The sequence below is a fragment of the Neobacillus ginsengisoli genome (assembly GCF_030813055.1).
Genome location: NZ_JAUSTW010000006.1, coordinates 230,003 through 345,345, shown reverse-complemented (window position 1 = coordinate 345,345; position 115,343 = coordinate 230,003). Strand labels below are relative to the sequence as shown.

The window sequence follows — 115,343 nt, the reverse complement described above, 5'->3', positions numbered from 1 at the left end:
AACGATAGAAACGTTTTTATCTTTAAATGCCTCCATCGCACTCGTTAGGTAGTTCGGTCCGTAATAATCATCATCATCGAATTTTGCAATATAATCATAGTTTGATTTCAAAACGCCAAAATTTAGACAATCACCCAAGGTTGCTTTTTCATGGAGTTGATAGACCCGAACATTACGATAATTCTTTGCTTTCTTCTTCCATTTGCTTAAGTTCATTGAATCTTTATTTAAGATAATAATTAACTCTTTATTTTTCCAATTTTGCTGCTGATAGTTATTAAACACGTTGTCGATAAAATCCTCTCTTATCGTACAAGTAATGACTGATACCATTTCTTCACCTCCATCATGAGTTCATGACCTTATCCAAAAAACCTGCTAAATGATTATATTTGTTTAATTCCTTGATATTTTCAATGTCCGCTTGAAGTCTTTTTCTTTTTATCGAGCCAAAACCTGTTGCCCCTAATACATTAAAGTGACGGATATCCACTTGCAGTAACAGTGCAATGGTTTCAAGTATGGCAATGAATTTTTTTTGAAAAAGTTTAAACCGGTCCGAATAGTTTTCAACCAAATGTTTATACTCAATCAATATTTTATTCATTGTTAATAGGTCTGCAAAGTCGGCAAGCTCTAACCCGAGAATTAGAACCTCCACATCATGATGTTTTGATGTGAATAGATTGAAGTTTCCAACCGCCTCTTTCCATTTACTCTCGCCAACCGGATGCTCTTGATGGTATGTCATCAAGTCACTGCTAACGATATATTTAGCTCCCATCTTATATAAACGAAAGCCTAGCTCCCAATCTTCGTAGCCGTATTTGACAAACTGTTCATCAAACAACCCTGCTTGTTCAATCAACTCTTTACGTAAGGAAACATTCCCCGTTAAAAATGCCATCCATGGAAATTGGAACCCCGCTAAGTCTTCATCAAAATTTCGTGTAATGGTTCTAAACCAAGAAGACGATTTTACGGTTAAGTCGCCGATAGTATTGTTTATGATGTCCGATTTATCGATAAGTGGATAAGGTGTAGAGGCAGATTGGTTATAACTTTGGAATCGATTATTAAATTTTTGATTATTTTCTGTTATTTCGGCAATTTTGTTTAGTTTTTTACTATCAAACTCGGGAAAAATACACGAGAAAACATATTTTGAATACATTGCCCCCGATAAAATCACATTTTTGTTTGATTGATGGAATTGGTAATGATTTTCCACGAAGTCAGGCAGAGTAATCATCTCGGCATCTAAAAAGATTAGTATTTTTCCTTTAGAGGATTTGATTCCTAAATTTCGAACCTTAGCCCTTCCGAGATTTTTTTTACTGTGAATATAAGTAAAATGATAGGGAGGATTATAGTCTTTCAATTTCTTATCCGTTTGGTCTGTAGAGGCATCATCAATAAAGATAACTTCCATTTTAGATGCATCAAAAGTCTGGTTTTCAAGTGAATAAAGAGTAAATAAATTAAGCGGGTATTTATTGTATGATGGGATAATGATGCTAACTTCGATATTTTTGCTATTTTTTTGGTTTTGGTTCGGTCTTTCTTCTTTTCTCTGTGGCCACGAATTTTCCCTTGCAGCTGTTTCTCCAATGGTGTGAGTTGACCAAACACCATATAACCCTTCTTCTCCTTCTTCTAGCTTTCGATTCATGTATGCGGCAATCTGTGCCACTGTTCGATTGTAATCCCAAATTCTTAGCTCTTCGATACCCCCGTTAGGAAAATGTTCAGGTGCTCCACAAATGATTCCTGAAGGGTAAACATAATCATATTTGCTTCTTTCACCTTTTTTTATATAATCACCATTAACAAAAAGGTAGGGTCTTTTATCGGAATATACTACAGCAACATGAAACAAATCTTGAAAGCTTGTTTCATATTCTAAGACCGTGTATAGATTGTCAGCTATTTTTTCATATACAGTTATTCCATATAAACCAACGGCGAAACAAATCCCTGCTTCACTGTAATTAATTTGCCAAGGTCTGTCATAGTCTTTGTTTATCGCAAGTTCATTTTGTGATTGTTCATCGATTTGATGGATGCTTTCCGGGTTAGACCAAAACTCAACAGTAAATGAATTTTTTATATCCTTTAACAAACGATCATCTTTTTTATTCCCCAACATGCTGCACTCCTTTACTGTTTATTTTAGAAAAAACTCGTCCAATTAATAGAGCTTTTACACAATATGAACTCCATTAACTTTTGACTAGACTCTCCCCCATATAATTCCTAGGTTTTTATATTATTTTTTTTTAAAGACACAAAAATAGAAGCTGACTTAGAATTGTCAGCTTCCATTATAAGAATTTCTAATAAAGGTCACAGAGAAACGGTTAAAGATTCCTGTTTGTTCAGATTAGTTAATTGATAACCATCAACTATTAAGTAAAACAATACTGTTTTATTCTGAGTAGCCAATTGGACCACATCCTCCTTGGCTGCCCTTATGATAAATGTTTCTTCCCCTATTTGTTCAATCCATGAAATCAGAGGATTTAGATAATTTCCCTGAAGCCCGTGGACCAACCAAAATTCACTTGATTCCTTTTTATCCTGCACACTGGCACTGGCGGCTTGGGAGGTTTGTGAATGATTTCCTCTACTTAAATGGCTTTGGCAAACATAAACCAAGTCTTCAATGACAGCACTCGCGGTAGGAAACATTCCCGCACCGGGTCCCTGTAACGTAATCCTTCCAACAATATCCGAATGAACGTTGATGGCATTTTCCACGCCTTCAACATGGTAAAAAGGATGATTTTTACTGACAAGAACCGGGCTAACACTCCCTTTTACTTGGCTGCCAACCTTGCCGGCACTTACTATATGCTTAAACCTAAGCCCGAGTTTTTCGGCTGTCTCGATAAGTTCACTTGTTATGGAAGTAATCCCTGCAATGTCGACCTCGTTCCAATTTGGTTCTTGACCAAATGCAATTCTGCTTAAAATCATCAATTTATAAAAAGCATCGAATCCCTCAACATCATTTGTCGGATCAGCCTCTGCAAAGCCATTTTCTTGTGCTAATTTTAAGGCAGCCGCAAATGATTGCTGTTTCTCGCGCATTTCTGTTAGGATGAAATTTGATGTTCCATTTACAATTCCTTGGACATGTTGAACACGGTTAATTTTTAAGAGCTGCCTTAGTGTTTGGATAATCGGTATTCCTCCGCCTACAGTTGCTTCAAAGCCAACAGAAACATGATTCTCCTCCGCAAGCTTCAACAATTCACTACTGTGGCTGGCAAACATCTCTTTATTCGCCGTAATAATGTGGCAGCCCCTTTTGATTGCTTTTTGCAAAAAAGAAAAGGGTTGTTCTTTACCCACAATGGCTTCAACAACAAGGTCTAGCTGTGGAAGCTGCAATATTTCTTCAATGTCTGAGGTAATAAGAACCTCATCAGCAATATTTCTCCTTTTCTGCTTATTTTTTATTAAAACTGCTGCAACTTCCACTTTTTTACCCAGAACTGCTGTTAACTCCTCAGCGTGGGAATGAATTGTTTTGTAAACCCCTTCTCCCACAGTACCGAAACCTAAGATTGCCACTTTTACGACAGACATGTTTAGCCACCCCTTCAATTCATGTTATGAACTTCATCAATTTTTTTTAAAGGCTGTGTTAAAGGCGAATGTTGATTTTTTACAACTGTTGATTGGAGCGGAGGGCGCTCGACTCCTGCGGGATAGAGAGGTCACGGGAGACCCCGCAGGCGCATTAAGCGCCGAGGAGGCTCTCGGACCTCCCCGCGGAAAGCGAGCGCCAGGAGCGGAAATCAACAACAAAGTTTAACAGAGCCTTTTTAAAAAAGAAAAGCCCTCTTCATAAGAAGAGGGCATACTTCCTCCCCTTATCTTTCAGGTTAAAAATAACCTGCAGGAATTAGCACCTTTTCAAGGATTACCTTGAAGGTTGCCGGGCTTCATCGGGCCTAGTCCCTCCGCCGCTCTGGATAAGAGTATTATTTAATTGATTCATTAATTTACCAAGTTATAAATGAATTTTAGATGATGGATCTTAATGTGTCAATATTTTTTGATATTTCTTTCAAATTACTTTAAATGTATTTATTTTCCCAGCTTCTCTTCAGCCAGTTTGATTTGCTGCTCTACTTGCTCCGGAGATGTACCTCCAAAGCTATTTCGGACTGCCACTACATTCTCAGGTGAAAGAACCTTATAGATATCCTCTTCAAATAATAAACTAAATGCCTGATATTCATTGAAGCTCAAATCCAGTAGGAATTTTTGATTCTGGATTGCATATAAAACGATTTTCCCAATAATTTCATGAGCTTCACGGAACGGTAAACCTTTTCGAACCAAGTAATCAGCAATATCTGTGGCATTGGAGAAATCATTGTTGATCGCCTTGCGCATGACGTCTTTGTTTACTGTCATTGTTTCGATCATAGGGGCTAATAGTTTTAAAGAGCCTTCTAGCGTCTCGACGGTATCAAACATGCCCTCTTTGTCTTCCTGCAAATCCTTGTTATATGCTAGCGGCAAGCCTTTTAATACTGTCAGTAAGCCGATTAAATTGCCGTAAGTGCGGCCGGTTTTTCCTCTTAGTAACTCTGGTACGTCAGGATTTTTCTTTTGCGGCATAATACTGGAGCCAGTGCAGAAGGAATCATCCAGCTCCACAAACTGAAATTCCTGGCTTGACCATATGACAAGTTCCTCAGAAAGTCTTGAAATATGGGTCATGATAATTGAACCAATCGATAAAAATTCTAAGATAAAATCACGGTCACTAACCGCATCCATGCTATTAGGGTAGATCGTTTCAAATCCTAATAGCTCGGCAACTAGCCCTCGATTAATAGGAAAGGTTGTTCCCGCTAATGCACCTGAACCAAGCGGAAGCCAATTGACACGTTTTAAGCTATCTATTAATCTTTCTTTATCACGCTCAAACATCCAGAAATAAGCCATTAAATGATGGGCAAAGGAAACAGGCTGAGCACGCTGCAGATGTGTATACCCAGGAATCAATGTTTGAACATGCTCTTTTGCCTGCTCAACCAAAGCTTGTTGAACATCTTCGATAAGTTTAATAAGCTCGGTCGTTTTGGTTCGTAAATAAAGATGCATATCAGTTGCTACCTGGTCATTACGGCTTCTTCCTGTATGCAGCTTTCCTCCAACGGGACCAACTTTTTCAATTAAGAGTTTCTCAATGTTCATATGAATATCTTCATCTTCAACTAAAAACTTTACCTCATTATTTTCAACCATCTGTTTAATCTCAAGTAAACCATTTTTAATTCTATTTGCATCCTCACTCGGAATGATTCCGCACTCGCCTAACATCTGAACATGGGCTAAGCTTCCGGCTATATCCTCTTTGGCTAATTTTTGATCAAAAGAAATCGAAGCTGTAAATTCTTCCACCAGCTTGTTTGTTTCCTTTGTAAATCGTCCGCCCCATAACTTCGACATCTTTTGTTCCTCCTTGAAAGCTTGAATAAGATTGCCCCCGAAAAAAGTTTCGAGGGCGTATCTATAATTATTTTAAAATCGTTTCTTTCTTATTTACCTCGGAATAAACCTTTGTTGGCAGTCCCCAAAGCTTAATAAAGCCAACTGCAGCATTGTGGTCAAACGCATCGCCTTTTGAATAGGTAGCCAGTTCTTCGTTATAAAGACTATGCGCTGATTTTCGGCCTACAACCGTGTGATTACCTTTATGAAGCTTAACACGAATTGTTCCGGAAACAACTTGTTGTGTTTCATCAATAAAGGCATCAAGAGCATTTTTCAATGGTGAATACCATAGTCCTTCATAAATAATTTTTGCCATTTGCTGGTCAATCTGGGTTTTAAATTGAGTAACCTCACGAGGCAATGTTAAAAATTCTAATTCTTTATGAGCATTAATTAAAATTAAAGCGGATGGATTTTCATATACCTCTCTTGATTTAATTCCTACTAATCTATTTTCGATATGATCGATACGTCCGACACCATGCTTACCTCCAAGCGCATTTAATGTTTCAATTAATTGGACTAACGGAAGCTTTTCACCATTAAGCGCAGTTGGTACTCCTTGTTCAAACTCGATTTCAATATACTCTGCCTCGTCTGGAGTTAATTCAATTGGATTTGTCCAATCGAACGCTGCTTCCGGCGCTTCATTCCAAGGGTTTTCAAGGACACCAGCTTCGCAGGCACGTCCCCAAATGTTCGCATCAATTGAAAATGGATTATCTAAATCTACTGGAATTGGAATCCCATTCTCCTCAGCATACTTAATTTCTTCGTCACGTGTCATTCCCCATTCACGAACCGGAGCGACAACTTTTAAACTAGGATTTAAGGCTTGGATCGAAACCTCAAAACGTACCTGATCATTCCCTTTTCCAGTACAGCCATGAGCTACTGCCGCTGCCCCTTCCTGTTCAGCAACATCCACCAATAATTTTGAAATTAACGGTCGGGAAAGTGCTGATGATAACGGGTATTTTCCTTCATATAAACAGTTCGCTTTTAAAGCAGGAATGATATAATCTTTAGCCAGCATTTCTTTCGCATCAATCATGATAGCTTTGACAGCCCCCACGTTCAATGCCTTCGTTTTGATAGCTTCTAAGTCTTTTCCTTCCCCAACATCAAGACCTAATGCAATGACATCATAGCCGTATTTCTCTTGAATCCATTTAACAGAAACAGATGTATCTAAACCGCCTGAATAGGCTAAGACAATTTTTTCCTTTGCCATGTATAACTCTCCTCGCATATATATGAATTAATATTCAACCAATAGAATTATTATACAATAAAACTCAAAAAAATAAATACTATTTTGCTAGTAAAATTTTCAATATTGCTTTTTGTGCATGTAAACGATTCTCTGCCTCATCAAAAACAACGGAATGTGGACCATCAATGATCTTGGAAGTTACTTCTTCACCGCGGTGGGCAGGCAGACAATGTAAAAAGATATAATCATTTTTTGCCTGTTTGCAAAGCTCTTCATTTACTTGGAAGGATTGGAAGTCTTTCAAACGCTTTGCCGTTTCTTCTTCCTGCCCCATACTGGTCCAAACATCCGTGACAACAACATCTGCACCCTTAATCGCTTCTACCGGGTCGTTAGTTATGGTGACAGCTGTACCTTTTGCAGCTTTTTTCGCATTCGCTACGATTATTTCATTAGGCATATATCCTACTGGACTGGCAACGCTGATATCCATTCCAACTTTGACGGCACCTTCGATTAACGAATGGGCCATATTATTATTACCATCGCCAATATAACAAAGCTTTAATCCGGCTAACTTCCCTTTATGTTCAAGGATCGTTAAAAGATCTGCCAATACTTGAGTAGGGTGCTGCAAATCCGTTAATCCATTAATAACCGGAACAGTTGCATAGTTGGCAAATTCCTCAACCGATTCATGTGAAAATGTCCGAATCATTAAGCCATCAACATATCGAGATAGCACTTTTGCCGTATCAGAAATGCTTTCCCCTCTACCCAGTTGAATGTCTTTAGTGCTCAAGAAGATAGCATGGCCTCCAAGCTGAAGCATCCCCACTTCAAATGATACCCTTGTGCGGGTGGATGATTTTTCAAAAATCATCCCTAATACTTTCCCGCTTAAAAACGGATGCGGTGTCCCTTGTTTCTGTAAAGTTTTTAGCTCCTGTGCCGTCTCAAGCAGGTAAAGGATTTCCTCACTGGAAAAATCTGAAAGTTGTAAAAAATCCTTCCCCTTAAGATTATAATGCTTCGTATTTTCGGTTTCGTTATAATTAATTGCTTTTAACATGGACTATCTCACTCACTTCCATTTTGTAATATTCACTCACTGTTCGAACTTCTAGTTTAGTTAGAGACTGTTTTTGCAAGCCCATAATCGCATCGACTGTATCTAAATGTGTAAACACTGGTACATCGAAGCGGGTCGCTTGTTCACGAATATAAAAACCAAATTTAACTTTATTACGTCCCTGATTCGGTATATTGATAACAGCGCTCATTTTTTGATTTCGGAAAAGTTCCATCACATCCTGATCACTTTTCACCACTGTTTCTACCTTAATCCCATTCTCTTGGAAAAATAAAGCTGTTCCTTCTGTGGCTGCAATCTTAATTTGTTTTTTCGCAAGCTCCTGAATGATTGGCAGACTTACTGGTTTTTCCCGATCGGAAATCGAACAAAAAACATAATCCTCACCATCTATTGATTGTAAAGGAAGCGCCTTATTTAAGGCTTCTTGGAAAGTAACGCCTAAGCCTAAAACTTCACCCGTTGATTTCATTTCCGGTCCAAGCACATGGTCGACACCCTTAAGCTTTCTTGAAGAAAATACAGGTGTTTTCACTGAGAAATATTGCGGCTCAGCCAATAGACCTTGTTTCGGGCAAAGATCATCTAAGGTTTCTCCTAACTGTACCCTTGTTGCCCACTCAATCATCGGGATACCTGTCACCTTACTAAGGATTGGTACCGTTCTCGATGAACGAGGGTTTACCTCAAGAACATACACCTGATCCTCATAAATAACGAATTGGATATTCATCATTCCGACAATCGGTGCAGACAATGCAATCCGACTTGCGTAATCAATTAAGGTATCTTTTAAGGCAGTCGATAAGGAAATAGGAGGAAAGATTGAAATACTGTCACCGGAGTGAACTCCTGCTTTTTCAATATGCTCAAAGATCCCTGGAACAACAATTGAATCTCCATCGCAAATGACATCGATCTCGCATTCCAGTCCAGGTATATATCTGTCGACCAATAATGGCCACATGGTAGCTTGTGAGTTATCTTCTAATTGCTTGATATAGCCTCTAAGTTCTTCCTCGTTAAAAATTGTAAACATCGACTGACCGCCGATCACATAGGACGGACGTACCAAAACCGGGTAGCCCAATTTTGCAGCAGCTTCTGCTAATTCCTCGGAATAGGCAACTGTTTCACCTTCAATATGAGGAATATTTAATTTTTCTAGGAGCTGATAGAATTCTTTTCTGTCTTCAAGACGATCTACATTTTCAACTGTCGTACCTAAAATCTTCACGCCTTCTTCTTCTAAAGCATGTGCAAGATTAATAGCTGTTTGCCCGCCAAATTGAATTAATACACCCTCGACCTTCTCTTTTTCAATGACGCGGAGAACGTCTTCGGCAGCAAGTGGTTCAAAGTATAGGCTGTCAGCGATTGAATAGTCGGTACTGACGGTTTCCGGGTTATTATTGATGACAACCGCTTGGTACCCCATTTTCTTAATAGCAAGGGCTGCATGTACGGAGCAATAATCAAATTCAACCCCTTGACCAATTCGAATCGGACCAGAACCAATGACTAGAATCTTTTTTCCTTTTCTTGTTTCAACTTCGTCATACCCATGCCAAGTAGAATAGTAGTATGGGGTAACCGCATCAAATTCTGCTGAACATGTATCCACCATTTTATAGCCCGGTTTCCAATCAAGCTCTTTCCACTTGTTCCGAATTTGCTTTTCAGGAATATCAAAAAGCTGCGATAACAGCTTATCGGAGATATTATTTCGCTTCGCTTCTTTTAGCAGGGAAACAGGGACATCTTCCCATTGATAAGAAGATAATTCCTTTTCTAACTCGACGATTGAGCTAATTTTGTGTAAAAACCATGGATCAATCTGCGTCAATTGCTGAATTTTTTCAAAAGAAATGGCTCTTCTAAAGCTTTCCGCAATCGCAAAAAGCCGTTGGTCATTTGCCTTTTCAAGAAGTACAAACAAGGCTTCCGAATCCAGTGATTGATTTGCTACTGTACAAAGTCCATAAATATTCATTTCCATCGAACGAATCGCCTTATTTAAAGCCCCTTCAAAAGTACGGTCAATAGCCATTACTTCCCCGGTTGCTTTCATTTGCGTTCCTAACGTTCTATCTGCCTCCGGAAATTTGTCAAAAGGAAAACGCGGTAGTTTTACCACAATATAATCAATCGCAGGCTCAAAGGAAGCAAAGGTATTACCTGTTATTGGATTCACAATCTCATCCAAATGATATCCAATTGAACACTTCGCAGCCATCCTTGCAATCGGGTAACCTGTTGCTTTTGATGCTAGGGCCGATGAACGGCTGACCCGTGGATTAACCTCAATAATGCAATACTGGTTTGAAAACGGATTAAGAGCAAACTGAATATTGCAGCCGCCAATAATCCCTAATTCTCTAATTACTTTAATAGAAGAATCACGTAGCATCTGATATTGAACATCAGTCAATGTTTGTGAAGGGGCAACAACGATTGAATCACCCGTATGAACGCCAACCGGGTCCATATTTTCCATATTACAAACAATAATACACGTATCATTTGCATCTCTCATGACTTCATATTCAATTTCTTTCCAGCCCTTAATGCTTCTTTCAACTAATACCTGATGAATCGGGCTTGCAGCTAACCCCTTCTTCAACACAACTTCCAGATCCACATCATTGTATGCGAAGCCTCCGCCATCCCCGCCAAGTGTATAGGCCGGACGGATAATGACCGGATAGCCAATTTCTTTTACAAAACGGACACCATCCTCAAAGCTATGAATAATCATTGATTCAGGGATTGGCTCACCGATTTGTATCATTAAATTACGGAATTTTTCCCGATCCTCACCATTTTTTATTGATTCCACAGACGTTCCTAACAACTCTACATTGTACTTTTGCAAAATCTGTAGTTCATAAAGCTGAACCGTTAAATTCAAACCAGTTTGACCGCCAAGTGTTCCAATAATTCCGTTCGGTCTTTCTTTTTTGATGATTTCTTCAATGGTTTCAACATTAAGGGGTTCTATATATACTTTATCAGCAATTGTTTCATCGGTCATGATGGTGGCCGGGTTATTATTGATTAACACAACTTCTATACCCTCTTCTTTTAGGGCAATACAAGCTTGCGTTCCGGCATAATCAAATTCCGCCGCCTGCCCAATGACAATCGGGCCTGACCCGATCACAAGTACTTTTTTTAGTTTTTTATTTAACGGCATAAACTGTCTCTCCCAATGAAGTAATCTGGCTCACAAATTCTGTTAAAATATGAGCAGTATCGCTCGGACCCGGGTGTGCTTCCGGATGAAATTGTACCGTCTGGATTGGGTAGTGATGGTGTTTTAAACCTTCAATCGACTTATCATTAACATTACGGTATGTTACATCAAAGATCGTACTATCGATACTTTCGTCCACGACAACGTATCCATGATTTTGAGCGGTAATTTTCACCTTGCCTGTCATTAATTCTTTGACAGGATGATTGCCGCCGCGATGTCCATAGGCGAGTTTTTCTGTTTTCGCACCATATGAAAGGGCGATTAACTGATGACCCAAGCAAATTCCAAGGGTTGGGTAGTACCGTGTAATTTTTTTAATTTCAGGAAACCATTGTTTTAATTCCATCGGGTCGCCTGGCCCATTACTAAGCAGGACACCATCAGGAGCTAATGCTTTTATTTTTTCAAAGGAAGTATTAAATGGCACAATCGTAACGGCACAATTTTCTTCTAAAAGAGCGTTCAGAATTGATTTTTTATATCCGAAATCCATTAGGACAACATGGGGACCATTGTTTTTGAAAAACTGAATTTTTTTCGTTGATACTTTTTCCACCCAAGCTTGTGCTGTTTCCTTTGTTGATAAGAATTCTTTTTCAACATTGCTTTTGCTTAAAAAGCCTTTTACCGTTCCGCGGCTACGGATGGTTTTTACTAATAGACGTGTATCCACACCGGCAATTCCCGGAACTCCAGCAGATTTTAATTTTTCGGAAAATTTATTAATCGATTGATAATGGCTTGGTGTTTCACAAAGATCACCGATGATTACCCCTAATAATGCAGGGTTGATGCTTTCATCATCCATTGCATTAATGCCATAGTTTCCGATAATCGGATAGCAAAAAGTAATAATTTGCCCAGCATACGAAGGGTCTGTAATAATCTCTTGATACCCCGTCATACTCGTATTAAAAACAACTTCTCCCAGGGAATCCTGTTTTGCGCCAATCAGTACGCCTTCAAACACTTCACCGGTTTCCAAAGTAAGGTATCCTTGTTCCAAAACACTCACTCGCCTTTCGTTACATACTTTGGAAAACTATTTCCATCGTAGCTTTAAATTTGTTTATTTCTTCTTTTGATGCGGTTAATGGCGGTAGGATCCGGACAACATCAGGCCCTGCTGTTAATAGTAGTAATTGGTTTGCTAATGCTTTTTGAACAATTTGCGGAGCATTCCCATCTACAACCAATCCTTTTAGCAGCCCTTTACCGCGAATTTCTTTTATCTGAGGAAAGTTTTCCTTTAAATTTTGAAGCTGTGTATCTAAATAGGCTGAAATTTCTTTTACCTGTTTTAATAGATTACTTTCAACTATATGTGAAACCGTCGCGACTCCTGCGGCAGTCGCCAGCGGATTCCCGCCAAAGGTACTTCCGTGGCTGCCCGGTTCAAATGCATTTGCCGCTTTTTCTTTAGCAATTATCGCCCCAATCGGAAATCCTGAGCCAAGGCCCTTGGCAATGCTGATGACATCCGGTTCAATCGAGTATTGCTCGTAGGCAAATAATGTACCGGTTCTGCCCATCCCTGTTTGGATTTCATCGACCATCAAGAGAATATCATTTTGTTCACAAATCTGCGCCAATTTTTCCACCCACTCCGGCTCTGCCGGAATGACACCGCCTTCTCCTTGAACTAGTTCAAGCAAAACAGCAGCTGGTTTGAGTGTAAGAATCTGATCTAACGCATCCATATCATTAAACGGCAAATAGCTGAATCCTTGCACTAACGGCAAAAAGCCTTGCTGAATCTTTTCCTGGCCTGTTGCCGATAGGGTTGCTAATGTTCTTCCGTGAAAGGATTGCTTAAAGGTGACTACCTCAAAGGAATCTGTTCCTTTTATTTTTTGTGAATATCTTCTCGCCAGTTTTATCGCTGCCTCATTGGCTTCGGCACCGCTGTTGCAAAAGAAAACTTGGTCTCCACAGGTGTTCGCAGTCAGTAGTGATGCAAGCTGCTCTTGATTAGGGATGTGATAAAGGTTCGAACAATGCCATAAGTTTTGTAATTGTTCTTCCAGTTTTTCTTTTACAACATCGGGAACATGCCCTAAGTTACAAGTGGCAATTCCTGAAGTGAAATCTAATAATTGATTACCTTGATCGTCCCACACATAACTTCCTTTTCCCTTCACTAATGTGATAGGGAATCTTCCATAGGTTGCCATGAGTGGTGATGTCAGAGAGATGGAAGTGTCGTTTGCCATTACGCTATCTCCTCTTCTAAAACAATTTTTGTTCCAATTGCCTTGCCGTTCGAATAATCTATCAGACTATTTTTATCAAATCCGTTAATAATCCCGACTTCCGGAATTTTATGAACAAGCCCGTCAATTGCCGCAGTTACTTTCGGAAGCATCCCGCCATAAATCGTTTGATTGTCAATCAATTCTTCGACTTTTGCCTTTGTTACTATATCGAGTTTTTCCTTTTTGCCATTCTGTTCAACTAAAATCCCTGGAATATCACTGATAAAGCAAAGATTTGCACTTAAAGCCTTGGCAATGGCAGATGCAGCAATATCTCCGTTAATGTTGTACCGCTGCCCGCCGGTGTCAATACCAATTGGTGATATCACCGGTATATATCCTTGAGAGATAATTCCATCTATCACTTCTTTGTTTACTTCAACTACTTCTCCCACAAAACCTAATGTTTCTGAATCATCGCTCGGTTTTGCTTTTAACAATGTCCCATCCACACCGCTAACACCGAATGCATTTCCGCCTACTTCAACAATGTTCCTTACAACTTGTTTATTAACCGAACCGCTTAGCACCATTTCTACAACATCTAAAACTTCATGATTGGTTACTCTAAGACCATTCACGAAGGTGGTTTCGACATTTAAATTATTTAGTAATCCCGTAATAAGGGGACCTCCGCCATGGACTAGGACTGGAGTCCATTCTCCCGATTCATGAATTTTAACTAAATCCTCATAAAATGATCTTGGCAGATTTTCTAACACACTTCCTCCACACTTAATGACTAAATATTTCATCATGCTCCTCCTTTAAGTGCGGTAGGATGCGTTGATTTTTACGTAATCATATGTTAGATCGCATCCCCATGCTGTTGCACTGTACTTTCCTTGGTTTAACTCAACAAAAATTTGTATTGTCTCAAGCTCTAAATATTCTTTTACTTCCTCTTCCACTATCGGACTAGGCAAGCCGTTTTCAAATACTAGGAATGGTCCAATTGCTACTTTTATTGCATTTGGCTCAACAGGTACTCCGCTATAACCGATTGCTGAAACGATTCTTCCCCAGTTTGGGTCTGTTCCGTAAATAGCCGTTTTTACGAGATTGGAAGAGATAATCGCTTTTCCTACTGCTCTTGCTGCGTCTGAGCCGTATGCGCCGTTGACTTGGACTTCGATAAGCTTTGTAGCCCCTTCACCATCTTTAGCAATTTTTTTAGCAAGTGACTCACAGACTACTTTAAATCCATCCACAAATAAGTCCCAATCTGGATGGTCTTTTGTAAGCTGATTATTCTCAGCCATTCCATTTGCCATGACTAAAACCATATCGTTAGTGCTAGTGTCGCCGTCGACGGTAATCATATTGAATGTTTGGTTGGTAATTTCCTTTAATGCAAGCAGTAGATCATCGTAGGCAATATTGGCATCAGTTGTAACAAACCCAAGCATCGTTGCCATGTTCGGATGGATCATTCCTGATCCTTTGGCCGCACCGCCAATGCTTACCGTTTTTCCGTCAATTTTTACTTGTACGGCAATTTGCTTAATGCAAGTGTCTGTTGTTAGAATGGCTTGTTTGAAATTGGCTGCATTTTCATATTCAGGTTGAAGGATTTGTTTAATTCCTGCATTTAGTTTATCCATCGGCAGCAGTTCTCCAATTACACCTGTTGAAGTGACTGCTACGAGGTGTTCCATGATGCCTAACTCGTAAGCAAATTCCTTTTGCATCTCAAATGCATCAAGTAATCCTTGCTCCCCTGTGCAAGCATTCGCATTCCCGGAATTAACAAGTATCGCTTGAACTTTATTTTCTTTGGCAATACTTTCTTGTGTTACTAAGAGTGGTGCTGCTTGAAATATATTGGTTGTGTATACACCTGCTGCTACAGCTGGAACTTCAGATACAATATAACCTAGATCAAGCTTTTTTCTTTTAATTCCACAGTGTATTCCACCTGCTTTGAAACCTTTTGGCAAGGTTACACTTTCTTCTTCAAGAATTACGATTTCTTTACTCGTTGTCATTGGCGTCAATCTAGTTTCCTCCTTTAAAGTTCCCTGTGCTCATATTTCCAAGCTAGCTAACTAGCAATTTATTTATTATGGATATAATGGTAAATCATCGAGACCTGCCCGTTCATCCCAGCCATTCATCAAATTAGCGTTTTGAATTGCTTGGCCTGCAGCCCCTTTAACTAGATTGTCGATTACTGATATGATGGTTAATCTGTTGGTCCGTGGGTCAACGTGTAAACCGATATCGCAATAATTGCTGCCCAGAACCTCTTTTGTTGCTGGAATAGTTCCTGGTTTTCTAATCCTTACGAAAGGATTTTTTTCGTAAAATTGCGTGTATAATTGAACTGCTTGCTCGGTAGAAATATTTTCTTTTAAGTTTACATAGGTCGTGCACATGATACCTCTTGTCATCGGTACAAGATGGGTAGTGAATGTTATCGTAATCTGGGTTCCCGTCTCATCCTGAAGCACTTGCTCAATTTCCGGAATATGTTGATGTGCCCCCAGCTTATATGCTTTTAAATTTTCGTTTATTTCCGCATAATGTGATGTTAATGAAAGTCCCCTTCCTGCACCTGAAACCCCGGATTTGGCGTCAATAATGATAGATTTATTATCTGCCAAATTAGTTTTTACAATTGGCAAAAGACCAAGTGTGGATGCAGTTGGGTAACAGCCTGGATTAGCAATCAATTTAGCGGACCTTATTTTTTCCGTATAAATTTCGCTTAATCCATAGGTTGCTTGTTTTAAATAGCTTTCATCTGCCGGTGAATGCTTATACCATAATTCATATTCTTCAGTGGACCTAAGCCGAAAATCCCCTGAAAGATCTATACATTTAATGCCGTTATCTAAAAGTTTCGGAATAAGATTGCTGCTTACCCCGGAAGGAGTAGCAAGAAAAACTATGTCGTTTTTTTCACTTAAGTTACTGGCATCAAAATCTTCCATACGCTGTTCGATTATTCCTGTAAGGTGTGGATAGGTTTGACTAAAACTGTTCCCAGCCTGAGAGTTGGAAACAATTGTGCCTAATTCCATATAAGGATGCTTATTAATTAATCGAATTAGCTCGACAGAGCCGTAGCCTGTTCCTCCAACTATCGAAGCTTTCATTTTTTCCATCTCCTACGTTGCATATATAATGAATTATTATACTTTCGAATTAATAATTATTCAATAGAAAAATGAACTAATTTTCTGTTAAAAGAGAAAATAAGCCATATTTTAATTGAAAACGCTTACAATTATAAACTCATTAACTTACTAAATTTATACATTTTGTTGCATAAAAAAGAAAGAACTATTGAATTAAGTTCTCCCTCAAGTTACTATTTTTATAAAAACCCTCTAATTCATAGAGTTACAAAATTAACCATACCTTAGTTATCCTTCTTAAGGAAAAAGTTTTATTATAAATCCTTTTCGTTTCCTTGAATTAAAATAAGAGACCCACTACGGGTCTCCGATGTTATTGTTTCATTTTCGGATCAAGAACGTCCCTCAATCCATCGCCCATTAAATTAAATCCTAATACCGTCAGCATGATCGCGATCCCCGGGAAAAATAATGTCCACGGTGCTTGTACGAGATATTGCTTTGAATCAGATAGCATTTTCCCCCACTCAGGAGTTGGTGCCTGTGCACCTAATCCAAGGAATCCTAATGCCGCAGCCTCGATGATTGCAGTTGCAATTGCCAAAGTTGCCTGGACAATAACCGGTGAGATGCTATTTGGCAAGATATGACGGAAAAGAATACGGGTATCTTTCATTCCAACAGCACGTGCTGCCATGATATATTCTTCCTGTTTTACACTAAGCACTTTCGAACGGACAAGCCTTCCAAAGTTAGGGATATTGATAATAGCAATTGCAATCAGTGCATTTTGAAGTGACGGTCCCAAAATAGCCACTACCGCAATCGCCAAAAGAATGCTCGGAAACGCTAGCATGATATCAAAGCAGCGAGAAATAATCGCGTCCACCCAGCGGCCGTAATACCCGGCTACAATTCCCAATAAAGTCCCAAGAATTACAGAACCTAACACAGAGAAAAAACCAACCCATAACGATATTCTTGCACCATATAGGATCCTTGAAAAAATATCACGGCCGAAATCATCTGTGCCAAACCAATGCTTGCCTGATGGCGCCTGTAGCCTTTCGACCAAATTTTGATCTGTAGAACTGTAGGGAGCAACCGATGGGGCAATAAACGCTAATAGAATAAAAAAGATAACAATTCCAAGACCGACTAAAGCGAGCTTGTTTTTGCAAAAAGACTGCCATGCTTCCTTCCAGGGAGGTGTGAGCTCTTCTTCAACATTTACCGTCGTGATATTTGCCGTATTTTTTACAAGTTCAGCCACATTAGATCCCTCCTATTTACTATATTTAATCCTTGGGTCAACCACGACATATAAAAGGTCGACAATCAAGTTAATCAATACAAAGATTGCAGCAATGATCAAGATTCCCGACTGAATAACAGGGTAATCGCGGTATCCAATTGCGTCATATAAATATCTTCCAATACCCGGCCATCCAAAAATGGTTTCCGTTAAGATGGCGCCTCCCAGAAGAAGACCCACTTGCAAACCGATAATGGTAAGAACAGGGATGACTGCATTTTTTAAGGAATGCTTGTACACTACCCAGAACATCCTTAATCCTTTTGCTCTTGCTGTTCGGATATAATCTGATTTCATTACCTCTAGCATTGTGGAACGGGTCATCCTTGCGATAATCGCCATTGGAATTGTAGCAAGAGCAAAGCTTGGTAAAACCAGATGCTGAACAACTGCGCCAAATTGATCAAATCTTCCCTGCAACAGTGTATCTATCAAATAAAGGTTAGTGATTGCCGAGACGGGATCCCTGACATCCTCCCTTCCGGTAGTCGGAAACCATCCTAAGTGGATAGAAAATGCCCATTGCTCCATTAAGCCTAGCCAGAAAATCGGCAGCGACACTCCCACAAGAGCAAGTATCATCGCAACATAATCAAACCACGATTTGGAGAACCAGGCACTGATAATCCCCGCATTCACTCCAACGACGACAGCAATCAACATTGCAACAACGGTAAGTTCAATTGTTGCTGCTAAATAGGGCCAAATTTCCGTATTGATCGGACCCCTTGTCCGCATTGAAGTTCCCAAATCCCCATGAAGGAGTGCTTTAATATAGTCAAAATATTGTATGTACCAAGGTTTATCTAATCCTAATTGTTGAGTTAATGCAGCCACTGCTTCTTTCGTTGCCCTTTGTCCGAGTATCACTTGTGCAGGGTTCCCGGGAATGGCATGGATAATCGCAAAAACAACAAGAGTCATACCAATTAATACCGGTATTAACGAAAATACACGGCGGACCGAATATGTAAACAAGTAAGCTCACCTCTTTTTCAAAACATATATAGTAAATACCGAGAGTTCCTTTTTACTAACAAAAGGGGAGGCAAAGCTCCCTCCCCCTTTAACTAGTTAGTTTTTAAATTCAACATTGCTTAAAAGATCAGAACCGGTTGGGTGCGGCAAGTAATTGATAACGTCTTTAGATGCTGCCAATAGCGGAGTTGAGTGAACAAGCGGAACCCATGGAGCATCATCGTGGATGATGACTTGAGCTTGCTTGTATAGATCATTACGCTTAGCTTGATCAGTTTCAGTCTGCGCTTTAATTAAAATGTCATGTAACTGGTCGCTGCTGTATCGGGAATAGTTATTAGCTCCAATGCTGTCTTTGTCGAGCAGTGTATATAAGAAGTTATCAGGATCTCCATTGTCTCCTGTCCAACCTAGCATATAGGCATCAAAATCGCCCTTTGCTGCATTCTGCAAGTAAGTAGCCCAGTCAACAGTTTGAATTTTAGCTTTAACACCGATTTTAGCGAAGCTTGCCTGGATAACCTCAGCAACCTTCATTCCTTCAGGCATATACGGACGAGCTACAGGCATAGCCCATAAATTCATGCTAAATCCATTTGGATAACCTGCTTGTGCCAATAATTGTTTCGCCTTCTCCAAATCATATGGATAAGCATCAACTGCATCGTCATATCCTTCAATGGAAGGAGGCATTGGGTTTTTGGCAGCAACTGCCTGACCGCCGTAGAATGCGTCGATAATTGATTTTTTATCAACTGCATAGTTAAGAGCTTCACGGACAAGCTTGTTGTCAAATGGTTTACGAGTTACGGTGAAACCTAAATAGCCTACATTCATGGATGGGCGCTTGATAACTTGAAGTTTGTCGTTAGCCTTAACGGTAGCCTCATCTGAATTGTTTAGACCGTCCATCACATCAATTTCGCCATTTGAAAGGGCATTAAGTCTTGCTGTGTTTTCAGGAATAACACGGAAAATAACTTTGTTTAACTTAGGTAAGCCTTTTTGCCAGTAATTAGGGTTCTTTTCAAGAGTAATCCGGTCATTTTGCTTCCACTCAACGAATTTGAATGGTCCGGTACCGACAGGATTTTCTCTGAATTTGTCGCCATATTTCTTAACAGCTGTTGGGCTTGCAATCCCAAATGCAGACATTGCCAAGTTTTTAAGGAACGGTGCCTGTGGTCTTTTTAATACAAACTGGACTGTATTTGTATCCAGTGCTTTTACTTCTTTGATAACATGTCCATCATCTTTTTTATATCCGCCAAACATTGTGTAATAAGGGAATTGCTTCTCGTCACCGTTCATCCAGCGATCGAAGTTAAATACGACCGCATCTGCATTGAAGTCTGTGCCATCCTGGAATTTTACTCCCTGGCGAAGGTGGAAGGTGTAAGTCAGACTATCCGCAGAAACATCCCACTTTTCAGCAAGTCCCGGATGTAAAGTTGTATCCTGGTCTCCATAATTTACAAGTGTTTCAAAAATGTTTTTCGTAACCTTAAAGGTTTCTCCTTCAGTTGAAGTAATTGGGTCTAGAGATGTGGAGTCACCGCCGCGGCCGTATACAAGTGTATCTTTTTTCGGCGTACTGCTAGACTTTGAATCGCCATTAGTTGAAGTCTTGCTAGATTGGCTACTGCAGCCTACAAGGAACATGCTGATAGCCAGAATTGAAATCAAAAGCAATTTCATTGTTCTCTTCATGAGCTCTTTTTCCCCCATTTTCTCTTATTATTTTTTATCATAAACGCAGCATCTTACTCGTTATACAAGTGACATGCCACATAATGACCATTGAGATTACGCTCCTCAGGCCTAGTCGTTTTGCAAATATCCATGCATTGTGAGCATCTTGTATGGAATGCACAACCGGATGGAGGATTTGCAGGGCTTGGAAGTTCACCCTGGATTAAAATTGTTTCCCTTTTGATATCAGGGTCCGGTATCGGCACCGCCGAAAGGAGTGCCTTGGTATACGGGTGCTTAGGGTTATCATAAAGCTCTTCACTTTCAGCTAATTCTATTAATCTGCCTAAATACATCACACCAACACGATCGCTTATGTGACGGACTACCCCTAAATCATGAGCAATGAATATGTATGTTAGCTGAAATTCCTTTTGAATATCTTTCATAAGGTTAAGTACTTGAGCCTGGATGGAAACATCAAGTGCTGATACAGGTTCATCAGCTATAATTAGTTTCGGTTTCGTCATCAACGCTTTTGCAATCCCAATCCGTTGACGCTGCCCGCCGCTGAATTGGTGTGGATACCGCCTTGCATGGTAGCTGCTTAAGCCTACTACCTCGAGCATCTCTCTCACTTGTTTCCTTCGTTCCTCTTTCGTTCCTATTCCATGTACAATAAGAGGTTCTTCAAGAATCTGTTCAACGGAATGCCGCGGATTTAACGAAGCATATGGATCTTGAAACACCATTTGGATATCTCTGCGGGTTCTTCGTAACTCCGACTTTGACATGCTCGTAATCTCTTTATCCTCAAAAACAATCTTTCCTTCACTTGCTTCTATTAATCTCATAAGGAGCCTGCCTGTTGTAGACTTCCCACAACCGCTTTCACCTACGATTCCCAATGTCTCGCCTTTTTTGACGTAGAAGGAGACATCGTCAACCGCTTTCACTTCACCTTTTTTGCCGCCTAGTAGGCCACCCGTAATCGGGAAATATTTTTTCAGACCATTTACCTCAAGAAGTAACTCCGGCATGTTGGTCACTCCCCTCTTTAACTGCATGTAAGAAACATCGAACCACATGCCCTAATTTTTCTGTTTTATATAGAGCCGGGGTATCTTCATGGCATTGACCAAAGGATTCTGCACATCTTGCAGCAAATCTGCAGCCCTTTTTAATGGTTCCGGGTGCCGGTACGCTTCCGGGAATACTGTATAGACGGTCCTTTTTCCCTCTTAAATCCGGAACAGATCTCAGAAGTCCCTTGGTATAAGGATGCTGCGGATCTTTCAGGATGGTCTTAACGTCTCCCTGTTCGACGATTTGTCCGGAATACATAACAATAACCCGTTCACATATTTCCGCAACTACTCCTAAATCATGGGTGATTAGAATGATGGATGTGTCTGTTTTTTTATTCAAGTCCTTCATTAGCGCAAGGATTTGCGCCTGAATGGTAACATCAAGTGCGGTTGTCGGCTCGTCCGCAATTAACACTTTAGGATTGCAAGCCATTGCCATCGCAATCATAACCCGTTGCCGCATTCCGCCGGATAACTGATGCGGATACTCTTGAAGGATTCCTTCCGCCCGTGGAATTCCAACCAATCTTAGCAATTCAATACTCCGGACCTTTACTTCCGCCTTAGAAAGTTTTGTATGTAGAGAGATAGCTTCCTTAAGCTGATTTCCTATCGTAAACAATGGATTCAATGATGTCATGGGTTCTTGGAAAATCATTGAAATCTGATTTCCTCGAATTTTTCGCCAGTCCTTTTCGGATAAACCCGTTAAATCTTTTCCGTCAAAAATGATTTCACCTTTTTCGATTTTACCCGGCGGAGAAGGTATTAGACCCATAGCAGTTAAGGAGGTGACACTTTTCCCGCTGCCGGATTCGCCAACAATCCCTAAAATTTCGCCTTTTTTCAGTTCAAAACTTATTCCATCAACAGCGGGAACGGATTTTTTCCCTGATTGGAATGCAACCTTCAAGTCATTAATTTGTAGAATAGGTTGATTACTCACATTTACACCTACCTGAAATTTTAATTATTTTAAATTCCCCTGCTTCATATAATATCATAATATAATAAATTTTAAGATTATTATGACACATTAAAATATTCAGTTTTGTCATTTTTTGTCGAATGAATAAAAATTTTTTTTAGATAAATTAGTCTTATCTGCTTTAAAGCGTTAATTCGACATAGTTTCTTATATGCCATTTATAAAATTTTACTTTTTACGGATTATAAAAAAGTTATTTCAATGTAAAAAAATAGGCTGATTTCATTTCAGCCTACCCTTTTAAATATTATTGATGTACTCTTCTATATTTATAAATCTTCCAAAGTTCTCGTGTGGGGCTATGTCTTCAATTTATCGATAAAAAAAAGCACTCTTATGAATGCTCAGATTGTCGAGAAAGGATATTTTTCTCGGCAATCTTTTATCTTGTCTGAATCTAAATTACCGATTTTTTATTAAAATATTGTCTCTGCTAACTGGCCTGTTGATTTCCGCTCCGGGCACTCGCTTTCCGTGGGGAGGTCCTGGAGCGCAAATCAACAGACTTGTTGAAAAACCTATATATTAATAATATTATAACAAATTAACGCGGTGAAATGTTAAAGGAAATGGATAAAATAAAAGGCTATCGAAAGTTTTTCGACAGCCTGAGCACTCCTATGAGTGCTTTGAGTGCTTAAAAGTTGCTTTTTCTTGATTGGCAAAATAATCTTCTACATTGATAAATTCCGGAGAAGTATGTGTCGCCATGATTCCATGATAACTAATATCCAAGCCAACTTCCTCTTCATCGTCGGTTGCGCGAATAGGAACCCATAAATTAATAACCTTTAATCCTATCCACGTTAATAAAAATCCCCAGGAACATAAAACAACTAGACCCAAAAATTGTACCCCCAATAAGTGCCATCCGCCTCCAGTGAAGAGTCCGCCCTTTGTGGCGAATAAGCCCACAGCTATTGTACCCCATATACCTGAAACAGCATGTACTGGAAATGCTCCAACCGGATCATCGATTTGTTTGGCTTCTAACCAATTCGTAGCAGCCATCATCAACAAACCGGATATGATGCCAATTAAAATGGCCGACTGATCACTGACAAATGCACATCCCGCAGTAATTCCTACCAGACCGGCAAGGGAACCATTAATGACTGATGGCGCATCAGATCGACCGTAACGGAATAGGGTGTAAATCAAGGTAGCAGCTCCACCTGCTGCTGCGGATAGCATTGTCACAATAGCGATATGACCGATACGCACATCTGTCGCAGTTAAAGTGCTTCCCGCATTAAATCCAAACCAGCCGAACCATAATAAAAAGGCTCCTACTGATGCAAGCGGTAAATTACTTGGCAAGGCAATGGATGAGCCTTCCTTAGAAGTAAATTTCCCCTTTCTGGGACCAATCAGGATCGCAGCTGCTAACGCTGAAAAGCCTCCCAATGCGTGAATAACAGCAGAACCGGCAAAATCCTCCATACCCAGCTTTCCTAACCAGCCTCCGCCCCATACCCAATGGCCGGCAATTGGATAGATAAGCGCGGTCATTAATATGACATAAAGCAGATAGGCGCGAAAATTAATCCTTTCTGCGACTGCACCGGAAACAATTGAAATGACAGCAATCACGAAGGCTGCTTGGAATAACCAAAAAGTATCAGATGAAATAGATAAATGTAAGTAAGAAAAATTGCCTTTTAGCATAAATCCATTCTTACCGATTATCCCAAAATAATCAGCACCGTACATTAATGCAAAGCCAATTAAATAATAACAAAGCGTTCCAATAGTGATATCAGCAAAAACTTTCATAATAATGTTTACGCTATTTTTCGAGCGGACAAATCCCGCTTCGAGCAGTGCGAAGCCGCCTTCCATTAAAAGAATCATTGCTGCTGTTAGCACTACCCATATTGTGTCCAGGCCGGAATGTAAGGCTTGAATGGTCATTGGTGGGATCCCCCCGATTCCTTCAATTGTTTGATATCTTCGACAATGTCATGTGGTAATATTAGCTGTTCTTGCTCAGGTTCTTTTTCTACCAAATCTATAATTCTATCTAATTCAATTATGCGTTTTTTAATTTCTTCAATCGTACTTAATCTTTGTTTTACATTTACAAGGTATTCAACTGCTTGATGATGGCTCGGAGGACGGCCTGTAAAAAATTTTTTAATGGCAGGTAAGGATTGATACCAAGCTTCATGAGTTCTTCTTTTTTCCTCGTATTTAATAATTTTATCCTTTATAAGAAGAACTTCGTTTTCCTTTTGATCCTTTATTTTCTGCAATATTTTCACTATTTCTTCTGATGCAAAACTAAATATTATAGCATGATAAAATTCATCCACAACAACCATGTCATATCTCCTCACATCAAATGTTACTTTTCCTGATTATATGGAGAATTTTGATTTTAGTCAACTGATTTTTCTGGAAATTAAATTAATAAAATTAGATGATGATAGATAAATTAACATGGCATTAAGTTTTTAAACTTAAATATAGATGTACTGAAGGCAGCAATATTAAAAAAGTTAGCATACTTGCATTTAGGCAAAGCAAAGTGTAACTCTCTTGAATAAAATAAGTCTAATGTTAAAAATAAATAAATGGGAGGAACAATATGTTGAAAAATAAGATCATGATCATGTTTTTAGGTCTTTCGGTTGTACTTGCCGGATGCGGATTCCGAGACAGCCAAAATGCGAGTCAAACGAGTAATGTAACCACAGAAAGTAACAAGCAAGCCAGTCAGCAAACAGCCAATTCAAACTCTTCATCAAAAAATACAAATGTCGGTTCGAGTCCATCTTCCGGAACATCAACGAATTCCAGTAAAACGCCCCCAAATTCACCGACTATCCCAGCACCCGGAGATATTAATATGAGCATGGTCACCGCTGTTAGATTAGCCGATTTCAATACAGGATGGGTCGGCGGTAACGGCTGGATCGCAAAAACAACTTCCGAAGGAAAAAAATGGGCGGTTGTTTATCATGGAAGCGGAACAGTTCAGCAAATATTTGCGCTAAATCATTCAGATGTATGGGTTACTATGAACCAAGGCGCTACGAATTCAAGGCTGCTGCAATCCGGTGATGGCGGCCTTCACTGGGTGATAGTCGGAACAACACCAAATAATGCTTATCTTCATTTCACTTCAAAAACTACTGCTCTTAGTGGAAATGACTTTTCACAAGATGGCGGGAAAACATGGCATTCACTGCCAACACCTAAAAACATGGTCGGTGACGCCTATTTTCACGATGTGAAAAATGGTTGGGCGGTAACCCAAAGTAATAACGTATTTTATGTTAAAAGAACGATAGATGGCGGAAAATCGTGGAAAACTGTTATAACCAAAACTCTTTTATCCCCTCTAGCTGGAGCGTTAATTCGCTCGGCAGGAACGAATGATGCTTGGATTGAACTAATCGGTGGTACCGGAATGACGCAAACCTCTTACTCCGTTTTCCATACAACCGATGGTGGAAACTCATGGAAGACAGTCATAGCTAATTCCACTGCAGGCGGCGGACCGGCACCTGGATTTAGCCAAGAGTATAATAAAGGACCTTTCAATAAAGGGTCGAAACCCGGACCTCTTTATGTAATAAATCCACAAGTAGCTTTCATGGGTGGTTCATGCCCTGCCTGCGATAAGCAGAATTCCATTGGATGGACGAAAGATGGAGGAAAAACATGGGTGAATAGCAACGTGACGTTAGAAGGCTATGGTGAAGCTTATTTAGCGATGGCAGATGCGAATCACGGTTGGTGGATCACTACTGAAAATTCAAAACCAAGTGCGATGTATACCACATTAGATGGCGGCATTCACTGGAAGCAAGTTCATATTTTTCACTAACTGAATGTAGTATGATATCAGATTTAGCTTTTTTATAAACTCACTAAGTATATTGCTTAACACAAAAGTACCTCACTCCTGAATTTTTAGGAATGAGGTACTTTTTTAAATGTGATTTAAGAACTAACTATAGCTTTATGATTTGCTGATAAAATCCTGATATTCTCTGTTAAGCTGCACCAAATGAGAGCCTTTTGAAAAAACTTACAGGAATGCAACTTAGTTTAATATTGTTACCTTTAATTGTTTTACTCCAAAATTCAACGCATCTTGTTCAGACGGAATAAATACATCGATTCGATTTCCCTTAATTGCTCCGCCGGTATCTGCAGCGGTGGCTTCACCGAAACCTTCAACATACACTTTACTTCCAAGCGGTATGACAGATGGGTCAACTGCGATGACCCTTTCATTTGGGTTTGCTTTAATATTAATTCCAGTTTTTGTAATACCTGAACAACCGGCACATGAGGCCGTATAGGCTGTAGCTTTCACTGTAATTTGCCTTGAGCCTTTATTACTTACTGATGCAGCTTTTACAGCAGGAGCAGTTCCATTTGGTGCTTGTGGTGCAGCTTCAGCATTTGCAGATGCCGGGCTTGGTACAGGAGCAGCTGGCTGCTCTTGTTTTTCTTTCACAGCATTATTCGTTGTATTTAATCCATCAAAGATTATAAGATTTAATCCGGGATGGATAAGATCGGTAATTAAATTATTCCATTCCTTGATTTGTAAAACGCTTACATGATGATCTATTGCAATATCCCATAATGTGTCATTCTGTTTAACGGTATAATGTTTTTCTGTTGCAATCGTCAATACATCACCGGGGTGAATAAGATCTGTAGTAAGATGGTTCCATTTTTGGATATTTTCTACTGTTGTATTATGTACGCGTGATAGATCCCAAAGGGTATCACCCTCTTGTACAGTAACCGTGGCAGCTTGTACATTAGCACTTACAGTTCCTGAGAGTACAGCAACTGCTATCCATGTTTTAATTTTGTTAAGCATTCTTTTACCCTCCATGTTCTTTGGTTGCTAATTTTTGATAATCTTAACATGGATTTTTCTGAAACAAAGAACAGGGAGATGTTAAATCTTTTACATCTGTGGCATTTATATTACGATAATATTTCCAATTAACTGAAAAATCAAAAAACAAAACACTTCAAAAAGCCCTTTTAAAGCGAAAAGCGCAGAAGTATGCCCCTCCGCGCTCAACTTAAACTAAATAAATAAACATTACTTAAAATGGTCTAAAACGCATATATTTCCCAACAATCACCATTATTACCATCAATCCACACCCTGAATTTAAATCATTTTTGCTGCAGATTATTTTTTCAATCATACATTTCCCGGATTTTCTAATTCGTTTTAGATAGTTTTAAGCTTATATAGAAGATAACTAACCGTAAAGGTTAAGAGCGAAAAAAGTAAGGCAATACTTGCGAATGCCAGTAAATAAGCATTATATTCAGCGCTTTTGACAATCAGCCGATAACTATCGAGATGAAAAATTCCTGCAGCAATGTTAAATAAAACTAGCAGGCAGAAAATCATCCATAACCCTCTAGCAGAACTTTGGATATCCGCTTTACTTAAGGCAATATGTGAAGAAATACTGATGGCCAACACTAGAAATATCCAAAAGAAAGGATTTATTAAATTATGGAGAGTAAAGAGACTCTTGGTTATGGCTATCACTGCTCCACCTATTGTCTTTAAAACATTTATATCCAGTTTCTCCAGGGAAACATGCTGATGGATTTCAGCTTTAAAGGTTTCATAGGATTGCGGTACAAACAGATACATTCCCAATATCAAAGAACCAATTCCGCTAAAAATCGGTCCTAATCCGATAAAAAAATTTCCAACCTGGTGATAAATACTGTTCGGATTATAATGATGCTCTACATATCCCAGCACGCCGTCATGGCTGTTTAACTGTAAAAGTTTAACCCTTGATACCCTGTGCCCCCAAATAAAGCACTGAAGCAGATGTCCAATCTCGTGAATCGGAGTACCGATCCATGCCGTTAAAAGAACCCCTTGCGGCCCGAAAGCCCGAACCAAATATTTGTTTGAATGCTTTTCAAAAAATCCCAAAATAAAACCGATTGCGATCAAAACACCCAAGAGATAAAACAATTCTATAAAACTTAATAGCAGGGTATTGATAAAAGAGGATAAGATATTCAACTGGATTCTTGTTTCCTTTCACTTAATTTCTTTATTTATCAACATCGACACTTTTTTATATTTTAAACGTTTTCTGCAGTTACGCATACTTTTAGGCTTTCATTCAAAATAGATAATAATGATTTTTCGCAGAAATGACTTGATGTGTCAGTCCACAACTTTCATTGTTGTGATAAACTAATAGAAATTTTATTGTCATGCTCAGGGGGGAATTAATATTAATCTAAAAGAAAAGGTAAGGAACCTCCCTTCCTCACCTGGAGTTTATCTTATGAAGGATTCCCATGATGGTATCCTCTACGTTGGAAAAGCAAAAAATTTAAAGAAACGGGTTCAAACATACTTTCAGCATTCAAAGTCTCATTCCGAAAAGATTAAACGGCTTGTTAAAAACATAAAGAATTTCGAATTTATCCTTACAGATACTGAATTTGATGCGTTTATGCTGGAGTGTTCATTAATCAAGAAGTTAAAGCCAATTTATAATAAAAAGATGAAGAGCCCGCAATCCTATACATATATTGTGATAAAGATGAATGAAGCGTGTCATTGGATTGAAATTGCAGGCAACCCCAATATAAATGATGGCAATCTTTATTTCGGTCCTTATCCAAACAAGAACTCGGTGGAAAGAGCAATTCAGGGGATAAAAGAATGCTTTAAAATTAACTGCAGCAACCAGGCTAAAAAGAATACGGCTTGTTTAAACCATTCCATAGGTTTGTGCATTGGCATATGTCTGGGTGGTTCTGCGGTTGAACAGTACAACAGCATCATCAACAAAATCATAGCCCTGCTTAATCGTACTGATACGATTATATTGGACGAAATGAACCAAAAAATGCTAAATGCCTCCGAAAAGTTTGATTTTGAAACAGCAGCAAAGTATCGGGATTATATTGATTCAATCAATTCCCTCATTCATAAAGAAATAGTTATTGAATTTACAGAAGAGAATAAAAACATCGTAATCATTGAATCCTTACATGACAGCACGATTAAACTCTTTCTTATTAAAGGGAATAAAGTTCTTTTTAGCGAAATATATCTACTAAACGATTTTAATTATCTTTGTGCATTAATTAAGGCAACTATTTTAACCCATTTTAATACTGAAGTACTTACCCCATACAAAAGAATCAGTAAGGATGATATTGATGAGGCTCAGATTATCTACAGCTATTTGAAAGGGAGCAACTGCAGATATTTGGTTATTCCTGAAAAATGGCTTGACTTAGAGCTTGGGACCGAGGTAGATGAATCGATTGATAAACTACTAAAGGAGGTGGCTTCTGAGTGAAGATCAAAAAAATTTTGAATAACAATGCTGTTGTGGTCACAGATAATAATGAAGAAAAGATTGCAATCGGTACAGGTATCGCGTTTCACAAAAGAAAAAATGACATTATTAATGCAGCTAAAATTGAAAAACTATTTGTAATGAAGGAAAATGAAAAATTCCAACAGCTGCTTCTTCAAATACCTGAAGAACACTTTTCCCTCTCAGAAGAAATTATCACTTATGCTGAAGAATATCTGGAATCAAAATTAAATGAACATATTCATATAGCGCTTACAGATCACTTATCTTTTGCTATTGAGAGAGTACGTGAAGGAATTCTGCTTAAAAATAAGCTTTTCCATGAAATAAAGATTTTATATAAAAAAGAATTCGATATTGGTATGTGGGCGATCAAGCATATTGAAAAGAAGACAAATATTAAAATGCCCCTTGACGAAGCAGCCTACATTGCACTTCATATTCATACGGCTAAGCTTCAAGGCGGCGATATGAAGCAAACTGTCAGGCAAACTGCTATCATAGGTGAAATGGTTCAGATGATTAAGGAATTCCTGAACATAGAGATTGAAGAAGATGATATCTCGTACCAACGATTAATCATGCACCTTAGATTCACCGTTTCACGAATAAGTAATTACGAACTTCATACAATGGATGAAGAGATGCTGAAAATGATAAAAAAGAAATTCCCCATTTCCTACAACTGTGCAGCGCAGGTAGCTAAGGACCTTTCTCATCTTCACAGCATCCATCTTCCCGACCAAGAACTTGGATACATAACGCTTCATATTGAAAGATTAAGAAAAAGTTAAACTGCAGAAAAAAAATGCCTGGGCCAAATTTTTGCCCAAGCATTTTTTGTTTTTGCTAGCTTTCCTTTATGAATCGATTTTTATTTGCGAATTTTTATCATTTCATCAGCTACGAATTGTACTTGTGTACCAACAATAACTTGAATGCTTTGCGGTCCAACAATATTAATTCCAGGTACGCCGGTAGATTTAATTTTATTTTGATCCACCGCTTTCATGTCTTTAACTTCTATTCTTAGGCGTGTGACACAGTTATCAATAGATGTCACATTCGCGTCTCCACCTAGGCCTTCATAAATTTTAGCAGCCATCACTGCAAATTTATTTTCGGCAGTGTCCTTTGTTGCCACATCAGCTTCAGAGATCTCTTCATCGGAATCTTCTTCTCTGCCCGGTGTCATTAAGTTGAATTTCGTAATCAAGAAGCGGAATAAAAAATAGTAAATAACAGCAAAAACAAGACCTTGAACTAGTAACATATATGGATGATTAGCCAAAGGTAATCGTGAACTTAATATAAAGTCAACAAGTCCCGCACTAAAACCAAACCCTGCTGTCCAATGGAACAAGGCAGCAATCGCTAATGAAACACCAGTTAATGCGGCATGTACAACATAAAGCATTGGCGCAACAAACATGAACGCAAATTCAATCGGCTCTGTAACACCGGTAAAGAAGGATGCAAAACCTGCTGCTAACATCAATGATGCCACTTGTTTTTTCTTTTTCGTTTTTGCAGTATGATACATCGCTAAGGCTGCTGCCGGTAAACCAAACATCATAACTGGGAAGAAGCCCGCCTGATACATTCCTGTAACACCTTTTGTTCCTTTTCCTGCCCAGAAATTTCCGATATCATTGATTCCTGCTACATCAAACCAGAATACTGAGTTTAATGCGTGGTGTAACCCTGTTGGAATTAAAAGTCGGTTGAAGAAGCCATATAGTCCGGCACCAAGAGCACCTAACTTACTAATCCCTTCACCAAAAGAAACTAATCCAGTAAAGATTATTGGCCATACAAAGAATAAAACAAGGGAAACTAGTAACATAGTAACTGATGTCATGATTGGGACCAGACGTTTCCCACTAAAGAATGCTAAAGCATCCGGTAATTTTACATGACTAAAACGGTTGTACATGGTTGAAGCAACGACCCCTGAAAGAATCCCGACAAATGCATTTCCTATTTTTCCAAAAGCAGGGTCTACTTTTTTTACATCAATCCCTTCCAGCAAAGCTACTGATCCTGTTGAAAGCAAAGTGGTAACGACAAGATAAGCAACCAATCCGCTCAACGCCGCTGAACCATCTCTTTCTTTCGCCATGCCTAATGCTACTCCAACTGCAAATAAGAATGGGATATTGTCGATAATGGCAGATCCAGCTTTGATTAAGAAAGCAGCTATCGGACTTCCGGCTCCCCATCCTGAAGGATCGATCCAGTAACCTATCCCCATCAAAATTGCTGCAGCCGGCAACACTGCGACAGGTAACATCAAAGAACGACCAATTCTCTGTAAATATTTCTTCATATTAATTACCCCCTAAACAACATTTTTTCTACCTATAAGAGCATGAATAAAACCATACTAAGAAGCTATAAAAATAATAATTTCTTCAAAATAATTAAGAATATAAATGCTTAAATTTTTCTTTGATTTAGCCAATTGTAGATTTGTAATAAGGTGTTAATACCGTGGATTATCCTCTTTAGCGTGACAATTAAAAATTCCATAATCGCCTGAATCCTTGTCTTACAATGGTTATCTGTTTTAGCATCACCTCCTTTCAACATACGCAATACCCTTTTAGGAAACGATTATTATAACCGTCTTTCCCTGAATAGCTTTCTTTTCCTCTGTGATGGTATATTGTCTATCCCCTTTTTGACTATTTGTAATCACAATGGGTGTGACGGTACTTTTTGCATTTGTACTGATATATTCCCAATCAACCTCAATCAGTAGCTGTCCGATCAAAACTTTGTCCCCCATACTCACTGCTGTTTTAAAGCCTTCCCCTTTAAGTGCTACTGTTTCCAAACCGATATGGATAAGAATTTCAGTCCCGTCCTTTGCGAGAATTCCAATCGCATGCCTAGTAGGTGCAATTTGAATAATGGTTCCTTCTACCGGAGCACAAATATTCCCCTTCGCAGGAATGATTGCTACCCCTTCACCGATCATTTTTTCGCTGAAAACAGGATCCGGAACCTTTTCGAGCGGAATAATTTCTCCATTGACCGGAGTGTAAATTTGTAATGCAGCTTTTTTAAAAGGATTCCAACGCATTTCTAATTCCCCTTTTCTTATGGTGATTAAAAGAATCTGATTAATAATGTATAAGCGGCACTTTATAGGTATAAAGGCCGATTTTTTAATGCTATGTATTATGGGGCAACAAAAAAAGGCATGGAGGTATAATAAAAAGGTTAAAAACCTTCTATTTACCACCATGCCTGATCGTATCAGTAACATGTGATCCATTATTAAACTATTAGCTTAATAATACCATTAAACTGTATAAAAGCAATATGTAAACGGTAACATTTTTTTATCCCCATCGATAGATTAAAAATCTTTCATTGGGATTATGTTCATAAAAGGGCTGTAGTCTGACTTCCTTTTTCAATTCAAAAGAAGTATGGTTTTCTAAAAAATAAATATAATCTTTTGCTGGATAATATAAAACAAGCTCTATTTCCCGTGCAGATTTTTCCACTGAAACTAAAATATTTTTTATGATTTTCATGAAAATTTGTACGGTAAATGGATTAAAAAAATAAAATCGATTGTCTGATGGTTCGATTTGGTACTCTTCCGCTAAGCAACGATGGAAATGAATTCTATTTTCATTATTTTTCTTTTTCTTTAAATAATTCTTTCGATTTTCCATCGCTTCTTGATAAAACACCTCATTCATTTCTACCCCTGCAACAGACGCATTAAAAAAATAATGGATATAGAAGTTTAATCGTCCTTTTCCGCACCCAAAGTCAATAATGCAATCACTGCTTTTCAATTCATATTGATTAAATAACGTATCAAGAGCACTATATGGCGTTGGTTCATACCGATGATAATGCAAGGACTTGTTAAATCCTTTCTGATTTCCAACTGTTTTTATATTCAGCAAGGTATCATAATACTGTTCATTCATGGTTTACTCCTATAAATAATAATTTTAAATGTATTATTAATAATATAGATTTTTTAACCTGTATTGAAGTATCTATGCTTATTTCTATAACTCATAAAATATCCTTTATAATTAATAGAATTTTCAAAAAAAGCTCTCCGTTTGAAGGGGATTTCCTATTGTTACAGCAATTAAAACAGAAGAAAAAACTTTTTGTGTTGATGCCTCTCTTCCCTCTGGATGTTATTATATAAACCTGTTATTGTAGGCTCGAGGTACTATTTTTATTACAAAAATCAACAAGTTGAAACGGAGGGACAAGACCGCTCTTTATCAAATAAAGTTGACTAATTTTCTTCAATAGATGGACCAATCATTTTAAAGGAGTGTCACTGTGAGTTTTTTTACACGATTTTCATTAAAAAATATAGGATTAATTTTTATTATTATTGCTCTCATTATTGGCGGGGGAGTCTATGCGACCACCTCGATGAAGATGGAGCAATATCCGAATGTCGATGTCCCTTATTTATCACTAAATGTCGTTTATCCCGGCGCTACACCATCCCAAGTTTCCGAGGATGTAGGTAAGCCGATTGAGGAAGAACTCTCAAAGTTAGCAAATTTAAACAACTTATATGTGATTTCTTCAGCCAATAATGCCAATGTCATGTTGGAGTTTTCGATGACAGCTGATATGGACAAAGCGGCATCAGATGTCACGGAAGCTTTGGCAAAGGTAAAATTACCCGACACAGCAAAAGCGGCTCCTATTCAAAAACTAGGGCCTACTTCCCAACCCATCTACCTATTCGCGGTAAAGGGCAATGGAGAGGCACCGGACAAAGTGCAGTCTTTTATTGAAGACAACATTAAACCGAAATTGGCTGACATTCCGGATATTTCTGATGTTACCATTTATGGAATTACAGACAAACAGGTCATAATTAAAATTGATCCCGATAAACTCAAGCAGAATAATTTAACGCTTGATAAAGTGAACCAAGCCATACAGGCAAGCAATCTATCAGCACCAACAGGTCAAGTTACGATAAATGATAAAGAAATGGCAGTTCAAGTCGGGAAACAGCTCGGATCTTTAGATGAAATTAAAAATATTTCCATTATGAGTATCCAACAAAATAACAAAGGGATGACCGATGCCTTTTCATCGATCGGCAACGGATTTAAACAAATAGGCGGCACTATTGGTACTCTGGGGAAATCTGTTGGAATGACATCCAAGCAAGCTGAGCTATTGCAACAAGAAATTCTTGTGACAACAGGCATCAGTCAGCTTGCAGGACAACTGCAAGCTGACCAAATGAAACTGCAATCGTTAATGAGCAATACTTCTGCCTCTCAGGGGAACGGTGGACAAGGGGCCGGGCAAGGTGGTTCTACACAAGGAACTGCTCAAGAAGCACAAGCATTAAAATTGAAAATTCAAGCTGAACAAAACAAGCTTACAGAGTTGCAAGGAGCTCTGAAGAAATTACAGGCCGGAATTGATAGTATTAGCAAAAGTAATGCACAAAACCTTTCTTCCATGTCTAAAGGAAATAATTCAGGTGCAATTAATTCGGCTCCATCAACAAGCACGAGTTCGGCAGTAACCATTAACACTGTAAAACTTAGCGATATTGCTACGGTAACCTATGAGGCAGGTGAACAGGCTAATATTACGAGGTTAAACGGAAAACCGGCAACCGTCGTAGCTATTCAGCCAAACCTCGGCTCCAACACGGTGGAGATTGTAAAAAATGTAAAAGCAAAATTAAAAGAAGTTTCATTGCCAAAGGGCTATGAAATTTCAACCCTTCGCGATGAATCAGTTTCTATTTACAATTCAGTTCAATCGATGTTGCGTGAAGCACTGTTTGGTGCACTTTTAGCAGCTGTGGTCACTCTATTATTTTTGAGAAATTTACGTACGACCATTATCGCGTTGCTTTCCATTCCGTTATCTATTTTTGTCACGATGTTCATTATGAAGCAAATGGATTACTCACTTAATATGATGACACTCGCAGGGATCGCCGTAGCAGTCGGGCGGGTTGTCGATGATAGTATCGTCGTGATTGAAAATTTATATCGCCGGATTCTCACTTCCGGGAAGGAAGTACGGAATGCCGAATTTGTTTTAAGTGCAACAAAAGAAGTATCGTCGGCTATAACTTCCTCAACGGTTACAACCATTGGAGTATTTATACCTTTGGCGTTTGTTCCGGGGATTGTTGGAAAGTTTTTTGCGCCATTTGCCTGGAGTGTAGTCATTTCAATTGCTTTCTCTCTGGTAATTGCTGTAACAGTCATTCCTGTTTTATCGAAACTGTTTCTTTTGAATTTAAAACCTGTGGAGCACCGTGAAACGGTCATCCAAAAAACTTACAAAAAGGTACTCGATTGGTCCTTACATCATAAAACAATTGTTTTGGTTTTCAGTGTTTTATTATTACTGACTTCGATTCTTGGGGTAAAAAAAGTCCCGATAAACTTTTTCCCGCAAGAGAAATCCAGTTATTATAATGTTTCCACAGACATGCCGGTCGGTACCTCCTTAGATAAAGCAAATTCTATAGCTGCTCAAGTGGAAAAGGTCCTTGCAGATACAAATGAGGTTGCAAATTATCAAACAACTGTCACCGCAGGACATTCTGCCATTCAGGTAACATTAAAAGAAAACGCTGATACCAAGAAGTTTGAGGATACCGTTCGTAAAAGTACAAATGATTTCGGCAAGGATTTTATCACTACTCTTAAAGCAACAGGCAACACTCCGGGCGGCGGCGGTCTCTCGATGATTATAACGGGTTCAAATGTGAACTCCCTAAACAAAGCGGCTACTAAATATGAAGAAGCAATTAAAAATATCCCGGGTTTAGCCGAAGTAACCTCTAACGTGAAAGCAGTCCGTCCGCAAATATCGGTAAAAGTGGACAATGACAAAGCCGTACAAAACGGGATTTATCAGGGAATGATCGCTAGTACTGTTCGCAATATGATTAGCGGCTCCACAGTTTCCAAAGTTGTTCTGAACAATAAGACAACAGATATCAACGTACAGCTTGATACAGGAAAACTGGATTCATTGCAGAAAATTGCCGATCAAAAAATTACCAATTCCATTGGGGACGATGTTTCATTAAAGGATATCGCCACAGTGGAAGAAACAACAGGACCTACCTCCATCCAACGCTTGAATAAAATGGAGTATGTGTCGATCAACGGGAAATTCACATCAAATAATAGTGCTCAAATCCAAAAACTGATTCAACAAAAGGTATCTACAGTAAAAGTGCCTAAAGGGGTAAGCTATTATTTTGAAGGAGAAGCAAAATCAATCAGTGAAGGCTTTACAAACATGTTCTTGGCTATTGGCGTAAGCATCATCCTCGTCTATTTAGTCATGATTGTGACATTTAGCGAGATGTTGGCCCCATTTGCCATTCTCTTCTCCTTACCATTTGTCTTTGTCGGAGTCATTTTTGGATTATTACTTACGCACGAATCTCTCGGCATGCCTGCTTTGGTAGGGATTCTCATGTTAATAGGTATTGTTGTAACCAACGCCATTGTACTTGTAGATAAGGTTAAACAAAATGAGACTGCCGGGATGAATACGTTTGATGCACTTATTGAGGCAGGAACAATCCGGATTCGTCCAATATTAATGACAGCCGTCGCCACAGTCGGTGCTCTTACTCCGTTAGCTCTATCGACGGAAGGCGGGCTTATCTCACGTTCGTTAGCAATCGTGGTAATTTCCGGATTAACAACATCAACATTGTTGACACTTGTGATTGTGCCGGTTGTTTATTCTATTTTGGATAAAATTAGAGGGAAACTTTTTAAGAGAAAAGCGGTGGTAGAAGCGTAATAAAAAGGAGGTTATCGGCATTAAATCCCGATGACCTCCTTTTTTATTTTTAATGCCGAATTCTATAAAACTTATAAACACCGCTGGTTATTGAGACTTTTATAAATTCTTCTATATTTTCTTTCCAGGCTAGGTTCTTATTTCCTTTAAAAAAGGTTGCTACACCATCATTTACTTTAATCCACTTTTTCGTATCTTCATCCTGGAAATACCCTGTAATCGAATTCGATAATGGGTGGAAAGCTTTCTTAATAGAATGTATAGTTCCGTAGTAAATATAGCTCTCACCATACTGATCATGAATCCAATCGTCATGTGTATTTAAGAGCCAAAGCCTTCCTTTATTAATATTTCCGACTAATTTTGCTTTTTTTTGATAGGTATATTTCATTAAAATATATCCCCTTAGTCATATTACACTGTAGAATGTTTAATTAAACTTAAACCAATACTAAGCTCTCTTTTAATACAGGAATGGCATCTACAACATGTCGTTGGATTGCGAGTTCCTCAGGTGAAAAGCCTAATGCAAGACCGATCAGCTGTGGTAAATGAAGGATCGGCATCGTAATATCCTCATTAAAGGCTTTTTGAGCATCCGGCTGATAAGCATCAAGCTGCATTTGACATAAAGGACAAGGGGTTACAATACAATCTGCACCGGAATATTTCGGTGACAAACAGTTTTTAGCAGTAAGATCCATGACTTCTTTTTCAGCTGGAAATACAGCGTGGAACCCACAACAGGCAAGGCGTTGATCAAAGTCGACACTCTCAGCTCCTAATACCTCTGCCACCATCTCCATTGATTGTGGGTTCATATGGTTTTCAAATCCCATAATATCAGGGGGCATTAGAATATGACAGCCATAAAAATTTGCTACTTTTAGTCCCGTTAGAGGCCTTTTTACTTTTTTCCTTAGATTCTCTAACCCATAGTCTTGAATTAACGCCCATAAAAAATGAGTTACTTCGACTGTTCCTTTATACTCAAGCCCTGCATTTTTTAGTCCTTCATTCACCTTTGTTTTAAGCTTTTCATTTTTATCCATTTTAAGTTTTGCTGTACGTAACATTAATGTACAAGTATTGCAAACTGTTAATAATTTTAAAGTATCCAGTTCTTCAGCTAAAGCAATATTTCTGGCATTAATAGAGGTTGCTAAAAAGGTATCTACGTCTTGAATATGACTTGCACCACAGCAAGTCCAGCCCTTTAGTTCAATTAATTCAATTCCCAGAGCAGAAGCAACTTTTTGTGTAGAGATCATGAGTTCTTCAGCCGCTGATTCTAATGTACATCCTGGAAAAAATGCATATCTCATGATTCGCTAACCCCCTCGGCAAATTTATAAATTTCTCTGACACCTTTGATCCCTTCAACAGCTTTTGGCATGTGTAAAGGATTGATTTTTCCTTTTCTGATCATTCGTAATGCAAAAGGAATGCGTGACATTGTGTTAATAACTCCCTCTGTTTTCACAGGAAGCATAACCTCATTAAGCCGCCCTTTATTTTTCACATCATCATGGAAGGCGTATGCGTGTTTAGCTCCCTTATTATTAACTTCACCCATTTTCATAGATTCCTGTCTTAAGTATGCAATTTGGTCAGTCAAAGGAATACCTTTTGGGCATTTTGATACACACTGCATACAATGGAGGCATTTCCATAATTCATTTTCAAACACAGGGTTAATATGCTCTTCCGGTGAGGCATCCCTGGAATCAATCGCAAAACGATATGCTCTGTTTAAAATAAATGGATCTAAATATGTTCCATCATTCACTGCAAGCTGATTACATTCAGATGTACAAACACCGCAAAGGATGCAATCTGTTGGTGCGGCAATTTCATGATAATCGGATTCATCCTGAATAAAACCCATTTCCTTGCTTCCTTCATCTGATGGCAGTAACCATGGTTTAACCTGTTCCATTTTTTCCATCTTTGGTTCCCATGCAACCACCAGGTCTTTGATTACTTCAAAATTATTTAATGGTTCAAATGTCAACCTATTTGTATCAAATGTTTCTAATACTTCATCCAAAGAGGTCTTACAAGCAAGAAATGCATTGTCATTTACTCTGACAGCACAGCTTCCACAAATAGCATGCCTGCACGCTGATGTAAAATTCAAGGTTGGATCTTTGTGCTCACGAATGGAGGTTAATGCCCACAGGATCGTTTTTCCTTTTTCATATGGAAGCTCATAGTTTTGAAACCATTCATTGTTTCCATCAAATCTTTTAATCTTAAAATATATTGTTGTATACATTAGTATTTACGCTCCTCCGGTTGATATTTCGTGATTTTGACCGGGATGTAATCTAATCGATACTGATCACATTCTTTATAAATCAAAGTATGTTTAAGGAATTCGGCATCATTACGTTCAGTATAATCCGCTCTGGAATGGGAGCCCCTGCTCTCTTTACGTGCGATTGCTCCTAACGCGACTGCTTTTGCAAGTTTCAATATATTACCAATCTCAACATAATTGATAAAAGCCATATTGTACGTTTTAGATGGATCACCGGCATAAGCATCCTTATATTCTTCTAATAATTGTTCAACGATTTTTAAAGCTTTTTCCATATCCTTTTCAGTACGAAAAATACCAACATTGTACCACATGGTTTCTGCTAATCGATCACGAATGCTAAACATGTTGATTCCTGACTTTTTATTTCGGATTGTTTCAAACTTTTTTTTCCATTTATCGGTTTCAGATTCCAATTTGTTTGTTCCTAAGAAAGAACGTTTCCTCGCTGTTTCTTTTGCCCCCAGTCCGGCATATTTACCGAATAGGACTACATCTGCAACGGAATTTCCGCCAAGACGGTTTGCACCATGGATCGAAACGCTTGAACATTCTCCAGCAGCATGGACACCCTCTATCGGTGTGCTGCATGTTTTATAGTCACTAACATGTATACCACCCATCATGTAATGACAGCTCGGCCTAATCGGAACGGGTTCTTTTATTAGGTCTACGCCTTCAAATTCCAATGCAAGCTCTCGGACTTGAGGAAGACGCTCCATTATTTTTTCCTCTCCCAAATGACGTAAATCCATCAGAACGTATGAACCCATTCCTTCCCCAAAACCCCGGCCCTCTTTAATTTCTGTTTCAATAGATCTTGAAACAAGGTCACGGGGACCAAGCTCCATTTTTTCCGGAGCGTATCTTGCCATAAATCTTTCTCCATCTTTATTGATTAAATACCCGCCTTCACCACGGCAAGCTTCTGATAAAAGAACTCCCGTCGATGCAAGTCCTGTCGGATGAAATTGGACAAACTCAGGATCCTTTAGTGGTATCCCGGCTTCGAAACACGCAGCCGTACCGTCTCCTGTCATATTAATGGCGTTGGTCGTTCTACTCCAATAAACTCGGCCGAACCCTCCTGTTGCAATGACAACTGCTTTTGCCTGAATTGGATGGATTTCTCCACTGCGAATATCCATTGCAACTATGCCCTGAAACTTCCCATCCTCCACAGCAAGGGATAATAAGTGCCAATCATCGAAAAACTTCACCTTATTTTTTAGGCACTGTTCGTACAGTGCATGCAGGATAACGTGACCTGTTTTATCAGCTGAATAACAGGTTCTTGGACTTGAGGCACCCCCAAATGGTCTTTGGGCTATACGTCCATTTTCATCACGGGAAAATGGAACGCCGTAAAAATCCAATTCAGAAATTACTTTTGGCATATTAGAAGTGAAAAACTCCACCGCATCCTGGTCTGCCAAAAAATCGCTTCCTTTAACCGTATCGCGAAAATGCTTTTCTGTTGAATCGGTTGAATCGCGATAAGCCATTGCTGCATTTATTCCGCCCTGAGCCGCACCTGTATGGGAACGGGTAGGGAATATCTTTGATAGGCAAGCAACTCGCAAACTTTTATCTTCGCTAGCTGAAAGTGCAGCCATCATTCCTGCACCGCCGGCACCTACTATAACAACATCATAAGTTAGCATGGAAAATTCCACCTCAATATTCTGTTAGTCTTCCATTCTGTATTGTTTTACACCAATTTCATAGAGATCATTTCCTTCACAATCAACAGCAACAATACACGGATAATTTTCTACTTCCATCCGGCGAATAGCTTCCGGACCCAAGTCAGGGAATGCAACGATCTCAACTTTTTTAATTGTATCGGCAATTAATGCTGCCGCTCCGCCAATTGCAGCAAAGTAAACAGCTCCATGTTTTTTCATTGATTCAATAACTTCCTTGCTGCGTGGGCCTTTTCCTATCATGCCGCGAAGTCCCTGCTCCATCATAGCCGGTGAATAAACATCCATTCGGCCGCTTGTGGTTGGTCCGCAAGAACCGATCGCTTTTCCCGGTTTAGCCGGTGTCGGTCCTGCATAGTAAATGATTTGGTCCTTTACCTCTACCGGCAATGGCCTATGGTTGTTTAATGCTTCTACCATATTTTTATGGGCTGCGTCCCTCGCTGAATAAATGACTCCAGTAATGCTAACCTGATCACCGGCTTTTAAATCTTTAACTTGATCATAGGTAAGTGGTGTAGTAAGTGTTTTAATTGTTGTCATTTTTTCGCCCCCTTATAATGTTGCCTCTGTATGTCTTGCTGCGTGGCAATTTAATGTCACACAGACAGGCATCATGGCGATATGGGTAGGATAAGTTTCGATATGGACAGCAAGAGCTGTTACTTTTCCCCCAAAACCTTGTGGGCCAATTCCCAATTTATTAATCCGTTCAAGAAATTCTTTTTCTACTTCCGCATAAGCCGGATTTGGGTTTGGTGCTCCTGCTTTTCTAGCCAATGCTTTTTTTGCGAGCAAGGTGCACTTATCCATCGTGCCGCCGATTCCTACACCTACTATTACTGGAGGACAGGGGTTACCGCCAGCCTGTGTAATCGAATTAACAATGAAATCTTTTACCCCATCGATACCTTCAGCAGGTTTACACATTTTTACGGCACCCATATTTTCGCTGCCGGCACCTTTTGGTAAAACTTGAATAGTAAGTTTATCTCCAGGAACGATTTCCATATGAATAACGGCTGGTGTGTTATCACCTGTATTTCTTCTATCTAAGACAGGATCTGAAACGACTGATTTTCTTAAATAACCCTCTTCATAACCCTGGCGTACTCCCTCATTGATCGCCTCTGTTAAATCACCCTCCGTAACCCTGAGATCCTGTCCAATTTCTACAAAAATCACCGTCATCCCTGTATCCTGGCAAATTGGAGCATGTTCTGACCGTGCTAGTTTCACATTTTTCAAGATTTTCTCCAAGCTATAAATTCCAAATTGAGATTCTTCCTGTTCCAATCCTGCTGCAATAAGATTTTCTACATCTTCTGGTAAATCACATGCAGCCTTTATACAAAGCTCTTTAACTGTCTCCGTAATTAACTTTGCAGAAACTTCGCGCATTATTTAACTCCTCCAATTGATAGCAATTTCCTGCTATCTTCGTCTGCTACGATCGTTAGTTGAATCTCGCCGCATTTTGAACAAACTAGAAAGGGAACGACTAATTCGTATCCATCATCAGAACCATGATATAGTTCTACCCGATGTTCCGTTTTTAAAGCAGCAAAGCAACAGTTGGATTTCATAAACTGTCCCCCATATCAACTTTTTGGATAAATTTTTACCAAAGGCCAAGTAATTTCCACCATAGTCCTCCAATTCCTATCCACACGACAATATGAATAATGGAAATAAGGAAACCTAATGACCACCATTTATTTTGGGTAACATAACCGCTGCCAAAGAAAACTGGGGCTGGTCCACAGCCGTAATGTGTCATACATCCGAATAAATTACTAAAGAATGCAAGTATTAATGCTGCCACCAAAGGAGGTGCTCCTGCTGCAATAACTACTGTCAGAAACGCAGCAAACATAGCACTGACATGTGCTGTATTACTTGCAAAGAAATAATGGGAATAGAAGTAAACAATTGATAGAATGACCAATGCCCATACCCAAGGCATTCCGCTTACAGCGCCTTTCATGGTGCTGCTAAACCATGGAATCATACCTAACTGATTTAAGAACGTTGCCATCATGACCAAAACGGAAAACCAGATTAATGTATCCCAGGCCCCTTCTTCTTTCTTAATATCTGACCATGATAAAACTTGTGTTAGTAGAAGCATTCCTAAACCAATAAAAGCAGTGGTTGTAGCATTTATATTTAAGCTCGTTCCAAAAATCCATAACGATAAAATTAGAAGAAATACACCAATCATGTACCATTCTTCTTTTTTAAGAGGTCCCATTTCTTTCAGCTTTTGGGCTGCCATTTCAGTAGCAGCAGGTGTTTCCTTAATCTCGGGCGGGTACAATTTATAAATGATATAAGGGATTAAGATCAAACTTATCAGTCCGGGTACGATTGCTGCTGTTGCCCAGCCCATCCAAGAAATTGATTTGCCTGTTAGGTCCTTTGTAATTTGAACGGCTAATGGATTGGCAGCCATTGCCGTTAAAAACATAGCAGATGTGATCATGTCACCCTGAAAAGAAACTTTTGTTAAAAATGCTCCAATTTTTCGTTCGGTACCATCCCCAACCCGAGAACCATATGATTCTGAAAGGGAACGGATAATCGGAAGAAGGATTCCACCCGCTCTAGCCGTATTTGATGGCATTGCCGGTGATAATATAAGGTCACTAGCGATCAGAGAATAGGATAAACCAAGGGTTTTTTTACCGAATTTCTTTACAAACACATAGGCTACACGTGAACCTAATCCTGTTTTTATAAATCCTCTTGAAATAAAAAATGCAATGACAATCAGCCAGATTGTTGAATTTTGAAAACCGCTCAATGACTGTTCGATTGTCAATGTTTGTGTAATTACTGTTGAAGTTAACGATAATATAGCTACACTTCCCATTGGCAGTGGTTTGCTTATTAAACCAATAATGGTCGCCACAAAAATTGCAAATAAATGCCAAGCCTGAGGTTTCAAACCTGCCGGCGGCCCAATCATCCAAATTCCAATTCCAACAGCAAGTGTAATCAATAAAGGAACTAGTTTTACCTCACTCGTTTTCTTTGGATTATTGACTAGTGGATCGGTCGGATTTTGTCTTAGCTTTTTAGCTTGAACAGACATCTTTTCACTCCCTTTAAATTTAGATTTAGTAAAGTTCACAAAATGTACATATTTGTGAAAAACTTCACAAACTATTGTTTTAAAATAGCCGCTAATTTTAATTAGAAGCTTTCAAAACAACTCATTCGATTTGCAAGAAAAAATTTGACTTTCTAGAATGACCTTTGCAGATAAGAATAATTTTCGAAAATCCCCCCATTTAATATACACGAATAAAATTCTATTTACTCTACGATCAAATCTTACTTAAAAAGCCGAGCAGTTAATAGTTAATGAAAATTTATAAAGAGTTTTGTAATTAAGGAAAGTAAAACTAAAAAAAAGAGGATTGAGATCGCTCTCTACCCTCTTTATTGTTATGCTATGGACTGCCAATGTATTTATTTATTAAAGTGTAATCCTCATTATTAATGCGATGCATATAAACAGGCCGACCTATAGCTCCATATACGACCTCTGTTTCCAAAATATTAATTTCCGTTAAAAAAAACAGATATTTCCGCATTGAAACTCTCGATATCCCTACAAGCTGAGCTAATTCATCTGTTGAAAAAAAGTCATTCTTCTTTTCAACAATTTTTTCCCAAACCTTTATTAAGGTACTTTTAGTTAACCCTTTAGGAATCTCAAAGCCCGACAGGATTTGCTGTTCTTTATGATGGATTATATTATCCAAGTCGTTTTGATTCAGCTTTTCCTGGTTATTTATTAAGATTTGTTCCTCTTGATAAGAGGTAAGGGCAGCTTTAAACCTTCCAAATTCAAATGGTTTTATCAAATAATCTACAGCACCGAACCTTAATCCGTTTTTTATACTTTGCTTATCACAAGCCGCTGTTATGATGATGACATCAATCCCTTTTCCTAAACCTCTTATTTTTGACAGCAGACTCCAGCCATTTTCTCCAGGCATATAAATATCCAATAGGATAAGATTGATCTCCTCATTTTCGATGATCGGCAGAGCTTCATCGAACGAGGAAGCAATTCCTACCAATTCAAATCCGTTTATTTTCTCAAGATATCTTCGGTTAAATTCTGCTACCATTGGATCATCTTCAACTATGAACGTCTTAATCATGATTCTCCACTCCTACGCCTCATATGAAATAATAATATAATCACAGATTAAAACATTTATTTACCTATTTCTCACTTTTTTATATTGTAATGCTGAATTAGGTCAGAAACTGTTTCAATATTGTGAAGAAAAGGTTATGAGTCAAGACATAACTTCGCAGAGTTCCTATGTATAACCAAAGAGGAGCCTTTTCTTTTATTATCAGAAAGGTTCTCTCTCCTTAAAAGTCTTTTTGGGTAATTTATTGAAAACATGCTTTACTATTTTTGAAACAATTCTATATTAAAGATAGACAATTTTAATTTTATTAAAGAAAAAGTAAGAGTTTTAAAAAATTAGGGGGAAATCGAAGTGTTTTATAAAGAATTAATCCTTGCAATGCTCCGTACAGGAATATTAGGGTTTGGCGGCGGGCCATCCGTCATTCCATTAATACGCTACGAAGCGGTAACACGCTATCGATGGTTAGATGATGAGGAATTTGGAGAGACATGGGCGATAGCAAATGCTTTACCGGGACCGATTGCCCCCAAAATGGCCGCTTATCTGGGATACAGACAAAAAGGAGTTATCGGGGCTATTATTGCCGTTTTATCTCATATAGCTCCGACCTGTCTTGCCACGGTACTTCTTCTTTCACTTGTACATGTTCTTAGTTTTTCTAAAACATTTACTAAAATGGTTAGCGCGGTTATGCCGGTTATCGCTGTTATGCTGGGCCAGATGGCCTATGAATTTGGATTTAAAGCATTGAAGGGGTTAGGTAAAATACTCGGCATTATTTTTTTAGTCCTATCTTTCATCCTGCTTTATGTTGTACCCATCCATCCTGCCATTGTCATCTTAATCTTTTTGACCTATGGAGCTTTTCATTTCAACATTAAAAACAAAATAAGGCAAACTTCTAAATAAGGGGTTATCTGATACATGACATTACTACATATTTTTTTAGGATTTCTTATTTCAAATCTTTTGGGATATGGGGGCGGTCCAGCTACGATTCCACTTATGTATGAGGAAATCGTCAATCATTATAAATGGTTAAATGATACCGAATTTTCGCAAATGCTGGCACTTGGAAATGCCCTCCCCGGACCAATTGCTACCAATATTGCTACCTATGTAGGCTATGATGTATATGGCTGGTGGGGAGTGCTAATAGCATTGTTTGCTACGATATTTCCATCTGCCTTTGCGTTAATTTTGCTTTTAAAAATACTTCATCGCCATCGGCAATCGCTCTTCGTTAAGGGCATGACTCTATTAGTACAACCCGTCATTGCCGTCATGATGCTGGCTTTAACATGGAAAATGTCAGCCAATTCTTTTAGCTCTATCGGAATTGTCCAGTCATTAGTGATCGGGCTTATTGCGGTACTGGCACTTATTAAGTTTAAAATCCATCCGGCATTTATGATTTGCGCCGCTTTCATTTATGGAGGCCTGGTACTTCCGCATATTTAGTAGTTTGGAACTAAAAAAAAGCAACCTTCTTACTTTTGCACATGTGTAAGGTAATAGGTTACTCACTTCAAAGCATTGACTTTATTCAAATTCTACTCAATTTCTTTATTTTACAAACATATTTATGATTAATACACCAGCTAGTCCCACAAGGGAAGCAATCGTAACCATAACTGACCATGTTTTAATCGTTTTACCGATTGAAAGGTTAAAGAATTCTTTGTAAATCCAAAAGCCTGCATCATTCACATGGGAAAAGGTCATACTTCCAGCACCAGTGGCTAAAACCATAAGCTCTGGACTTACATGTGTGGTCGCAACGAGTGGAGCTGCTATACCAGCTGCAGTCATACCTGCTACAGTGGCAGAACCTAATACAATCCGTAAAACAGCTGCAATTAACCAAGCTAGAACTAGCGGAGAAATCGACGACCCTGCCATCAGATGAGCGACGTATTTATCCACATGGCTGTCAATCAGCACTTGTTTAAACGCACCGCCGCCGCCGATGATTAATAAAATGACAGCAATACTACTAATAGATTCAGTAAGTGAATTCATTATTTCCGGCATTTTTTTACCACGATTTAGACCGAATGTGAAAATAGCAAAGATTACAGCAATTAATAAAGCAATACCAGGATTACCTAAAAATTGAGCTGTTGGTAAAAGCGCTGATTTAGGCGCCACAATTTCTACAATAGCCTGGAACGCGATAAGAATAACCGGAATAAGGGCTGTAAACATACTAATACCAAATCCAGGCATTTCTTCTTCTTTAAAATGTTTTGGAGTAAATAGCCCTTTTGGAATCTCTACTTCTAAATCTTCTTTTTTAAATAACTTGGTATATAAAGGTCCGCTAAGAAAGACAGCAGGAATAGCAATAATAATTCCGTATAATAAGGTCTTTCCCAAATTAGCATGATAGATTCCAGCAACAGCTGTTGGCCCAGGATGCGGTGGAACAAAGCCATGCATGGTAATTAAAGCAGCAATAACCGGCATTCCGATATAGAGAATTGGCACCCCAGCTTCAGCAGCAATGGTGAAAACTAACGGGATTAAAACAACAACACCTGTTTCAAAGAATAAAGCGATTCCAACAATAAACGCAGTAAGGACAGCCGCTAACTGGACTCTCTTTTTGCCAAATGCTTTGATTAAGGTTAAAGAAATTCGCTGAGCACCACCGGAATCAGCCATTAATTTCCCAATCATCCCCCCAAAAACAATAACCAAAGCCAGACTTCCCAATGTACCGCCCAATCCTGTTGTAACAGAGGTCATGGCTTGGGTCGGTGACATTCCCTCCATAATTCCAACAAGCAAACCAGTAATAATTAACGAAATGAAGGCGTTTACTTTAAAGACCACCATTAATAATAGTAAGACGACAATCCCGATACCGATAAAAACGATTGGCATTTTTTCTCCCTCTTCCCCTTTGTAAAATTGGAATACCAGTTAGCTAGCTAATTGGCATTCCATATAAATTGTTTCATAGTTATTTTTTGTTTAATAATTCAACAACTTCTTTTAAATCGGTTTTAGTTCCCACGTTGCCCGGAAAGATTACATAAGCCATACCTGGATATTTACTTTCTTTGCCTGTTCTCCAAACTGGGATTCCCGGCCTGATTTGTCCCTCAACCTTTGCTCTTTTAGCCTTCAAACCTTTCGTACCAACATCACTCGAAGTAATGCCGCCTTTGGCGATAAGGAAATTCGGTCTAACCTGTAATCTTGTTACAATATTTGTAACAGCATCCGAAATCGCTACCGATAATTTCAATTCCTCTTCCTTCTTATCTTCCTCAAGGTCTAGACGCTCTCTTCTTGTATAGACGGCAACGGTTTTGCCTTCTCTGATAAGAGTTTCGGTGGTGTCGATTACTCGGTCGATTTCTTTTTGAAATTGATCAGGCTCTAAAACTAAATGACTATTAAACTCAATGAATTCAATATCTGTTAATGTTTTTAACTCTTCAAGCTGCTCGGTCGTTTTTTTAACATGGGAACCAATAATAATTAATCCGCCATTCCCTGTTTCTTCTCCAACCAATTCTTCTCTAGTAAGAAGTGATTTATCACTAACTCCTCCAATAACTTTTGGCAGGGCAGCAGCACTTCTAAAAATGAAGTTCTTTCCGGCGTTAATAGCCCGAACTAAAGCAATCGTAAATACTTTAACATCTACCTCATCAACAGCATTGACAACCACTTTATTAAAATCGTTTATGTTAAGTAGCTGTTCGGTTATTTTTTCAAAGTCCAATGAACGAAGCTGTTTGAGAGAAAGATATAAAGTTTTTTCAGCTAAATATTCTCCATTTGACTTTTCCTCGATCCATTTACCTAAATGTGATTTTGAATAACCAAATGTGCGGTCTTTTGCAAATTCGGTTTCACCTGCCGGCACCAATTCCTGGCCGTACTGAACAAAATGGATATTATTGATGGTCAAACGTCCTCCTTCTTTAAAAAACGGGAGGATTACTTCTCCATCTATCTTCCTCTCTGATGCTGATTCAATCGTTTCTTTTAAAACGTTTGTCTCCAAAGGATAATGTCCTCTGAGGGTTGAATCTCCACGGCTGATGATCATAAACTCGCGATTTAGTTTCGACGCGACTGTTAGAATATTTCCAGCTATTTCTCGATGTGCTTTTTCAGTCTCCTCTGCTGTAAACCCTCTCGAATTTGTTAGAATAAAAAACATCGACTGCTCTTCTTTAAACCCTTGTTCAATACTTTCTACTGACCAATCTGTAAAGACAGAAATATCATGGACCGTTTGAACACCTGTTGGGTCATCATCAAGAACAATAATTTTTTTATTTAAGCTGCTTAGCGCTTCTTCTAATAATGTATCTACAATCTGACGGTCGACCTTAGGAAGAGTTTCCAAAAATTCAATTGGTAATCTCATATTTTCGCTCATTGTTTAAACCCTCTTTACTTCTACATTTGCCAGTTTTTCGTAATATCTCACAATGCTTCCATGATCATCTTTTATTTTTCCATCTACTTTTAACGCATGAAAGATTTCTAGCAATTGACTGGATAACGGTAGTGGGACACCGATTTCATGGGATGTATCCATTACATTTGTAATATCTTTAAGATTGATGGCAATGCTTCCGCCGGCAACAAAATTTCGATCAAGAATCATTGGCACCTTCGCATCTAGAACTGCACTTCCAGCAAGCCCTCCTCTGATAGCTTGGTACATCTTTTCAATGTCAATTCCTGCTTTTGCTGCTAATACAAGTGCTTCAGACATGGCAGCAATGTTAAGGTTTACAATGATTTGATTGGCTAGTTTTGCCGTAACCCCGCATCCATTATCACCAACTAAGGTAACGTCCTTTCCCATAGCGTAAAACACTGATTTAACGCTTTCAAAAATATCTTCTTTACCACCAACCATGATCGCTAATGTACCGTCAATCGCTTTAGGCTCCCCACCGCTGACAGGTGCATCAAGCATTCCTACACCCTTTTTAGCAGCTTCTTCGGCAAGTTCTCGTGAAACCTCAGGTGTAATCGAACTCATATCAATGATTACAGAACCTTCTTTTGCCCCTTCCAAGATTCCATTTTCACCTAAAACTACTTCTTTCACATGTTTAGAAGCAGGTAACATGGTAATAATGACATCGCTTTTTTCGGCAAGTTCTTTGGGAGATCCTGCAGCGGTTGCACCAGCCTCTACTAAACTATTTACTGCCTCTTGATTCAAATCAAAAACAGTAAGAGAATGTCCTGCCTTCATCAGGTTTAAAGACATCGGTTTTCCCATTATTCCTATTCCAATAAAACCTACATTGCGTTCCATCTTAATTCCTCCTTAATGTTTGATCCATTTTTTTATACTAAGCAATTACTATTTATTTGAACCGCTCTATTTGCAACCGCTTTCAAATAGTGTTTACAATTGTCATTGTACACGAATCTGTAATTTTTGTATACACTTTTTTATTTTTTGTATACAAAAATATTGAAAATGCTTTCTTCTGTATTTTTTTGTTATGAATTTTGATAAGATACATTTAGCTACTAAAAGGATATGAGGTGAAAAATGTGCTAGGGAGTGATCGTTCTCGTCCTGCTTACCATCAATCCTATGAAATTATTCGTGATAGGATCTTAAATGGGGAACTTCCGGGCGGCACTAAGATTGTAGAAGAAAAAATAGCCGCTGATTTAGGTGTCAGCCGAACACCGATAAGGGAGTCCATTCGGAAATTGGAACAAGAAGGACTTATAGTGAATAAAAGGGTGGTCAAGCCTACAGAAAAGGACCTCAGAAATATGTTTCAAGTCCGCATTTTATTAGAAGGCCATTCCGCTAAATGTGCTGCATCCTATTTAAAAGAAAATGAACTTGGTTCTTTATATGAATGTGTTGAGATCGGTAGGAAAGGAAAAATCGAAGAGGTAATGATAGCAAATGAACGCTTTCATGAAATTATTGTGGGTGCCAGCAATAATCCCGTCATGATTGATATTATTGACCGCATGCAATCTACGATTTATCTTTTCAGAAAAACGGTTGTTTTCTACAATCGCCCCCATCTTATCGATGAACACGAAGAAATTTATGAGGCAATAAAAGCAAGGGATGGTCAAAAAGCCGAATTACTGATGAAAGACCATTTACAGGCTGATTTAGACTTTTGTTTGCATCTAATAGGAACCTAGGCGTTTGATTTAAATAAATCCAACATTAGGATACATCTTCCGAACCTTTGGGGGATGTGTTTTTTAATTTTAGGCAGCATTTAATAATAATTTCTTATTTTAAAAAAGCATCTGCAAAATTGCAGATGCTCTTAGTAGGAACTTAACTCGAGTCAAAGAAAAAACATGATTGGAAACTATTCCTATGAGAAAGTTTACTCATTGGAACTACCTTCCCAAAAGTAATAGAATGACTTTTGGGAAGGTAGTTCCAATTTTTTTATAGGCAAAATTTTTTAAATCAATAAATATATATCCAAGATAAAATTTGATTAATCATTTCCAGACAAGCTATTGAAGTCATTTTTTTCATAAATTATTATTTATGTTAATCAGCTACCACTAAAACATCCATATGTCGGACTTCCCTTAACAATCGTTGTGTAACGGAACCCTTTATTATCTCCTCCCACCGGGTACGGGCAGATTGACCAATAATAACTTGTGTTGCCTTTTTTTCATTCATTTCACTTACCAACTTCCTGAAGACATGACGTCGATCATTTGTTTCATACAATTCAAATACTCCGCCAAGCCGTTCAGTGAGTTGTTGAATTTTACTCAACTTTTGCTCCTCTTCATTCGTTAAAGGATGATGATCTTTCACATGAGCAACGTACCAAGCAGCTTTTAGGCGATACGCAATACGAAATCCACGACGAATGAGCCTTTCGCTATCAGGTCTCAAATTCGTACAAACAAAAATTACTTCTTGCTGTCTCCAAGGTCCTCTTAATGTTCGTTTTCTTTCCCATGCCTCTAGACGTTCGTCCACATCATCCGCTACTTCTCTTAGAGCCAGTTCTCTAAGAGCAATGAGATTACCTGTTTTAAAGAAGTTATTTAGAGACTGATCTATTTTTATGGGTGCATAAATACGTCCTTCCTTCATCCGTTCGCGCAATGCCTTTGGTGAGATATCAATCAATTCAATCTCATCCGCTGTTCGGAGAATATGATCGGGAACTGTTTCCCTAACTCTCACCCCTGTTATTTGTTCTACACTGTCATTCAGACTTTCTAGATGTTGAATGTTCATCGTGGATATCACCGAGATACCAGATTTTAAAATATCATCTACATCTTCATATCGTTTGTGATAGTTGCTCCCAGGCACATTGGTATGTGCTAACTCATCGACTAACACGACCTCCGGATTACGCTTTATTATGGCCACTGTATCCATTTCTTCAAGTGTGGTGCCTTTATAGAAAATCTTCTTTCGAGAAATAAATTCTAATGAGCCAACCTGTTCGATCGTCTCTTTCCGTCCGTGTGTTTCTAATAGCCCGATGACAATGTCTATACCTTTTTTATTTAGTTCATTTGCTTCCCGTAACATGGTGTATGTTTTTCCTACTCCTGGTGCTGCTCCAATATATACTTTTAACGTACCACGATTAATATTATTAATTTCCTCTTCTAGTTCTTTAAGTGTAAGGCGACGATAAGGATTGGTAACTTCTTTATTCTTCATTTGTTTTGTAGGGATAACACGTTCCCCAGCTTTTTCTGCACGATCTGCAACAATAAATAAATCAATATTTCTTGTTTTTCGAAGGATTTTATTGATAATTGAACCATAAGCGATTTCCTCCCAACGAGTCCGCTTTGATTGCCCCATTACAATCCTTGTTACATTGTGCTCTGTTGCATATCTTACAATTTGATCAGCAACCGAATCGTGTCCGATTGGTAATTCCTCAAAATCCCCTCCCACTTTCTCTACCAGCTTTATAATCGAACGTTTAAAGGTTTGTTCATTCTTAGATAAATTTTTATTAGCAAAACAGACAACTAACAACTCCCCACCTAATCTTTTAGAAATTTGCTGCCCACGTCTAATCAGAATGGATCCATTCCAGTGGTATTGAACTGTCACTAAAATTTTTTCAGATGCTCCAGATGGACCAATCATTCCATGCTTTTCTCTATACTCATCAAGTGCATCATTTACCTCCCCAGCTAAAAAGCGGAGAGCAAGTTCACGGAGTACAGCTAGGTTGTTCCTGTGAAAGAGGTTATCTCTCCCTCGATTTTCCTCATGGCTAATCTCAATATCTCCTTCTTGGAGCCTGCTTAGGATTACTTCAGGTGTTACATCCAACAGCTTAACTTCATCCGCTAATGCTAGCGTATCTTCTGGGACACTACAATTGACCCTGACCCTTCCACCAGTTAATTTGTCCGCTATCCCTCTAACCCCTTCAAGCTCATATATGTTAACACTTGTGATCACACTAATTTTCATATTTAATAGATAGTTAATATCATCCAATCGAGTTGCCCTGGGGGCTTCCGGCCGATTTCGATGAGATAAGTCATCGACTAAAACCACTTCAGGATTACGGGCCATGATCGCATCAACATCAAGATCGTATTTCACTTCACCCTTGTTCAACCATTCTATAGAAGGAATAATTTCTAAACAGCCAATTTGTTCGATGGTTTTCGGACGGTTTGAAGTACTGACTATTCCAATGACAACGTCTAACCCTCGTTTTTTTAAAATATTTCCTTCCTGCAGCATATAATAGGTTTTGCCAGTACCACTTACAGCCCCAAGAATAATTTTCAGATGGCCTTTTCGTATTTTTTGTATGGACTGTAGAATTTCCTCTGATGTCTTTCTGCGGAACCCCTCTTCACTCATTCATGACCCTCCCATCTTTAATACCATACAGAAAAGGAGAGAAAGAATCTCCCCTTTTTTATTTTATGTTTTGTAATGCCAGGTTTAGGTCTAGCACATTGACACGTGGTTCACCAAAAATCCCTAATGAACGCCCTTTTGTATGTTGATTAATCAGGGATAGTAATCGATCTTGGGAAATACCCTTTGCTTGTGAAATTCTTGGCACTTGAGCTTTTGCTGCTTCTGGAGATAAATCCGGATCGAACCCAGAACCAGAAGTCGTAACTAAATCAGCAGGAATGGAAGTACCAATATTATCATTTTCCTTTTTCAAATGATTCACGTTGTCTTTAATTGTTTTAATATATTCTTTTGATGCAACAGCCGCATTTGTAGCAGCAGAAGCTTTTGGATCATATTTTGCCGCGGAAGCCCTTGGATGAAACCATTGCGGACCCTTAAACCCTTGAGCTAAAAGCTCTGATCCTTGAATTTTTCCGTTTATACTCACAAGACTTCCCTCTGCTTGTTTGTTAAATAGAACTTGTGAAACTCCCGTTGTTGCTAACGGATAGATTAGTCCACATAATATCATCAGGAACACAGATGACCGAATTGCAATCATTAATGACCTCATCAATTCTCTCCTCCACTTTTCATGAATTAAACTAGATGTAAAGCAGAAACAATCATATCAATTATTTTGATTCCGATAAAAGGTACAACCACTCCACCGAGCCCATAAATAAGAAGATTTCGGGAAAGAAGTTTATTTGCATCCATCGCCTTATATTTTGCCCCTTTCATCGCAATCGGGATAAGGAGAGGAATGATAATGGCGTTAAAAATTAAAGCGGAAAGAATCGCCGATTTTGGTGATGCCAATCCCATAACATTAAGTGATTGTAATTGCGGTATAACTGCAATAAATAGTGCCGGAATGATCGCAAAGTATTTTGCAATGTCATTGGAAATCGAGAAGGTCGTTAATGCCCCTCGCGTAATCAATAATTGCTTGCCAATTGCGATAACAGACAGAAGCTTGGTTGGATCAGAATCTAAATCAATCATATTGGCGGCTTCTTTTGCTGCCATTGTCCCGGAATTCATCGCTAATCCAACATCTGCTTGCGCGAGAGCTGGGGCATCATTGGTTCCGTCACCTGTCATCGCTACCAGTTTGCCTTCTTGCTGTTCCCCTTTAATCGCTGCAATCTTGTCTTCTGGCTTCGCTTCCGCGATAAACTCGTCTACACCTGCTTCTTTCGCAATGGTAGCGGCTGTCAACGGATTATCACCCGTACACATAATCGTTTTGATACCCATTGCTCGAAGTTCAGCAAAACGTTCCTTCAGTCCAGGCTTAACAGTATCTTTTAAATAGATGACTCCATATACCTTATTATTAATAGCGACAGCTAGAGGTGTTCCTCCCGCCTTTGCTATTACAGTGGCTTTCTCATCCAAGTCAGCAGGAATGGTTCCCCCTTTAACTGTTACATATTTCTTTATGGCATCTACTGCACCTTTTCTAATCTCTGTTCCATCATTTAATGTTAGACCTGACATCCTAGTTTCTGCTGTAAATTCAATAATCTCTGCACCATCGTATTCCTTTTCATCCCAATTGACACCCAGTTTACGAGCCAACTCTACAACTGAACGCCCTTCTGGTGTTTCATCTTTTACAGATGCCTTTAAAGAGGATAATGTAACTTCCTGTTCCGACACATTGGATACCGGCAAAAACTCACTTGCCATTCTGTTTCCGAAGGTAATGGTTCCTGTTTTATCAAGGATCATGGTATCAATGTCACCAGCTGCTTCTACTGCTTTACCTGACATCGCCAAGACATTAAATTGGGTTACACGGTTCATCCCTGCAATCCCAATTGCCGAAAGCAAGCCCCCTATCGTGGTTGGGATTAGGCAAACGAGAAGAGCAATTAGAGTTGCCACATCCAAATTTACCTTTAAATAGTCAGCGATAGGCACCAACGTCATAATGACAAACAAGAAAATGAGTGTTAACACAGCCAAAAGAGTTGTTAAGGCAATTTCATTCGGTGTTTTTTGACGAGATGCACCTTCTACTAATGAAATCATCCGATCAAGGAAAGATTCACCCGGATCTGTTAAGATTTTTACGATGATATAATCCGAAACAACTCTTGTTCCACCTGTAACGGATGAAAAATCCCCACCCGCCTCTTTAATGACTGGGGCAGATTCTCCTGTAATGGCTGACTCATCAATTGACGCCAGCCCTTCAATAATTTCTCCATCAGAAGGAATAATTTCGCCTGTATCTACACGAACGATATCGCCTTTGCGTAATGAAGTAGATGGAGCCTCTTTGTATGAACCATCTTTTTGTCTTACCTTCGCCATCGTTTCCGATTTTGTTTTTCGTAATGTATCTGCCTGTGCCTTACCTCGCCCCTCCGCAAGTGCTTCAGCAAAGTTTGCGAATAGTACCGTAATTAGAAGGATAAAAAATACAGCTACATTATACCCTCGGCCAACTGTACTAAATCCGAAAATATCTGGTTTAATAGAAAGGATAAGCGTTATTAATGTCCCGACTTCTACCACAAACATAACGGGATTTTTAATCAAAACGAGCGGATTTAACTTTTTAAACGAATCTATAACTGCTTGAAAGATAATATCTTTTGATATCCCTTTATTTTGAATTGCCATAAGACATCCTCCTTATAAATTCCTTACCACACTAGTGAAACATGCCAAGATGTTCCGCAATTGGACCTAATGCAAGTGCTGGGAAGAACGTTAATGCACCGATTACTGCAATAATCACGACTAAGATACCAGTGAATAGTGGTGTATCAGTGCGAAACGTTCCCGAAGTTGCTGCTACCATTTTCTTAGTAGCAAAAGATCCTGCTATTGCTAACATGGCAATGATGGAAATATATCGACCCAACAACATAACTAAACCGATCGCGATGTTATAGAAGTTGGTATTTGCGGTAAGACCGCCAAAAGCTGAACCATTGTTAGCAGCACCTGATGTAAAAGCGTACAAGACTTCAGAAATACCATGGTATCCCGGATTTAAAATAGACGATATGGCTCCAGGTGTGAACAAGGCAATCGCTGTCGGAACAAGAATAATAACAGGATGAATTAGTAAGGTAATCGAAGCCAACTTCACTTCTTTCGACTCAATTTTCTTTCCTAAAAATTCTGGTGTACGGCCAACCATCAAGCCGCAAATAAATACCGTTAATATCACATAAAGCAATCCGTTTAACAACCCGACCCCTTTACCGCCAAACACGTTATTTAGCATCATTTCTGCTAGAGGAACAAGACCTCCCATTGGAGTCAAAGAGTCATGCATATTATTAACAGATCCGGTAGTAGCAGCTGTCGTCACAGCCGTAAATAACGCAGATTCTGAGATTCCGAAGCGAACCTCTTTCCCTTCCATGTTCCCGTGGACACCTGCTGCATTTAGAGCTGGTGTACCGTTATATTCAGCAACAAATACTACTGAAAGAAAAACCAAAAGCATTATACCCATTGCAGCAAAAACAGACCAGCCTTGACGTTTGTTCTTAATCATAACTCCAAAGGCATACACCAATGCCGTTGGCAGCAGCAGCATACAGAGAATTTCCATAAGGTTTGATAGTGGTGTTGGATTTTCAAATGGATGTGCCGAATTAGTTCCAAAATAACCACCACCATTTGTTCCTATATGCTTAATCGATTCTAATGATGCAACAGGTCCTCTAGTAATCGTTTGTTTTACTCCATCTATTGTTGTAGCATCCACCGCTCCATGTAGTGTCTGAGGTACTCCTTGAAATACCAGGAATAATGCAACAATAAAAGATAAAGGCAAGAATATACGTGTGATGGAACGAACTATATCAACATAGAAGTTTCCAAGGTTATTCTGACGAGCTACTAAGCCGCGAATAAAGGCAATAGCCAACGCAAATCCTGTAGCCGCCGATGTAAACATTGGGAATGTAATAGCAATCATTTGAGATAAGTACGAAAGTGAATTTTCGCCGCTATAAGCTTGCCAGTTTGTGTTTGTAATAAATGAAATGGCCGTATTGAATGCTAATGCAGGGGGCATATTATCTATTCCATCTGGATTCCATGGAAGATATTTTTGCACCCTAAAAATGGCATATATCAGAATCAACATAACAAAGTTACTCATTAATATGGCAGACACATATTTCTTCCAACCCATCGCCTCTTTTTCCCGTACTCCAATAATACGGTAGATTAACCGTTCTACCGGCCCAAAGAAACGATCCAATCCTGTTGTTTCATAATCGAAAACTTTCACTAGGTAGACACCAATCGGCTTTACTAATAAGCCAGCGATAACTAAGGTAACTACTACCTGTATTAACCCCATGGTCATTTCGGTATTCCTCCCATTTGTTAATCATTGTAAAAATCCCACTAAAATTTTTCTGGTTTAATTAAGACGTATAACAAATAAACAATCAAAGCTACTCCAATAATTCCTGGTATGAGCATATCCGATAACCTCCCTATGCTTTTTCACTAAATAGAGTAAATCCCCAAAAAAGGGCAAAAACTAAAACTAAAAGTCCAATTGTTACAAAATCGTTATTCATTTCTATACCTCCTTCTTGGTTGGAAAGGTAAAAAAAATAGACCAATGCATACTCCTTCCCCAGTTGAGTCAATTGCAACGATATCCAAATTAGAAATATCAAAAATGATATTCTCCTAAGGAAATTGTTGAATTAATTTGATCAACATATTGGAGAAAAAGTATTCATTGGTCTACTTAACGCCCAGTAAGCATTACCGCTCTCTTTGCGTTCTGTCTTCCATTTTCCTTTTTCTAAAAATAGGCATAATAAAAAGACCTACTTATTACTCAAGCTGCCCTTTTGCTATAAACAAAAAAGCCCCCTGAATTAGGCGGTCTTTAGACCTCCTTCGCTTTAGCCGACGAAGTTAGCTGACGGGTAGGATGGCGAAAGAGTTTCTCATCCCTTCTGGTTGCCCAGAATTAACCCCAAAATATTGGTTCCTCCGTACCTGAGTTCCCTCAGGATTAAGCCGATTTATTAATTTGTTGAAGTATGATGTTATTGTATGTCTCTGAAACAATGCTTGTAAATAGCTATATTTAATTAAATAAAGCCATTATCTACAATATTTTAAAGAAAACATTAGAATTTCTTTATTTTTCTCATCATTACTCATTATTTTATATTCATTTTTCTTATTGACATGTCCTAAAGGCCGAAAGTAATATTATGTTCATACGTTAAGGGAACGTTTTGTTAATCTGGGGGTTAAAAGATGCCTATTTCAAAAAAAAAGCTGGAGGCTGAGATTAGCTCAGCATTTATAAAATTTCAAAGGGAATTACTTGGTCGAGGTCCACAAGAGGCAAAGACATACATTGTACAAGACATGGTTATAACTCGCTTCAAAGGAGTATTGACTACAGAGGAAAAGCATCTTGTTAACCATGATACAGGAAGAAAGCTGGTAAAACAAATGAGACAAGTCCTACGTGAAATGTATAGTAACGAGTTTGAAAAAATTGTAGAAAATGTTACTCATTGTAAAGTCCTATCCAGTCATAGTGATATAAGCACTAAAATGGGCGAGAGAATAGAGGTATTTATTGTTGATAAGGATTTAGAAAAGTTATTAGAAGAATAGTTCGAGATTTAATGCCATCTGAAAAAAGAGAGAGAAATACAATTTTACGAATTTTACATCTCATCATAACCAGCTTTCAAATAGCTGGCTGTTGCATTGCCTGTTTCTATATAATATTTGGCAAATTTTCTTTGCTTAATTTTTATCTCATCCATGGAACACCTACCATCGTTTTTATTATCGAGAACTTATTTTCTTGTTTAATTTTACCATAAAAATAGAAATATTTCCCAGCATTTAACGAATGTTTTTCACAACCATTTGAAAAGAGTAGACGGTTTGTAGAGGTCATTCAAATTTTTCAAACTTAACCGAGTTGATTATACAGGATAATAATATTTCTTTTTTTTTCTAAAAAAAGGTTTATTATTCACAAAGTAAGAAACTGTTATCAACATACCAGTTATTAAATTTGTAATAATAAATAACAGCATTTCCCCCTCTTTTTACTTATTCTTGAATTATGTACGTGATCTACGTATTTTAATTTCTTTAACCCTTATTATACTAGAATTATTACCAGACTTTATAATAATATTCTGCTGAATGTATTGGAGTGTTTTCCCAATAATCCTCTAATATATTTTTAACCTCGGATAAATCCAGCAACCCTCATAACTATCGCACTGTTGATTAATAGGAACATTTACTTCATCCGTAAATCGTGTATCCGAATTTACAATTTGGATTTTTAGAAAAGCAGCTACTACTTTATTCACAACATTGTCCCAAAGCAAATTTCATCTTGGCTTCCTAACAATTAGCATAAGGTTGTAGGAACAAATAAAAAATCCCCCTGAATATCCAGAGAGATTTATTGTACACACGGCCATATTCGTTATTATTTCAATACTAGTAGTGAACAGCACTCAACGTGCGCCGTCTGCGGGAACATATCGACAGGCTGGATATACTTTACTTCATATTTCGAACTCAGGGTTTGAATGTCCTTTGCCAGGGTAGATGGGTTGCATGAGACATAAATAAGTTTTTGTGGTTTAACTTGTAAGATCGTTTGGATCAGCTGATTGTCGAGTCCGGTTCTTGGTGGATCCACGACCACGACATCCGGCTGCCACCCTTTTTTCACCCATTTTGGAAGTACTTCTTCCGCTTTTCCCGGTACGTATTTTGTATTGCTGAACCCATGACGCTTTGCATTTTTCTTGGCATCCTCAATCGACTCAGGAATAATATCCATTCCACGAATTTCCCCTGCTTGATCAGCCAGCCATAGCCCAATCGTACCAACGCCACAGTAAGCGTCGACCACTTTTTCTTTCCCTGACAAAGCCGCTGCTTTCTTTACTTCATTGTAAAGATTTACGGTTTGAATTGGGTTCAGCTGAAAGAAAGTTCTAGCCGATAATTCAAACTGAAGGTCGCCCAGTGTTTCTTGAATAAATTCGCTACCGGCCAAAGCGGTTGTTTCCTCTCCAAAAATGAGCGATGTTTTTTGACCGTTAACATTTTGCACAATTGATTTGATGTTTGGTAATCTTTTTTGAATTTCTGCTATTATTAAATCTTCTTTGGACAGCTCTTTTTGTGAAGTAATAAGCACGACCTGCAATTCACCTGTCTGTACTCCAACCCTTGTTACAATTGTTCGAACGATCCCTTTTCGCGATTTTTCATTATAGATTGGGATTTTTAATTCCTCTAAAATCTTTTTAACCTTTGTTGTTGCTTCATTTGTTTGTGAATGCTGAACGGCACATTGGTCAATGTCAATCAATTGATGGGAGTTTAAACCATATAATCCTGCAAGAACCTTTCCATCTTTTTGACCGACTTGAAAACTGCTTTTATTGCGGTAGCCCCAAGGGTCCTGCATGCCGATCGTTTCGCGGATATCGAGCTTATCGATCGCTAGCTTCGTATGGCGTTCAAGTGATTGAATGACGATATCCCTTTTTTCTTTTAATTGCTGGGCATAGTGCAAATGCTGGAGCTGACAGCCCCCGCAAACATCATAAACGGGGCAAAGCGGCTGCACACGATGTGGAGACTTGATGCGGATCTTTTTGATTTTTGCCTCCGCAAATTTTGGGTTGATTTTGGTTGCCTCAACAACAACTTCTTCCCCTGGAAGAGCACCGGGTACGAAAACGACCTGCTTTTTAAAATAACCGACACCTTCGCCATTAATGCCTAGTCTTTTGATAGTTAAAGGGAAGGTCTGGTTTAATTGAATTTTGATATTTTGTTCGATTTTCATCTAGTTCACTCCAAATTATTCAACGCTTTTCCATTATGTAGCGTTTCCTGTATAACATAATCCCCGTATTATAGCATGTTTCAACCATGAATGCCCGACTTGATTCCTTCCTTTGCCTCCTTGCTGGAGTATCTTTATGGACTCTATCCCTGCAATTAGCGGCCTTGCTCGCTGGATGGTTTCCTTTGTTTTCTTTAAAGCAAGCGATTTTTGGTGTGCATCCTCATTGGACCATACTTCCGTTACCCACATAGTTTTCTTCTAAATTTCATCTTTTTATCAGTTTAGACAATCTGTAATTAAATTCTACAATTGAAAACCGAATTTCAGCGGAAATTCGGTTTGATTGTAATTATTTTTTCTGGGGGAAATCATCAAGGCTTTTAAAATTGTAACCCTTCTTTTTCAAATCCCGAATCACTTTATCAAGGGCATCGGCGTTATCTTTTGAGATGGTGTGTAGAAGCATGACGGCTCCAGGGTGGATTTGCTTCATAATGCTTTCGTAAGCAAATTGAGCTCCCCGTTGCTGATTGACTTTCCAATCGACAAACGCGAGTGACCAAAATACATGGGTATAGCCTGCTTCCTTGGCAATTTTTAATGTCCTTTCGCTAAAAACGCCCCTTGGCGGGCGAAGATATTTCATTTCTTTTTGACCAGTTAATTCTTTTGTTTTGACACGGACTTTTTCAAGCTCTTCCTGAATTCTTGCGTCACTTATGGCCGTCATATCAGGATGATGCCAGGAGTGGTTTCCTATTATATGTCCTTCTTCCACCATTCGTTTGGCTAGTTCCGGTGCCGAAAGTAAGTAATGGCCCGTCACAAAAAAAGTGGCAGGAACTTTTTCCTTTTTTAAAACATCAAGAATCTTTGAGGTATACCCATTTTCATAACCATTATCGAAGGTAAGGTATAATGTCTTTGCTTTTGTGTCACTTTTATAAAAGGCGCCATATTTCGCAATCAACTGGTCCAACTGCGCGCCTGCTTCCGCCGGCTGTTCATTGGAAGCTCTTTTAATTCCCCAGTGGAAGGGTTGATTGGAGACCGCACCATATGTAACATGAGGCGTCATTAAAAGCAGCAAACTAAGGATGCATAGGAATTTTCTCATCCATGTTCCCCCTATTTTTGTTTTTTTTTAGTGTTTGTTTTTAGTGGGGAAAACATGATTAGCAGAAATAGGAAATGATTGTGGGTTTGTTGTAGACTCGGCCTTTATTTTTCCCGGCAGTATGAAATTTAAGCAAAGTTAGTATGTAGGCTGAAGTCCTTTGATGGAAGATGAAGAAATTTATGTAATTGATGAGTAGAAAATAATCATTTATTTCCAAGAGGATTTGCGAAAAAGGATAGACGCATGCAGCGCCTACCCTCTAAAATTTATTTAAAAACCGGCTCTTTAAATTGCGCCAATTTTTCTAAAGACGATTTATCCACATCAGCATGAAGGCTGTTTCCATGTGAATCCATTGTAACAACAGCTGTGAAGCCTTCAACGCGAAGATGCCACATAGCCTCAGGAATACCAAACTGCATGAGGTCAACACCTTCAACTGATTTAATACAATCCGCATAATACTGAGCAGCGCCGCCGATCGCATTCAAATAAACGCCGCCATGCTCTTTTAGTGCTGCTAAGGTTTTCGGTCCCATACCGCCTTTACCAATAACGGCGCGGATGCCGAATTTTTTCATAATATCACCTTGGTAAGGCTCCTCACGAATACTTGTGGTTGGTCCTGCTGCTTTTACATGCCACTCCCCTGCTTCGTCTTTTAACATAACGGGTCCGCAGTGGTAAATCACCTGCCCGTTTAAATCAACAGGAGCATCATGGTCGCTCAAATATTTATGAATTGCATCGCGGCCGGTATACATCATGCCGTTAATTTGAACAACATCACCGACTTTTAATTCACGGATTTGTTCTTCGGTAATCGGTGCTTGCAGCGAAATCACGGCCTCTGACCTCGATGCTGCTGTTTCTCTTTCAGCCGCGGTCTCAGCAAAATCAATGAATTCGCCATCTTGGTACATCCACTCATTAATTTCACCTGTCACAGGGTCTACACTTACACCTAAGCGGCGGAAAGCCCAGCAGTTGTAGGCAACAGAAACATAGAAGCTAGCAGGGATACGGTTCATCACACCGATTTTACAACCTAATAACGTAGCTTCCCCGCCAAAGCCCATTGTACCAATACCAAGTTTATTTGCATTTTCCAACACGTACTCTTCCAAACGGCGAAGGTCCTCATGCGGATTGACATCATCAACGGAGCGGAATAATTGTTCTTTAGCTAAATCGTAGCCTGAGGAACGGTCTCCCCCAATCCCAACGCCGATAAAACCGGCACTGCAGCCTTGTCCTTGAGCCTGGTAAACGGAATGCATGACACATTTGCGGATACCGTCAAGGTCACGGCCTGCACGGCCCAGACCGTCTAACTCACATGGTAAGCTATATTGAATGTTCTTATTTTCACAACCGCCGCCCTTTAGAATCAGGCGGACATCGATGTAATCTTTTTCCCATTGGTCAAATTTGATAACAGGAAGTCCTGCGCCAAGATTATCTCCGCTGTTTTCTCCCGTTAACGAATCGACAGAGTTTGGTCGTAATTTTCCTTCTTTTGTTGCAAGAACAATCGCATTTTTAATTGCATCTTTAATTTCTAACTGGTTTACACCAACCGGCGTTTTAATTTTAAATGTCGGCAAGCCGGTATCTTGGCAAATCGGTGAGACTTGATCGTCTGCCATTTTAATATTGTTCGTGATGGTGGCAAGACTCATTGCCGCACTGGTGCCGGCATTTTCCCTTTCTTTAGCCGACTTAACGGCACGACGAACATCCTTTGGAAGTTTCGTGGAGGTTTCAACTATTAGCTTGTACATGCTTTCTTGAAATTTAACAATATTCAATTCGAGTACCCCTTCCCCATGTATCCATAAGAATCTTTTTAAATTTTATAACGATTTGACTGTTCCATTATACTCCTATATGCATTGGAATTAAAGAATTTGATTGCAGCCGGTTACATGGTAGTATGAGGGAAAATTCCTTAAATCTATAAAAAAGAGCCTGTATTAAACAGACTCACTGACTTCCTCACGGTTATTGAACTCCCTGCATTTTGATTCCATATCATCTAGCATAGAAAGTAATCGGTCAATATCTTCTAAATTTGTATCCTCGGGATCGATGGCATCAAGCACATCAAGGAACATATTTAATCGATGCTTTAAAAAATCAACTTGTGAATTCTTATCATGTGTAGGGCTACCCAAAATTGGTTCTCTCCTTTCATTTACCTTTTTCATCCTACCCGAAATATTAGGTCTTTGGCAATATTTTGCCCAATTATTTAATAATAAAAGACTCCGACACCCGGAGTCTTTTTTCGTAAAAATTATCTTGGCCTTTCAGATGCAGCGAAACCAAATGACACATAATCCTGAACCGGTATCCAGGCTCCAATGCCCTGTGAGGTGACATTTTTAATAACAATAAACTTTCTATTTCCTTTTAACATTAAATAAACTTCACCATAGGTAACTTTACCTTTTTCATTTACACCCGGTGCATAGGCATATAAGTATCCTAAGCGATTAGGAGGGATATTGTATACGTGGTCATTTTTTGTACCTCCACCGATTACAGTCTCAAATGCAAGCGGGAGATGCGTTTTTTCCATTGCAGTTAGAAGCATCATTTTCTTTACTTCTTCCGCATTCGGGATTTTTGCTGTTAGACCGCCTCTTACTATTTTTTGTGCTTCCTGGACATAGTGAATTTGGTATGGCACTCTGCCGCCGCGATTATCGAAATAATTGGTATTAATCTTTTGATATTCCCAATTTGGTGAGGTTTCAGATGACTCGTAATTCAAGGGCCACTGCCCCAGGTATACGATGGCACGGTATCCAACGGCAAATGGAGAGCTGTTGATGCTTGACTCATTTAGCATACGGATCAAATCAGGATTTTGGATCTTAACTCTTGAAGAATTAATTAGTTTTTTTGTTAAATCGCTAGGCTGTAATAATGGCAAATCCTGTGTCGAATTCGGATAGGTATTTTCCTTCGTAATATTCCGAACGGAAGGAGGGACTTGATATTTTACCGCTTCTTTTTTCACCGGAGCTTTTGCAGCAAAAGCAGACGGTAAAAAAGAAAGCATTAATAGCAGCGTCATAAGAATAGCGACATTTTTTTTCACTGTAAAATGAACTCCTTTCGCAAATGGCATTTATAATCTATCCATAGTTTTTTCGGAGTTCATCAATATTATCCATTAAGCCTCTAGCTTTTGCATTAATTTTTCAAAATAAGGAAAGAAGAGCTGAATGAAGGGTCCAACAGCAAACGTGATGATAATCGTTCCAACTCCAATGGGTCCTTTTAAAAGAAGGGCCGGGATTAAAGCAACAACTTCCCCAATGGTTTTGGCAACCATTAGATTCACAGAAAGACGTTTTTTTATTGCCATCATAAAATTATCAATTGGATTCAATGGGAATTTTGCCTGCAAATAAATCGATGCTCCAAAACCGATTATGGCTAACCCGAGAATTAAGGCACCTAATTTGACAATGAAATGTCCTCCTTGCAAATTACCAAAGACATTACTCATCCAAAAATCAATCATAGAACCAATTACCACAAATGTAATGACAGAAAGCAATTCCGGCCTTTTTCTTAATAAAATAGCATTTACAATAATTAATACCCCGCCTGCAATCATTACCCATGTTCCGATTGTCAGACCAACCCACCTTGTAAGCGCAACATTAAGAGCATCCCATGCCCCTGCCCCAAGGTTAGCTTTAATTGTTAAACAAACCCCAAAAGTCATAATAAATAATCCAATAATGAAAAATAAAAACCGATACAAAAATGCCATTTGTTGCTCCTTTAAGATTAGTAATAAAAAAGTAATAATCAGAACATTTACAAAATTATAATATTAATTTATAATAAACTTAACCTTTTAAAAAAGGAGGGCAGTAATCAATCTGCTAACTATTTATTATTTAAGGAGGTTGGGATTCCCGTCTTATTATGAAATTCAACACTCGTGTTTTTCTAATTCATAACTAAACATGAAGGTTGGTGATTGATGGTCCCAAATGAAAGCGATTGATTTTCCCTAAGTAAGAAGAACGATTAACCCATTATATCACAGGAACAAATGTAACACTGTACATGTGAAAAACTAATTAAATGAAATGTTTTCTGAAAAAAAGACTCTGAGCCACCCTGGTCAGAGTCTTTATATTTGTTATAACAAAAAGAAACCAATCCCCATGATCACATATGCGGCAATTAAGGTTAGTCCTTCAAACCAGTTTGATTCTCCGTCATTGGAAATGACTACGATCAATAATACTGACGAAGCCATCGCAATTAACTCTTGCCAGGTGAATAACAATGGCATAGAGGTTTGGAAGAAGAGTGAAATAATTACAAGCACCGGGGCAACAAACATGGCAACTTGAAGCGTGGACCCGATTGCAATCTCAACTGCTACATCCATTTTATTTTTATGAGCCATTAAAACGGCTGATGCGTGTTCCGCTGCGTTACCGACAATTGCTACAATAATGACGCCGATAAACAGTTCCGTCCAGCCAAATGATGTAGCAACATATTCAAACGTATGAACGAGATGCTCTGAGATATAAGCGACGGCTACAGTTGCAATCGCTAAAACTGAAATGGCTTTCCCTTTACCCCACTCCGGTTCTTCTTCATCATGACCTTCTGTTTCTGTTTCATGCTGGTAAACTCCCCGATGTGTAACGAGCTTAAAAAATAACGCTGCCAAATAGAGGATGATGAGAATAATCGATATCCCCACACTCAAAGAAATCCTTTTTGACTCATTCATGTTCATCGAGAAAACTTCAGGGATCACAAAGGCAATGATTACTGCAAACATTAGCAGTCCTGAATTATGCCGGGCATCATACACATTAAATTCCTGGCGTTTATATTTAAGACCGCCAACGAAAAACGATAATCCCGCAACAAGGAGCAAGTTTCCAAGAACAGATCCTGTTAACGAGGCAAGTACCACTCCGACTAATCCTGCCTTTAGTGCATAAACGGAAATAATTAATTCAACTGCGTTTCCAAAAGTAGCATTCAACAAACCGCCAATCCTCGGTCCTGCAACAATCGCAAGGCTTTCGGTAGCCCTGCCCATAAAACTGGCTAAAGCAATAATGGTTAAACAGTAAATAATAAACAGGACAATATTTGACCAATGCAAAAATGTTCCGATTACGGAAAGTGGAACTCCAATCATTGTCATGAGCATAAAAATCTTGTTTGTCACCGCATTCCCTCCATTAAATAGTTTTTATCCCGCCTCTTTTTCTAATCCATTTTCCATTTCCATTTATCCCAAAATTACCCTATAATATCTATCCGTTGAGGTTACACTATTTTTTCCATTCTGAAAAGCCTTGTAATTATTTTTTTCTTGCAAATGTTAAGTTTTTTAGGTTACCATCATTTAGGAACTAATTTTAATATTTGAATTTTTCACTTTTGAAAGGAAAATAGTGGACCTTTTTTATGAAAAAGAGCAATCTTCGTTTTTGGATATTAGTCAGTATTGTCGCCATTTCAGGGTTTTCGCAAGGAATGCTTCTTCCGCTTATCGCGGTAATTTTGGAAAAAAGCGGGGTTCCTTCTACCTTAAATGGATTAAATGCAACGGCCCTATATATTGGAATTCTCATTGTCTCTCCTTTTATGGAGATGCCTCTGCGTAAATACGGCTATAAACCCATTATTATAGTTGGCGCCGGCCTCGTCATTGTTTCACTTGCATTATTTCCCTTATGGAAGTCATTTTGGTTTTGGTTTTGTTTGCGTTTACTGATCGGAATTGGAGATCACTCGCTTCATTTCGCCACACAAACCTGGATTACCTCATCCTCCCCTAACGATAAAAGGGGCCGAAATATTTCTTTATATGGGTTGTTTTTTGGGATTGGCTTTGCAACAGGTCCATTAATGACTCCATTAGTAAAGGTGAATGAATCACTGCCCTTTATCATATCTTCACTTCTTTGTTTAGCAGGATGGTTCTTTTTGTTTATTTTAAAAAATGAATATCCGGAGCAAGGGGCTTCCATTAATTCATTCCCTGATACCATGAATCGATTCAAACAAGCTTTTAAATTTGGCTGGGTAGCTTTCTTGCCTCCATTTTCATACGGTTTCTTAGAATCCTCGTTAAATGGCATTTTTCCTGTCTATGCGTTAAGAATGGAAATTGATGTATCAAGCGTTTCTCTCGTTTTATCCGCTTTTGCCATAGGCAGCATTTTGACGCAACTTCCTTTAGGAATGTTAAGTGACAGGTTTAGTCGAAGGTATATATTAATGACTGTTCTTTTCCTAGGATTTTTGTGCTTTACCTCAGCAAGCTTACTCGAACATATTTTTTTCGGACTTTTCTTATCCTTTTTAATCGCCGGAATGGTTGTTGGCTCTACCTTCTCACTTGGCATTAGTTATATGACTGATTTAGTTCCGAAATCTTTATTACCAACAGGAAATTTGCTTTGCGGGATTTTTTTTAGTTTGGGCAGCTTGAGCGGACCGATTATTGGCGGCTTATTTATACAATATTTCAACCAGTTCAGCTTCTTTTACATTATTAGTACCATGCTCTTAGTTTTATCCATTATCATTTATATTTTTGGAAAAAGAACTTATCCAATGCTTGAGCAGCATAATTAAGAAAAGCGGATAGAATTCTGTACCTCTATTATTTAGGAGCAATTTCGTATCTTACGCATAAAATATGTGGTAAAATAGAATTAACTATCATGATTAATAATTAACCTTAGAGATTTTCGCTGTCATCGTTTGATGACAGCTTTCGTGTTTTTTAAGGGTAATGAAGATGATTATTTTTCTCAATAGGAAATCACGGAGGGGGATACAATGAGTTCTGAAGCAAAATCTCTTGCAAAAGGTATTCAGGATGTAAGCTTCATAGAAAAAATCAAACCGCACGCTGAGCTGGTTGCTGCTGCTTTAAGTGGCATATTTATTGCAGTTGGTTGGCTTTTTAATAAATATGATTATGGCGCCGATTCCATCATCGCCTACCTACTGGCGTTTGTGATTGGCGGATTTGCAAAAGCAAAAGAAGGTATTGAAGAGACATTTGAAAATAAAGAATTAAACGTGGAAATGCTGATGATTTTTGCAGCAGTAGGCTCAGCAATCATTGGCTATTGGACAGAAGGTGCAGTGCTAATATTTATCTTTGCCGTTAGCGGTGCCTTAGAAACCTATACCATGAATAAAAGCCATAAGGAAATTTCATCTCTTATGGAGCTGCAGCCGGAGGAAGCTCTTCTCATCCAAGATGGCATTGAAAAAAGAATTTCCGTAGCAATGCTTCAAGTCGGTGACGAAATCCTTGTTAAACCGGGTGAACGGGTGCCTTCTGATGGAATAATCATCAAAGGACAATCGAATATTGATGAAGCAGCCATTACAGGTGAGTCAATGCCTGTAGCAAAGGGCGATCAGGATGAAGTCTTTGCAGGCACTGTGAACATGACAGGCTTGATTACCGTTCAGGTTTCGAAAACGAATGAAGATACCCTTTTTCAAAAAATCATTCAGCTCGTTCAATCAGCACAAAGTGAAAAATCACCTTCCCAGCTATTTATTGAACGGTTTGAAGGAACATATGTCAAAGCGGTTCTTGCTGTTGTATTGTTGATGTTTTTTATCCCCCACTTTTTGCTGGGGTGGAACTGGCATGAATCATTCTACCGCGCAATGATTTTGCTGGTTGTTGCTTCACCTTGTGCCCTTGTAGCGTCTATCATGCCTGCGACATTATCAGCGATTTCCAATGGTGCTAAGCACGGTATATTGGTAAAAGGCGGGGTCCATCTTGAGAATCTGAGCCATTTAGAAGCCATTGCCTTTGATAAAACTGGAACATTAACAAAAGGAAAACCGGAAGTGACCGAGGTGATCGTGAGAGACGGGGTTGAAAAAGAACATCTTATATGGATAACAGCATCAATTGAAAATCATTCCAATCACCCGCTTGCACAAGCGATTGTAAAACATGCTAAACGAACGATCAAACAAGAGCTCATTCATCCTGATAGCCTTGAAGATGTACCAGGCTGGGGTGTTCGAGCAGAAATTCGCGGCGAACAGTGGAAAATCGGAAAAGCAGATTTTGTTGGAAAAGAAGCGTCCGAGGCCTTCGCTGACGTCTTAGCGAAAGAGATAGCGAGCCAAGGAAATACACTCGTTTATGTTCAAAGGAACGAATCACTCGTCGCCATGCTTGCCTTAAGGGATGTTGTTCGCGATGAGACGAAAGTGGCGATCGACGATCTGAAAAAGAAGGGTATCTATACTGTTATGCTAACAGGAGACAGTGAAAAGACAGCCAGAGCGATTGCGGCTGAAAGCCATGTTGACCAATATTTCGCTGAATGCTTACCTGAAGAAAAAGTGGAACAGCTTAGGAAATTAAAGGAAAAATTTAAAACCGTCGCCATGGTTGGTGATGGGATAAATGATGCACCTGCATTAGCACTGGCGAATGTTGGGATTGCAATGGGTGAAGGAACGGATGTTGCTCTTGAAACTGCTGATGTTGTGCTGATGAAAAATGATCTGCCGCGGATTGCAGAAGCGATTCGGCTTTCTGAACGGATGAATAAAATTATTAAACAAAATGTGGTCTTCTCGATTACCGTCATCATGCTTTTAATCGCATCAAATTTTTTCCGGATACTTGATTTGCCATACGGAGTTATAGGTCATGAGGGAAGTACCATCCTTGTAATTTTAAATAGCCTAAGGCTGTTAAAAACAAGGCGCCAATAGAGAAGAGAGAGACCGGGTGAAAAATCACCCGGTCCTATTATTAATGATAGCCATTTGAACCATTTGCAGATCCTGAAGTCTTATGCTTCGGACGAGCTTTCCCTTTTTGTTTTGTGCCGCCATCTTTTTTTGTATGTTTTGTCAAAATGAAAACCTCCCTTTTTTATAATTACTCCCCAATCATAGTTTGAACAAATAGGTAGTTTTCATAAAGGGAAATGAAGGGAAATTAGCAGTTCGTTTTACTCCTTTCAGTATAAAAAGCATTGATTTCTCCGCCAATAATAATAATGAAAGCAGATATGTACAACCAAATCATTAGGACAATGATCGTCCCAATCCCGCCATATGTGAGCGAATAGTTGCTAATTCTCTCAACATAAAAAGACAAACCCAAAGAGGAAATAATCCAGCCGATCGTGGCAAATGTCGCGCCCGGAAAGGCACTTCGGCAACGCAATTTCACATTCGGAGTAATCCAATACAGGATAGTAAAAATGAGAAACAAAATGATTGTGCTTACAAGCCAGCTTAAGGCTTTCCAAACAGTTAAAAATTCATTTGCAAATCCTAGTTTAGAAAACAGAAAGATACCAATTGCTTTTCCAAAAACAGGTAGAACAATAGCGAGGATAAATACAAAAATCGCCCCGAATGTCAACAAGATAGACATTCCCTGAGCAACAAAATAGGAACGGCTTTCCTCCACATTGTATGCCTTATTAAAAGCCCTCACTATCGCACTAATACCGGTCGAGGCCGACCAAATGGTTCCGATAATCCCGAAAGAAAGCAATCCGCCATTCCGATTATTCATTACATAAGTAATATTACTTTCAATTAGATCCATTACCTCTGCGGGCGCAAAACCACTAAACAGTCCAAGAATATCCTGATGTGGAATCGAAATATACGGAAGAAGCGTTAATAAAACAATCAGCAATGGAAACAGTGAAAGCAGAAAAAAATAGGCCAGTTGGGCAGATAGCCCCGTGAGATCATCTTCTTCAATTCGGTGCCATAGCAATTTTATTAAAGAGGATCGAACATTCCCTACTCTTTCCATTTCCACGTCTCCTTTATTGTCTTGTTAAATCTTTGTCATCTTCTCCAAGAATATCTTCAAATAGTTCATTTTCCTCACTTTTTGAGAAGGCATCTTTAGTATCCTTCAACATATCTGTTACTTGTGGGGTTAGCTCCTTCAATTCATCAACTTTTCCTATAATGTAGTTGATATCTTCACTAACCTGCTCAACGGTATATTTAATTTTTACCGCTGTTCCTTTAACTTTTTTAGAAATTTCTCCAGGGTTTCGTAAAATATAAGATGCCTGATCCGTTGCATTCTGAAGGTTTTCCTTCATTACACTTCGGGTTTGTTTGTCCAATAAGCTTAAAGCACCACCCGCGATTGCTCCGAATAGCATCCCTTTCCAAAATTGATTTTTCCTCGTCATCTTAACCTCTCCTTTCACTACATTATTTATCATCCATCATTACATAAAGAAAATAATACCAAACTTCATCTCAACATCCATTTTGCTTTAAGCGGAAAACCTATGCAAGTCCAATTGAAAAATTTTATCCTCTATTTTCATCAAAAGCAAAGGAAAGTTGTCTTGACAGTTTTTATATTGACATATACTTTTTAACATGAAAAGATGGGATTATTAATTCAGAAAGGGTGACCGGAGTGAATTTATCACAAAAATCCGTAGAAAATGTCGAATATATGATTGAACAAATAAAAGAAAGATTAAAGGTATTAAATTTCGGGGCCATTAAACCTTCACACTTCGATGAGGAAATGTATGAAGAATTAAAAGAAATCTATGAAATGGTATTAAGAAAAAATTCGTTTAGTCCAAGTGAAATGCAAGCCCTTGCTGAAGAACTGGGAAATCTTCGCAAGAAATAAAGAGGATGACCGCCTTGGGACATCCTCTCTTTTAATAATTAAGAAGATAAAAATTTTTGAACTGATTACTGTCTAGCTCCACAAGAGTCAGCTTCGGAAGCGATACATCGCACGAAGGAAAAGCGTTAGCTTTTCCGAGGAGCGCCCAGCGACTAGTTTACTTTGCTAAACGGGCGCTTTTCTTTTATTGTTCAGTTAAGATGATCGGTCCATCTTTGGTGATGGCAATTGTATGCTCATATTGCGCTGAATATTTGCCGTCAACCGTTCTTGCGGTCCAGCCGTTGTCATCCATTTTCGTTTGATACAGTCCGATATTCACCATCGGTTCAATTGTAAAAACCATACCTTCCTTGATCCTAGGCCCTTTTCCAGGCAGACCGTAATGCGGTACATCCGGCTTCTCATGAATCACAGCACCAATTCCATGGCCAATAAAATCACGGACAACTGATAGGCCTTCGCTTTCAACGTAGACTTGAATTGCGTGACCTATATCCCCAATCCGGTTTCCTACAACTGATTGTTCTATTCCCTTATACAAAGCCTGTTTTGTCACTTTTAATAAATGAACTGTTTCTTCAGAGACATTACCGACTGCATATGACCACGCAGAATCAGCCAATGCACCGTTGTATTTTACGACCATATCAACCGTAACAATATCTCCCTCCTTTAACGGTTCCTTTCGTGGAAAACCATGACAGATTTCATCATTTATACTTGCACACGTTGCATACTTATAGCCTTTATACCCCTTTTGTTCAGGGGTGGCCTGATGCTCTCTCAGGAACTTTTCAACAAACTCGTCAATTTCCCAAGTTGTAATGCCGGGTTTAATCAATTTGGCTATTTCTTTATGACATGTAGCAAGTATTTCTCCTGCTTTTTTCATGGCTTCAATTTCCCGAACAGACTTAAGTACAATCATTTTCTTCCCAGCCTTTTTTAATTATTTTTATGTATACTAAGCGTTATCGTTCGTGAAAGATTTCTCTTAATCACACGAACTTTAATATTAAAGGAGAGTTTTGGGAACACTCTCTTTATATTATCGCTATCTAATAATTTTTCCAAGCAACTGCAATTAATTGCTGCCTTTTCGTGTGATTTTTAACCTCTAATCGCTATAATGATGTTTAATGTTCGTTTTTTGGTTCAAAATAATTCGTTCGTAATATGGAACTTTTTCATTCTTTTTGATAAAATTATCGTATATATATAAATAAAAATGGGTGTGTGAGTCTCAATGATCGGTGAACGAATAAAAAAATTACGATTAGAAAAAAAGATGTCACTATCTGAACTTGCGGATCAAGCAGGGGTCGCTAAATCTTATTTAAGTGCTATTGAAAGAAATTTGCAAAGTAACCCTTCAATACAGGTTCTTGAAAAGATTTCCTCTGTTTTAAGCGTCCCTGTTGAGAATTTAATCCTTGAACAAATTAATAAAGAGGATTTAGACAGCGATTGGATGAATCTTGTCAAAGAAGCAATGAATTCCGGAGTATCCAAGGAGCAATTTCGAGATTTCCTTGAATTTAATAAGTGGCGCATTAACCAGAATAACAACCAATAGACTCAGGCATGTTTACAAAAGAAGAAAGCATTCTACAAATAGTAACATCATTTGTAGAAATGCTTTTTTGTTTTGCGTATGTAAATTATCGGTTTTCAATTAACCGTTCTTTTACATCCTTCTGTTTTAGAAAATCACGAACCGATTCTTTCGTAATTCCTAGTTCTTTTGCCTCTAAAATTAATGCGACCCAATCCTCATCCATTCTTTCTACTTTTCTTTCCGTTTCTACCACCACAATCTTACCCCCTAAAATACATTTCGTATCCCAGGTAGCCCGGCCATCATAGCAATCTACATTACCTTAGATCCTCGGCTTTGCGTCCCTCTTTTTCAATAGGTTTGCCTTTTTCTGTTTCCGTTATTGCTTACTATCAGCTTCATACCTTTTTATTTCTCTATCCCGATAGGGCTAATTACTTAATTCCGAATTATATTTACATTATATATAGTCCTTTTTTAGTAGGGTGTTAGATTTTGTCAATTTTTCAAAAAATTCTAATCATTTTTTCTCACAAAATAGTCTATATTTCTACAAATTACTTGGTTAAATTATCCAAAATAACCATTTTGACCACTGATTCTTGTAAAAATAATGAAAAAAAGAGGTAATTTCAGTCGAATCCCCCCTTTTTGTCTGCAATTTCTGGAAATTTTTATAAACTTTTTCAATAAGTAGGCTAATTTTTTGCTTTTCATTTTGTGGGAAAATCCTAAGTTTTACCCCTTTTTAATATAACGAATAAATTTGTCTTTTTTATGTCAATCAGCATATAATGAAAGTAATATTACAAAAGTCATAATATTTTTAATATTTAAATAATATGGAGTGATGCGGTTACGACTCTTTTACATGTCTTAAACTACTCGATTCCAATCGGCTTTATGATATTTTTCGGTTTTTTACTAGATCGAATGTGTAAGCCGGCAAAATCAGAACAAAAAGCTAGGGAAGAGTGATTCTTTTTTAGTCACCACTTCACCGGCTTTTTTATTTTTTCCAATTAATCATTTAACCCAATTATTTTTTAGTAAATTTATAAACTCTTCCAGTTCTTTTTGTTTACTCACAAACCTTGAGGTAGCATAGGAAAACCTACGTAAAAAAGAGGCATCTTTTAAAGGAATTATCGAGAGATATTGGCTTTCAATCTCTCTGGCAATTGCAAATTTCGAAATTAATGAAAAGCCTAAACCACGAATGACAGCTTCTTTTACCCCCTGTGTGCTGCTGATAGATATCACATTTTTCGTTTTTAATCCGTGGGATCTTAATACATGTTCCAAATAGGCACGGGTCCCGGAGCCTTTTTCCCTCGTAATCCATGTTTGGTTTTGCAGTTCTTCAATGGTAGCCCCCTTTTGTGATGAAAGTGGATGGTTAGGCGAAGCCACGACTTTTAATTCATCTATCATAAACGGAAAAACTTCGAGACTTTTATCGTTGCTTTGCCCTTCAATTAGCCCTATATCGACATGAAATAGCTTTACATGTTCAATAATTTCCTCTGTATTGCCGATGATAACCTCCAACTTGATTTCAGGATAGATTTTTCCAAGTTCCTCTAATAAGGAAGGCAGGACATATTCTCCAATCGTGAAACTTGCCCCAATTTTCAGCTCTAATGTTAAAGATTGATGATGCGCGATAATTTCTTCCTTGGTACTTTCATAAATTTGAATGATTTGCTTGGCCCGTTCATATAGAAGTTCTCCCGTCGACGTTAATTGAAGCTGCTTTGGAGAACGGACAAACAGCGAGGTTTGAAATTCCTTCTCGAGGTTTTGGATATGAACACTAACGCTAGGTTGGGATATTAACCGTTTTTCAGCTGCCCTTGTAAAATTCCCTTCCTCCACTACCGTGACAAATGTTCGCAGTGCATCATAATACATATCATTGCTCCTTTAATTATTAATTTTTTTAATAATACCATTTATATAATATATATTTCACTAATAATAACTTCTCATGTAAAGTGAAAGTAGAATTACGACGGAGGAGGAGCTAAAATGCAAAATCAGCGTGTTTTAGCAAGGAAGTTTTCACATTTCAATTAAATTAAAAAACACCCTTTGGGTGTTTTTGCGTTTAATGTTTATTTCAATTTGCTGTAAACCTTTTGCTCGTAATTTTTGAAAAAAGCAGAATTGGTTTTTACCCGTCTCTTTGACATCATTTGATTAAAGCGCAGAAGGTTTTCGTTTAATTTCTTTTGAAGGCTCTCTTTTTCTTTACTGTCATCACATTTTTTGATTAAGTCCTCGATCGTCATCATTTCTTGTCTCAATTGGCTTTCGTCCCGGGTATATCCTGCATTTTTTAATATTTTATACGCCATCCGCAATTCTTCAGGAATTCCTGATAAATCCTCTAGCTGAATTGGCTTACCCAAACCGGGGAGGTTATCAAATTCCCCATCTTTATACGCTTGTTTTATACGATCTTCAGAGATGATGTGAAACATATCCATTTTTTGGCCTCCTTTTCACTTTACTCATTGTGTCAATTATACCAAGTTCTATTTTTTAAATAAAATAGAATACTTTGCAACCGTAATATTATAAGAGCGATTTGGGAATTCTACTTTTGATGACTGAAAGGAGTGTTGAGATTGGCACGCGGAGAACATTTTAATCATAAAAACAAGAACCATCCGGGTGAATTTCCGAAAAACAGTATAGCCGAGAAAAAGACTCACGAACGGATTGAAGATGAAGAACTAATCGTAACCCAGGAAGCTTTTAAAAATCGAGTAGAAGAAGAGTAAAAGGCGTGAATCATCATCACGCCTTTTTCATTTGGACCTTTTTTATTAATAAGAGCCATTTTCCACAGATAATTTCTTGGTAAACTTATTGAAATCAACTGTTTTCAGCCAAGCCGCAGCGGTTTCAATATCTTTAGAAAAAACACGATCTTGTTTAATAGAAGCAACTTGCTCCCGCCCTTTATCAAATAACCTTTTCGTTTGTGTTGCCATTTTTTCGACGCCGCGGTATTCCACTGCCTGCATCGCACAAATCAGTTCAATAGCCAGAACTCTTCTTGTGTTTTGGATAATTTGATGGGCGTGTCTTGAAGCAATCGTTCCCATACTCACGTGGTCCTCTTGATTAGCCGATGATGGAATCGAATCCACACTTGCCGGATGTGCTAATGTTTTATTTTCGGAAACAAGCGAAGCCGCAACATATTGCATGATCATGGCCCCGGATTGTAAACCTGGTTCAGGGCTTAAGAATGGCGGCAGGTCATTTAATTGTGGATTGATTAATCGTTCAATCCGTCTTTCAGATATATTCGCCATTTCTGCAACGGCAATTTTCATAAAATCCATGGCAAAAGCGATTGGCTGTCCATGAAAGTTCCCCCCGGAAATAACCTTATCACCATCATCAAAAATTAATGGATTATCGGTAGCAGCATTCATTTCAATCTCTAACTTTTCTTTCACATAATCAAGGGCCTGCCAAGTTGCTCCATGCACCTGCGGTATGCATCTTAACGAATAAGCATCCTGAACTCTTATTTCTCCCTGCATCGTTGTTAATAGACTATCACTTAAGTAAGAACGGATTCTGGCAGCTGTATCAATTTGCTGCTTATAGCCCCTCGCTACATGTACCTCTTCTGCAAAAGCATCGATGATTCCGTTTAATCCTTCAATCGTCATCGAAGCGATTAATTCACTTTCATATGCTAGTTGTTCTGCCTCTAAATAACCGACAACCCCCATGGCCGTCATCGCTTGAGTTCCATTTATAATTCCGAGGCCTTCCTTCGCTTCAAGTGTAACCGGCAGGATTCCTTCTTTCTGAAAAGCTTCCAGTGAATCCATGCGATTCCCTTTGTAAAATACCTCTCCCTCTCCAATTAACACCAAAGCTAAATGCGAAAGTGGAGCCAAATCACCGCTTGCACCAAGTGAGCCTTGCTGTGGGATCACCGGGATGATATCTTTGTTAACCAGCTCTAATAATTTCTCAATAACTACAGGTCTTACACCGGAAAAACCTTTTAACAGGGCATTCGCACGGAGAAGAACCATCGCTTTTGCAACATTCTCAGGGAATGGCTCGCCCACACCGCAAGCATGGGAACGAATTAAATTAAGCTGAAGATCCTGAACATGTTTTTTGTCAATCAGGACATCACTGAATTTCCCAAAACCCGTAGTAATCCCATAGACCACACGTGATTCTGCTACGATTCTCTCCACTGCTTCCCTGCTTTTTTGTACAGCCTCCATGCTTGTTACTGAAGCATGGACCTTTTGGTTACCAACTAATACTTCTTTCATTTGTTCTAGGGTTAAACTGTTACCTGTTAATGTTATCATTTCCATCTCTCCTCTATCACTTTAGTATAATAAAGAAAGAGGCTGGATTCCTTTATCTAAATAGATTTGGAATCCAGCCTCTTTAAAATCATTATTGAATATTGAATTTTTTTTGAATGTCTCATCCTAATCATCCCATTCATAATATTCTATAATTATTGTCATTATATGTGTTTGTAAATCTATTTGTCAACGGAATATTCAAAATTTTAGTATAATATCACTTTATCAGAATAATGAATTAACGCAAGGACGTTATTCAACCGATACGTTAATTCACTATTTCACTAAAGCAAAGTAGATGTTAGAATTACAAAAATCCGTTTAAATCCGTTATACTGAGTGAAGGTAAATTATGAGCTTTTGCCTAGATAGAAAGGAGTAACTATGAAATCTCTCGTACTTGCAGAAAAGCCAAGTGTGGCCCGGGAACTTGCCCGCGTCCTTGGCTGTAATCAAAAACACAAAAGCTATATGGAAGGTAATCAATATATTGTCACATGGGCACTTGGTCACTTAATTGAATTAAAAATGCCAGAGCATTATGACACGAAATATAAAACCTGGAATTTAGAGGACCTACCAATCATCCCCCCAAAAATGGGCTTGAAGGTGATGAAGCAAACCAATCACCAATTTAGGGCGATAGAAGCCTTAGCAAAACGGAAAGAGATCCAAGAATGTATTATTGCTACGGATGCAGGCCGTGAAGGTGAGCTTGTTGCCCGCTGGATTCTTGAGAAAATCCAGTGGAACAAACCTCTTAAAAGATTATGGATCTCATCCCAAACCGATCGGGCTATAGAGGAAGGCTTCAAGCAATTAAAGCCTGGAAAACAATTTGAGGACCTCTATCATTCTGCTGTTTGCCGGGCCGAGGCTGATTGGTTAATTGGACTGAATGTGACTAGAGCTTTAACAACCAAATATAAGGATCCGCTTTCAGCCGGGCGGGTGCAAACACCTACCCTAGCGATGGTTCTCGACCGGGAGCAACAAATTCAAAAATTTGTTCCGAAAGAATATTGGACGATTCGTGCCGATATTGGACCATTTTCAACCGACTGGGAACGAGACAATGAGAAGCGTCTGTTTGAAAAGTCGAAAGCCGAAAGCATCCAAAAGAAAATATCCGGAGTAAAGGCAGTACTTGAAAAAGTTGACCGAAAGAAAAAATCTGAGTCTCAGCCACTGCCGTATGATTTAACTGAGCTTCAAAGAGATGCCAATAAACGATTTGGCTTTTCTGCGAAAAAAACATTAAATGTTTTGCAAAAATTATATGAGCAACACAAAACGGTGACCTATCCAAGAACAGATTCCCGCTATTTAACTACAGATATGATGAGTACGATGGCCGACCGCTTGCAGGGGATGGCATCAGGATATAAGGAAGAAGTACGCCCACTCCTTGCTACCAATGGCAAAGTGCTGGCAAAACGCGTCTTCAATAATGAAAAAGTAACCGACCATCATGCAATTATCCCAACAGAACAACGCCTAAATCTTAGTGATTTAGATTCGGACGAACGAAAAATTTATGACCTGATTGCCCGACGTTTCCTTGCCTTATTTTTACCTGCTTATGAATACGAAACCATTCACGCCACATTTATGACAGAAGGCGAAACCTTTACGGCAAAAGAAACGAATGTAATCGATTTAGGCTTCAAAAAGGTACTCGGAAAAGAGGAAGCCGAACAATCAATAACCGGCCTGCAAAAATTAACACATGGTCAAACGTTTACGGTCAAGAACGTAAGCCTCAACCAAAAATGGACAGAGCCGCCAAATAGATACTCTGAAGCGGATGTTTTGGCACAGATGGAAAAATTCGGTCTAGGTACCCCTGCAACAAGAGCAGAAATTATTGAGAGACTGGTTGAAACAGAGGTAGTAGAACGGCAAAACGGCCGCTTCCACCCTACTAAGAAGGGCAAACAGCTAATCGACCTTGTAAATGATGAGTTAAAGTCGCCCGAATTAACCGCAAAGTGGGAGCATGAATTAGAGCAAATTTCTAAAGGAAAGTCGGATCCAAAGGCCTTTTCACAAAAAATCCGCCGCCAGACAGAGCAACTTGTTTCCGAAATTAAATCTAGTGACAAATCCTATCGCGCTCACAACTTAACCGGCTCAAAATGTCCTGAGTGCAGCGCATTTTTAAAGGAAAGAAATACGAAAGAGGGAAAAATTCTTGTTTGCTCCAATTTAGAATGTTCTTATCGCAAACGGAAGGATCCAAAGCTTTCCAATCGCCGCTGCCCTCAGTGCCATAAAAAAATGGAAATGCACGAAGGAAAGGCTGGTCTATACTTCCAATGCCGTGCCTGTAATGTCGTAGAAAAAGCAGAAGAAAAGAAAAAAGCTGTGAATAAGCGTGAAGAACGGAAACTTGTTCAAAAATATACCCAGAAAGAGGATTTTGGCACAAGTTTTGGTGATTTGTTGAAGCAGGCATTAAAGGATCAAGAGTAACGGTTAAGGGTAAGCACATCAAAATGTGCTTACTTTTTTTCTTGAAAGCCCTTCCATTTTGATAGTATGATGGTATGGTCTATGTATAAAGAAACGAGGAAATAACAATGAAAATTAGGGATTGGGATCCAAATTTAAAGGTGCGCTTAGTTGGGGAAGCCATGATGAATATTACCTATTGGATGTTCTTTCCATTCTTAACCATTTATTTTGCGGATGAGTTCGGTAAAAATAAAGCCGGATTATTGTTAGTTTTCTCTCAGGCTTTTTCCGTCCTGGCCAACCTGATGGGAGGATATTGTGCCGACCGCTTTGGCCGAAAACGAATGATGGTGATCTCATCTATTGGCCAAGGACTTTCTTTTTTATCGTTTGCCATTGCCAATTCACCCTGGCTTCACTCCCCATGGATTGGATTCATTTCTTTCGCGGTCGCTGGTGTTTTTGGATCCATCTATTGGCCTGCAAGCCAGGCAATGGTCGTTGATTTAGTCAATGAAAAGAATAGAAGCAGTGTTTTTGCTATTTTTTACACATCTATTAATATAGCTGTGGTCATTGGCCCCATCCTTGGAGCTATTTTTTATGTTGAGCATCGCTTTCAAATGTTACTTGTGGCTGCCGCAGTTTGCATGTTATTAGGATTCATTTTAGCAAAATGGATTCGTGAGACGGCACCATTTCAAAATAAAACCACTAAGGAATTTGATGGAAAATGGTATTATTTCATTCAAAACCAACTCAGAGATTATTCGCTAATTATTAAAGATAGGACCTTCTTGTTGTTTATTATCGCAGGAGTTTTAGCTGGTCAAACGTTTATGCAATTGGATTTATTAATTCCTGTTTATATTAAGGATGTAGTGAAAAATCAAAGCCTTTTTTCACTCGGAGATTGGTCGTTTACTGTCAGCGGAGCCCAAGCATTTGGGATTGTCCTTGCCGAGAACGGCTTCCTTGTTGCCCTATTAACGGTTTTGGTCACGAAATGGATGGATCATTTTCATGAGCGGAATGTATTTGTCCTTTCATCTGTTGTTTACGCTATTTCAATCATTCTCTTTAGTCTAACACACTGGGTGTGGGGGTTTATGATTGCGATGGCTATCTTCACTTTTGCTGAATTAATGGGAGCCGGGCTCCAGCAAAGCTTTGTTTCCAAGCTTGCACCGGAGCACATTAGGGGCCAATATTTTGCAGCAGCCAGCCTGAGGTTTACCATCAGCCGCACCATTGCACCGTTATCGATTCCGTTGACGGTTTCGCTTGGTTATGGCTGGACGTTTTTCGTACTTTCGGTACTTGCTTTGTTGAGTGCCGGAACGTATTGGATTATGTTTTATTCATTTAATAGACGATCTGCTAAGGGATCCTAAAAAGTGTCCCTCTTACATTTCATAGAGTTCAAAAAAGTTCAATAAATTGTACTAAATTATTCACATTTATCTCTTTTAATATTATAATTAACATGAAAACGATTTCTATTAAATGGGCGGTGGGATGGATGGATTGGTCTCAATTTATGTCTCCAACTTCATTGTCAGGCATTATTACTTTTGTTGTATTATTTTCCGCAGGTGTTTATTTTAATATAAAAGTATACGGTAGCAAACTTCAGTAAAGATTAATTTCTTTACTGTTTTTTTTTTGACTTTTTTCAATTGGGACTTAAACCTCCTGACCCGGCTCGAAGTTTCTTTTTCCAATCAAAAAGACTACAATAAACATGAAGATTTTGGTAAAGGAGACTAAAGAGATGAATGATTTTCAAAAAAATCTTGAAAAATATGCCGAACTTGCCGTTAAGGTAGGGGTAAATATTCAAAAGGGACAAACATTAGTCGTCAATGCATCCTTAGATGCAGCAGAGTTTGTCCGTCTGATTGTCAAAAAAGGATACGAAACGGGTGCCCAAAATGTTGTTGTTAACTGGAATGATGATACCATCACGAAAACAAAGTATGATCTGGCTCCCGATGATGCCTTTTTAGAATATCCTGTTTGGCGTGCCAAAGAGACTGAAGAGCTAGCCGAGCAAGGTGCCGCATTCATGTCTGTCATTTCCGCTAGCCCGGATTTGTTAAAGGGTGTGAATCCTGAACGTATCTCCAACTTCCAAAAAGCCGCCGGGAAAGCATTATCTAAATACCGTAAAGCGATACAATCTGATAAGGTGAGTTGGACTGTTATAGCAGCCCCGTCACCGGCGTGGGCAGCAATGGTTTTTCCTGATGAACCAGTTGAAAATCAAGTAAACAAACTATGGGATGCGATTTTTAAAGCAACTCGTACAGACCTTGAAAATCCTGTTGAAGCCTGGAAAAAACATGATGAAACACTGCATGAAAAGGTTCATTATTTAAATGAAAAACGCTATGCCAAGCTTCACTACCGTGCTCCAGGAACAGACCTTACAATCGAACTTCCGAAAAACCATATTTGGGTAGGTGCGGGCAGTGTAAATGAGAACGGGATCGAATTTATGGCCAATATGCCGACGGAAGAAGTGTTTACCGTTCCATTTAAAACAGGAGTGAATGGTACAGTAGCGAGCACAAAGCCGCTTAGCTACGGCGGCAATATCATTGACCGTTTTTCAATTACATTTGAAAGCGGAAAAATCGTTGGCGTGAAAGCGGAAGAAGGCGAAGAAATTCTGAAGCGTTTGGTGGATACAGACGAAGGCTCTCATTACCTTGGAGAAGTAGCACTGGTACCGTTTAATTCACCTATTTCCCAATCAAACACTCTTTTCTTTAACACTTTATTTGATGAAAATGCTTCAAACCATTTAGCTATCGGCAGTGCTTATGCCTTCTGTATTGAAGGCGGAAAGAAAATGGCTTCTGAGGAATTGAAAGAGAATGGGCTTAACGAGAGCATTACCCACGTTGATTTCATGATCGGCTCAGCCGAAATGGACATCGATGGCATAACAGCCGACGGAAAAACAGAACCAGTCTTCAGAAAAGGAAGTTGGGCTTTTTAAAAAGAGAGCAGGGTACCCTGCTCTCTTTTTACGAGTTTAATTCAGAGGTACAAACAATAGAAAAATAATGTGCTTAAGGACAATACTCGCTCAGTGTACAGGGAAAATTTCCTTCAAATAGGCTTTCAAGGACAAATCTCCCTTAGTGAACAGGAAAAATGTCCTTCAAATGGGCTTTCAAGGACAAATCTCGCTTAGAGGGAAAAAGGGAAAATGTCCTCCATATCCTAATTTGGAATGTCCCGTGAATTGAGTAGTGAAAAAACGTTCGAATTAATCAGTTATTTAAACTTGTGTTTTGATGTTTGTACCTTATAAATAAACCCGTTACACTTTTTCTATGGTTTAAAAATAATGGACCCGTCCTTTTGCCGAGCTATTTGATCACGCATTTTGGAAAGCTGTTGCATCGCATCCAATGGTTGTAACTGTCCTAAAATATCTAAAAGTCCAAGTGATTTTAACAGACTATCCTGCCATTTTTGCAGTTCATTTGTAAGTGACGTATCACTCACGCAAACGGTTGTTAACGTTAATTTCTTGGTAACTGCTTCATCAATCAGACTTAAAGCAAGCTCCTTTGAAATCGCTCCATTTGCATCTTTAATTTGAACACATGGTGATTGCAGCGATTGCTTCACTTTATCGGAAGGAACGCTTATAATTGGATCCAGCGGTTTTAATACCGGGTTCAGCGGCTTCAACACAGGCTCAATCGGCTTTATCACCGGGTCCAGCGGCTTCAACTCAGGCTCAATCGGCTTTAATACCGGGTCCAGCGGCTTCAACACAGGCTCAATCGGCTTTAATACCGGGTTCAGCGTTTTCAACACAGGCTCAATCGGCTTTAACACCGGGTCCAATGTTTTTGTTATAGGATCAAGGGGATTTGTTACCTCACCAATCACATTATTTATTGGGTCCGTTATCTTACCGATTCCACCGGTCTCCCCGCTTGCTTTTGACCCATCCTCACATGTAAGCGGTAGGTGGCCACTTGAAATTCTTCCAATTACTTCTTCCAATTGGTTTACCGGAAGCAGGCTTAGGTCCTTGAGTAGTTGGATTTTCCCCGGCATTTGTGCTGCGGCTTGTCCGGAGACCGTATTAAGGACTAGCTTTTTAATCTCACTATCCTCATTATCCATATAATGAGCGACCATCACCACATTCTCCATCGTAAGCATTGGGACAGTCTCAGAAGCCATTAGGCACGCACCCTTAAATGAAATGGCTGTCGTATCAACTGTCATACCTTTTACTGTTACAGGTCCCTGTGCTTTTAAGGTGATACTTACCATTCCACTTGGTGATTGCACTTGTTTTGTCAATTTCATACCGTAAATGGTTGCAGATTTATATTGAATCCGAAGCATTGGCTCTTTGGCACTTCCCGCAGATGTTTCTTGGAAAACAATCGTAGCAAACATACCGGAGCCAACAACCCGGTCTGCTTGAATGATAAAGCCATTTGTCGCATTACTGTTTGCTGCCTTTGCGACTCCTCCCATAGATAAAAGTGTAAGTAATATTAGCGGGAAACATAAGCTAATTAAGAATTGCTTGCTTTTCCACCACATGATTTAATCTCCTTTAGCATGTTTACGCTGTTAATTGCGCATCGCCCGGCGGTGCTGCATTAACATTGGCAGGAGCGAGGCGCCATGCCATTAACAATGCGCCGCCAATGATTCCAAAAAGTGTCCCGACTAGGAAGCCTCCTAATGCTCCGATAACGGACAGAATCGATAGAAAAATAGTAAAAACACCAAGAATTCTTGAAGCATTCGGGAAAAATAATGAGACAATTCCAATCAAGGTTATAATTCCTCCAAATAATAATCCGATAATAGCAATCGACCCCGGGAGGAACGTACTTAGATACAGGTTTAACGGTACCCATGAAATCATGAGTCCGCTTAAAATCGTAATAATCGCGCCCCCTAACGGACGTTTTTTGCGCCATTTATTAAATCTCATCATGTTCTCTCCCCGCATTAATTTTTATTGATTCTTTCAACCGTAAGCCTCATTCCGTTCATATTAATCGTTTTTTGGAAAAGATAGTGTGTTTTTAGCTTGGCATGCTCTAAAATAATTTGTGTCGAGGTTTGTTTAAATTGCTTCTGCCAGTCGTCACTGTGCTTTTCCTGCAAAACTAAGTTTTGGAATTTAGCATCTGCTTCAATTAGGCTTGCATCGTGCTCCAACCCCGTAATCTGAACCGGTTTGGAAGCCGCTATTTTCACACGAATCCATTGATTTCCTACTTTAAAATCTTTGTATAATTGCAAGTTGTCAATGACCAAATTATCCATCAGGTTTGTCCCTTGGGGAGCAGAATCTTCAGCACTGGTTTCACCCATTTTAGGATAAAAGGTATATCCATTCCCTACCAGCTTATCAAACTCAACATAGAAGTCACCTATACCGGCAATCGGTACTGCATAAGCCACTCCCGAGATTCCAAACGAAACTAATAGCACTGCCAACGCCAATATTCCAGAACCTAATGCTGTCCAGAAAACCTTTTTGCTTGTGGTACCCTCTAAAAGCTGCATTGAACTTTCCATAAACGCCCTCCAGTTTTTTGAATTTTAAGAAAATATTACTTTTCTTAACCATACCCTCCTATTCTCTCTACTACAAGTACGGAAAATATCGTGAAAAATTAACTCCCCCGTCAAATGTCGGGTAAAGATACTACTACGGACATATAGGAAAAGCAAGACCTGAATTTTATAATTATTGGTATATAAGGGGGGAGGATTAAATATGGAACGAAAAGTTGAGCAGCTCTTACTGAATGGGGTTAATCTGCTTATAGGCCTTAAAGACCTATTTATAGAAGAGTGGAAGCAGTTATTATCATCATCCAATTACAAAAATCCTACATTGGTAGATCAATTTGATTCAATGATTCAATTTGCCTTTCAGGAAATTTCAATAGAATATCCCCCTAGTGCGGACTCCTTTATTCTGTCATTGCTTGCTGAGTGGCAAACCCGTTTTTCCTCTGCACATGAAGAATCAGAGGCTATTTTTCTCGTAACAGCGATTGAAAATATTTTTCATAAGCTTCTGTCCGCAAACCCTTCTACATCTATTCTCGACCATCAAGCTATTCAAGCCTTTTTTTCAAGAATACTAGACCATACATTATTGACTCAGGATTTGGAGGACCGTATCGAGAAATGGATCAAAATGATGATGGCTACGAACATTATCCCTATGGAATGGTTAGCAATCGTGAAAAAAGAGCAAATTGATTTTAAAATTGAAAAGGTCGTTTGTTCAGCTAAAAATAAAGTTGAAAAGCATTTGATTGAAATGTGTTTAAGTATAAAAGCCAATCATATTGACCATCTATCGATGGCGATTACAAGGTTGTTAGGAGAAAGCAAGGTACATAACAACGTTATCCAAATTCCATGTTTGAATGATATCCTCCTTATTGGCTTACAGGAAGTTGAGGTTTCGGTAACGGAGCAACAAAAAGAATTGATTAAAGGAATGTATCTCCGTCAGCTGAAGCTTCATCATCTTGAAAGTAAAATGGAATGGAAAGATGCATCCCTTTTGTATTTACAGCGATTATTACAAAGCAAAAGTGCCGATTGTGCGGTACAAGCAATCACTCAAGGAATCACTGATTACATGCCTTTTAAGCGCTGCGCCTTATTCCTATATAACCACAATGAGAATAAAGGGATTGGCGTGTCAGGATATAATGTAAGCAGTCCCTCTGTCCGGCAAATTAGAGAAGCTATTTTCCAACTTCCTTTAATTAATAACTATTTCAGTTCGTTAACACACTCTCAGCCACTTTATTTTTCCAATGCTTCGGATGTGCTGCCGGAAAAATATGTTCGGGAATATCGCCTAAAATCAATCGTGGTATTACCGATTTTTGTTCCAGCTGAAAATAAATTACTGGGAATTGCATTATTAGATCAAGGGGAAGATTCTCAATTTGAAGTTGCAACGCAAACATTAACTACATTGATTAAATTCGGGCATTATGCAGGGGAATTATTAAATTCTATTTGGGATGAAGCATTACAGCAATTTGGCAGTTCCAATTGCGTATTAACTCAGCGAGAGAAAGAAGTGTTGAGGTTGATTGCAGACGGTGCTTCTATTAATGAAGCAGCACAGCAACTTCATCTTAGCAGCTACACCGTTCGTGATTATGTTTCCAATATCATTCAAAAATTATCGGCCAAAAACCGGACAGATGCTGCAGTTAAAGCCATTCGAATGAAGTTAATTTCATAATAAAAAGAGCAGCACCCTTAGAGGTTTCTGCTCCTTCCATTTAACGATTATCAATTTTTTCAGGGTATAAATCATGGTTCATCAAACGGTGGGCTGCCATTTGTTCGAACTTTGTACCCGGTTTACCATAATTGCAGTATGGGTCAATTGAGATCCCGCCTCTAGGCGTAAATTTGCCCCAGACTTCGATGTACCTTGGGTCCATCAATTTAATTAAATCATTCATAATGATATTCATGCAGTCTTCGTGAAAATCACCATGGTTACGGAAGCTAAAAAGATAAAGTTTAAGTGATTTGCTTTCGACCATCTTTTTATCCGGAATATAGCTTATATAAATAGTAGCAAAATCGGGCTGGCCTGTTTTCGGGCAAAGACTTGTAAATTCAGGGAAATTGAATTTAACAAAATAATCGCGATTTGGATGCTTATTATCAAAAGCCTCTAAAACGTCCGGAGTATATTCAAACAAGTATTTTGTACCTTGATTTCCAAGTAGTGTGACGCCTTCTAATTCTGCATCAGTTCTTCCTGCCATTTATAGATCCTCCTCATTGACCAATTGACATAGTAACTATAGAAAATATACTGTGTACTGTCAATAATCATTTGTTGGGAAAAAAATCAGGTTGCATAAGGAACAAGCTTAACGGTACAATGGGCATTTAAGAAATAGTGATTGGAGGCTTTATCATGTGGAATGAATTTAAACAGTTTGCTATGAAAGGGAACGTACTCGATCTCGCTGTTGGTGTAATTATTGGCGGGGCGTTTGGTAAAATTGTCACTTCTCTTGTTCAAGATGTTTTGATGCCTATTATTGGCTTACTAATGGGTGGAGTTAATTTCTCTAAACTAGCTATTGGCCATTTACATTATGGTCTTTTTTTGCAATCGGTTGTTGATTTCTTCATTATTTCCTTTTCAATCTTCCTTTTTGTAAAAGGTATTAATCGTTTCAAAAAGAAAGATGAACAAGCAAAAGTAGTAGAAAAAGTGGATCGGACAGAAGAGCTTTTAGCCGAAATTCGTGACTTATTGAAAGAAGATAAAGAAAACTCGCCGATTGGCGAGCCCCTAAGGGCGAAGACAGAAGCGTAGTTGCACTTATGCGTTCAGAATTTATGGATATAAATTCTGATTAGCTAAAAATTTTCTAAGAAAAAATGAAACATCTTGACCATTTAATCGTATACCTTAATAAGACTTATTTTTGAGGTGAAAAAAATTGTATACACAAACAGCGAATGAATATATCCCATCGGTTTTAAGAACATTTGCTCTTTCTCTTGCATTTGCATTACTCGGCACATTGGCAGGCGTTTATGTACCACCTGCATTATTTTTACCATTGGCAATTTTTGAAACGGTAATGCTTATTGCTGCCTTTTTCTTTAGACGCAGAAAAGCCATTTCTTATTCGTTTCTCTATATTTTCACTTTTATTTCAGGGATTACGCTTTATCCAATCGTGGCTCATTATATTGCTGTTTCAGGACCTAATATTGTTTTACTGTCATTTGCAACTACAACTGTTGTGTTCACGGGAATTGCTATTTATGCATCGAAGTCGAAACGGAACTTTTCCTTTTTAAGCGGATTTTTACTTGCGGCCCTTCTTGCCTTAGTGGCCATTTCGATTTTTAATATATTCTGGCCACTAGGCACGATGGGGATGCTCGCATACTCCTTTATCGGTGTGATGGTCTTTAGCGGTTATGTTCTCTTTGATTTCAGCCTTATGAAGCATCAAGGTGTTAGACAAGAAGACGTTCCATTAATGGCTTTAAGCTTATACTTGGATTTTATCAATCTGTTCCTAAGTATTCTTCGGATATTAGGAATCCTAAATAGTAAGGACTGAAAAAGCGGAGGCTGACTCACTGAGTCAGCCTCTTCTATGTTAGCATTTATTTATGAGTGTCAAACCGCGTTGAATCATCTGTTTGACGGATTTTTCCCAATTGGTGTTTTTTAACATTTCTTCAATCTTTATGACAGGTTCACTCTGAACATTATGAATGTTAAAGAGTTCCAGTAATTCAAGACGCAGCAACCATTCATTTGGGTACTGATCATCCAATACGGCTAAAATTTCATTGATTCGTGACAAGTGTTCATCCCAATTAGAATGCTCACGTAATCTGCGAATTTCGCCGTAAAAATTTTCTATTTCAGTCCAATCTTTATTCGCTATCTTTCCTTCTGTCCCTTCTTCCTGCTCCAAATCAAAATACATATCCGGATCAGCCGCTCCTGCAAATACAGAAGATATACTTTCCCCAACTGCCATATCAAATGTCCCCCAAGCTTTTTCAAATAGTACTTGTTCCTTAAATATTACTGTGCTGTTCTTAAATGAAATGAGTATTGGTTTTTGTTCTGAAAATAAGATATTCGTTACGATTCCATTTACCGTTAAGCCGTTGTGAAACTTTAAAATGGCCTCACTTCCTTCAATAATTCCCAGATCAGATAATTGTTTTTTAGAACAATCTTCCAGAACAAGATCTCCTGTTAATTTACCAATCGGCGCTCCAAAGCCTTTATAGTGAGTTTCTTTACCATGGTTGGGTAATTGTTTATCATTTAATGCTAACGCTGTTGGTCCTTTTGTGCGGATATAAACTGCTTCACCTTCATCATCTTTTAAAATAGTTGTTAGAATGCCGGTTACTTGCAAGCCGGAGGAATATTCAATCGTCGCTACACTCTCAGAATGCAAGGCTTTTTCCAGACTTTCGGTACCGCCTTTTTGAAAGGCCATAGTTGCAGCAAATTGATCAATCGCAGCCGTTAATTCTTCAAAGTCCCTACAAACAAATAATTGGGGCTGCGGTTTTGTCACATCATATGCAGTTTGTATACACGCTTCAACAGAAAATGGAATCTTTCTTACTTCATCTGATAAACAGCTTTGGCTCTCTCCCACGGATGAAAGCAAGCCAGCTCCATATATTTTTGGCCTGCTTAGTTCCCCTACTAACCCATATTCAACTGTCCACCAAAACAAGCGTGAAACCTGATCTGCTTCCGTTATACCTCTCACCTTTTTTCTTGCCTCAGCCACCTTCATTTCCGCTTCCTTAATTTGTTCAGAAGTAGATTTTGGGTCCTCGGCAACAATCGTTAAATGACGAACTGCTTTAAATACATCCAGTTTTTCCTTGCTGGAGATGGCCTTGGCACCCATCCTGCCAATTTTTTTTACAAATTCCCTGTAGGATTGATCTAATAAAATCGGAGCGTGCCCAGCTGCTTCATGGATCATATCCGGTGCAGGAGTATAAGCAATATTTTGCAATTTCCTAATTTCCGTTGCTATTGGTAAAATGCCGTTTGCCAGAAAAGCATAAAAGGCTGACCCGGGTATTAAGCCATCAATGGTCACCGCCCCCCAACCAAACCTTGCTAAGCTTGTATTCATTTCATCCACTTTTGGAATCGATTCGGTTTTTATCCCCGAATCTCTTAGCCCATTTACATATGCCGGATGGGCAATTTCTTTTAAAAAATAATGATTTTGCTTCATGATAAATCTCCAAACGGCATGGTCAATTGGAGTATAGCTATTGTAATATTGCTTTGAAATATATTGCTTTAAATGTACAGGGATCTTTTTTGATAATTCTCTATTCATTCTGAGCCCTCCTTTGCTACATATTTATTTGCATCACATAAATTTAGACCGATACTCCCTAGCAATTTGCAGTAATTTTTATCTTTCACTTGTTTTTCGGATGACACCTTTCATAAAAATAGTTACCCCTATTTTCTTACAGACCGTTAAATAATGCATGAGCGCCAACAAAATCGACGATGTATTCATGGCGATAATGACCCCATCCATTCTCCATTCAGGTAAAGATCCTACTAAATAAATCATGGTAAACGAAATCACTGTTGCCCAGATGGAATGAATAAACATATCTTTGATAAGCCCCAGACCAATTAAGAAAGCTTGCAAGGGCATGATAAAAAAGTGAAATAAAAAGAATGGCCAAAGCATTTGTAAATAAGCAGCTGCAGAGGGTGAATGGAAGAACAATGATGTAAGCTTGTCGGCAAATAGATAGAAAATGAAAACGGCAGGTACTCCGTATAGTAAGGTAAGCTTCATCACCTGATTCAGCATTTTTTGCAAAGAGGTGTAATCTTTTTCCGAATGGGATTTCGATACAGCCGGGATGAGAACAGTCATTAAGGAATGGGCAATAAATGCCGGAAAAAAGCCAATACTTAAAGCGACACCCATGAGCATCCCAAATTGTTCTGTTGCTAGCGTTTGGGTTAATCCCGACCGAACGAGTGCTGCTTTAATTAAGAATGGCTGAAAAGCACCTATAAAAGCTGTAAACAAGCGCATGCTTGTTGTAGGAACTGAGACGGCCATTAAATTCTTACGGACAGCTTTGCGATTTAAGTTAGAAAAAGGGTAGCGTTTCAAAAGCTGAAATTGAATCATGAAATTGAGGAATAAATATAGAAAAACAACAACTTCACTTCCAATTAAGGTAGCGATAGCGATTAAAAGCGACGCTTCAGTATTAAATTCAAAGTAACGGAATAACAAAAACAAAACGATAACCTGAAAGATTTTTCTTAGGAAATTAGATACTGCAATTTTCCCCATCTGATTTTTCCCCATAAAATATCCCCGTGCCACAGATGTAAAGGAGATAACGGGAATAAGAATGAGAACAAGCCATCTTACATATGGATGATAGGCATTAAAAACGGGGATAAACGGCAAAATAATGGTGGCTAGGACCAATAGGATACTGGTAAAAATAATCGTAATGGTGATCGCATGGTAGAGTATATTTCGATGGTATCGCTCCTCTTTTTCGGCAATAAACTTTGAAATGGATACGTGCAGCTCAAAGCTTGAGAGCAAAACAAGTAAAAAAATCGATGGCAGGATGGACATATACAATCCGAGACCGTGTCTTCCTAAATCTCTTGCCAAAATCATATTGACCAGAAACTCAATCCCTTCTCCTAAAAATGCAGATGCCGCTAAAAAGAAGATTCCCCTGTAGTAGATAGCCATTTATAGTACTCCCTTTCATTCATTCTCACTTTTATAAACCTATGAGACAAGTTCCATGAATAGTAGGGAATTTTTTTCAGCGCACGAAAAAAAGGGCTACCCGCCCCATTTTTATTTATCTATTAATGAATTTTTAAACGCATAAATTACCGCTTGCGTACGGTCCTGAACACGCAGCTTGCTTAAAATATTGCTCACATGGGTTTTCACCGTTTTTAGAGCAATAAATAATTCATCGGCGATATCCTGATTGGTTTTGCCTTCTGCCATAAGTAATAATATTTCTAACTCTCTGCCGGTAAGTTCCTCATGGGGCAGATGCTGATTTTTTTGGCGCATTTTTACCATCATTTTTCCGGTTACTTCCGGCTCAAGAACGGATTGTCCATGATATGTAGCACGAACGGCATTAGCGATTTCACTTGCCTTTGATGTTTTCAACATATAACTGACAGCCCCTGCTTCAAGAGCAGGATATACTTTTTCATCGTCCAAAAAGCTCGTTACAATAATAACCTTAGCTTCGGGCCATTGGTTAATTATTTGCCTTGTTGCTTCGATTCCGTCCATTTCCTTCATAACCAAGTCCATTAAAATTATATCGGGTCTTAGTTCAAGTGCGAGCTCAACGCCCTTTTTCCCATCAGCGGCTTCACCGACGACTTCAATGTCAGGTTGTGCTGATAAATAAGAGGAAACACCTATTCTTACCATTTCATGGTCATCAACAAATACTACCCTAATCATTTGCACCGTCCCCATTCATCATCACTGGAACCTTTACTTCCAGCCTTGTGCCTTTATTTTTAATACTAATTACCTTTAACGTACCGCCCACTTCAAGTGCACGCTCATGCATATTTTGCATCCCGTACGATCCGGCTTTCGTCTCCTCTACTTCAAATCCGATTCCATCATCGACAATTCTTAAGATCACAAGATCCTCTCTCTTGATTAACAGAACTTCAAGCTTGCTGGCTTTTGCATGCCGAAGAGTGTTAGAAACAGATTCCTGCAGGATTCGAAAAAGATGGTCTTCCACCCCTTTATCAAGTGAGAAGGTTTCAAGCTTCCAATTAATATCCATTGTTACCTTTTGAGTTAATTCGATTAATAGCTCTTCAATTCCTTCTCGAAGTGATTTATTCTTTAGAGCCACCGGACGTAAGTGAAGCAGCAATGCGCGCATTTCCAATTGTGATTGATGAATCATCTCTTCCACCAATTTCAGCTGTTTGGCTTCAGGAGTTGCTTCTGTATGCTGTTTGGCTTCATTGATGGCCGACATCATCATAGATGCCGCAAATAATTGCTGGCTGACAGAATCATGCAGTTCCCGTGCAAGTCTGTTCCGTTCCTGTGAAATAATCTCTTGAATTCTGGTTTCCTGGTCTTCTACCTTTTCCGTAGCCAGCCGTTGTGAAAGCTTTGCTTGCTCCGCCATTTGTTTCCCTATTTTATCAATGCGTTCGGCAATTGTTTGCATTTCACTGAGCGGTGGCCGCCCTTTAAATTCAGCCTGTCTGCCTTCCTCCAATTGATGAAGGGCATGATCGACTGAAAGAAATTGTCTTCTCCAAAAAAGGCCGGAAAAAGCCCCAAGCAGGACTCCGACGGCAATGCTAAATGCGGGAATAAAAATGACGAATGGGATATCCATAAAATGCCTGTCCCATAGCTCTGACCATTCCGTAATCGGAAACACGTAGATAAATATTCCACCGACTATAATGGCAATAAGGAAGGAGAAGCCAACACTCCAAACAATTTGGCGTCCGGTTGTACTCATATCCTGCTCACCTCTAAATTCCCGACAACGAGCGAAGTAAAGATTTTTACCTTTTGCTCTGCTTGATCGTACTCAGGTGTTATTAAATGATAAACCTGATTAAAAATTTTTGATTGGTGATTATTAAAGACAGTCGCTGAACCGGCAACACAAGAATGATGAACACTTACTTCAATTTCATAGGGAACAAGAATTTGAATATTTCCGATTAAATTTCGGATGAAAATAACGGTTTCTCCTTTTGGGAGCATCGTGTAGCTAAGGTCGATAATGGTATCGCCAATTCCGGCCTGAATATTCACATCATTCCATTCATAAACTCCTAGTGGTGTTTTTTGCTGACCAAATAAAATATTTTCAAAGAGCGGCTTTTCTCTGATAATTGTTTCTTCTTGTTTTTCTTGCTCTGATTTTCGTATATCGACAGTAAATTTCTTTGGGTTTCGCTTCGACTGAACAAACTGAATAAAAAAGTGCAAAAGAATCGCTAATAATAAAAACTTGAACGTCATCATATTTAAGATACTAAGCACAAAGAAAACAACGCCGCCAAATAAAAGCAATTTTCCCCTCTTACTTCCGGCTTTTCTCCGGCCTAAATAAACCATTCCTAACGAAATAAAAAGGGAGAAAATAAGCCCTCTGTTGAAAAATAAAATCTCTAGGACAAGAATGGTAGCTCCAAAAATAACCAACCAATTTAAATAATCATCTTTTGCATTTTTAAACATCGGCTCACCCCTCCCTTTTTAAATTATGTACGAAAAGATTCTAAGTTCTTTATTTATAAAAGCTTCACGTTCTACCTTCTGCAACGAATGTATAGATGGCCAAAAGGCGCAGAAACTCCTACGCCTTTTAGAATACCATGTTTTGGTTACGAAATGGACTTGCTTTCCTCAAATTTCGGTTCTTTTTCTAATTGAGCAATTCTGGCATCGATGGTGCTGCGGTAAAAAGAACTGTTCACTTGTTGCTCCAGGCGGTCAAGATAGTTTTCAATTTCTTTAAAGCTTGAGATTGCTTTACCGGAGTAATGATTAGCATCTAACACTTGGTTCATGCGATGGTTGACACGTGCCACATTTTCACGACCCATTAATTCCATCCTGCGAATATGCATATCTTTTAGTTTGTGCTTCATTTCTGCGTATTTTCTTTCTAATTCTTCAAGCTGAACTTTTATTTGCTCTAATGAGACGCTGATCCGCTCTGCACGTTCTTCATATTGCTGGTGCTCTACTGCAGCAAACTGATAAAGTTCGATTTCCCCAGCTTGAGATGCAATTTCAGCCTGACGTTTCCGTTTATTAGCTAGCTCCGCAGCATGAAGCTGTTCTCTTGTAAATTCATCCTTTAGCGTATATTGACGCTCCAATAGCTTTCTAACCTTTTCAGTTTCCTGCTCACTTTGGCGCAGATACTGATTAAGCAACCCAATCGGGTTTTGTCTTTCTTTTTGATCAAGAGCTTCATGTAAATCAGCAGTAATGGTATTTTTGATTCTCGTAAATAAGTTTGTCATTTTCATTCTCTCCTTTAAGATTAATAATGTTTTAAATCATTCCATTGCTTTTCAAAGTTTGCAAAGGGATCTGATTCTTTTTTTACAGTTGTGTGTTTGTTTTTATTCCATTTTTTATATACAAGATAGAGAACATACGCTGCAGCAACTCCAATAATAGCCGGCGCATTATGGATAGAAGCCATTAGGACAATGAAGCCGATAACACCTAAGCCGATTTTCCCTTTTGTTGTCTCAGCTTTTAAAAACTGTTTGAAAATGAAGTACAGCAGCACCAGGCTGACAACTAACCCCACCATCGGACCAATTGTAGAAAGTAAAACAACGGCTGCAATTCCACCTGCTAAAAGTAAACCAAATTTCTTCATTTCGTTTTCCTCCTTTCGTTATCTTGATTACATCTTACCTTTTTTCTTTATTTCTCATAATTGCGCCAGAGCTTGATTTTTACATAGGTCCCGAGACGTAGAAAGGGTCAGCCCCAATGAAAGAGCTGACCATTAACCTTATTTCGATATAAACTGCTGAACCCAATAATATCTTTGCGAACCGCCTTTTGCGTAACCAACACCAATATAAGTGGACTGGGTACTTAAAATATTGGCCCGATGTCCTTGGCTATTCATCCAAGCTTGGACAACTTCCTGAGGTGTTATTTGACCGGCAGCGATGTTTTCAGCGGCTGAGCGATAAGTAATACCAAAATTCTTCATCATCGTAAAAGGATTACCATAGGTTGGGCTTGTATGGGAAAAGTAATTTTTGTCCCGCATATCCATTGCTTTATACCTTGCCACTCTTGATAGCTCCCAATCCTGTAATAACGGTTTTAATCCATATTTCGCACGTTGTTGATTGGTTAATTGAACCACTTGAGCTTCAATGCTTTTAGTGGCAGCTAAATTGGGGATGTTTACTTTTTCACCGGGGTAAATTAAATTGGGATTCTTAAATTGCGGGTTTGCAGCAATAATTTCCGAAATTCCCACCTGAAATCTGACTGCTATTTTCCATAAAGAATCTCCCTGCTGTACCGTGTAAATTTGCTGGGCAAAAGAAACATTTGGAATACAGATAAGAGATAGTAAAAACATGAAACCAAACCAAAATGATTTTTTCATTTTTTCGCCTCCTCCGAATATAGAATTTTGATTTCAGGCTCAAAATATACAAGGAACTAAAAAAATAATTCATTGCTTAACGGTTATGAATTTCCGAAAGACTAGATAAAGATACGTGCTACCCAATTGGAGGAAATAAGGTGAAAGAAATTTCTTGGATGACCTATGTCATGCTCATTTTAGCAAGCTATCGTTTAACTCATTTAATTGTTTTTGATAAAATTACCGAATTTATTCGAAGACCGTTTGTAAAAAAAGTAAAGGTAGAAACGGAAAATGGAACAGAATCCAAGGAAGTACCAACCTCAATGTTTGGTTATTTATTGAAATGTTATTGGTGTGCAGGGGTTTGGAGCGCGATGCTGCTTGGCACTGCCTACTTACTTTTCCCGAGGGTAACGTTCGTATTTATTTTAATTTTCTCAATTGCCGGCGGACAGTCGATTATCGAAACATTTGTAGGGGTCAATATAAAAAAGGTAGATTATTACGCAGAGTTGAAGAAAAAGGACTAAAACTTGTTTTTACTGTGATTCGTTGGAAAAATTAATCCCCCCTTGGCATATATTCTATAGAAAAGGGGGGATTGAAATGGCGGCTATCTGGTGGACCACAGCCATTGGTTTTGTCATTTGCCTTGGAATTATATGTGGAACATGGATTCATTTTGTAAGAAGCGGTCTTAATACAGAAGATTCCACTCGAGTTGATCCAGTAAAAAACGATAGCGAGGAATAACTATCTCATTCGTCAGATAAAGCCAAATATAAGTTGTGTTTTGCAGCAACACGCTCAGGACCTTCCTCGACAATATGTAATTTTGTTAGATAATCTATTGTCCTCTCTTTATTTAAAAGTAAACCGTCTTTAATGGCTAATTTGACATTTTCCTCAAGCTTATTTTTCCTAATTTCGATATTTAACCGATTCAATTGATCATGTGGTACACCCAAATTTTTTGCTTGTTGGATTGGATACTGATGAAGCCTTCGTAAAAATTGGGCAGCGATTACATGCCCTGCTTGCTTAGAATTTAAATCATATTCGGGCAACCATGGATTGGACAACATTCAACCTTCTAAAGTAAAGAAGAACTCTGGATCTCAGAGTTCTTTTTTTTATCAAATTTATTATTTTCTTTTTTAATGAAACTTCCTTTGGCAAATGCGGTTTAATCCGTGCAGCATACCAACTGAGTGTATGCAAATCCTTCATTGTTTTCTCCACCTGATGTTCGAAGCATTTTCCAGACAAATTAAAAATATTTCCAGACAGACATTATTTTTTTACTTTAGGAAAAATTAAACATGAATTCCATTTTGAATTTTGGAGGTATACAAATGAGTTCATCAGAGAATGTCCATAAGTTCCCAAAAACTTATTGGCGTGAAATAGAACTGCCCGTTTTCAAAAAATTAACCGAAGATCTTTCGGTAGATGTCGCAATCGTCGGTGCGGGAATTACAGGTATTACGGCTGCCTATTTACTTTCAAAAGCGGGGGTTAAGGTTGCTATTATAGAGGCCGGCGGTGTTTTAAACGGGACAACGGGGCATACCACAGCTAAAGTTACTGCACAGCACGGTTTACTTTACGATGAATTGATCAATCATTTTGGTGAAGAGAAAGCCAAGCTATATTACGAATCGCAGACTAATGCCATTTCCTTTATCCAAAACATGGTGAAGGAAAAAGGAATCGATTGTGATTTTAGCAATCAGGATGCTTATATTTACGCTACAACTGATGAATACGCAAGGAATATTGAAACCGAATCGTCGGCATATCAGACGTTAGGGATTGATGGCAGATTAAAAGATACTATTCCGTTTAATATTCAAATTAAAGCAGCTCTTATGATGGCAAATCAAGCTCAATTCCATCCGCTAAAATTTTTGAAAGGGCTCCTGGATGAAGCAGTGAATGCAGGCTGTCAGGTTTATGAAAATACCACCGCAATAGACCTTGAAGAAGAAGAAACCAATCATCCGAAGGTCGTAACAAAGGAAGGCCCTATAGTTACCTGCAATCACGTCATCATTGCTTCTCATTTTCCTTTTTATGATAAGCCGGGACTGTATTTTGCGAGGATGTATGCTGAGCGGTCTTATGCGATCGGAATAAAATTGGAAAAAGAGTATCCGGGCGGAATGTATATCAGTGCCGATAATCCTACTCGCTCGATTCGTTACACTCCGTTTAATGACGGTAGATTACTAATCCTTGGAGGGGAAAATCACAAAACCGGTCAGGGTATGGATACACTTAAGCATTATTATGCACTAGAGGAATTTGCTCAGGAAGTATTTGATCTATCTGAATACACCTATCGATGGTCTGCACAGGATTTAGTATCACTTGATAAAGTTCCTTATATCGGTCCAATTACGCAAAGAAAAGAGCGTGTTTTAGTTGCAACCGGTTATAAAAAATGGGGAATGACAACCGGGATAGCCGCGGGACATCTCGTATCAGACTATATATTGGAACGGGACACTCCTTATAAAGAGCTATATTCTCCATCTCGTTTTGATGCTGACCCGGATTTGCGAACAGTGGTCACGACGAACGCAGATGTAGCGAAACATCTCTTAAAAGGGAAATTGGAGTTTGTTCCGAAAGACCCGGGAGATTTGCAGGCAGGTGAAGGCTCTGTTGTTATGCATAACGGTAAACGGGCAGGAGCCTATAAGGACGAAAACGGCAAACTTTACATTGTTGATACCACCTGCACTCATCTTGGCTGTGAATGCGAATGGAATCATGCTGAAAAGACTTGGGATTGCCCATGCCACGGCTCTCGATTTTCTTATTCAGGGGATATTGTTGAAGGACCTGCTTTAAAATCGCTGAAAAAAGTGCTGAATGAGTGAGTTTTCGGAAATTCGGGGAGATTAGCAGGATATTTACAAAAGTTCGATTTTATCTACAAATTCACTGAAAATCACAAAAAAACGCCTCCTATCCTAAGGAGGCGTTACTTGTTTATTTACCATTCGGACGATTTCGTTTTAAATCCTCACCTGTAGAGAATTCAACTAATTCCGAACTTGTTTTCATGGCTTTTTTACGATTGTTATTACGCTGGGCATTCGCATTGCCTAGTTTCGTTCTTCCCACAACTTCCATCTCCTTTTCAAGAAATTCATAGATAGTATGGTTTTTAACGAACGAACTTATTCCTTCTCAAAGATGCCAACGGCACTTTTTTAACGACGCATTTTCTGTTCTCTTTGATCTTCTTCAGCAATTTGACCTTTATAAAAAACTCTTTTATGAAGCGGGAGATTTAACTCTCGGCAAAAGCGCTTCAATTCTCTTTCTTCCCGTTCAGTGACAAGCGAAATCACAATGCCGTTTGCTCCCATTCTTCCTGTTCTGCCCGCTCTGTGAACGTATTGCGTAATATCCTTTGGAAAATCGATTTGGACGACGTGGGTCACTCCTTGAATATCCAGTCCTCTAGCTGCGACATCGGTTGCGATGAGCATTTTCATTTTGCCATCACGAAAGGCCTTTAGTGCTGCCTGGCGTTCTAATTTCTTCATATCACTATGTAAAATTCCTGTTGAAAGTTCTTTGAAATGTAATTTTTCTTTAAATACTTGAATCTCGCCAATGTCATTAATAAACGCCAGTGATTTACTATCTTCTAAACGGACAATTTTTTCAAGGAGTTTGATTTTATCCCTTTGTTCACAAAGAAAATAAATATGCTCTACTTCTCCTGAAGATGCCACTTCATCTTTTGCAATTCGCAGGACCTCAGGATTTTTTGTCATTTCCTTCGCTAATTTCTCTGTCCCTGCTTTCATTGTTGCCGAGAATAAGACCACTTGTCGGTCGGACATGGTGGATTTAACTATATGTTGAACAGTGCTAAGATGCTCGGGAATTAATAGCTGATCTCCTTCATCCAGAACGACCATTTTTACCTCATGCATTTTCACTTTTTTCTGTTTGATTAATTCAAGTAAGCGGCCGGGAGTTGCAAAAATAACATGCGGACGCTTTTTTAGCTTTTCAAGCTGTCTTTTCAAGTTTGCTCCGCCGATGATGGAAGTGCCACGGATTCCGCTTCCCTCAGACCATTTTTGAAATTCCTGAAAGACTTGCATCACTAATTCTTGTGAAGAAGCAAGAACAACAGCTTGTAAGGACTGTAAATCAGGGTCAATTTTATTTAAAAGCGGTATTAAATAGGCCAGTGTCTTTCCGGTACCTGTCGGTGATTCAGCAATGACATCTTTTCCTTCTATTATAGTTGGAATAGCAACACTTTGGATTGCCGTTGCCGTTTGAAATCCTGACTTTTGCCATGCTTCCTGCAAAAAAGGCTTTAAATTGTTAAACATATATGGCTCCTTTATCTATCTCATTTCTTCTTATTATTAGTAATAAAGATCGTTTAAATCCATTACATTCCTACTGATACTAACTGATTCAACTTTACGTGTCCAGCGATATTTAAACCGAGGAATTCAAATAGAGAAAAATCCAGACCATGTGATAGACAAGGACAGAAAAGTAAAGAACACATGTAGAGACTAAGAGAGTTCGAATCTAAGTAGCCAATCTTCCTACAGAATCACATTTATTGCTTCGTATGAATTAAAAGCGGTTATTTCAATTATAGATTTATAACTGCATAAAATAAAGAACAATAAGTTCATTATTGAGTATATTTTCTCGAAAAAAATTGCCCTCAAATGAGAGCAGTTTTTTAGTCAAACATTCGAAAGGCTAATTTATGAATATGACGTTTTATTTCCTCGGATTGGATGATATTTTCATTAAAATTCACTTCGATTTTACCGCTTCCTGCTAATATCTTCACTTTTTCTACTCCATGATATTTTTTGATGCCTCTTTTTATTTTCCCAATACAGCCTGTACAAGCAACATCATTTAATTCCAATTGAAAAATACTCATTTTATCAAACACCTCTCATCCTTTTTACAAATACCAATCAAGTTGGCCATTTCTTCGGTATTTCCACTCATGCTTGCAAACACAATTAAACAAGTAGCATTCATGTTAAAACCACCTCTTGTTTTTCTTTCATTTTAATTGAGAGTCAATCTCAATAACATTGATCTATATCAAGAAAAACTGTGATTTGATGCAAATCACATCAAAGTATAACGAAAGGAGATAAAATGAAAGCATTAGGATATCGAAAAAGGAGTGAAATCGGCATGCGCTGTGAAAAGGGTTGCTCACATGAAGCTTCATGCATTGCAACTGTTCCTGTTTTTAACGGAATGAGCGAAGACGATCTTCAGGTTTTACAGAAGGTTACAAAGAGACGAAGATTTCAAAAAGGAGAGTTTATTTTTCAAGAAGGCGAGCGTTCTGAAGGCTTATTTGTTGTAAATGAGGGGCTGATCAAATTAACAAAGCTATCGGCAGAAGGGAAAGCGCAAATTGTTCGTTTATTGTTTCCAGGAGAATTTTTCGGGCTATTTTCATTATTACGAGACGAAAACCACTATGTACATGCCGAAGTTGTAGGACAGACGGTTATTTGCTCAATCGATAAAAAAGATTTTCTTAAGACAATGGAAGCTAATTCGGGTTTGTCCTTTCGATTTTTAATAGCACTTAGCGATCGGTTATATGAGGCAGATGAGTCAGTCGGATTTTTGAGCTTATTGGAAGTGGAACAGCGATTGGCAAGGGCTCTTATTCTCTTCCACGAAAAAATGAAGGCACAAAACGGGACGTTCACCTTACCAATATCGAAGAAGGACTTAGCAAGCTTTATTGGAACAACTCCAGAATCAGTGAGTAGGAAGCTTTTGATATTTATATCACAGAAGCTAATTCGTTTTGATGGACGGAGGCAAATAAAGATTCTGGAGTTAGACCAACTTAAGCAATTGGCTGAAATCAATTAAAGTTCATTAAGTTTTACTGCCATAAGCCTGAAATGCATAGGTTCGATTTCATTGACAATAACGTTCATTCCTAACGATTGCAGGTTGGCAATTAACGGTTCCCCGCGGTGCGGTAAATGAATTTCAAAAATCGTTCCAACAGGTGCTGCATTGATAAAGTTTAATATTTCTCTACGGGGATGTTCACCTTTCGCAATTCTCTCCCGAATATCCATTACTGCCCGTTTTCCTATAATTTGAAAGCTGTTCATCTTATTCGCACTCCTCTTGTAATTGGATTATGACTAAGATTAACATGATTTAATTCATATTAAATTGATTTATATCAAGTAAACAATTCTATTTTCGAAAGGTTTGTGAACATTGCCCTCCAATCGATATAACTGACGAATATTGATGATAGAATTAAACAACAAGATAACAATATATCGGAGTTGAATAAGATGTTTAAAAAAATCTCCTTTATCGCTTCGCTGTTGTTTTTCCTATTAGGAACGAACGTATTTGCCTATTCTAACTTAGGAACTTCTACTCCCAATAGAGGAGAAATAATAAAACAACCACATAAGGAACATAAGCTCTCTTTTACCACTAAATTATCTACCCCTATTATCATAACAGCTAAAAAAACCGCAGCTGCGAAAAACGAACATGGAACGAAGGATCCCGCAACACTTAGCACTAAAGAGGTGCCTTCAGTAAAGGCGTATGTTGTCCCGGGAGCTGTTATTGTCATGATAATCGGTCTAGGATGCTACTGGTTAATTTACCGATGGAGACATATCTAGTGTCTCTTGATAAAAAAAAGCAGCGCGGATGCTGCTTTTTTAATTTGCAATCTATTGTTATTGGTGGAGCGAGCGCAGTATTGCACGAACTGGACTTCCATCACCGGCGACTAATGGAAGCGGTAAGGCAATTAATTCATAATCACCCGGTTCAACTTCATCTAAGAAAACAGATTCCAAAATATGAATTCCGTTTTCATTCAAGCTGTGATGTGCGGCTAGTTCCTTGCTATCAATCGGATCCACTGACGGAACATCTACTCCAATGAGACGTATACCTTTTTCAGCTAAATATTGCCCCAGATCGGGCTCTAGATGAGGAATTTTTTCAGGGAATTCAGATGGATTTACCCATGCAAGAGTCCGAAATAGCACTCTTTCAACCCCATCAAGATGAATTTCTTTTAAATCCGCAGCGCCGATGCTTTCTTTATTAGTCATATCAATAACACGTGCCGGGCCAATATATAAATTAAGATCCAGCTCAATAATTCTTTTTCCATGGTCATCAAAATGAAAAGGTGCATCGACATGTGTTCCTGTGTGGGTACTCAATTCAAGTCTGCCAACATTAACAGACCCGCTCTCCTCTTTGGACCACGAGACTTCATATTGGAAAGAAGTATCCCCCGGCCAAACCGGCATCCCATTTTGAAGCTCCCTTGAAATATCATATATTTTCATTTCTTCCCCTCTTCCAATGAATATTCAGTCTATTTTAAAAATACCTCCACATGAAAGCGTTGTCAATCAAACCGAATTTAAAAAGGCAGGATTACCTGCCTTAGTTTAATGAAAGGATTTCCAAAAATCACTATTTTGATTAATAATTCCCTTCAGTTCATCAATCGGAATAAAAAACGTCGGAAAACCCGCAGCATACGGTGCGATTTCATAGGGCGAAAAATATAGATTTACTGCATCGTCACTGATAAAAAATAGCTGTTCTGCCTGAATTCCTTTGTACGTATCCGGGAAGACGTATGAATACTTCTCATTACTTTTAATTTGTTCACCAATGATTTCACTTATGACTTTTACATATGGGCTGCCGGGTTTAAATAAATCTTTCAATTGATACACCGCACCTGTTTTAAGGTCAATATGTGCATATTTTCTAACAGGCATTCCATGAGCTGCTCCAAATGGATAATTGTAACCGGTTATTTCAATAACGAGGAGATTTTTTTTATAAAAGGTTACGTCAAAATCACCCATATAGTTCGCTTCGAGTTGAGTATGTGCGGGAATTTCTTTGACAGCAGATAGGTTCATTAATATTTGATTAACTGTACCTGAATGTTCCATGCCTTTAACTTGCGGATAATAGACTAAATAATCCTTATTCGGTTTGTATTTGTGCTCGATAACCGAATATTGATTATTGAGCGGAATGATCGTGCTTTGTTTCCAAATTAGGTTACTATTTTTATCAAAATAGAGAAGCCTAAAATCAATTTCTCCTTTGATTAGCGTTTGCTCAAAACCCAGGGTACCCCTTCCGCTTACATTAGGGAGATGTTCCATGCGTTTGCCGCTCTTATCAATAAAGAAAGTCTTTTGGTCATCATATGCTGAGGCAAGGCCATCCTTGTATTGCGTTAAATCATTATAAATAAATCCCGTGAGAATATGGCCTTTAGAATCGGTAACAGCGTATTTGGAGCCTAGATAAGGCTTTTCAGGGTCAAGGGCTTTCCCGATAGCAAACCGCCCTTCACCAAGATTTGAAAGGCTATTATAGTTAGCCTTAATAATAAAATGCCCGTTCCGATCAATTACCCCATAATGGTTCTTATAATCATCCGACACGTTCACAATCGCCAAACCCCCGATAAACGGCTGTGCGCCGGAAAACTGTGGTTCAATGACACTGTTACCCTGTTCATCCATATATCCAAATTTCCCATCCTTTGACTTTTGAAAAGTCAGCAGTCCTTCACCATAATTTTGGACAGTAGGGTAAGAATAAGAATTCACTACTTTTCCGGTAAGATCAATTAGGGCATAGCTGTTATTTTTCATTTTTACGATTGCTTTTCCTTCGTTAAAATCACTTGCAGATTCATAGGAAAGCGGGAGCACTTCTTTTCCCCGTCTAGTTAGGTAGCCATACAAATACTGACCATTTGCGTCTGTATCTGCGAAAATGGCTCTTCCCTCTTTATAATCTCCGATATAAGAGTATGCCTTCGAGGTTATTTCTTTGCCGCTCTCATCAATCACTTTAAAGCCTTGGGAATCAATAACGCTGGCCCGGCCTTCGGAAAACGGATTGATAGTATCGTATTTGGGTTTCACAATAAAATAACCCTTTGAATCAATAATTCCAACACGGTCCATGAGCCGGACAATCGCTAACCCATTATCCTGAAAATCCCCGGCATGTTCGTATGATAGAGGAAGAATAAATTTACCCTTTGTATCAATATATCCCCATTTGTTTCCGCCAATTTCTTTAATAGATGCCGGAAATAGATAAACAGCCCTTTCCTCAAACAGACGGGCGGCTTTGTTTTCGGCATCCTTTAAATATGGATAATAGAATAAATATTCCGGGTGTTCTTTGATTTTCTGTTTATAGTACTCAACTACTTTTTTGAAATAGTACGGCTCTACATCATGTGCTGGTACAAGTTTATCTTTTTCCCAGCGGTAAATTTCAACCTTGTAAGCTTCTCCTGTATCATGAATCCATAAAGCAATTTCTGCTTTGCCGTCTCTACCATGAAGGCCGGGCATGTCAGCTATTTCTATTTTGCTAAACGTATACTCACCGTTTAATTGTTTCTCTTTCAATCCTGAATTTGCCCACTCAAAAATCGACAATTTTGACCAAATACCTCCAATTTTCCAACCTACAACAATATTAAATTTTTTTTGGCTTGTGATGTGAGCTGTTCCCAAATAACTGACTTGATAACCGGTACCTTTAACTACAGAGATTAATCGAAAGTGTCCGAAATGTTCTTTTAGGGTGAATAGGTACAGTTCTTGGTTGGAACGGTAGATCCCAAATAATTCTTGCTTACCATCACCATCTATATCCGCATATTGAAGATGAGGCCTTTTTGGATGGGAGTCTGTATACAGCAATTCTTCACCATATGGGAGGAATGGTAAATTCCAATTTCTTTCTTTCCCAAACATCATAACTCCCCCATTTTAGTTTTTAATCTATTTATATGGGGAAGAACGGCTAACGTGCCTATGTGACGGGCTTCCATGCAAAAGAAATTATGTGCTTTTCTTATCTTTTAGGAAAAATTAACAGCCTAATGTCCGATATTATTAGTGTCCGGAATTAATTGCTTCCAATCTTCATAGGAAAGAATTGTGTTCCAGTGACCGGTAATTTTAGCAAAACCGACTACTAAAATAAACAGAACAAGGAAAGCAATAGGAACAAACCATTTGTTGACCTTTTTATTGGCAACGGTCATATTCAATGTATCTTTAATTCGACATGCTTCAACGCATTGCATGCAGGCTGTACAATCCAGCGTTGCAACGACTTGTTTCTTATGTACTTTTATTCTTTGAGGGCAAACCTTTGTACACATTTCACAATTTATACAGGTATCTTCATTCCTGCACACCTTTGTAATTCTAAAAATTGAACCAAGCCCGATTATCGCTCCATACGGGCAAAGGAAACGGCACCAAAAGTTTTTGAAAAATAAGGATAGAGCGAACATGACAATGATAAATTTTAAGGTAAAACCACCGATGTTTAAGAAAAAGAGAAGCATTTTCACATCGGAAATTTCATTATAAGGGTCTGTTAAGAAACCTTTAGCAACAAAGGTCGGCATATCAAAAACAATCATTTTTAAGAAGAATAAAAGCAGTAAATATTTTAACGGCGTTAATACCCAAACAAGCCACTGGGGAATCTCAAAATTCCTTTTAAACAGCTTTTTCCCGAGCAGCCCTGTCCATTCACTTACCGTTCCGACGGGACAAAACCAGCTGCAAAATGATTTGCGAAATAAAATCCCCGAACCAACAAAAAAAGTGAATAGCACCAGGCCTGCCGGATGTATTTTATCAAATTCCCCACTCGTTAACCATACCTTCAAGGCTACAAGGGCACTGATCGGTAAAAAACCTTCAACGGCAGATGGCCGAGGTACATAAGGTTTGTGACCCAAGGTTTCAAAATGCATATAAAATTGGTAAAAACGCAGACCTACATATAGTAAAAACAAGAGAAACACTGCCTGAACGACATGTCTCGATATTTGAACGGGCTTTCGCTTCAGCCGTTTAACATACCAGTTCTTTGATTTCATCACATTCCCTCCTTTCTCGTTACTTTAACTATAGAGAATGGGTAAATTAGGGTGTGTGATTTATATCATTTAGTGGATTGTTTTCATAAAGATGTCACAATAGCAACGCAAAATTAACAAATAATTTTTTATTATTGTAATACCAGCAAGAAGGTATCATAAAGCAAAAAGCCAGGTTTCCCTGGCTTTTCTTTATTTTTCTACTGCAAATACAATGTTATTTTGTTTCCTAACTTCTTCAGTAATCCTCAGGACAATCTTACTCCAATTTTTTAATTTTTCATATTCGTTAACATTATCCGTTTCAATAATTCCGGCAATATTAATACATTCATAGACCATGTTTTGCTCTTCCTGTTCTACACTCAATATCTCACTCTCTTTAGTATGACTGTCAACGAATTGAATCTCAGAAATCGGTGCGGCATCTTCGAGGACGAAGCTACCCTTTTCCCCGTGAATTTCACAAGGAATTATAGAATGAGAAATCTTTGAACAAAGAATCGTGCTGACAAATCCATCATACTCTAACACAAGCGTACCGCCGCCATCAACGCCGCTGCGCAATATAACAGGAAAATAGGTAACTTTTTTCGGTTCACCGAACAATCCTACTGCTAAATAAAGCGGATAGACACCTAAGTCAACCAGAGCTCCTCCGGAGTAGGCGGCTGAGAAAATATTAGGCTCTTCCCCCTGCAAGAATAAATCATAACGTGAGGAATATTGAACATAGGGCAAAATGGTGCTTCTTAGCTTCCCTGCCTTATAGAGGTTTTCTTTTAATATCTGGAAATTAGGGGTATGAATATTGCGGATCGCTTCGAATAAATAAACACCATTCTCCTCCGCAGTCCGGTAAGCCTCTTCTAATTCACCCGGATTTGAAAAAATCGGTTTTTCACAGATAACATGCTTATTATTTTTTAAAAAAGTAATGGCTTGTTGAAAATGTAAGGAATTTGGTGAAGCAATATAAACAGCCTGTATCTCTTCGCTTTTTGCCATTTCTTCAAGATCGGTAAAATAATATGGAGCGTTATATGTATTGGCTAGTTCTTTCGCTTTATCCGCAGTTCGGGAATAGACTCCCACTAGCTGTAATTGTTTACTAAGTCTTGCTGCTTCAATAAAGGATTCGGTAATCCATCCTGTTCCAACTGTACCAAACTTAATCATCTAACTTCCCCTTTCTATTTGTACTTTCAATATTGTAGCCTTTTTATGGGTTACTTTCCAATTTAAATACGCGAAAAATCTGCTGTAACTAACCTAATATTGTAAAAAAACTCTTTATTAACCTGTTTTGTTCATGAATTGTTGGGAAGAATGGAAAAATATCAATATTTATGTTATGAATAAGTAGTAGATACAATGAAAGAGGTTGAAAAGGGTGGAAAATCAAACGTCTAATTTTATTAAAGATATTATGATAAAAGACTTAGAATCTGGAAAGCATGAGACCATCGTTACACGTTTCCCACCAGAGCCAAACGGATATTTACATATTGGACATGCAAAATCCATCATTATCAATTTTGGCTTGGCTGATGATTTTAATGGAAAGACCCATTTACGCTTCGATGACACCAATCCATTAAAGGAAGATATCGAATACGTTAACTCGATTAAAGAAGATGTAAAATGGCTTGGCTTCGAATGGGATGACTTATTTTTTGCTTCGAATTATTTTGAAGAAATGTTTAAGAGAGCCGTTCTTTTAATTAAAAAAGGGCTAGCTTACGTTGATGACCTGTCCGCGGATGAAATTCGCGAATACCGTGGAACATTAACAGAACCGGGGAAAGATAGTCCATATCGTGACCGCTCAATTGAAGAAAATCTTGAATTGTTTGAGAAAATGCGTGGTGGTGTGTACGACAATGGTCAAAAGGTGCTTCGAGCGAAAATCGATATGAAATCACCAAATATTAATTTGCGTGACCCGGTCATTTATCGTATCGCTCATGCAACGCACCATAATACGGGCGATAAATGGTGCATTTATCCGATGTATGCTTTTGCTCATCCGCTTGAAGACGCGATTGAAGGGGTAACACATTCCATTTGTACAATCGAATTTGAGGATCAGCGTCCATTATATAATTGGGTCGTTGAACAATGTGAAATGGAAAGCACCCCGCAACAAATTGAATTTGGCCGTTTAAATGTAACCAATACAGTCATGAGTAAACGGAAATTGAAGCAGTTAGTGGATGAGGGATTTGTCGATGGCTGGGATGACCCACGAATGCCGACTATTTCCGGTATGAGAAGAAAAGGTTTTACCCCTGAGTCTATTCGTGATTTCGTCCGTGAAACAGGCGTATCCAAAGGCTCAGGTGCGGTAGATTCGCAAATGCTTGAACATTTTGTCCGTGAAGATTTAAAATTAAAAGTGCCAAGGACAATGGGTATCATAAAACCGTTAAAAGTTGTTATTACCAATTATCCGGAGGGTCAAATTGAATTACTTGATGCGGAAATCAATCCGGAAAATCCCGACATGGGGATGCGGAAAATTCCATTTTCACGTGAGATTTATATCGAGCAGGACGATTTTATGGAAAATCCGCCTAATAAATATTTCCGGCTGTTCCCAGGCAATGAAGTTCGTTTAAAGCATGCTTATTTCATTAAATGTGAAGAAATAATCAAGGATGCGAAGGGTGAGGTTGTAGAGCTTCATTGTACCTATGATCCGGAAACGAAAAGCGGTACCGGCTTTACAGGCCGCAAAGTGAAAGGAACCATTCACTGGGTGGAAGCTGCACATGCGGTCCCGGCAGAATTCCGCCTTTATGAACCGCTGATTTTGGATAAGACCGGAGAGGAAAATGACGAAGGTAAAACTTTCTTAGACCATGTAAACCCGCAATCACTGGAAGTATTACAAGGATTTGTTGAGCCAAACATGAAAGAAAGCAGACCGCAAGACAAATTCCAATTCTTTAGACATGGCTATTTTAACGTTGATCCAAAACATACAACAGTAGATAAGCTTGTTTTTAACCGCATTGTTTCATTAAAAAGTTCCTTTAAGATATAGAAAAAAGAGGCTGCCCCCGCACACAATCGGGTCAGCCTCTTTTTAAATTATAGAGAATGAAATAGGCACTTCTAAAATAATTTTCGTCCCCTTACCCGGTGAAGAAAATATCGAAAGCTCCCCGCCAACAGCCCGAGTCCGTTCCTCCATGCTGAAAAGACCTACACCACGTGATTGTTTCATCTTATCAAAGCCAATCCCCTTATCTTCAATCATCACCCTGACGATATCATCCATTTCTCTTAGCGTCACAGTCGCTTCCGATACCTCAGCATATTTACGTATATTGGTTAGCGCCTCTTGGATAATTCGATAAATCGTCAGTTCGATACTGATTCTTAACCGCTGATTCAGCATACATTCAAAATAAACATCGATATTGTAATGATCTGAATAGCGACTGAGAAACGAACGGATGGCAGGTACCAAGCCGAGATCATCCAAAACGGATGGGCGAAGCTCCCAAGAGATTTCCCTTATTTCTTCAATTAATTCGGTTGCTTCCGTTTGCATTTGCTGAAGAAGCGGATGGTCGATTTCTGAAATCAATCGATTAATGGTAATCAAATGACTATAGAGATTTTGGCCAATGCCATCATGTAAATTTCGCGAGAGCCGCTTGCGTTCATCCTCTTGGACATCGATAATCGTTGACATCATTTTTTGCAATTCCCGTTCTACACGCTTTCTCTCCGAAATTTCATAACGAATTGCCATATACTGATATGGTTTACCTTTATCATTTAAAAAAGGAACAATGGTTGTGTCTACCCAATAAACTGTCCCGTCTTTGGCTCTGTTGCAGATTTCGCCCTTCCAAACCTTTCCGAAGCCAATCGTTCTCCACATATCAACAAAAAACTCCTTTGAGTGGTATCCGGAATTGACGATTCTGTGGTCTTGGCCCAAAAGTTCTTCTTTTAAAAATTTAGATATGTGACAAAACTGATCATTTACATATGTAATAATCCCTCGGGAATCGGTGATGGCAACAATAGATGATTCATCTAGTGCAAACTTAATATCCATCAATTCCTGAAGGGATTTATTTAATTCATTTTCAAGGTTGGAGAGCTTGTTCAAAGGTTTTTTCATTTCCCTATCCACCGCATGGCCTCCATTATAGTGTGATATGTCCTTTTAATACATCTTCTAAGGAATGGGCAGCTTCCTTTACGCTTTCCTGTTCCTCTTCTGAAAAATCATACTTTTCTCTATTGCCAATAAGCAATACCCCTTTGGGAACAAAATTAAAAAACAAAGGGACCGCGTAAGAGGAAACAAGTTTTTCAGCGAGCATGATCGGATAATCTGTCACTTTCCCGTTAATTTTATTAGGAAAATCAGAAATTATCATTGCACTGCCGCTTGAAATAACTTTTCCGGCGATTCCTTTACCGAAACGAACGGTTATTCGTTCATACTTATCATTTAAATTGCCCGAAGCATAATGCCAACGAACATCAGGACCCACTTCATTTTGAAGGGCAAGCCCGACAAATTCACAGCCGACATTATCCAATAATTGGTTACACAACTCAATTACCGCATGCAATCCCTTTATTTCCGTCATCCTTTGTGATTCTCCTTAAATACCATAACCTAATAACCCCTTTTTCACGGCATATTCCACCAGCTCCGGCCGGGTTTTCATTTGCAGTTTTTCCATAAGTTTTCCTTTATGTGTTTCT

General features: G+C 38.7%; 106 protein-coding genes, 1 pseudogene and 3 riboswitches (2 of these 110 running past the window's edge). Of the genes and pseudogenes, 25 read left to right on the top strand and 82 right to left on the bottom strand.

Going from position 1 to position 115,343, the window contains the following annotated elements; genetic code table 11:
* From J2S10_RS19165 to J2S10_RS19075, 19 genes are all read right to left on the bottom strand, one after another.
* A protein-coding gene (locus J2S10_RS19165; RefSeq protein WP_307410848.1) for a glycosyltransferase family 2 protein crosses the window boundary here: on the bottom strand, positions 1-333 show its 5' portion. Its footprint begins 354 nt before the window's first position; the window shows 333 of its 687 coding nt (coding positions 1-333); its start codon is at positions 331-333; the stop codon falls past the left edge of the window.
* 13 nt (positions 334-346) lie between these two features.
* Positions 347-2,149 carry a glycosyltransferase gene (locus tag J2S10_RS19160; protein WP_307410846.1) on the bottom strand — a complete coding sequence of 601 codons (1,803 nt, stop codon included), beginning with the start codon at positions 2,147-2,149 and terminating at the stop codon, positions 347-349.
* 197 nt (positions 2,150-2,346) lie between these two features.
* Entirely contained in the window at positions 2,347-3,594 is a 1,248-nt protein-coding gene (locus J2S10_RS19155; RefSeq protein ID WP_307410843.1) for a homoserine dehydrogenase, read from the bottom strand.
* A 284-nt stretch (positions 3,595-3,878) separates the two neighbouring features.
* Positions 3,879-3,990: riboswitch (SAM riboswitch) on the bottom strand.
* Between the two features lie 108 nt (positions 3,991-4,098).
* Entirely contained in the window at positions 4,099-5,475 is a 1,377-nt protein-coding gene (gene argH / locus J2S10_RS19150; RefSeq protein WP_307410840.1) for an argininosuccinate lyase, read from the bottom strand.
* Between the two features lie 67 nt (positions 5,476-5,542).
* A complete protein-coding gene (locus J2S10_RS19145) occupies positions 5,543-6,754 on the bottom strand; it encodes an argininosuccinate synthase (RefSeq protein WP_307410837.1) in 1,212 nt (403 codons plus the stop codon).
* A 79-nt stretch (positions 6,755-6,833) separates the two neighbouring features.
* Entirely contained in the window at positions 6,834-7,808 is a 975-nt protein-coding gene (argF, locus tag J2S10_RS19140) for an ornithine carbamoyltransferase (protein ID WP_307410834.1), read from the bottom strand.
* Complete coding sequence (gene carB, locus J2S10_RS19135; protein WP_307410832.1) at positions 7,792-11,025, bottom strand: carbamoyl-phosphate synthase (glutamine-hydrolyzing) large subunit; 3,234 nt, start codon at positions 11,023-11,025, stop codon at positions 7,792-7,794. The genes argF and carB overlap by 17 nt, the downstream gene beginning before the upstream one ends.
* A complete protein-coding gene (locus J2S10_RS19130) occupies positions 11,012-12,094 on the bottom strand; it encodes a carbamoyl phosphate synthase small subunit (protein WP_307410830.1) in 1,083 nt (360 codons plus the stop codon). Before J2S10_RS19130 ends, carB begins: the two co-directional genes overlap by 14 nt.
* 19 nt (positions 12,095-12,113) lie before the next feature.
* A complete protein-coding gene (locus J2S10_RS19125; RefSeq protein ID WP_307410827.1) occupies positions 12,114-13,301 on the bottom strand; it encodes an acetylornithine transaminase in 1,188 nt (395 codons plus the stop codon).
* The gene (gene argB, locus J2S10_RS19120) at positions 13,301-14,098 is read right to left on the bottom strand and encodes an acetylglutamate kinase (RefSeq protein WP_307410824.1); all 798 of its coding nucleotides are present in this window, start codon (positions 14,096-14,098) and stop codon (positions 13,301-13,303) included. The genes J2S10_RS19125 and argB overlap by 1 nt, the downstream gene beginning before the upstream one ends.
* Positions 14,099-14,110: 12 nt before the next feature.
* Positions 14,111-15,331: a bifunctional ornithine acetyltransferase/N-acetylglutamate synthase gene (gene argJ / locus J2S10_RS19115; RefSeq protein WP_307410982.1), complete on the bottom strand. Its 1,221-nt coding sequence runs from the start codon at positions 15,329-15,331 to the stop codon at positions 14,111-14,113.
* A 75-nt stretch (positions 15,332-15,406) separates the two neighbouring features.
* Complete coding sequence (gene argC, locus J2S10_RS19110) at positions 15,407-16,444, bottom strand: N-acetyl-gamma-glutamyl-phosphate reductase (protein WP_307410821.1); 1,038 nt, start codon at positions 16,442-16,444, stop codon at positions 15,407-15,409.
* 355 nt (positions 16,445-16,799) lie between these two features.
* Positions 16,800-17,699 carry a nickel transporter permease gene (gene nikC, locus J2S10_RS19105; RefSeq protein WP_370876240.1) on the bottom strand — a complete coding sequence of 300 codons (900 nt, stop codon included), beginning with the start codon at positions 17,697-17,699 and terminating at the stop codon, positions 16,800-16,802.
* Between the two features lie 12 nt (positions 17,700-17,711).
* The gene (locus J2S10_RS19100; RefSeq protein WP_307410819.1) at positions 17,712-18,719 is read right to left on the bottom strand and encodes an ABC transporter permease; all 1,008 of its coding nucleotides are present in this window, start codon (positions 18,717-18,719) and stop codon (positions 17,712-17,714) included.
* 96 nt (positions 18,720-18,815) lie between these two features.
* On the bottom strand, positions 18,816-20,429 hold the full coding sequence (locus tag J2S10_RS19095) for an ABC transporter substrate-binding protein (protein ID WP_307410817.1): 1,614 nt from the start codon (positions 20,427-20,429) through the stop codon (positions 18,816-18,818).
* A 53-nt stretch (positions 20,430-20,482) separates the two neighbouring features.
* A complete protein-coding gene (locus tag J2S10_RS19090; protein WP_307410814.1) occupies positions 20,483-21,451 on the bottom strand; it encodes an ABC transporter ATP-binding protein in 969 nt (322 codons plus the stop codon).
* The gene (locus J2S10_RS19085) at positions 21,432-22,445 is read right to left on the bottom strand and encodes an ABC transporter ATP-binding protein (RefSeq protein ID WP_307410812.1); all 1,014 of its coding nucleotides are present in this window, start codon (positions 22,443-22,445) and stop codon (positions 21,432-21,434) included. Before J2S10_RS19085 ends, J2S10_RS19090 begins: the two co-directional genes overlap by 20 nt.
* Before the next feature lie 660 nt (positions 22,446-23,105).
* Positions 23,106-24,401, bottom strand: a complete 1,296-nt coding sequence (locus J2S10_RS19080; RefSeq protein WP_307410809.1) for an ammonium transporter — start codon at positions 24,399-24,401, stop codon at positions 23,106-23,108.
* Complete coding sequence (locus J2S10_RS19075; protein ID WP_307410806.1) at positions 24,398-24,811, bottom strand: hypothetical protein; 414 nt, start codon at positions 24,809-24,811, stop codon at positions 24,398-24,400. The genes J2S10_RS19080 and J2S10_RS19075 overlap by 4 nt, the downstream gene beginning before the upstream one ends.
* Positions 24,812-25,077: 266 nt before the next feature.
* On the opposite strand from J2S10_RS19075, the gene J2S10_RS19070 reads away from it, so the two are divergent.
* Positions 25,078-26,322, top strand: a complete 1,245-nt coding sequence (locus tag J2S10_RS19070; protein WP_307410802.1) for a WD40/YVTN/BNR-like repeat-containing protein — start codon at positions 25,078-25,080, stop codon at positions 26,320-26,322.
* Positions 26,323-26,541: 219 nt separating this feature from the next.
* Here the strand turns inward: J2S10_RS19070 and J2S10_RS19065 are convergent, their stop codons facing one another.
* Complete coding sequence (locus tag J2S10_RS19065) at positions 26,542-27,336, bottom strand: LysM peptidoglycan-binding and 3D domain-containing protein (RefSeq protein WP_307410799.1); 795 nt, start codon at positions 27,334-27,336, stop codon at positions 26,542-26,544.
* Between the two features lie 366 nt (positions 27,337-27,702).
* Positions 27,703-28,527, bottom strand: coding sequence for a hypothetical protein (locus J2S10_RS19060; RefSeq protein ID WP_307410795.1), 825 nt, complete (start codon positions 28,525-28,527; stop codon positions 27,703-27,705).
* 211 nt (positions 28,528-28,738) lie between these two features.
* On the opposite strand from J2S10_RS19060, the gene J2S10_RS19055 reads away from it, so the two are divergent.
* A complete protein-coding gene (locus tag J2S10_RS19055) occupies positions 28,739-29,827 on the top strand; it encodes a GIY-YIG nuclease family protein (protein ID WP_370876246.1) in 1,089 nt (362 codons plus the stop codon).
* The gene (locus J2S10_RS19050; protein ID WP_307410790.1) at positions 29,824-30,642 is read left to right on the top strand and encodes a PRD domain-containing protein; all 819 of its coding nucleotides are present in this window, start codon (positions 29,824-29,826) and stop codon (positions 30,640-30,642) included. The genes J2S10_RS19055 and J2S10_RS19050 overlap by 4 nt, the downstream gene beginning before the upstream one ends.
* 80 nt (positions 30,643-30,722) lie before the next feature.
* Here the strand turns inward: J2S10_RS19050 and nagE are convergent, their stop codons facing one another.
* From nagE to J2S10_RS19035, 3 genes are all read right to left on the bottom strand, one after another.
* Positions 30,723-32,177: an N-acetylglucosamine-specific PTS transporter subunit IIBC gene (gene nagE, locus J2S10_RS19045; protein WP_307410787.1), complete on the bottom strand. Its 1,455-nt coding sequence runs from the start codon at positions 32,175-32,177 to the stop codon at positions 30,723-30,725.
* A 276-nt stretch (positions 32,178-32,453) separates the two neighbouring features.
* Positions 32,454-32,936, bottom strand: coding sequence for a PTS sugar transporter subunit IIA (locus J2S10_RS19040; protein ID WP_307410783.1), 483 nt, complete (start codon positions 32,934-32,936; stop codon positions 32,454-32,456).
* Positions 32,937-33,198: 262 nt separating this feature from the next.
* Positions 33,199-33,804, bottom strand: a complete 606-nt coding sequence (locus J2S10_RS19035; RefSeq protein ID WP_307410780.1) for a methyltransferase — start codon at positions 33,802-33,804, stop codon at positions 33,199-33,201.
* A gap of 373 nt (positions 33,805-34,177) precedes the next feature.
* Here J2S10_RS19035 and J2S10_RS19030 point away from each other — a divergent pair, with 373 nt between their 5' ends.
* On the top strand, positions 34,178-37,663 hold the full coding sequence (locus tag J2S10_RS19030; RefSeq protein WP_307410776.1) for an efflux RND transporter permease subunit: 3,486 nt from the start codon (positions 34,178-34,180) through the stop codon (positions 37,661-37,663).
* 49 nt (positions 37,664-37,712) lie between these two features.
* Here J2S10_RS19030 and J2S10_RS19025 read toward each other — a convergent pair whose 3' ends face one another.
* The 9 genes from J2S10_RS19025 to J2S10_RS18985 form a co-directional block, all read right to left on the bottom strand.
* On the bottom strand, positions 37,713-38,054 hold the full coding sequence (locus J2S10_RS19025; protein WP_307410773.1) for a molecular chaperone GrpE: 342 nt from the start codon (positions 38,052-38,054) through the stop codon (positions 37,713-37,715).
* A 49-nt stretch (positions 38,055-38,103) separates the two neighbouring features.
* Entirely contained in the window at positions 38,104-38,988 is an 885-nt protein-coding gene (locus J2S10_RS19020; RefSeq protein WP_307410770.1) for a CoB--CoM heterodisulfide reductase iron-sulfur subunit B family protein, read from the bottom strand.
* Positions 38,985-39,941, bottom strand: coding sequence for a succinate dehydrogenase/fumarate reductase iron-sulfur subunit (locus J2S10_RS19015; protein WP_307410766.1), 957 nt, complete (start codon positions 39,939-39,941; stop codon positions 38,985-38,987). The genes J2S10_RS19020 and J2S10_RS19015 overlap by 4 nt, the downstream gene beginning before the upstream one ends.
* Positions 39,941-41,650 (bottom strand): FAD-binding protein, encoded by a 1,710-nt coding sequence (locus tag J2S10_RS19010; RefSeq protein WP_307410764.1) that lies wholly within the window; start codon positions 41,648-41,650, stop codon positions 39,941-39,943. The genes J2S10_RS19015 and J2S10_RS19010 overlap by 1 nt, the downstream gene beginning before the upstream one ends.
* Before the next feature lie 24 nt (positions 41,651-41,674).
* Positions 41,675-42,235, bottom strand: a complete 561-nt coding sequence (locus J2S10_RS19005; protein ID WP_307410761.1) for a Fe-S-containing hydro-lyase — start codon at positions 42,233-42,235, stop codon at positions 41,675-41,677.
* Between the two features lie 12 nt (positions 42,236-42,247).
* On the bottom strand, positions 42,248-43,093 hold the full coding sequence (locus tag J2S10_RS19000; RefSeq protein ID WP_307410758.1) for a fumarate hydratase: 846 nt from the start codon (positions 43,091-43,093) through the stop codon (positions 42,248-42,250).
* A complete protein-coding gene (locus J2S10_RS18995) occupies positions 43,093-43,278 on the bottom strand; it encodes a hypothetical protein (protein WP_307410756.1) in 186 nt (61 codons plus the stop codon). Before J2S10_RS18995 ends, J2S10_RS19000 begins: the two co-directional genes overlap by 1 nt.
* A gap of 35 nt (positions 43,279-43,313) precedes the next feature.
* A complete protein-coding gene (locus tag J2S10_RS18990; protein WP_307410754.1) occupies positions 43,314-44,789 on the bottom strand; it encodes an anion permease in 1,476 nt (491 codons plus the stop codon).
* A gap of 361 nt (positions 44,790-45,150) precedes the next feature.
* Complete coding sequence (locus J2S10_RS18985; protein WP_307410751.1) at positions 45,151-45,870, bottom strand: response regulator; 720 nt, start codon at positions 45,868-45,870, stop codon at positions 45,151-45,153.
* A 345-nt stretch (positions 45,871-46,215) separates the two neighbouring features.
* Between J2S10_RS18985 and J2S10_RS18980 the strand changes: the two genes are divergently transcribed.
* Both J2S10_RS18980 and J2S10_RS18975 read left to right on the top strand, forming a co-directional pair.
* A complete protein-coding gene (locus J2S10_RS18980) occupies positions 46,216-46,782 on the top strand; it encodes a chromate transporter (RefSeq protein ID WP_307410977.1) in 567 nt (188 codons plus the stop codon).
* A gap of 15 nt (positions 46,783-46,797) precedes the next feature.
* Entirely contained in the window at positions 46,798-47,334 is a 537-nt protein-coding gene (locus J2S10_RS18975) for a chromate transporter (RefSeq protein WP_307410749.1), read from the top strand.
* A gap of 105 nt (positions 47,335-47,439) precedes the next feature.
* Here the strand turns inward: J2S10_RS18975 and J2S10_RS18970 are convergent, their stop codons facing one another.
* The 3 genes from J2S10_RS18970 to garR form a co-directional block, all read right to left on the bottom strand.
* The gene (locus J2S10_RS18970; protein WP_307410747.1) at positions 47,440-48,762 is read right to left on the bottom strand and encodes a gluconate:H+ symporter; all 1,323 of its coding nucleotides are present in this window, start codon (positions 48,760-48,762) and stop codon (positions 47,440-47,442) included.
* A 79-nt stretch (positions 48,763-48,841) separates the two neighbouring features.
* On the bottom strand, positions 48,842-50,266 hold the full coding sequence (locus J2S10_RS18965; protein WP_307410972.1) for a four-carbon acid sugar kinase family protein: 1,425 nt from the start codon (positions 50,264-50,266) through the stop codon (positions 48,842-48,844).
* A gap of 15 nt (positions 50,267-50,281) precedes the next feature.
* On the bottom strand, positions 50,282-51,175 hold the full coding sequence (gene garR, locus J2S10_RS18960) for a 2-hydroxy-3-oxopropionate reductase (RefSeq protein ID WP_307410744.1): 894 nt from the start codon (positions 51,173-51,175) through the stop codon (positions 50,282-50,284).
* Between the two features lie 236 nt (positions 51,176-51,411).
* Between garR and J2S10_RS18955 the strand changes: the two genes are divergently transcribed.
* Complete coding sequence (locus tag J2S10_RS18955) at positions 51,412-52,041, top strand: GntR family transcriptional regulator (RefSeq protein ID WP_370876238.1); 630 nt, start codon at positions 51,412-51,414, stop codon at positions 52,039-52,041.
* Between the two features lie 367 nt (positions 52,042-52,408).
* Here J2S10_RS18955 and J2S10_RS18950 read toward each other — a convergent pair whose 3' ends face one another.
* Genes J2S10_RS18950 through J2S10_RS18930 form a run of 6 tightly spaced genes read right to left on the bottom strand, consistent with a single transcriptional unit; the run spans position 52,409 to position 59,451 of the window.
* Complete coding sequence (locus J2S10_RS18950; protein WP_307410741.1) at positions 52,409-54,733, bottom strand: universal stress protein; 2,325 nt, start codon at positions 54,731-54,733, stop codon at positions 52,409-52,411.
* Between the two features lie 58 nt (positions 54,734-54,791).
* Positions 54,792-55,352, bottom strand: coding sequence for a potassium-transporting ATPase subunit KdpC (gene kdpC, locus J2S10_RS18945; protein WP_307410965.1), 561 nt, complete (start codon positions 55,350-55,352; stop codon positions 54,792-54,794).
* A gap of 26 nt (positions 55,353-55,378) precedes the next feature.
* A complete protein-coding gene (gene kdpB / locus J2S10_RS18940; RefSeq protein ID WP_307410739.1) occupies positions 55,379-57,418 on the bottom strand; it encodes a potassium-transporting ATPase subunit KdpB in 2,040 nt (679 codons plus the stop codon).
* A gap of 31 nt (positions 57,419-57,449) precedes the next feature.
* On the bottom strand, positions 57,450-59,123 hold the full coding sequence (kdpA, locus tag J2S10_RS18935) for a potassium-transporting ATPase subunit KdpA (protein WP_307410962.1): 1,674 nt from the start codon (positions 59,121-59,123) through the stop codon (positions 57,450-57,452).
* Positions 59,124-59,170: 47 nt separating this feature from the next.
* Entirely contained in the window at positions 59,171-59,248 is a 78-nt protein-coding gene (gene kdpF, locus J2S10_RS27505) for a K(+)-transporting ATPase subunit F (RefSeq protein WP_370876245.1), read from the bottom strand.
* 14 nt (positions 59,249-59,262) lie between these two features.
* On the bottom strand, positions 59,263-59,451 hold the full coding sequence (locus J2S10_RS18930; RefSeq protein ID WP_307410735.1) for a hypothetical protein: 189 nt from the start codon (positions 59,449-59,451) through the stop codon (positions 59,263-59,265).
* A gap of 221 nt (positions 59,452-59,672) precedes the next feature.
* Positions 59,673-59,815, bottom strand: a riboswitch (cyclic di-AMP (ydaO/yuaA leader).
* A gap of 234 nt (positions 59,816-60,049) precedes the next feature.
* On the opposite strand from J2S10_RS18930, the gene J2S10_RS18925 reads away from it, so the two are divergent.
* Entirely contained in the window at positions 60,050-60,418 is a 369-nt protein-coding gene (locus J2S10_RS18925) for a Na-translocating system protein MpsC family protein (protein ID WP_307410733.1), read from the top strand.
* A gap of 53 nt (positions 60,419-60,471) precedes the next feature.
* On the opposite strand, the gene J2S10_RS18920 is transcribed toward J2S10_RS18925, so the two are convergent.
* From J2S10_RS18920 to cax, 9 genes and pseudogenes are all read right to left on the bottom strand, one after another.
* Positions 60,472-60,573 carry a terminase small subunit gene (locus J2S10_RS18920; RefSeq protein ID WP_307410731.1) on the bottom strand — a complete coding sequence of 34 codons (102 nt, stop codon included), beginning with the start codon at positions 60,571-60,573 and terminating at the stop codon, positions 60,472-60,474.
* A 686-nt stretch (positions 60,574-61,259) separates the two neighbouring features.
* The gene (gene rlmD, locus J2S10_RS18915; RefSeq protein WP_307410728.1) at positions 61,260-62,639 is read right to left on the bottom strand and encodes a 23S rRNA (uracil(1939)-C(5))-methyltransferase RlmD; all 1,380 of its coding nucleotides are present in this window, start codon (positions 62,637-62,639) and stop codon (positions 61,260-61,262) included.
* A 33-nt stretch (positions 62,640-62,672) separates the two neighbouring features.
* The gene (locus J2S10_RS18910; protein WP_307410727.1) at positions 62,673-62,891 is read right to left on the bottom strand and encodes a hypothetical protein; all 219 of its coding nucleotides are present in this window, start codon (positions 62,889-62,891) and stop codon (positions 62,673-62,675) included.
* Positions 62,892-62,991: 100 nt separating this feature from the next.
* Positions 62,992-63,759 (bottom strand): delta-lactam-biosynthetic de-N-acetylase, encoded by a 768-nt coding sequence (gene pdaA, locus J2S10_RS18905; RefSeq protein ID WP_307410725.1) that lies wholly within the window; start codon positions 63,757-63,759, stop codon positions 62,992-62,994.
* A gap of 269 nt (positions 63,760-64,028) precedes the next feature.
* The gene (locus J2S10_RS18900; RefSeq protein ID WP_307410720.1) at positions 64,029-65,573 is read right to left on the bottom strand and encodes a fumarate hydratase; all 1,545 of its coding nucleotides are present in this window, start codon (positions 65,571-65,573) and stop codon (positions 64,029-64,031) included.
* A gap of 165 nt (positions 65,574-65,738) precedes the next feature.
* Positions 65,739-65,939 carry an SE1561 family protein gene (locus J2S10_RS18895; protein WP_307410718.1) on the bottom strand — a complete coding sequence of 67 codons (201 nt, stop codon included), beginning with the start codon at positions 65,937-65,939 and terminating at the stop codon, positions 65,739-65,741.
* Positions 65,940-66,061: 122 nt separating this feature from the next.
* The gene (locus tag J2S10_RS18890) at positions 66,062-66,832 is read right to left on the bottom strand and encodes a YfkD famly protein (RefSeq protein WP_370876244.1); all 771 of its coding nucleotides are present in this window, start codon (positions 66,830-66,832) and stop codon (positions 66,062-66,064) included.
* A 114-nt stretch (positions 66,833-66,946) separates the two neighbouring features.
* Positions 66,947-67,603 (bottom strand): annotated as a pseudogene (locus J2S10_RS18885) (YczE/YyaS/YitT family protein); the annotation flags it as partial.
* A 330-nt stretch (positions 67,604-67,933) separates the two neighbouring features.
* On the bottom strand, positions 67,934-68,992 hold the full coding sequence (gene cax / locus J2S10_RS18880) for a calcium/proton exchanger (protein WP_307410712.1): 1,059 nt from the start codon (positions 68,990-68,992) through the stop codon (positions 67,934-67,936).
* Between the two features lie 242 nt (positions 68,993-69,234).
* Here cax and J2S10_RS18875 point away from each other — a divergent pair, with 242 nt between their 5' ends.
* Entirely contained in the window at positions 69,235-70,410 is a 1,176-nt protein-coding gene (locus J2S10_RS18875; RefSeq protein WP_307410708.1) for an MFS transporter, read from the top strand.
* 207 nt (positions 70,411-70,617) lie between these two features.
* Entirely contained in the window at positions 70,618-72,543 is a 1,926-nt protein-coding gene (locus J2S10_RS18870) for a heavy metal translocating P-type ATPase (protein ID WP_307410705.1), read from the top strand.
* A gap of 229 nt (positions 72,544-72,772) precedes the next feature.
* Here the strand turns inward: J2S10_RS18870 and J2S10_RS18865 are convergent, their stop codons facing one another.
* On the bottom strand, positions 72,773-73,609 hold the full coding sequence (locus J2S10_RS18865; protein WP_307410702.1) for a YihY/virulence factor BrkB family protein: 837 nt from the start codon (positions 73,607-73,609) through the stop codon (positions 72,773-72,775).
* Positions 73,610-73,622: 13 nt separating this feature from the next.
* A complete protein-coding gene (locus J2S10_RS18860) occupies positions 73,623-74,003 on the bottom strand; it encodes a YtxH domain-containing protein (RefSeq protein WP_307410699.1) in 381 nt (126 codons plus the stop codon).
* Between the two features lie 236 nt (positions 74,004-74,239).
* Here J2S10_RS18860 and J2S10_RS18855 point away from each other — a divergent pair, with 236 nt between their 5' ends.
* Positions 74,240-74,464, top strand: a complete 225-nt coding sequence (locus tag J2S10_RS18855; protein ID WP_307410694.1) for a DUF1128 domain-containing protein — start codon at positions 74,240-74,242, stop codon at positions 74,462-74,464.
* 184 nt (positions 74,465-74,648) lie between these two features.
* Here J2S10_RS18855 and map read toward each other — a convergent pair whose 3' ends face one another.
* Positions 74,649-75,395 carry a type I methionyl aminopeptidase gene (map, locus tag J2S10_RS18850; RefSeq protein WP_307410692.1) on the bottom strand — a complete coding sequence of 249 codons (747 nt, stop codon included), beginning with the start codon at positions 75,393-75,395 and terminating at the stop codon, positions 74,649-74,651.
* Between the two features lie 318 nt (positions 75,396-75,713).
* Here map and J2S10_RS18845 point away from each other — a divergent pair, with 318 nt between their 5' ends.
* Positions 75,714-76,043: a helix-turn-helix domain-containing protein gene (locus J2S10_RS18845; RefSeq protein WP_307410687.1), complete on the top strand. Its 330-nt coding sequence runs from the start codon at positions 75,714-75,716 to the stop codon at positions 76,041-76,043.
* Positions 76,044-76,128: 85 nt separating this feature from the next.
* On the opposite strand, the gene J2S10_RS18840 is transcribed toward J2S10_RS18845, so the two are convergent.
* The 3 genes from J2S10_RS18840 to J2S10_RS18830 form a co-directional block, all read right to left on the bottom strand.
* The gene (locus J2S10_RS18840) at positions 76,129-76,281 is read right to left on the bottom strand and encodes an anti-repressor SinI family protein (RefSeq protein WP_307410684.1); all 153 of its coding nucleotides are present in this window, start codon (positions 76,279-76,281) and stop codon (positions 76,129-76,131) included.
* A gap of 30 nt (positions 76,282-76,311) precedes the next feature.
* Positions 76,312-76,400, bottom strand: a riboswitch (cyclic di-GMP riboswitch).
* A gap of 651 nt (positions 76,401-77,051) precedes the next feature.
* Positions 77,052-77,939, bottom strand: a complete 888-nt coding sequence (locus tag J2S10_RS18835; protein ID WP_307410682.1) for a LysR family transcriptional regulator — start codon at positions 77,937-77,939, stop codon at positions 77,052-77,054.
* Positions 77,940-78,142: 203 nt separating this feature from the next.
* Positions 78,143-78,517, bottom strand: a complete 375-nt coding sequence (locus tag J2S10_RS18830; RefSeq protein WP_307410679.1) for a DnaJ family domain-containing protein — start codon at positions 78,515-78,517, stop codon at positions 78,143-78,145.
* 141 nt (positions 78,518-78,658) lie between these two features.
* Here J2S10_RS18830 and J2S10_RS18825 point away from each other — a divergent pair, with 141 nt between their 5' ends.
* Positions 78,659-78,814 (top strand): hypothetical protein, encoded by a 156-nt coding sequence (locus tag J2S10_RS18825; protein ID WP_307410676.1) that lies wholly within the window; start codon positions 78,659-78,661, stop codon positions 78,812-78,814.
* 45 nt (positions 78,815-78,859) lie between these two features.
* Here the strand turns inward: J2S10_RS18825 and hutH are convergent, their stop codons facing one another.
* Complete coding sequence (hutH, locus tag J2S10_RS18820) at positions 78,860-80,386, bottom strand: histidine ammonia-lyase (protein WP_307410674.1); 1,527 nt, start codon at positions 80,384-80,386, stop codon at positions 78,860-78,862.
* Between the two features lie 387 nt (positions 80,387-80,773).
* On the opposite strand from hutH, the gene J2S10_RS18815 reads away from it, so the two are divergent.
* The 3 genes from J2S10_RS18815 (at position 80,774) to J2S10_RS18805 (ending at position 85,853) form a co-directional block, all read left to right on the top strand.
* Positions 80,774-82,864, top strand: a complete 2,091-nt coding sequence (locus tag J2S10_RS18815; RefSeq protein ID WP_307410671.1) for a DNA topoisomerase III — start codon at positions 80,774-80,776, stop codon at positions 82,862-82,864.
* A gap of 107 nt (positions 82,865-82,971) precedes the next feature.
* Positions 82,972-84,240, top strand: coding sequence for an MDR family MFS transporter (locus tag J2S10_RS18810; protein WP_307410668.1), 1,269 nt, complete (start codon positions 82,972-82,974; stop codon positions 84,238-84,240).
* 380 nt (positions 84,241-84,620) lie between these two features.
* Positions 84,621-85,853 carry an aminopeptidase gene (locus J2S10_RS18805; RefSeq protein WP_307410665.1) on the top strand — a complete coding sequence of 411 codons (1,233 nt, stop codon included), beginning with the start codon at positions 84,621-84,623 and terminating at the stop codon, positions 85,851-85,853.
* 338 nt (positions 85,854-86,191) lie between these two features.
* Here J2S10_RS18805 and J2S10_RS18800 read toward each other — a convergent pair whose 3' ends face one another.
* Genes J2S10_RS18800 through J2S10_RS18790 form a run of 3 tightly spaced genes read right to left on the bottom strand, consistent with a single transcriptional unit; the run spans position 86,192 to position 88,426 of the window.
* The gene (locus J2S10_RS18800; protein WP_307410662.1) at positions 86,192-87,433 is read right to left on the bottom strand and encodes a hypothetical protein; all 1,242 of its coding nucleotides are present in this window, start codon (positions 87,431-87,433) and stop codon (positions 86,192-86,194) included.
* A 22-nt stretch (positions 87,434-87,455) separates the two neighbouring features.
* Entirely contained in the window at positions 87,456-87,833 is a 378-nt protein-coding gene (locus J2S10_RS18795; protein ID WP_307410659.1) for a DUF6114 domain-containing protein, read from the bottom strand.
* Between the two features lie 17 nt (positions 87,834-87,850).
* Positions 87,851-88,426 (bottom strand): DUF6230 family protein, encoded by a 576-nt coding sequence (locus tag J2S10_RS18790; protein ID WP_307410656.1) that lies wholly within the window; start codon positions 88,424-88,426, stop codon positions 87,851-87,853.
* Positions 88,427-88,628: 202 nt separating this feature from the next.
* Between J2S10_RS18790 and J2S10_RS18785 the strand changes: the two genes are divergently transcribed.
* Positions 88,629-90,131 (top strand): LuxR C-terminal-related transcriptional regulator, encoded by a 1,503-nt coding sequence (locus J2S10_RS18785; RefSeq protein ID WP_307410653.1) that lies wholly within the window; start codon positions 88,629-88,631, stop codon positions 90,129-90,131.
* Between the two features lie 40 nt (positions 90,132-90,171).
* Here J2S10_RS18785 and queF read toward each other — a convergent pair whose 3' ends face one another.
* A complete protein-coding gene (queF, locus tag J2S10_RS18780; protein ID WP_307410650.1) occupies positions 90,172-90,669 on the bottom strand; it encodes a preQ(1) synthase in 498 nt (165 codons plus the stop codon).
* A gap of 155 nt (positions 90,670-90,824) precedes the next feature.
* On the opposite strand from queF, the gene mscL reads away from it, so the two are divergent.
* Both mscL and J2S10_RS18770 read left to right on the top strand, forming a co-directional pair.
* Positions 90,825-91,232, top strand: coding sequence for a large-conductance mechanosensitive channel protein MscL (gene mscL / locus J2S10_RS18775; protein ID WP_307410648.1), 408 nt, complete (start codon positions 90,825-90,827; stop codon positions 91,230-91,232).
* A gap of 127 nt (positions 91,233-91,359) precedes the next feature.
* Complete coding sequence (locus J2S10_RS18770; RefSeq protein WP_307410645.1) at positions 91,360-91,995, top strand: Bax inhibitor-1/YccA family protein; 636 nt, start codon at positions 91,360-91,362, stop codon at positions 91,993-91,995.
* Between the two features lie 39 nt (positions 91,996-92,034).
* Here the strand turns inward: J2S10_RS18770 and J2S10_RS18765 are convergent, their stop codons facing one another.
* The 8 genes from J2S10_RS18765 to safA all read right to left on the bottom strand — a co-directional run bounded on the left by J2S10_RS18765 (position 92,035) and on the right by safA (position 99,619).
* Positions 92,035-93,771, bottom strand: a complete 1,737-nt coding sequence (locus tag J2S10_RS18765; protein WP_307410642.1) for an aromatic amino acid hydroxylase — start codon at positions 93,769-93,771, stop codon at positions 92,035-92,037.
* Positions 93,772-93,849: 78 nt separating this feature from the next.
* Positions 93,850-95,184 (bottom strand): oligosaccharide flippase family protein, encoded by a 1,335-nt coding sequence (locus tag J2S10_RS18760; RefSeq protein ID WP_307410639.1) that lies wholly within the window; start codon positions 95,182-95,184, stop codon positions 93,850-93,852.
* Between the two features lie 111 nt (positions 95,185-95,295).
* A complete protein-coding gene (locus J2S10_RS18755) occupies positions 95,296-95,931 on the bottom strand; it encodes a response regulator transcription factor (RefSeq protein WP_307410636.1) in 636 nt (211 codons plus the stop codon).
* Entirely contained in the window at positions 95,924-96,973 is a 1,050-nt protein-coding gene (locus J2S10_RS18750) for a sensor histidine kinase (protein WP_307410633.1), read from the bottom strand. The genes J2S10_RS18755 and J2S10_RS18750 overlap by 8 nt, the downstream gene beginning before the upstream one ends.
* On the bottom strand, positions 96,970-97,704 hold the full coding sequence (gene liaF, locus J2S10_RS18745) for a cell wall-active antibiotics response protein LiaF (protein ID WP_307410631.1): 735 nt from the start codon (positions 97,702-97,704) through the stop codon (positions 96,970-96,972). The genes J2S10_RS18750 and liaF overlap by 4 nt, the downstream gene beginning before the upstream one ends.
* Before the next feature lie 146 nt (positions 97,705-97,850).
* Positions 97,851-98,498, bottom strand: coding sequence for a PspA/IM30 family protein (locus J2S10_RS18740; RefSeq protein WP_307410628.1), 648 nt, complete (start codon positions 98,496-98,498; stop codon positions 97,851-97,853).
* Positions 98,499-98,518: 20 nt separating this feature from the next.
* A complete protein-coding gene (locus J2S10_RS18735; RefSeq protein WP_307410625.1) occupies positions 98,519-98,866 on the bottom strand; it encodes a lmo0954 family membrane protein in 348 nt (115 codons plus the stop codon).
* A gap of 138 nt (positions 98,867-99,004) precedes the next feature.
* Positions 99,005-99,619, bottom strand: coding sequence for a SafA/ExsA family spore coat assembly protein (safA, locus tag J2S10_RS18730; RefSeq protein ID WP_370876235.1), 615 nt, complete (start codon positions 99,617-99,619; stop codon positions 99,005-99,007).
* A 140-nt stretch (positions 99,620-99,759) separates the two neighbouring features.
* On the opposite strand from safA, the gene J2S10_RS18725 reads away from it, so the two are divergent.
* Together J2S10_RS18725 and J2S10_RS18720 are read left to right on the top strand one after the other, a co-directional pair.
* Positions 99,760-100,134, top strand: coding sequence for a DUF1360 domain-containing protein (locus tag J2S10_RS18725; RefSeq protein WP_307410622.1), 375 nt, complete (start codon positions 99,760-99,762; stop codon positions 100,132-100,134).
* Positions 100,135-100,210: 76 nt separating this feature from the next.
* Positions 100,211-100,357 carry a hypothetical protein gene (locus J2S10_RS18720; protein WP_307410619.1) on the top strand — a complete coding sequence of 49 codons (147 nt, stop codon included), beginning with the start codon at positions 100,211-100,213 and terminating at the stop codon, positions 100,355-100,357.
* Between the two features lie 5 nt (positions 100,358-100,362).
* Here J2S10_RS18720 and J2S10_RS18715 read toward each other — a convergent pair whose 3' ends face one another.
* Positions 100,363-100,686 (bottom strand): hypothetical protein, encoded by a 324-nt coding sequence (locus J2S10_RS18715; RefSeq protein ID WP_307410616.1) that lies wholly within the window; start codon positions 100,684-100,686, stop codon positions 100,363-100,365.
* 273 nt (positions 100,687-100,959) lie between these two features.
* Here J2S10_RS18715 and J2S10_RS18710 point away from each other — a divergent pair, with 273 nt between their 5' ends.
* Positions 100,960-102,492 carry an FAD-dependent oxidoreductase gene (locus tag J2S10_RS18710; RefSeq protein WP_307410614.1) on the top strand — a complete coding sequence of 511 codons (1,533 nt, stop codon included), beginning with the start codon at positions 100,960-100,962 and terminating at the stop codon, positions 102,490-102,492.
* Positions 102,493-102,604: 112 nt separating this feature from the next.
* On the opposite strand, the gene J2S10_RS18705 is transcribed toward J2S10_RS18710, so the two are convergent.
* The 3 genes from J2S10_RS18705 to J2S10_RS18695 form a co-directional block, all read right to left on the bottom strand.
* Positions 102,605-102,739 (bottom strand): hypothetical protein, encoded by a 135-nt coding sequence (locus J2S10_RS18705; protein WP_307410611.1) that lies wholly within the window; start codon positions 102,737-102,739, stop codon positions 102,605-102,607.
* Between the two features lie 89 nt (positions 102,740-102,828).
* Entirely contained in the window at positions 102,829-103,974 is a 1,146-nt protein-coding gene (locus tag J2S10_RS18700; protein WP_307410608.1) for a DEAD/DEAH box helicase, read from the bottom strand.
* Positions 103,975-104,342: 368 nt separating this feature from the next.
* Positions 104,343-104,552, bottom strand: coding sequence for a heavy-metal-associated domain-containing protein (locus J2S10_RS18695; protein ID WP_307410605.1), 210 nt, complete (start codon positions 104,550-104,552; stop codon positions 104,343-104,345).
* A gap of 227 nt (positions 104,553-104,779) precedes the next feature.
* On the opposite strand from J2S10_RS18695, the gene J2S10_RS18690 reads away from it, so the two are divergent.
* A complete protein-coding gene (locus J2S10_RS18690; protein ID WP_307410603.1) occupies positions 104,780-105,520 on the top strand; it encodes a Crp/Fnr family transcriptional regulator in 741 nt (246 codons plus the stop codon).
* Here the strand turns inward: J2S10_RS18690 and J2S10_RS18685 are convergent.
* Positions 105,517-105,771, bottom strand: coding sequence for an amino acid decarboxylase (locus J2S10_RS18685; protein ID WP_307410600.1), 255 nt, complete (start codon positions 105,769-105,771; stop codon positions 105,517-105,519). The genes J2S10_RS18690 and J2S10_RS18685 overlap by 4 nt on opposite strands.
* Before the next feature lie 192 nt (positions 105,772-105,963).
* Between J2S10_RS18685 and J2S10_RS18680 the strand changes: the two genes are divergently transcribed.
* Complete coding sequence (locus J2S10_RS18680; protein ID WP_307410597.1) at positions 105,964-106,308, top strand: hypothetical protein; 345 nt, start codon at positions 105,964-105,966, stop codon at positions 106,306-106,308.
* A 57-nt stretch (positions 106,309-106,365) separates the two neighbouring features.
* Here J2S10_RS18680 and kynB read toward each other — a convergent pair whose 3' ends face one another.
* The 4 genes from kynB to J2S10_RS18660 all read right to left on the bottom strand — a co-directional run bounded on the left by kynB (position 106,366) and on the right by J2S10_RS18660 (position 111,779).
* Positions 106,366-106,992: an arylformamidase gene (gene kynB, locus J2S10_RS18675; protein ID WP_307410595.1), complete on the bottom strand. Its 627-nt coding sequence runs from the start codon at positions 106,990-106,992 to the stop codon at positions 106,366-106,368.
* Between the two features lie 105 nt (positions 106,993-107,097).
* A complete protein-coding gene (locus tag J2S10_RS18670) occupies positions 107,098-109,458 on the bottom strand; it encodes a WG repeat-containing protein (protein ID WP_307410591.1) in 2,361 nt (786 codons plus the stop codon).
* 125 nt (positions 109,459-109,583) lie between these two features.
* Positions 109,584-110,603 carry a 4Fe-4S binding protein gene (locus J2S10_RS18665; RefSeq protein ID WP_307410588.1) on the bottom strand — a complete coding sequence of 340 codons (1,020 nt, stop codon included), beginning with the start codon at positions 110,601-110,603 and terminating at the stop codon, positions 109,584-109,586.
* A gap of 192 nt (positions 110,604-110,795) precedes the next feature.
* On the bottom strand, positions 110,796-111,779 hold the full coding sequence (locus J2S10_RS18660) for a Gfo/Idh/MocA family protein (protein ID WP_307410957.1): 984 nt from the start codon (positions 111,777-111,779) through the stop codon (positions 110,796-110,798).
* Positions 111,780-111,996: 217 nt separating this feature from the next.
* On the opposite strand from J2S10_RS18660, the gene J2S10_RS18655 reads away from it, so the two are divergent.
* Positions 111,997-113,652 carry a glutamine--tRNA ligase/YqeY domain fusion protein gene (locus tag J2S10_RS18655; RefSeq protein ID WP_307410585.1) on the top strand — a complete coding sequence of 552 codons (1,656 nt, stop codon included), beginning with the start codon at positions 111,997-111,999 and terminating at the stop codon, positions 113,650-113,652.
* 42 nt (positions 113,653-113,694) lie between these two features.
* Here the strand turns inward: J2S10_RS18655 and J2S10_RS18650 are convergent, their stop codons facing one another.
* The 3 genes in view from J2S10_RS18650 to J2S10_RS18640 are tightly spaced (at most 25 nt apart) and all read right to left on the bottom strand, a layout consistent with a single transcriptional unit that may run on beyond the window.
* Positions 113,695-114,747: a PAS domain-containing sensor histidine kinase gene (locus J2S10_RS18650; protein ID WP_307410583.1), complete on the bottom strand. Its 1,053-nt coding sequence runs from the start codon at positions 114,745-114,747 to the stop codon at positions 113,695-113,697.
* 25 nt (positions 114,748-114,772) lie between these two features.
* The gene (locus J2S10_RS18645; protein WP_307410581.1) at positions 114,773-115,225 is read right to left on the bottom strand and encodes a GAF domain-containing protein; all 453 of its coding nucleotides are present in this window, start codon (positions 115,223-115,225) and stop codon (positions 114,773-114,775) included.
* 15 nt (positions 115,226-115,240) lie between these two features.
* Positions 115,241-115,343, bottom strand: partial view of a response regulator gene (locus J2S10_RS18640; RefSeq protein ID WP_307410579.1) — the 3' portion only. The gene runs 551 nt beyond the window's last position; 103 of the gene's 654 nt are visible here — the last part of the coding sequence; the start codon falls outside the window, past its right edge; its stop codon occupies positions 115,241-115,243.

Excerpts from the sequence above, each read along its gene's own strand:
- J2S10_RS19160 (WP_307410846.1), bottom strand. The coding sequence starts at position 2,149 with ATGTTGGGGAATAAAAAAGATGATCGTTTGTTAAAGGATATAAAAAAT.
- J2S10_RS19155 (WP_307410843.1), bottom strand. The coding sequence starts at position 3,594 with ATGTCTGTCGTAAAAGTGGCAATCTTAGGTTTCGGTACTGTGGGAGAA.
- argH (WP_307410840.1), bottom strand. The coding sequence starts at position 5,475 with ATGTCGAAGTTATGGGGCGGACGATTTACAAAGGAAACAAACAAGCTG.
- J2S10_RS19145 (WP_307410837.1), bottom strand. The coding sequence starts at position 6,754 with ATGGCAAAGGAAAAAATTGTCTTAGCCTATTCAGGCGGTTTAGATACA.
- argF (WP_307410834.1), bottom strand. The coding sequence starts at position 7,808 with ATGTTAAAAGCAATTAATTATAACGAAACCGAAAATACGAAGCATTAT.
- carB (WP_307410832.1), bottom strand. The coding sequence starts at position 11,025 with ATGCCGTTAAATAAAAAACTAAAAAAAGTACTTGTGATCGGGTCAGGC.
- J2S10_RS19125 (WP_307410827.1), bottom strand. The coding sequence starts at position 13,301 with ATGGCAAACGACACTTCCATCTCTCTGACATCACCACTCATGGCAACC.
- argB (WP_307410824.1), bottom strand. The coding sequence starts at position 14,098 with ATGAAATATTTAGTCATTAAGTGTGGAGGAAGTGTGTTAGAAAATCTG.
- argJ (WP_307410982.1), bottom strand. The coding sequence starts at position 15,331 with ATGACAACGAGTAAAGAAATCGTAATTCTTGAAGAAGAAAGTGTAACC.
- argC (WP_307410821.1), bottom strand. The coding sequence starts at position 16,444 with ATGAAAGCTTCGATAGTTGGAGGAACAGGCTACGGCTCTGTCGAGCTA.
- J2S10_RS19095 (WP_307410817.1), bottom strand. The coding sequence starts at position 20,429 with ATGAAGAGAACAATGAAATTGCTTTTGATTTCAATTCTGGCTATCAGC.
- J2S10_RS19090 (WP_307410814.1), bottom strand. The coding sequence starts at position 21,451 with ATGCCGGAGTTACTTCTTGAGGTAAATGGTCTGAAAAAATATTTCCCG.
- J2S10_RS19080 (WP_307410809.1), bottom strand. The coding sequence starts at position 24,401 with ATGACCATTCAAGCCTTACATTCCGGCCTGGACACAATATGGGTAGTG.
- J2S10_RS19075 (WP_307410806.1), bottom strand. The coding sequence starts at position 24,811 with ATGGTTGTTGTGGATGAATTTTATCATGCTATAATATTTAGTTTTGCA.
- J2S10_RS19070 (WP_307410802.1), top strand. The coding sequence starts at position 25,078 with ATGTTGAAAAATAAGATCATGATCATGTTTTTAGGTCTTTCGGTTGTA.
- J2S10_RS19065 (WP_307410799.1), bottom strand. The coding sequence starts at position 27,336 with ATGCTTAACAAAATTAAAACATGGATAGCAGTTGCTGTACTCTCAGGA.
- nagE (WP_307410787.1), bottom strand. The coding sequence starts at position 32,177 with ATGAAGAAATATTTACAGAGAATTGGTCGTTCTTTGATGTTACCTGTC.
- J2S10_RS19040 (WP_307410783.1), bottom strand. The coding sequence starts at position 32,936 with ATGCGTTGGAATCCTTTTAAAAAAGCTGCATTACAAATTTACACTCCG.
- J2S10_RS19035 (WP_307410780.1), bottom strand. The coding sequence starts at position 33,804 with ATGAATGAACAGTATTATGATACCTTGCTGAATATAAAAACAGTTGGA.
- J2S10_RS19025 (WP_307410773.1), bottom strand. The coding sequence starts at position 38,054 with ATGAAATATACCTATCAAAAAAAAGCAAAATTAGTCGGAAATATTAAT.
- J2S10_RS19020 (WP_307410770.1), bottom strand. The coding sequence starts at position 38,988 with ATGAGATATGCATTTTTTCCAGGATGTACATTAGAATCAGCGGCTGAA.
- J2S10_RS19015 (WP_307410766.1), bottom strand. The coding sequence starts at position 39,941 with ATGTATACAACAATATATTTTAAGATTAAAAGATTTGATGGAAACAAT.
- J2S10_RS19010 (WP_307410764.1), bottom strand. The coding sequence starts at position 41,650 with ATGCTAACTTATGATGTTGTTATAGTAGGTGCCGGCGGTGCAGGAATG.
- J2S10_RS19005 (WP_307410761.1), bottom strand. The coding sequence starts at position 42,235 with ATGACAACAATTAAAACACTTACTACACCACTTACCTATGATCAAGTT.
- J2S10_RS19000 (WP_307410758.1), bottom strand. The coding sequence starts at position 43,093 with ATGCGCGAAGTTTCTGCAAAGTTAATTACGGAGACAGTTAAAGAGCTT.
- J2S10_RS18995 (WP_307410756.1), bottom strand. The coding sequence starts at position 43,278 with ATGAAATCCAACTGTTGCTTTGCTGCTTTAAAAACGGAACATCGGGTA.
- J2S10_RS18990 (WP_307410754.1), bottom strand. The coding sequence starts at position 44,789 with ATGTCTGTTCAAGCTAAAAAGCTAAGACAAAATCCGACCGATCCACTA.
- J2S10_RS18985 (WP_307410751.1), bottom strand. The coding sequence starts at position 45,870 with ATGATTAAGACGTTCATAGTTGAAGATGATCCAATGGTAGCAGAATTT.
- J2S10_RS18975 (WP_307410749.1), top strand. The coding sequence starts at position 46,798 with ATGACATTACTACATATTTTTTTAGGATTTCTTATTTCAAATCTTTTG.
- J2S10_RS18970 (WP_307410747.1), bottom strand. The coding sequence starts at position 48,762 with ATGCCAATCGTTTTTATCGGTATCGGGATTGTCGTCTTACTATTATTA.
- J2S10_RS18965 (WP_307410972.1), bottom strand. The coding sequence starts at position 50,266 with ATGAGATTACCAATTGAATTTTTGGAAACTCTTCCTAAGGTCGACCGT.
- garR (WP_307410744.1), bottom strand. The coding sequence starts at position 51,175 with ATGGAACGCAATGTAGGTTTTATTGGAATAGGAATAATGGGAAAACCG.
- J2S10_RS18950 (WP_307410741.1), bottom strand. The coding sequence starts at position 54,733 with ATGAGTGAAGAGGGGTTCCGCAGAAAGACATCAGAGGAAATTCTACAG.
- kdpC (WP_307410965.1), bottom strand. The coding sequence starts at position 55,352 with ATGAGGTCATTAATGATTGCAATTCGGTCATCTGTGTTCCTGATGATA.
- kdpB (WP_307410739.1), bottom strand. The coding sequence starts at position 57,418 with ATGGCAATTCAAAATAAAGGGATATCAAAAGATATTATCTTTCAAGCA.
- kdpA (WP_307410962.1), bottom strand. The coding sequence starts at position 59,123 with ATGGGGTTAATACAGGTAGTAGTTACCTTAGTTATCGCTGGCTTATTA.
- kdpF (WP_370876245.1), bottom strand. The coding sequence starts at position 59,248 with ATGCTCATACCAGGAATTATTGGAGTAGCTTTGATTGTTTATTTGTTA.
- J2S10_RS18925 (WP_307410733.1), top strand. The coding sequence starts at position 60,050 with ATGCCTATTTCAAAAAAAAAGCTGGAGGCTGAGATTAGCTCAGCATTT.
- J2S10_RS18920 (WP_307410731.1), bottom strand. The coding sequence starts at position 60,573 with ATGGATGAGATAAAAATTAAGCAAAGAAAATTTGCCAAATATTATATA.
- rlmD (WP_307410728.1), bottom strand. The coding sequence starts at position 62,639 with ATGAAAATCGAACAAAATATCAAAATTCAATTAAACCAGACCTTCCCT.
- J2S10_RS18910 (WP_307410727.1), bottom strand. The coding sequence starts at position 62,891 with ATGTGGGTAACGGAAGTATGGTCCAATGAGGATGCACACCAAAAATCG.
- pdaA (WP_307410725.1), bottom strand. The coding sequence starts at position 63,759 with ATGAGAAAATTCCTATGCATCCTTAGTTTGCTGCTTTTAATGACGCCT.
- J2S10_RS18890 (WP_370876244.1), bottom strand. The coding sequence starts at position 66,832 with ATGCTTTCTTTTTTACCGTCTGCTTTTGCTGCAAAAGCTCCGGTGAAA.
- J2S10_RS18875 (WP_307410708.1), top strand. The coding sequence starts at position 69,235 with ATGAAAAAGAGCAATCTTCGTTTTTGGATATTAGTCAGTATTGTCGCC.
- J2S10_RS18870 (WP_307410705.1), top strand. The coding sequence starts at position 70,618 with ATGAGTTCTGAAGCAAAATCTCTTGCAAAAGGTATTCAGGATGTAAGC.
- J2S10_RS18865 (WP_307410702.1), bottom strand. The coding sequence starts at position 73,609 with ATGGAAAGAGTAGGGAATGTTCGATCCTCTTTAATAAAATTGCTATGG.
- J2S10_RS18860 (WP_307410699.1), bottom strand. The coding sequence starts at position 74,003 with ATGACGAGGAAAAATCAATTTTGGAAAGGGATGCTATTCGGAGCAATC.
- map (WP_307410692.1), bottom strand. The coding sequence starts at position 75,395 with ATGATTGTACTTAAGTCTGTTCGGGAAATTGAAGCCATGAAAAAAGCA.
- J2S10_RS18845 (WP_307410687.1), top strand. The coding sequence starts at position 75,714 with ATGATCGGTGAACGAATAAAAAAATTACGATTAGAAAAAAAGATGTCA.
- J2S10_RS18835 (WP_307410682.1), bottom strand. The coding sequence starts at position 77,939 with ATGTATTATGATGCACTGCGAACATTTGTCACGGTAGTGGAGGAAGGG.
- J2S10_RS18830 (WP_307410679.1), bottom strand. The coding sequence starts at position 78,517 with ATGGATATGTTTCACATCATCTCTGAAGATCGTATAAAACAAGCGTAT.
- hutH (WP_307410674.1), bottom strand. The coding sequence starts at position 80,386 with ATGATAACATTAACAGGTAACAGTTTAACCCTAGAACAAATGAAAGAA.
- J2S10_RS18815 (WP_307410671.1), top strand. The coding sequence starts at position 80,774 with ATGAAATCTCTCGTACTTGCAGAAAAGCCAAGTGTGGCCCGGGAACTT.
- J2S10_RS18810 (WP_307410668.1), top strand. The coding sequence starts at position 82,972 with ATGAAAATTAGGGATTGGGATCCAAATTTAAAGGTGCGCTTAGTTGGG.
- J2S10_RS18805 (WP_307410665.1), top strand. The coding sequence starts at position 84,621 with ATGAATGATTTTCAAAAAAATCTTGAAAAATATGCCGAACTTGCCGTT.
- J2S10_RS18800 (WP_307410662.1), bottom strand. The coding sequence starts at position 87,433 with ATGTGGTGGAAAAGCAAGCAATTCTTAATTAGCTTATGTTTCCCGCTA.
- J2S10_RS18795 (WP_307410659.1), bottom strand. The coding sequence starts at position 87,833 with ATGAGATTTAATAAATGGCGCAAAAAACGTCCGTTAGGGGGCGCGATT.
- J2S10_RS18790 (WP_307410656.1), bottom strand. The coding sequence starts at position 88,426 with ATGGAAAGTTCAATGCAGCTTTTAGAGGGTACCACAAGCAAAAAGGTT.
- J2S10_RS18785 (WP_307410653.1), top strand. The coding sequence starts at position 88,629 with ATGGAACGAAAAGTTGAGCAGCTCTTACTGAATGGGGTTAATCTGCTT.
- queF (WP_307410650.1), bottom strand. The coding sequence starts at position 90,669 with ATGGCAGGAAGAACTGATGCAGAATTAGAAGGCGTCACACTACTTGGA.
- mscL (WP_307410648.1), top strand. The coding sequence starts at position 90,825 with ATGTGGAATGAATTTAAACAGTTTGCTATGAAAGGGAACGTACTCGAT.
- J2S10_RS18765 (WP_307410642.1), bottom strand. The coding sequence starts at position 93,771 with ATGAATAGAGAATTATCAAAAAAGATCCCTGTACATTTAAAGCAATAT.
- J2S10_RS18760 (WP_307410639.1), bottom strand. The coding sequence starts at position 95,184 with ATGGCTATCTACTACAGGGGAATCTTCTTTTTAGCGGCATCTGCATTT.
- J2S10_RS18755 (WP_307410636.1), bottom strand. The coding sequence starts at position 95,931 with ATGATTAGGGTAGTATTTGTTGATGACCATGAAATGGTAAGAATAGGT.
- J2S10_RS18750 (WP_307410633.1), bottom strand. The coding sequence starts at position 96,973 with ATGAGTACAACCGGACGCCAAATTGTTTGGAGTGTTGGCTTCTCCTTC.
- liaF (WP_307410631.1), bottom strand. The coding sequence starts at position 97,704 with ATGTTTAAAAATGCAAAAGATGATTATTTAAATTGGTTGGTTATTTTT.
- J2S10_RS18740 (WP_307410628.1), bottom strand. The coding sequence starts at position 98,498 with ATGACAAACTTATTTACGAGAATCAAAAATACCATTACTGCTGATTTA.
- J2S10_RS18735 (WP_307410625.1), bottom strand. The coding sequence starts at position 98,866 with ATGAAGAAATTTGGTTTACTTTTAGCAGGTGGAATTGCAGCCGTTGTT.
- safA (WP_370876235.1), bottom strand. The coding sequence starts at position 99,619 with ATGAAAAAATCATTTTGGTTTGGTTTCATGTTTTTACTATCTCTTATC.
- J2S10_RS18720 (WP_307410619.1), top strand. The coding sequence starts at position 100,211 with ATGGCGGCTATCTGGTGGACCACAGCCATTGGTTTTGTCATTTGCCTT.
- J2S10_RS18710 (WP_307410614.1), top strand. The coding sequence starts at position 100,960 with ATGAGTTCATCAGAGAATGTCCATAAGTTCCCAAAAACTTATTGGCGT.
- J2S10_RS18700 (WP_307410608.1), bottom strand. The coding sequence starts at position 103,974 with ATGTTTAACAATTTAAAGCCTTTTTTGCAGGAAGCATGGCAAAAGTCA.
- J2S10_RS18695 (WP_307410605.1), bottom strand. The coding sequence starts at position 104,552 with ATGAGTATTTTTCAATTGGAATTAAATGATGTTGCTTGTACAGGCTGT.
- J2S10_RS18690 (WP_307410603.1), top strand. The coding sequence starts at position 104,780 with ATGAAAGCATTAGGATATCGAAAAAGGAGTGAAATCGGCATGCGCTGT.
- J2S10_RS18685 (WP_307410600.1), bottom strand. The coding sequence starts at position 105,771 with ATGAACAGCTTTCAAATTATAGGAAAACGGGCAGTAATGGATATTCGG.
- J2S10_RS18680 (WP_307410597.1), top strand. The coding sequence starts at position 105,964 with ATGTTTAAAAAAATCTCCTTTATCGCTTCGCTGTTGTTTTTCCTATTA.
- kynB (WP_307410595.1), bottom strand. The coding sequence starts at position 106,992 with ATGAAAATATATGATATTTCAAGGGAGCTTCAAAATGGGATGCCGGTT.
- J2S10_RS18670 (WP_307410591.1), bottom strand. The coding sequence starts at position 109,458 with ATGTTTGGGAAAGAAAGAAATTGGAATTTACCATTCCTCCCATATGGT.
- J2S10_RS18665 (WP_307410588.1), bottom strand. The coding sequence starts at position 110,603 with ATGAAATCAAAGAACTGGTATGTTAAACGGCTGAAGCGAAAGCCCGTT.
- J2S10_RS18650 (WP_307410583.1), bottom strand. The coding sequence starts at position 114,747 with ATGAAAAAACCTTTGAACAAGCTCTCCAACCTTGAAAATGAATTAAAT.
- J2S10_RS18645 (WP_307410581.1), bottom strand. The coding sequence starts at position 115,225 with ATGACGGAAATAAAGGGATTGCATGCGGTAATTGAGTTGTGTAACCAA.